The organism is Thalassovita sp., from assembly GCF_034670005.1.
GTDB lineage: Bacteria > Pseudomonadota > Alphaproteobacteria > Rhodobacterales > Rhodobacteraceae > Thalassobius.
Map to the genome: position 1 here is coordinate 57152 of NZ_JAXMOH010000004.1, position 115343 is coordinate 172494.

The window sequence follows — 115343 nt, forward strand, 5'->3', positions numbered from 1 at the left end:
TCAGCGCCAGCATGTTACAGCCGAAATAGGTCTGCATCGGGGTGAAGCGGAACAACTGGTTCAACACCACTTCGGGCGTTGCATCCCGTTTCAGTTCGACCACCACCCGGACGCCGTTGCGGTCGGATTCGTCCTGCACATGTGCAATGCCTTCGATCTTCTTGTCGCGCACCTGTTCGGCGATTTTTTCAATCATTGAGGCCTTGTTCACCTGATAGGGAATCTCGTCGAGGACGATCGCATAGCGATCTCGACGGATTTCCTCGATCCGGGTCTTGGCACGGATGATAACGCTGCCGCGGCCTTCCAGATACGCTTTGCGGGCGCCAGAGCGGCCGAGCATGATACCGCCGGTCGGGAAGTCGGGGCCCGGCACATATTCGATCAGCTCTTCGCTGCTGAGATCGGGCTGCACGATCAGTGCCTGACAAGCGTCGATCACTTCGCCCAGATTATGCGGTGGGATATTGGTCGCCATACCGACAGCAATACCGCCGGCACCATTGACCAGCATGTTGGGAAAACGTGCGGGCAGTACGGTGGGTTCGCGGTCCTTGCCATCGTAGTTGTCCTGGAAATCGACGGTTTCCTTGTCGATGTCGTTGAGCAAGAACGCCGCTGGCTTGTCCATGCGGACTTCGGTGTAACGCATGGCCGCCGCGTTATCGCCATCCATCGACCCGAAGTTGCCCTGACCGTCCAACAGCGGCAGCGACATCGAGAAATCCTGCGCCATCCGAACCAACGCGTCATAGATCGCGCTGTCGCCATGCGGGTGGTATTTACCCATCACATCACCGACCGGGCGGGCCGATTTGCGGTAGGGTTTGTCGTGGCTGTTATTGGTTTCATGCATGGCGTAAAGGATCCGCCGGTGCACCGGTTTCAGCCCGTCACGCAGATCGGGAATTGCGCGGGAGACGATCACACTCATCGCATAGTCGAGATAGGACGACTTCATCTCATCCGTGATCGACACGCTTGGCCCATCGTAAACCGGACGCTCTGGTGTGTTTTTGTCTTCGTTTTCAGGGGCTTCTGGCGTATCGCTCACTTGGGTAAACCGCTCTGTCTGTTTGTCTATATTTTGTTACACAAGGTATATCAGAGCCATCATATTGGGTGCAATGGTGCGATGCATCTGTATCTGGCAGCCGAGGGTATCACCTGCTAACATATTGTTTTTGTTGACCATTAAATTGAGGGTGGCATCCTATTTGCAGCGAGCAAAAAAAAGGAGACCCAAAATGGAGACATCCGAAACCGAACTGATGCTCAAAGGCTATGGCCTGACCACGGCCGAATTCTTCTATCATATGCCCGATTACGTTCATGTGCTGAACAGTTTCATCTGGCAGGAATACGACCTAGCGCCGGATCATCCGAAACTGTTCAACTTCATCGAATTCTGGCAGCGTGAAATCGACGGACCGCTGCATTCGGTGCGGTTCACTCATCGCAAGATGATCTCGCCCGGTGAATGGCGCAATGTGGTGGGCGAGTTTCACCTGCACTAAACGAAATCCGTGACAGATTTCGCTACGTTTTTCTGTCTGGAAAGCGTCTGGCTCAACCGGCGAAGCTAAACGCCTTGAGCCCATCGAGTACGAATTGCACCGACAGGGCGGCCAGCAGCATGCCCAACAAACGGGTCACCACGTTGATCCCGGTCTTGCCAAGTGCGCGCTCCAACAGGCTGCTGGACATGAACAGCACCAGCGCAATCAGCAGCACCGCCAGCATGATACCCAGCACCATCGCAAAGCCAAAGATACCGGTCTGTTGACCGGCCAGTAGGATGATCGTGGCGATTGATCCTGGTCCTGCGATCAGTGGCATCGCCAGCGGAAAAACCGATGGGTCGTCGCTATGGTCTTCTTCTTCCGCCTGATCTTCGCGCCGTTTTGTGCGGCGCTGAAACAACATGTCGAGCGCGGTCAGGAATAGAAGAATTCCCCCCGCGATGCGGAAGGCGGGCATGGATATGCCCACAAATCCCAGAACCGCCTCGCCGAACAGTGCGAACAGGCTGAGCAGCAAGCCGGCCAGCAGGCAGGCGCGCAGCGCGATCTTGCGCCGTTTGGCGGGAGCCATGCCCTGCGTCAGGGCGACAAAGATCGGGGTCAACCCGATCGGGTCCATGATCACGAACAGCGTGACGAAACCGGTGATGAGAAATGCAGTGTCCATGTCGTGATCGGTATCGCGGAACCAGTGATGGACGCAAGGCCCGGGTTCAGACGATCCGCGGCCCCAATGTGGCGGAATCGGTCGAAGGCGTGTCCCAGAAATCGCGGGCAAATGGCGGCAGCCGGTCCAGAACCCGTTCCAGATCACCACGCTGTATTGATTTTCGTAGCGCGATGGCTGTCGCTTCGACACAGTTGTCGGGCGTCAGGTTGTGGTTGGGGCGCAGCGCTATGGCCTCGGCGGTCCAGTCGGCGCGGGTTCCGGCATCGACCGGTTTTGCGGTCAGGTGCCAGTCGGCGACAAAGATTGCGCGGGGAACGGTAGGCAGGATTTGGGCGAAATCAATCGCTTGTTGCGGCGTCAATCTGCGGCGGAACGCCTGTAACACGCCCTGTATCGCGGTATAGGCCAGATTGTCGGTTTCCAATCCCATTTCATCGCGCGCATCATCCAGAAAACCCCGCCATTCACGGCTGGCATGACGATAGGTCCACGGCATCGGCATCGTTGGTTCCTAGGATTTTTCGGCTGTTTCCAGTTTCTCCAGCGCCTGCATCCACAATGCTTCGGCGCGCTCCAGACCGTTCATGACTTCGGCATATTTTTTCTGCAGAACGACGGCTTCGCCTTTACGCTCTTCATACAAAGACCGGTCGGCCAGTTTGGTGGCCAACCTGTCGCGCATGTCGTTCAGCTTCTCGATCCGTACCTCACATTTCCGCGCCTCGGCACGCAGCGCCAGAATGGCGTCGCGGCTGGCGCGTTTGGGGGCAGGGGCAGGTTTGTCCTTGGACTGTTTGCTGGGTTTGTCCGATTGCAAAAGCATCTTGCGATAGGCGTCCAGATCGTCCTCGTAGGGCGACACGGTGCCGTCTTTCACCAACCACAGCCGATCGGCAACCATCGACAGCAAATGCATGTCGTGGCTGACCAGAATGACCGCGCCGGAATAGGCGGTCAGCGCTTCGACCAGCGCTTCGCGGCTTTCGATATCAAGGTGGTTGGTCGGTTCGTCGAGGATCAAAAGATGCGGCGCGGGCAGGGTGGCCAGAAGCAGTGATAAACGTGCTTTTTGACCGCCGGACAAGCGCCCTACCTGAGTTTCCACCTGCGCGGCCATCAGGCCGAACCCCGCCAGTTTGGCGCGCAGCTTGGCCTGCATCTGCCCGGGCAGTTCGCGTTGCAGGTGCTGCAGCGGGGTTTCATCGACACGCAATTCATCGACCTGATGCTGGGCAAAAAAACCGATACGCAGTTTCGAGGACCGGTTGATTTTGCCCCCCATCGGGGTCAGCCTGTCCGACAGCATCTTGGCCAGCGTAGACTTGCCCTGACCGTTCTTGCCCAAGAGCGCGATCCGGTCGTCCTGATCGATACGCAGATCTAGCCGTTTCAGCACCGCTGTGCCGTCATATCCGACCGACACATCTTCGGTGGAAATGATCGGAGGCGACAAGGTTTCTGGTTCGGGAAAGGTGAAAACGGTCCGTGCGGCGTCTTCGGGCGCGCGGATGGTTTCCATCTTTTCCAGCATCTTGACGCGCGATTGCGCCTGTTTGGCCTTGCTGGCCTTGGCCTTGAACCGGTCGACAAAGCTTTGTAAATGAGCGCGTTGCAGGTCTTGCTTTTTGGCAGCGGCGGCCTGAACGGCGCGCTGCGCGGTGCGCTGACGCACGAATTGGTCATATGGGCCGGTGTAATAAGTCAGTTGCCGGTTATCCAAATGCAAAATCGCCCCGACCGCGCGGTTCAGCAAATCCCGGTCATGGCTGATGATCAGCACGGTATGGGGATATTTGGCGATATAGGCTTCGAGCCAGAGCGCGCCTTCCAGATCGAGATAGTTGGTCGGTTCGTCAAGCAGCAGATAATCGGGCTGGGCAAACAGCACCGCGGCCAACGCCACCCGCATCCGCCAGCCCCCCGAAAAGGCCGAACAAGGCATTTGCTGTTCGTCACTGTCAAAGCCCAGACCCTTGAGGATGGACGAGGCGCGCGCTTCGGCGCTCCAGGCGTCGATATCGGCCAGACGGGTCTGGATGTCGGCAATCCTTGCGGGATCTTGGGCTTGTTCGGCCTCGCTCAGCAGTGCCGCGCGTTCGGTGTCGGCAGCCAGAACCGTGTCGATCAGCGACACTTCGTTGCCGGGTACTTCCTGCGCGACGCCACCGATCTTGGCGCGCGATGGCAACGATATGGACCCGCCGTCGAGATGCAATTCACCCCTGATCAGCTTGAACAAAGTGGTTTTCCCGGCACCGTTCCGGCCGATCAACCCGACCTTGTGGCCCGTGGGAATGGTCGCCGAGGCCCCTTCGAACAGGGGGCGGCCTTCTATCGAATAGGTGAGGTCATCAATGCGCAACATGGGCGCGGAGTGCCAGAGGGTGTGGGGGCTGTCAATCGCTTGCAGATATTTCCTGCGCCTTGCATGTCTGCGATCAGGGGCGTAATCTGAACCGATTAACCTGTTAATAAAAAATCAACGGAAACTCCATGCAATCCGCTCGCGGTAAACCGCGTCTGCTGACGCTGATCCTGCTGACATCGCTTGCCGTGATGTCACTTAATATGTTTCTGCCGTCACTCAGCCGGATTGCAGCGGAATTCGGGGCTGATTATTCAATCGCGTCGCTTTCGATCGGCGGGTACCTGGCGGTATCGGCGCTGTTGCAACTGGTAATGGGGCCGGTCTCCGACATGGTTGGGCGCAGACCGGTTATCCTGACCGGTCTGGCGGTATTTTCGCTTGCGTCTATCGGATGCGCCCTGGCGGACACGATCTGGGTTTTTCTAGGCTTCCGGCTGCTGCAAGGGGCGGTCGTATCGGGCATGGTTCTGTCCCGTGCAGTCATCCGGGACGTCGCCGCACCCTCCGAGGCCGCGCGATTGCTGGCCGTCGTTGGATCGGCCATGGCGCTGGCACCTCTTCTGGCCCCGGTGCTGGGGGGCGTGCTGGATGAATTCTTTGGCTGGCGGTCGGATTTCTGGGTCTTTGCTGTCTGCGGCGCGGCGCTTTTCATCTTGTGCTGGATCGATCTGGGCGAAACCAATTTGACGCGGCAGAACAGTTTCCGCGCTCAGTTTCGCAGCTACCCTGAATTGCTGCGCTCGGTATCCTTCTGGGCCTATTGCGCCTGTCTGATTTTTTCCGTTGGCGGTTTTTACGCCTATTTGGCCGGTGCACCGCAAGTCGGTGAACGGGCCTTTGATCTGAGCCCGAGCGCCTTGGGATTGATGATGGGAGCGACGGCGGCGGGGTTCATGGCTGGCAATGTGATTTCGACGCGGATCGGGGCGCGGGTCGGTATGATGGCCCTGATCATCGCCGGGCGATGGGTATCGTTGATTGGCACAGTGGCAGCGATGGCGCTGCTGGCATTCGGACTGTTTCATCCCGCAGTCCTGTTTGGCGGAGCGGTGATGCTGGGTCTGGGCAACGGGCTGACCCTGCCGGGGGCCAATGTCGGTGTGATGTCGGTGCAGCCGCGTTTGGCTGGCGGCGCGTCGGGACTTTCGGGGGCGTTGACGGTGGCCATTGGCGCGGTGTTGACGCCTTTGGTTAGTGCCTTGGTCACCGGGCCTATGGGGGTCTATGTCTTGCTGGGCGCAATGGCATTGGCAAGCCTGGCCGGTGTGATCGCCGCTTATGTCATTCAAGCCTTGGAAAGAAGGCTGCAACCGGCGTGATTGCGGCTTTTCAAACCGTAGTGCGCATGATAGCAGGGCGGCGATTTCCATACGGTCGGGCAGGGGCCCGGCCCCGGTAACCGAGGACAATATCATGGCCATTCAACGCACCTTTAGCATCATCAAGCCCGACGCCACCAAGCGCAACCTGACTGGCGCCATCAACGCCAAGCTGGAAGCGGCTGGCCTGCGTATTGTTGCGCAGAAACGTATTCACCTGAGCAAGGCACAGGCTGGCGTGTTCTATGCCGTGCATGCTGAACGTCCCTTCTATGACGAACTGTGCGAATTCATGGCGTCCGAGCCGATCGTTGTGCAGGTTCTGGAAGGCGAAGACGCCATTGCCAAGAACCGCGAAGTGATGGGCGCCACCAACCCGGCCGAAGCCGAAGAAGGCACCATCCGCAAGGAATTCGCCCTGTCGATCGGCGAAAACTCGGTCCACGGGTCGGACGCGGAAGAAACCGCTGCGGTTGAGATCGCCTATTTCTTCTCGGGTCTGGAACTGGTCGGCTAAGCCACCCGTCCCGAACGGATGAACATGGGGCCGCTTTCTTCGGAAAGCGGCCCTTTTCGTTTTGCCAGCGCCGGTGCGGTTGGATAGCCTGCGCCGCAAAGGGAGAACGAACATGGAAAAAACCGCCATCGTGACGGGCGCGGCCCGGGGAATCGGACTGGCCACGGCGAAACAGTTTCTGGACATGGGTTGGTCGGTGGCCCTGGTGGACCGCGACCGGGAAGAACTGGACCGGGCGATGGCACCGCTGGGGGAAAGGGCGCTGGCCTTGCCCTATGACATTTCCGATCCCGAACAGGTTGCGGGAATCATGGCAGATACGTTGACCGCGTTTGGGCGGATCGACGCGCTGGTCAATAATGCGGGAGTGGCCGAGTTCGGCCCGATCGAGGATTGCGATTTCGCCATGTGGCGGCGGGTGATGGCGACCAATCTCGACGGCACCTTCCTGTGTACCCAAGCGGCCACCCCGGCGTTGAAGGAAAGCAAGGGCGCGATCGTCAATATCGGGTCGATCTCCGGCTTGCGCGCCTCGACCCTGCGGGTGGCCTATGGCACCTCGAAGGCAGCGGTAATCCAGCTGACCAAGCAGCAGGCGGCGGAACTGGGCGAATACGGCATCCGCGCCAATTGCGTTTGTCCCGGCCCGGTGCGGACCAAGCTGGCGATGGCGGTACATACACAGGAGATCATCGATGCCTACCACGACGCGATCCCGCTCAACCGCTATGGCAGCGAGGATGAGATCGCCAATGTGATTGTGTTCTTATGCTCTGACAAGGCCAGCTATGTTACCGGTCAGGTGATTGCCTCGGATGGCGGGTTCGACAGCACCGGGGTGGGGCTGCCCGCTTTGCGGCCATGACGGGACGTGCGCGGTCTTTGCTTTGATGGGCAAAGGCCGGGTGTCACCCGAGCCGGGTTTTTTTTAATGACGCCGATTGCATCCAGTGCTTTTTCAAGTTCGGTTGCGTGCGAGGCAACAAGCTTTGTTTCGGCTTTGATCGCGTCGAAACGGACGCGCAGGGCGTCTTTTTCCGATCCCTGGCAATCGTTCCAAGGACGTCCCTGCAATCCCATGACCAGCGCATAATAGCCGATGAAATGGGGGCGGGTGCCACTGACAAGCAGGCGGGCATAGGCGGCGTCGGCGCCAAGGGCGCGAAGGGCCTCGGCCGAATGGATGCCGGCGCGGGCGCAGGCTTGTTCGACGGCGGGGCCGAGATTGCGGATCGAGCTAACGGGCGTCATGCACTCTTTTAACGCAAGACCTCAATACGGTCACTCAGATGATCGCGTAGTCGGGATAGACCGGATGATATTTGTCGGGCTTACCTGTGTGCGGTTTGGGGACCTGCTGCGATGTCGGAGCCACCGGTTTGTCCGGGGGGCGCAGTGAATTGGTCATAACTCATACTCCTAACAAGTTCGGACCTGGTTTGGATAAAGCCAGGCCATGTTTCAGGGTAGTCTGAGTCTGTCAGATGTTTCTGGCGCGCAAATGGGGGCAAAAGGGTCAAATTCAGGCAATATCATGCCGAAAAGTTTAACGATATGCGTCCAAAAGAGGGTCCCCGGCACGGGTGGGCCATGCCGGGGACGAAGCATTGATCAAGTTTAAACAGCCTCGATCAATACATCTCCGTATTCGTCGCGCAGCTTGTTCTTGAGCACCTTACCGGTGCCGCCGATGGGCAAAGCGTCGACGAAAATCACCCGATCGGGGATCTGCCATTTGGCAATCTTGCCTTCGTAGAAGGCCAGCAGCTCTTCTTCGCTGGGGTTGGCCCCGGTGACAGGCAGGACCACCAGAACCGGGCGTTCGTCCCATTTTTCATGCCGCGCTGCGATAGCGGCAGCATTGGCAACGCCGGGATGACCGATGGCGATATTTTCCAGCTCGACGGTGGAAATCCATTCGCCGCCCGATTTGATAATATCCTTGCTGCGGTCGCGGATGATCATGAAACCATCCGGGTCAATGGTGGCGACATCGCCGGTGTCGAACCAGCCGTCCAAGGTCAGAGCGGTCTTTTCCACCTTGAAATAGGTGTCGACGATCCAATGGCCGCGGATCTGCAGCTCACCTTGCGTTTCACCATCGTTTGGCAGGACGTGACCTTCGTCATCAACGATGCGCAGTTCGACGCCAAAGGGCGGGCGGCCTTGACCTTCGCGGATCTTGTTCTGTTCGTCTTCACTCAGCGTCTCATGCTTTTTCAGAAGCTTGTTCATGGTGCCCAGCGGGCTGGTTTCCGACATACCCCAGGCATGCATCACCTCAACCCCGTATTTTTCGCGGAATGCGGTGATCATCGAGGGCGGGCAGGCTGATCCGCCGATTACAGTCCGGGTCAGGGATTCGGCCATGCTGCCCAGTTTTTCCAGCGATTGCAGCAGACCCATCCAGATCGTCGGCACGCCAAGCGCCAGCGTCACCTTTTCCTGATCGATCAGTTTGACCAGGCTGTCGCCATCCAGGTTCGGTCCCGGCAGCACCAGCTTGCTACCGGCGGCCGGGGCCATATAGGGAATGCCCCAAGCGTTGACGTGGAACATCGGAACTACCGGCATGACGCTTTCACGCGCCGAAAGCGCCAACCCGTCGGGCTGATTGCCGGCAATCGAATGCAGCACGGTGGACCGATGGGTATAAAGCACGCCCTTGGGATTGCCCGTCGTGCCCGACGTATAGCAGAGCGAGGACGAGCTATTTTCGTCGATCTCGGGCCAGACATAATCGTCTTCGCCGGTTTCGATCAACTCGTCATAGAATTTCAGTCCCGGCACCATTGCCGCTGCTTCTTCGTTGCGCGGTCCCATCAACACTACGTGGCGCAGGGTTTTCAGGTGTTCGCCCAGCTTGGCCACGACCGGAAGGAAGGTGCTGTCGAGAAACAGAACCTTATCTTCGGCATGGTTAATGATGTAGATCAGCTGTTCTGGAAACAGACGCGGATTGATCGTGTGACAGATCATACCGGCCCCGGCGACGCCGAAGTAGATTTCCAGGTGTCGCATGTTGTTCCAAGCGATCGTTGCGCAGCGGTCGCCCTTTTCAATTCCAAGCGCTTCCAGTGCTGAGGCCAGCTTGCGCGCCCTGAGCTCAACTTCGCCCCAGTTGGAGCGATAGAGCCCACCATCGGTTTCCACCGATACGACCTCGGTTCCGGCGTGATAGCGCGCGGCATGGGCGATCAGCGAACTGATGGTCAGTTGCTGCGTGATCATTTTTCCAAGCATTGGATCCTCCTGTCTGGTCCATCCCACCCGCGCAGTGGCGCAGGCCCCGTCTTCGGGCGGGAAGTGAAACGATCAGTTCAATTTTGTCCAGATAGGGGCAGTCCGCAACGCAGCGTCAAAAGACCGGTTTACGCTGCGGAAATTGACCTTAGCTCAATCTGGAAGCTGTCGCCATCGTGCTTGACGCTTTGAGATGCTCCGCATAATCAGGGGGCAAGGTGGGCCTGTAGCTCAACGGTTAGAGCAGAGCGCTCATAACGCTTTGGTTGCGGGTTCAAATCCTGCCGGGCCTACCAATTTATTTTTGTGATTATTTTCAGCTGCTTGCGCTGTAAAGTATCCCGCGAAATTCTGAAATTGGCATACTTTGCCACTCCATCGCATCCCATTTTCAACATCGCGGCGAGTCTGCTCCGCTGTACGTCCTGCTTGTGTTTTGTAATGTGTTCGCCTGCGTATGACCGTGGATGGTTATGATCTGGTATTGGTTGCAGCCTTCTTGGGCCAGTGACCGGTTGCCATGCGGATATCGTGGCTTGCAGGGCCGGTCACTCCGCTTTTGCTCTTTTTGGCCTATTTGTGACAGGTCGCTGGGCAGACGTCCTGTCTGAATTTACCACCTCAGTAACGTTCATAAAAGCGATGTGGCGCTTGAGGCACCACATCGCTTGAACTGCCGAAGTCCGTGCTAAGCGGCTTTGGCCTGATGCTGCGTTTCTTTTGGCCTGAAATCAGCATTCGCGTCGCCTTTTGCCGATGACGGGGTCGGAACCGAAGCCGGCTTAGAGGCGATGTCTTGCACGTCTCCGTTATCGACGATGAAAGTCGCGACAGTGTCTTTCAGGGCGTCGGATTGGGCCGAAAGTTCCTCGGCTGTTGCCGACATTTCCTCGGACGAAGCGTTGGTTTCCTGCGATACGGCATCGAGGTCATGGATCGACTGGCTGATCTGGGTCATGCCGACGGAAATTTCAGAATTGGCAGCCGAAATACCGCTGATCAAATCGGCGGTGCGTTCGATATCGGGGACCAGCGTGTCGAGCATTTCCATTGCTTGGTCGGCTGCCTCTACCGTGCTGCCTGACAGTCGGTCGATTTCGGTCGCCGCTTCCTGGCTGCGCTCGGCCAACTTTCTGACTTCCGAGGCAACCACAGCGAAACCGCGGCCATGTTCCCCGGCGCGGGCCGCTTCGACAGCAGCATTCAGTGCCAGCAGATCGGTTTGCCGGGCAATTTCCTGTATCACTTGGATGCGGTCGATGATGGTGGCCATGCCGCTCAACGCTTTTTCCATTGCGGTGCCGCTTTGCCGTGCGCCAGCGGCAGATTTCATCGCAATGTCCCGCGTATCCTGTGCGTCCTGTGAGGTGCGACCGATATTGGCGGTCATTTCTTCAACGGCGCTTGATACTTCTTCGGTGGCGCTGGCCTGCTTCATCGCTGCCCCACTGAGCGCGATCGAGGTTTCAGCCAATTGTCCCGATCCTAACGACACGTTGGCCGCGCTGAAACCTACATCTGAGACGATGGACCGGAGGCTGCCGACCATTGCGTTGAGATTGTCCAGCAGGTCTCCCAGTTCGTTTCTTTCTTTATGTTCGGCGGTTTGGGTCAGGTCACCCTCAGCAACCTTCCGGCTGAGCGTAATGGCCCAGGTCAGACCGCGGTTGAGTTTGCGGGTGATCTGCGCCGCCATGATCGTGCTGATCAGAATCGTTAATCCGATCAGCCCCGCCAACATTTCCCAAGTGGTATGATATTCGGCATCTGTTTGTACCAGAGATTGGTGCATTGCGGCGTCTTCTGTGGCCAATGTGGCGTCGATCAACGCGATCATCGCGTCATGATATGTCTTGCTTTCGTCTCGTAACTTGCGCGCTGCGGCCATGACACTACCGGATTTTGCCTTTTCCATCACGGTATGATCCATTCGCTGCATGTCATCCTTGATCTGTTCGAATGCATTCAGGAAGTCTAGCTTTTCGGGCGGGGCTCCGTCCCGGGCTTTGGCGATCAGTGCCGACTCATTGGCCTCCAGTGCTTCTAATTCGGTCTGCAGAGATTTCCGGATTTCCGGATCCCTGTTCAGTAGGTAATCCCGGACAACAACCTGTATTTCCTCTTGAATTCTACCCAGTTTCTCGATTTCAACCACGGTTTTGAACTCTGTATTCACGAGCGTTTCGTTCCGTTCTTTCATCTGGCGCAGTTCGTGTAGCGCGACTGCGCCAAGACCGACCGAGAAGGAGCACAGGACGAAAAATGTTATCGTTAAACGTGTTCTTATTTTTAGACGCATATCAAGGTTTCCGTGCAATGAATCGCTGTTGTATTCAATTAGAACGGATAGTTGGATTTATTGTATAGAATGGATGTACCTTTGATAGGGCGGTGCGGACTTCACATAAAACACGAAGTTTTCTAACGTTTCCTGCAAAATGCCTGAGATTCAGATGCTTAAAGGTTGCACGCTTCGCGACTGCTGGTCGCTTTTTCAAGTGAGGCGCTACCGCCGCCATTTTCAACCATAACGGTTTATTCTCTCGAATTCACATCCGCGGGCGCCGGTGGCCGATTTTATTCAGATCCCGAGAATTTCGCGGGTTTCTTCAGGTGAGGCGATCTCGCGACCGGCTTCCCGTGCGGTGTTGGCTATGGCTTCGATCAAAGCGCCGTTCGAATTCACTTTTTGTCCGTCGGGTAAATAGAACGTGTCTTCTAAACCGGTGCGCAGATGCCCCCCAAGTTCAGCGGTCATACGGTGCAGCGGCCAGATATCGTCTCGCCCGATGGCGGTGACCTGCCAGCGGCTGTCTTCAGGGGCGAGATCTGCCAAAATCGGCAACAGGTCAGTCCGCGCGGGTTGGCCGGATGCCACGCCCATCACGAAATTCATTTGCGCGGTGCCGGTAAACATCCCCGCCGCGCGGTACATGCCGACGCTACGTACGATGCCGGTGTCGAAACATTCGAATTCGGGGATCGCGCCGGCGCCGGTGATGGCGTCGATGAAATTCTGCACCTTTTCCACCGGATTGTCGAACAGCATCGGCGGCCAGGCCCAGTCGCCATTGGCCTTTATTTTCAGGTAGTTTAACGATCCAGCATTGCAGGCGGCCATTTCCGGTCGCGTGGCCGTCACCACGTCCAAAGCGGGCTGGTAATCAGGGCCCACCGTACCGGTGGTGTGGTTGATGATCACGCCGGGGCAGGCGTCGCGGATCGCCTGCTGCACCTGCCGCGACAGGCCGATATCCCAGCTGGGCAGGTGACCCTTGCCGGGCGCTTGCTGGCGCAGGTGGATATGCATGACGCTCGCCCCGGCGTCATAGGCGCGCTTTGCCTCTTCGGCCATTTCTTCGGGTGTGACCGGGATATGGTGCTGGGCGGGGTTGGTCAGAACGCCGTTGAGGGCGCAGGTAAGGATCGCCTTGGACATGTTGGGCCTTTCAGAACGGCATCGGGGGCAGGTTTTCGGCCTTTGCCCCGGCGCGTTGCCGGGACTTGGCGCGCTGATAGGCGGGCCGCGAGGTCAGCCCGTCGAACCAGCGTAGGGTTTCGGGGGGCAGGTCGTCGCGCAGCCCCAGCAGAACCGCCAGTTCGATCGCGTAATGCACCGCGATATCGGCCATGGTGAAGCCCGTTTGCAGCAGCGTGTCGCGCCCGTCCGACAGCAGGGGCTCCAGCAGTTTCAGCCGCGCAAGGAACCAAAGCCGGTAATCCTCGGCGGCCTGCGGCAGGCGGCGGTCTTCGGGCTCCATCCGCGAATAGCGCAGGTAGATCGTCTGCGGAAAGGTCAGCGTTGCCTCGCCGTGATGCAGCCAGTTCAGGTAGGCGCCGAATTCGCCATGTTCAGTCGGCACTGCGAAACGGCCCTGACCGTGGCGCAGCGACAGATAGTGCAGCATGGCGCAGCTTTCGGTCATTCGCGTGTCGCCATCGACCAGCAGCGGGATCGTGCCCAGCGGGTTTTCGGCGAAATAGTCCTTGCGGGACGCGCGCGGCGGGAAGGGCAGCATTTTCAGCTCAAAGTCCAGCCCCAGTTCTTCCAGTGCCCAAAGCGGTCGGAAACTGCGCGCATCTTCGCAATGCCAGAGTGTCAGCATGTCAGGTTCTCCTTGCGCCCAATATGGACGGATCAAATTGGCGGACTTGCGCTGAAAGGCTGAATTCACAGCCAACCGGCGCAAGTTGATCCGGATTTCGCTAGGATAGGCTGAAACCGGCATTGTCCCAAGCAAGAGGTTGCGCCGATGGCAAAACTGAACAGCACCATTTTCCCCGCATCCGAGGGGTTCGTCAGGAACCGGGCGCATATGCTTGGACTGTTGGACGAGATGCGTGAGATCGAAACGCGCACGGTGTTGGCCTCGGAACGAGCGCGGGAAAAGTTTGAGAAACGCCAGCAACTGCTACCGCGCGACAGGGTGGCGCTGTTGTTGGACCCGGGGCGGCCCTTTGTCGAACTGTCGAAGCTGGCCGGTTACGGGCTGGACAATAGGGATAGGGATAAATCGGTGGCGGGCGGCGGGGTGATCGCCGGGATCGGATATGTCTCGGGCATCCGCTGTATGGTTGCGGCGTCCGATTCCGGTATTGCCGCCGGATCGTTGCAGCCGATGGGGCTGGAAAAACAGATGCGGGCGCAGGAAATCGCGTTGGAAAACAAACTACCCTTCGTGCAACTGGTGGAAAGCGCCGGGGCCAACCTGATGTCCTACCGGGTAGAGGATTTCGTGCGCGGCGGTGGGTTTTTCCGCAATTTCGCCCGGTTATCGGCGGCGGGCTTGCCGGTGGTGACGGTGACACATGGCAGTTCCACCGCAGGGGGAGCCTATCAGACCGGGCTGTCGGATTACATCATCATGGTGCGCGGTCGCACCCGGGCGTTCTTGGCCGGACCGCCCTTGTTGAAAGCCGCGACCGGCGAAATCGCCAGCGAAGAAGATCTGGGCGGAGCCGAAATGCACACTGGCATCTCGGGGTTGGGCGATTACCTGGCCGAGGATGATCGCCACGCCATTGGGCTGGCTCGCGACATCATGGCAGGATTCGATTGGTCACACGAGGTCGAGCCGAGGGACTTTGAGGCCCCAGCCTATGACAGCTCGGAATTGTTGGGCATCATGCCGGAAGATTATCGTCAGCCGGTCGATATGCGGGAGGTGATCGCGCGGGTCGTGGACGGGTCTGGGTTTACCGAATTTGGTGCCCGCTACGGATCCGCTACTGTCTGTGGCAATGCCCGCATTGCCGGTTGGCCAATCGGTATCATTACCAATAACGGCCCCATCGACCCTGCCGGGGCCTCCAAGGCGACTCATTTTATCCAGACCTGTTGCCAAGCCGGAACTCCGATCCTCTATCTCAACAACACAACCGGATACATGGTGGGCCGATCATATGAAGAAGCGGGGATGATCAAACATGGCTCCAAGATGATCCAGGCGGTGACCAATGCCACCGTGCCACAATTTACGATCTATTGCGGTGCGTCGTTCGGTGCTGGGAATTACGGCATGTGCGGCCGCGGGTTTCAGCCCCGGTTCTGCTTCTCATGGCCGAATGCGAAAACCGCCGTGATGGGCGGTGAACAGGCGGCGGGTACAATGGAAGTAGTGCAGCGCACCCGGGCCGAACGGACCGGTCAACCGGTGGATGACGCGCAAATGCAGACGATGAAGAACAAAATCGTCGAAACCTTTGATGGTCAGATGAGCGCCTTCTACACTTCGGCCCGCTTGCTGGATGACGGGGTCATCGATCCGCGCGATACACGCTCGCTATTGGTCGAATTGATGAAGATTGCCCGCGCAGGTGACGCGCGGCAACCTAATCCAATGCAATTTGCCGTGGCGCGGCCCTGAGCGGAGACGAAACGATGCAGGACACCCCGTTTCAAAAGTTGCTGATCGCTAATCGCGGTGAAATCGCGCTGCGGATCATGCGCACGGCGCGGCGCATGGGACTGGCCACGGTGGCAGTCTATTCCGATGCTGACCGGGATGCGCCTCATGTGCGTTATGCCGATCAGGCGGTACATATCGGCGGCGCGGCGCCATCGGACAGTTATCTGAATAGCGAAGCGATCCTGCGGGCGGCCAAGGATACTGCCGCCGATGCGGTGCATCCCGGCTACGGGTTTCTGGCCGAAAACGCGGATTTCGCCGCATCCTGCGCCGCAGCGGCGCTGGTTTTTGTTGGACCGTCGGCAGACACGATCCGCCGGATGGGCGACAAATCGTCAGCCAAGGCCGCAATGATCGAGGCAGGTGTGCCTTGCGTGCCAGGATTTCTCGGGGATGATCAATCGCCGCTCGGTCTGCGACGCGAGGCGGAAAAGCTGGGCTTTCCGGTAATGATCAAGGCCCGGGCTGGTGGCGGCGGGCGCGGGATGCGGCTGATTATCCGCTACGAAGATTTCGACGCCGGATTGCGCAGTGCCAAATCCGAAGCGCTCAGCGCGTTCGGCGATGATGGTATATTGCTGGAAAGGGCGATCGAAACACCGCGCCATGTGGAGGTGCAGATCCTCGCAGATCGGCAAGGCAATGTGATCCATTTGGGCGAACGCGATTGTTCCGTGCAGCGGCGTCATCAGAAATTGATTGAGGAAAGCCCGTCACCCGCCGTGGATGCCGATCTGCGTGACCGGATGGGGCGCGCTTCGGTCAGGGCAGCACAGGCGATTGGCTATGAGGGGGCAGGGACCTTCGAATATCTGCTGGACGGTCAGGGCAAGTTCTATTTCATGGAAATGAACACAAGGCTGCAGGTGGAACATCCGGTGACCGAAGCCTTGACCGGGCTTGATCTGGTCGACTGGCAGCTACGCATCGCAATGGGCGAAGATCTGACGCTGGCACAAGCCGATGTGAAGCTGGAGGGCCATGCCATCGAGGTTCGGCTTTGCGCTGAAGACCCAGGCCGGGATTTCCTGCCGCAAAGCGGACGGGTGCTGAATTGGCAACCGGCGCTGGATTTGCGGGTCGATCATGCATTGGCTGACGGAACCGAGATACCGGAACAGTATGATTCCATGATCGCCAAGCTGATCGCACATGGTCCGAGCAGGGAAAGCGCACGGCGGCGGCTGATCGCAGGGCTGACGCAGACCATCGTAGCCGGTGTGCGGACAAATCAGGGCTTTCTGAGCGATTGCCTGACCCTCCCGGTTTTCGTTGAAGGGGCTGTGACAACCGGGTTTGTAGCGCAGAACGAAACCAAATTGCTGCCCGATAAAACCGCAGATGAAACGGATGTGGCCATGATAGTGGCCGCAATTCTGGCCGTAGGGGACGGGACGGCATTGCCGCACCGCTATGCGGTGCCGGTCAGGCTGGGTCGGAATGACAAAACGTTCGAAGCCAGGGTCACTGTCGAACGGAACGGACAATGCGAAGTCGCGCTGGGCGACGCCTACGGCACGTTGCAACTCTCAACTTTGACCGGCGGCGCGGTGCGTCTCCGGCGCGGTGGCCAGCAACAGACCGTCCATCTGAGCCGGGATGGGAACACTGTTTGGCTTCATCAACAGGGCCGGTCCTGGGATTTCACCGATCTCAGTCATTTACCGGTTCATCTGACAAATACGGCGGGAACCGGACAGATCGCTGCGTCGATGAACGGCACGGTGTCCGCTGTTGCGGTCACATTGGGGCAGCGGGTGACAAAAGGGCATGTTCTTGTGGTGCTGGAAGCGATGAAAATGGAACATATGCAGCCCTCTGATGTCTGTGGTGCCGTGTCCGCAATCCATGTCGAACCGGGCAGTCAGGTTACGGCGCATAGCGTGTTGGTCGAAGTGTCACCGGAAGACCCAATCGGCGAATAGGGTTCAATCGGGTAAGGAATGTCGTGGTTGAATTCGGCCTGAACGCGACCGTGGCATCATGTCCGCAAAGATTTCGCCAATGGCGAATTGATCTTTTTGACCTCGTCCTCTATTGCAGGCGTGAAATCCAAAGCCTGAAAGCTGTGTCAGCCCGATATGGCCGATTGCACCACGCATTTTCCGGATTGCAGTGCCGCTGCAGTTCATCAACCACACCACCCTGAAAAAAATAGAAAGGTAGAAAAAATGGCTGAGAAATCGAACCCCGACATTTTGTATACCATTGTAGACGAAGCGCCCGAGCTGGCCTCGGCCTCGTTCCTGCCGATCATCCGTACCTTTGCCTCGGCTGCCGGGGTGAGCGTTGGGACCAAGGATATTTCTCTGGCGGGTCGTCTGCTTGCGACCTTCCCGGAAAACCTGACCGACGACCAGCGTCAAAGCGACGATCTGGCCGAACTTGGCGAGTTGGTGAAGACGCCGGATGCCAACGTGATCAAGCTGCCGAACATTTCGGCATCGGTACCGCAGCTGGTCGCGGCTGTCACTGAACTGCAATCGCAGGGCTATGACATTCCGAATTATCCCGAAGACCCCAAAACCGACGAAGAAAAAGCGATCCGCGCCCGTTTTGACGCGATCAAGGGATCGGCTGTGAACCCGGTTCTGCGCGAAGGCAATTCTGACCGCCGGGCTGCCAAAGCTGTTAAAAACTACGCGCAAAAAAATCCGCACCGGATGGGCGTATGGGCATCCGACAGCAAGACCCATGTATCTTCGATGCCGGGCAACGATTTCTATGCCAATGAGGTCTCGGCGACACTGACCGCAGATCAGGCGGGCGACGCGAAGATCGAATTCGTGGGCAAGGACGGCGCGGTCACCGTGCTCAAAGACAAATGGCCGCTGATCGAGGGCGAAGTGGTCGACGCCACTTTCATGAGCGCGAAAGCGCTGAGCGTCTTCTTGGCCGATGAAATCGAGGCCAGCAAGAAAGACGGCGTGCTGTTCTCAATCCACCTGAAGGCCACGATGATGAAGGTGTCGGACCCGATCATCTTCGGTCACGCGGTCAAGGCTTGGCTGGCCCCGATCTTCGACAAATACGGTGATGCGCTGGCCGCGGCAGGGGTGAACCCGAATTCCGGCATGGGCGACGTTCTGGATCGCATCGCGGACATGGACAACGCCGCCGAAATCCTGGCCGATATCGATGCGCTGAACGCTGATCGTCCGGCGATGTACATGGTGAATTCCGACAAAGGCATCACCAACCTGCACGTGCCTTCGGACGTGATCATCGACGCCTCGATGCCGGCGCTGATCCGCGCTGGCGGCAAGGGCTGGGGTCCGGACGGCAACGAGGCAGACACCAACTGCATCATCCCCGACAATTGCTATGCCACGGTCTATGACGAAGCGATTGAATTCTTCAAGACCAATGGTGCACTGAACCCGGCCACAGCAGGTACCGTGCAAAACGTCGGCCTGATGGCGCAGAAAGCAGAAGAATACGGATCGCACCCGACCACGTTCGAAGCCCCCGCCGATGGCAGCATTCGCGTCGTTCTGGCCAATGGCGACGTCCTGCATTCTCTGGATGTTGAGGCGGGTGATATCTGGCGCGCCTGCACCGCGAAAAAGGCACCGATCGAAAACTGGATTCAACTGGCTCTTGATCGTCAGCGGCTGACCGGATTTGAGTCGATTTTCTGGTTGGATGAAAATCGCGCCCATGACGCCGAACTGATCAAATACGTACGTCCCGCGCTGGACGCGGCGGGCGTTGCCGACAAGTTCCAAATCATGGCCCCGCGTGAAGCAACCCGCGCGTCGCTGGAAACCATCACCGCCGGCAAGGATAGCATCGCCATCACAGGCAACGTGTTGCGCGATTACCTGACCGACCTGTTCCCGATCTTGGAATTGGGCACTTCGGCCAAGATGTTGTCGATCGTCAAGCTGATGAATGGCGGCGGCATGTTTGAAACCGGCGCTGGCGGGTCGGCCCCGAAACATGTGCAGCAGCTGGTTGAAGAAAACCATCTGCGGTGGGATTCGATGGGCGAATTCTGTGCGCTGTCGGAATCGCTGAACTTCCTTGCCGACAGCAAGGGCAACGCTAAGGCTGGTGTGCTGGGCACAGCCGCCGAAGCGGCAACCCAAGGTATTCTGGACGATAACCGGTCGCCGTCGCGCAAAGTGGGGGAACCGGACAACCGCGACAGCCATTACTGGTTCGCCCGCTACTGGGCCGAAGCCTTGGCCGCGCAGACGGACGATGCTGAACTGGCTGCCCATTTCGCCCCGATTGCAAAGGAACTGGCAGAGAAGGAAACGGCAATCCTGTCCGAACTGGCCGCTGCGCAGGGCGGTGCTGCCGAAATCGGCGGGTATTACCACCCCTCAATGGATTTGAAGACCAAAGTGATGCGTCCGAGCGCCACGCTGAACGCCATCATCGGCTAAGGTTCCGGATAAGAACAAGAAAGGCGCCCGGGAAACCGGGCGCCTTTTTCATTTGCAACGCAATTGTGCGTGTCCGAACCTGTATTGAGGGAATTACCCACTGCTTTCTTGCTCATAGGCCGCTTGCAGATCGGCAAGTGACGGGCGGGGCAGGGCGTTCAATACGGCCAGCACTGCCTGGCGCGCATCGGCCCCCACCCAATCCGGCGGCAGCAGAAGGTCCGGCAGCGGACCATGACGCAGACGCAACCGGCGCCAGTGATGCAGTGCCAGCAGACGCAATACCGTCCGGTCCAATAGATCATTTGGCGGTGGCAGGCACAGTGCCCGGACACTTTTTGACAGCAAGGCATAATCGGCCTGCAGATCATCTGGGCAGAGGGCCGTGATGACCCATTCGGGTAAATCGCTGGACGCGAAATCGGTGATCAGCCAGTCTGGTACAAGATCGTCAGGCTGACCGGCAACGACTGCAGCTCTCCCCGACAGGGCTACGGCCTCTTCTGGCAGGGTATCAGCGATCTCAGGTACTGACATCTGTGGTGGTGCAATGGCCAAGTGGACAGGCTGTGACCGGTCAATTTCATCGGTATAAATGATCGGGCGCACCGCTTGGGTCATCGACCAACCCTGGTCCGTCAGGAAATAGTTCGAAGTCCGGCCTTTTCTTTCGGCCTCGATCCAGCCGTCACGGCGCAGCCGGTGCAATGCGACCCTGAGCGCCTGATTGGTGATGCCCATGCGTCCCACCAACAGGCCCAGCACCCGACCGCTGATCTGAATATCTCGTGTTTCGCTGAAATCGCCCAATATAGTGACAACCACCGACCAGACTTTCAACGGTCCACAACGTTGCAGGCGGTCGAGGTTTTGCTGAAAAAACGGCGCAGTCATGGGCACATTTTCGATAGCCTGAAGAACAAGGTCATTTATGGCAGACTATTCGGGGCGTTGCAGGCCAAGCTTGGTCAGTGCCTGTTCGCAGTCTTCGTCCCAAAGCTGGCGGAGAGCTTGATTTCCGGTGTGTTTCAGTCCGAGTTTCATCAATTTCTTCTCGCGTTCGGTCTCTCTGCCACCAAAGCACAGACCAACGCGTGGCCACCAGTAGTCGATCGATGCCTGGGCCGCCTCGGGCCCTTCTTCTGTCAGGCAGATCGCGCCTCCGGCATCTGCAATGTCAATATGCGCTTCGATGATCGGAAGGATATTGCGGAATGCCTCGGCGGCCGGTTGATAGGAAATATGAACCAAATCGCGGATTTGGCAGGCTGCAGCCCGGGCCATCAACAGGTTATGAAAAACGGCGTCGTTCCAACCACGTAACGGATAACAATAAACCGCAAGGCGTTCATCTTCCTTCATCCGTTTGCCGCCGATATCTGCCCCACGGGCAAGCCGGTTGGCCCAGGGATGGCGGGAAACATACCGTTCCGTATCGGTGCCGAAGTCTTCCAGCACCGTCAGGATCATTTCAGCGGTCTGGTTCATCTCAAGAACCACCCGGGCGGACGCTATGCGTTCGCGTATTCCAGGGGCAAAATTGATCACCTCCGCGAACCCGGCAGCACCGGCCAGCACGGAATCCACATAGCTTGTCAGGATGATCAAAAGCTCGGCGCGATATCGTGGCGGGACGTTGTCCGGGCTGGACAGGACACCGCCCTGCGCCAGATAGTCTTCGATGCTCATGTCACTTCCCATGGCGCGGGACCTCACTGATCGTAATCCACCTCGAGCGTGGCCGTAACGGGATAGGACTGACAAGACAGAACATACCCTTTTTCTACTTCGTAGTCCTCCAGGGCATGATTGGTCAACATCTCCACTTCCCCTTTCAGGACTTTGCAGCGGCAGGTCGAGCAAACACCAGCCTTGCATGCGTAAGGTGCGGGCAGGTTGTTTGCCAGCGCCGCATCCAACAGGGACTGGTCCTTTTCCACTGTGATGGTCCGAGTTGACCCATCCAGCGTGATGGATGCAGATATCACCCCGCCGGTGCCGGTTTCTGCGCTGCTTTTAACCCGGTGCTTGGCGCGGCCGGGCTGGGCGCTGGCGAAAAGTTCGAACTTGATCTGGCTGTCGTCGAGCCCGTGATCGCGCAGAGCCTTGGCAATGCCCAGCATCATCGGTTCTGGGCCGCAGATGAAAGCGGTGTCGACATTTTCGATATCGATCCAGCCGGTTTTGAACAGCTGGGCGCATTTCTCTTCGGTCACCAGCCCGGTGAACAGGTCGATTTCCTGCGCGTCGGTTTCCAGCACATGGATCACGTTGAACCGGCCCAGATAGGTGTTCTTCAGATCCTCCAGTTCCTCGCGGAACATGATCGTATTCACCGCCTTGTTGGCATAGATCAGGGTGAAGCTAGACTGCGGTTCGCGCGCCAGAGTGGTCTTGATGATCGACAGGACGGGTGTGATGCCCGATCCACCGGCGAAACCGAGGTAGTGCTTCTCGGCGGATGCATCGATTGGGGTGTGAAACCCGCCCATTGGCGGCATCGCCTGCAATCTGTCGCCAACCTTCAGGTCGGAATTGGCCCAGGTTGAAAACGCACCGCCATCGACCCGTTTGATACCAACCTGCAAAACGCCGTCATCCTTGCCAGCGCAGATCGAATAGGACCGGCGCAGTTCTTCGCCATCAAAATCGTGGCGGAAGGTCAGATATTGGCCTTGAATGAAGTCGAATTCGGTCGCTGCCCCGTTGACAGGTTTCAGCGTGACAACCACCGCGTCGCGGATGGTTTTGTGGATGTCGGTGACTTCCAGATCGTGAAAGTGCGCCATGTGCTCCTCCTCAGATGCACTTGAAATATTCGAAAGGCTCAAGACAGTCGATGCAGCGCCACTGCGCCTTGCATGGGGTCGATCCGAACTGGCTGAGCTTTTCCAGATGAGCGCCGCCGCAATGCGGGCAGCGTGTGGGGCCGCCTGCCGGTTGCGGCGGGGCGATGCCGTAGTCTTCGAGTTTCCTGCGGCCTGCATCCGACATCCAGTCGGTGGTCCAGGCCGGGCTGAGCTGTCGGCGCATCTCGATCTTGTCGATGCCTTGGCCGCGCAAGGCGGTTTCGATATCGAGGTTGATGATGCTGGTGGCAGGACAGCCGGAATAGGTAGGGGTGACGGTCACCACGCAGGTGTCGCCCTCCCAGGCGACATCACGGATAATGCCCAGATCTGTGAGCGAGATCACAGGAATCTCGGGATCGGGCACCTGATTCAACCAGTCCCAGACCTGTTCGGTGCTTGGATGTGTCATTGGTTCATACCATCACTTGGCTAGGTGGGGGCGGAGTTCCGTTTCAAAATCCGCAGTGTTTTCCGGGTCGGAAACACCCCCGATCCCCTTACCAGCTTGCCCCGGGATAAACGCGTTGCAGCCATTGCATCTGGCACAGGATATGGCCCAGATGTTCGGTATGCATCGCGCCGCTACGCCCGCCCTTATGGGCGAAGTCGATGTCGGGGATGGTCAAAGTCGCCTCGGCCATCACCCTGCTTACCAGCGCGTCGTAATCGTCGCGCAGGTTTGCCGGGTCGGGGGCCACGCCTGCGGCGGCGATGGCGCGGTCGGTGTCGTCGCTGGCGAACATTTCACCTACATAGGGCCATAGGTATTCCAGCGCTGCCTGCATTCTTGCATGGCTTTCCTCAGTACCATCGCCCAACCCAACCACCGTATCGGCAGAACGTTCGACGTGATAGGCGACTTCCTTGCTGGCTTTCTCGGCAATCTCGCGCACGGATTCGTCGGTTGAATGCATAAGCCGACCCAACAGAACCGAATGGAAGGCGTCGAACAGGAATTGCCGCATCATGGTTCGACCGAAATCCCCGTTGGGCAGTTCGACCAGCAGCAGGTTGCGGAAATCCCAGGCATCGCGCAGGAAGGCCACGTCATCGGCAGTTTTACCTTCGCCCTGAACCTCGGCGGCATAGCCCAGCCACAACTGGGTTTGGCCCAGCAGATCAAGCGCGGTATTGGCCAGCGCAATATCTTCTTCCAGAACCGGGGAATGGCCGCACCATTCCGACACCCGGTGCCCGAGGATCAGCGTGTTGTCGCCCATCCGCAACAGGAATTGGCCCAGCATATCCTTATCCAGATCCGCCATCACATGTGCCCCACTTCGTCGGGAATGTCGAAAAAGGTCGGGTGGCGGTAAACCTTGCTTTCGGACGGTTCGAACATCGGACCCTTGTCGCCCGGTGCAGTGGCGGTGATGTGACGCGCTTCGACCACCCAGATCGATACGCCTTCGTTGCGGCGGGTATAAACGTCGCGGGCGTTCTTGACTGCCATTTCGGCGTCCGGCGCGTGCAGGCTACCGACGTGGCGGTGGCTCATTCCGTGCTGGCCACGGATGAAGATTTCCCAAAGGGGCCATTCATGTTTCATCTGATTGTCTCCTACCCTTATTCCGCAGCGACTTTGCGCGCGGCCTTCTTTTCGGCATGGGCCAACAGCCCGTCGCGAACCCATTGACCGTCGTCCCAGGCCTTGATCCGGGCGTTCAACCGGTCGGTGTTGCAGGGGCCATTGCCCTTGAGCACGTCGAAAAATTCGCTCCAGTCCGGTTCGCTGAAATCGTGACCGCCTTTTTCCTCGTTCCATTTGAGGTTCTCATCGGGAACGGTCAGGCCCAGATATTTGGCCTGCGGCACGGTCTGGTCGACGAATTTCTGCCGCAGTTCGTCATTGCTGTTGATCTTGATCTTCCACGCCATCGACTGGGCAGAATGGACGCTTTCGGCATCCGAAGGCCCAAACATCATCAACGAGGGGTACCAGTAACGATTGAGCGCATCCTGCGCCATTTTCTTCTGTTCCGGCGTGCCCTGCGCCATCTTCATCATGATGTCGTAACCCTGCCGCTGGTGGAAGCTTTCTTCCTTGCAGATGCGGATCATCGCGCGGCTATAGGGGCCATATGAGGTCCGCTGCAGCGGCACCTGATTCATGATTGCGGCCCCATCGACCAGCCAGCCGACCGCGCCAATATCGGCCCAGTTCAGCGTCGGGTAATTAAAGATCGAGCTGTACTTCATCTTGCCGGTCAGCAGGGATTCGGTCAGTTCATCCCGGGTGATGCCCAGCGTTTCGGCGGCCGAATAGAGATACAGGCCGTGGCCTGCTTCATCCTGTACTTTGGCCAGCAGGATCATTTTGCGTTCCAGCGTGGGCGCACGGGTGATCCAGTTGCCCTCGGGCAGTTGGCCAACGATTTCGGAATGCGCATGCTGGCCGATCTGGCGGATCAACGTCTTGCGATAACCCTCGGGCATCCAGTCGCGCGGTTCGATCTTGATATCTGCGTCGACCTTGCTCTGAAAGGCGGCCTCTTCGGGGCTCATTTCATCCCGAGATTTCACCCCTTCACCGGTCGATTGAATCATCTGTGCATACATCTCAGGACCTCCCGTTTCTAAGTTATGGCCGTGGAATAGATCCGCGGCCCGAATACCGTGATGCGCAGTGTCTGCGCTGTTCTGTTTTCGACACCCGCAGCTGAAGCGGGAGAATTAATTTCCGTCTGCCTGCTTGCTCAGCAAAGCCGACCGTGTAGTCGGGATACCTTGCGCGTCGATTCGAGGCAAGTTAAATGTTACGTTAAAAATGTATCGCTTACTATTTTGTAACATAAGTGGATGACTTAAGCAAATTCGTTACACGCCCAGTTCCGGGTTTACCTCGGTGGTCCCGGTTATGGGGTGATGTGGATCAAAGACCCGTCAGCGACAAAGAAATAAAATTTTAGAAAATTCACAGAGGTGCCCTTATGACTACCTATCTCCCCATTCTAGCCGACACGCCGATTGCGTCCGCCACAACATATGGCGACACTCGGGAAGGTGATATTAGCGCCTTGCCCGGTGGTGGCTATGTCGTCGCTTGGGTCGATGATGGTTACTATTCGGATGGTCTGTATCGGGTTCGGTCGCAGGTTTTCAACGATGACGGGACTGAACGGTCGTCCGTGAACGAAATACGCTCAGTTTCAACCTCTATCATGTCGTCGCGCGTGGTGGCGTTGCCGGGCGGTGACTATGTTGTTGTTTGGGCCGAGGATGCGAGCGGCAGTTCTGAAATGGACATCCAAGCGCAGGTTTTCGATGCTGCCGGAACCCCCGTGACCGCGGCTTTCAGGGTGAATACCACGATCCTTGACGCCCAGGCGACACCCGATATCGGCGCGTTGACCGGGGGCGGGTTTGCGATTACCTGGATCAGCGATCTTCCCTCTGGGCGCGAGGTGCGCGCACAGGTTTATACGGCGGATGGCAACGCAGTCGGCGGTGAAATCCTGATTCAGGACGAGGTGCCGCAAACCGACCCCGAACATTCGGTAACCCATACCGAACCAACGGTGACGGGGTTGGCCGATGGCGGCTTTGTCATCGCCTGGAACGGAAGGCATTTTAGTCTAGCCGATTATGATGGCCGTTCCGATTCCGGGGCCTTTGTTCAGGTCTTCAACGCGGACGGGTCCGAACGCAGTCTCGCCAGCATGATCTATGAAGCAGGATCGGATTCTCAATGGACGCCCCATGTTGGGGCCTTGTCGAATGGTCGCTTCGTCGTGGTCTGGCAGGACGTCAATGCTTCCGACTCCGTTACGTTGGCGCGGATCTACAACGCCGACGGCACGCCGCAAACGGCGGTTTTTCAACCTTTCGATGCTGCGCTGATGTCTGGAGGGATGTCGATCGTGGCGCTGCCCGGCGGTGGATTCATACTGGCGCTCAGCGATGACGACTTGTCCTCTGACGGCTCTGCGGATGTGATGGCCCGGTCGTTTAACGACGATGGCACCCCCAGCGGAGAAGTATTCAGCCTCTCCGCTAACCCCGCAGGTCACGAATGGGAACCCGAAATAGCCCTTCTGGATAATGGCGCTCTGGCCGTGGTCTGGAGCGGTCAGGGCAATTTACAGCGTCAACTGCTGCTGCCTGTTACTGAAGGCACAGACGGCAACGACACCCTGAGCACTGGCAATGGCGCGGAATGGATCGCCAGCGGTGCGGGCGATGATGTGCTCTCAGCGGGGAGCGGCGACGATTATCTAGAGGGCGGCGCCGGCGCCGACACGATGAACGGGGGGGGCGGTACAGACACTGCTGTTTATCGGGTAAACGGAAGCGAAGCGGTGTTTTCCGGGACCGACGGTAACCTGACGATCACCACCGCCGACGGCACCGACCAGTTGAATGATGTCGAACAGGTCCGTTTTATGGTCAGCCTGACCGACGACCAAACGTTCACCTATGCACAGGCCTATGAACAACTCGACTGGCGGCACGTAGCCGGGGATGGCGGCGAAACGATCCTGTCTGGTGCGGGCGACGACACATTGATTGGCGGGGCCGGGGCGGATTCACTGAATGGCGGCGCGGGCCGTGACGAACTGCAAGGCGGCGCTGGCGATGACACGCTTGATGGTGGCGACGCGGGTAGCGTTTCGAGCGCGGACACTGTGGTGATGGGCGTTGCGACCACCGAAGCGCTGGTCTGGCAAGAGGGCGATGCGATCATGATCCGTTCGTCCGAGGGCACCGACCGTCTGATCGATATCGACAGCGTTGAGTTCTCCAATGCTGCGGTTTCGACCTATTCGATCTTCAGTTCGGTGGGCCAGTGGCTTCAGGGGGGGAGCGGCGATGACAGCCTTGTAGGCAACGCGCAGGCTGACCTGATCGAGGGCGGCGCTGGAGACGATACGCTGATCGGCAGCGGCGGTGCGGACACCTTTGTAGGTGGGGCGGGCAACGACTCGATCATCGGCTATTGGCAGGCTGATGGTGTTACCGCACAGGTTGCTGCCAGCTCGGCTGCGATCACGGTACAGCATGACGACCTTCAGGGCAGTACAACGATCATCTCGGCCGATGGGGTCGACACGTTCGAATACGTCGACCAGTTCGTCTTCACCGACCGGACGATGACAATGGACGAACTGTTGGCTCTTGCAGGAACGAACCAGACCGGCACCGAAGGCGCGGATACGCTGACGGGGTCTGCGGGCAATGATACGCTTAGTGGCGCTGGCGGTAACGATCTTCTGCGCGGTGAGGCGGGCGATGACAGTCTTCTTGGGGGCGACGCGCTGGACACTCTGATCGGGGGGGAGGGTGACGATACCTTGATCGGTGGTGACAGCGAAAACGACCTGCGCGACGTCATTTATGGCGGCGACGGCAACGACAGCATCGACGGCGGCTATGGCAATGACGAACTGCGCGGCGACGATGGCAATGACACGATTATCGGCGGTTTCGGCGTCGATACGGTGATCGGGGCGGCAGGAGATGATGCGCTGACCGGGCAGGCCTGGTCGGACCTGATCTTTGGCGGTGACGGCGATGATTTCATCAATGGTGGTTTCGGCTATGACCGGGTCAATGGCGGCGCCGGCGCGGACCGGTTTTACCATCTGGGCGTTTACGATCACGGCTCGGACTGGATTCAGGACTATAACGCGGCGGATGGCGACCTCTTGCAGTTCGGGGGCATCGCGACGCGAGATCAGTTTCAGGTGAACTTCACCGAAACTGCGGGGGCAGGCGTGGCCGGTACCCAAGAGGCTTTTGTCATCTATCGGGCGTCGGGCCAAATTCTCTGGGCTCTGGTGGACGGAGCGGCGCAGTCCGAGATCAACCTGCTGCTAGGCGGCGTGGAATACGACCTGTTGGCCTGACCATTGCTCAAGGCCACCTCGAAGGGCAGCCTTTGAGCTGCCCTTTTATCCTGCACCACGTAGACCCCCGCCGCGACAATAACTGTCTGATGAAGAACGGATATCGGCAGAACGGCCTCTGACAGATGTGCTGCGATATGATCGATGCGACCGGTGCCGCGCGTGGCAGGCGATGTAGTGTGGCTGCGTCGTTCCCGCGCTCCGGAAAGTCCGAAAATGGCCATGATCCAGATCCACCTGCTTACCAAGCTACTGTTAGATATGTATTTATGCCGAAGGATATTTCGCCTTTCCGTGCTAAGATTGGCGACAGTGAGAGGAGGGTAGTCATGAGAAGAGATGTTTTTGCCATCGTATCTGCGTTGATCTTCGCAGCAAGTCCGGTCTTGGCAGATGGCGATTGCGCGGAACTCTGCGACGCGGGTTTCTACACGACAGCGACCTCAGCCGACGTTCAGCAACTGCTCGACCAAGGCGCTGATGTGAACGCGCGAGACGGCATCGGGAAAACTGCTTTGCACTGGGTTGCCGGAGCGCAGCCGAAAGTGATCAAAGCCTTACTTGAGGCAGGGGCGGACGTGAACGCCAAAGACCAACTGGATCGGACACCACTGCATTTCGTGGCGGCTACAGGATCGGTGGAGAATATCAGATTACTGCTGGATGCTGGGGCTGATGTGAATGCTCAAACAGCCAATGATTGGACGCCGATCCATGGTGCCGCCAAGTTTGGAACCGAGGACAAGATCATGGTCTTGCTTGAGGCAGGAGCGGATGCTGGGGCTCGGACTGAGATGGGAGAGTCTGCTTACGACTTCGGGGCTGGGAACGAGAAGTTGGCAGGGACGGATGCGCTGAAGATGCTGGAAAACAGCCAATAACCGGGGATGGGCCTAAGGTTGAAACTAGCTGTCTCACCCCGGAAGTTGGTATGACTGTTTCTTGAGCCGGTTTGGCTTGATTTTATTCCAGTCCAGTCCTTCATCGTCTGCAAGGGCGTCTTACTGCCAATGGCTGATTGAGGAAGCTTCTGGATGTAGCGCATAGGGATCGCTTCCGGCATCCATCACGGGTAGTTTCCCGGGGTACAGGCCGGTCGTGGTCTTCAGAACGGACTTGATGGCCCCGGCGAATAGATGCGCGGCGATGTCGAGAACAGTAACCCTTTATAGGAGCCTCGTCCCTTAGGAAGGATCCTCCAGGTAGGGGAGTGAGCCTAGGGGGGGCACAATGCACCGGGATAGGCTGGCCCTACATGCTGGCAGTGAGGCGGGGGCATAAACGGGGGCATTTCCAGCCCTTAGGAGGGCGGCAAGTTCATCACTGCAATGTTCAGAAAGCCTTGGCTGGGGTGGTAGGAGCAAAATCCAACTTTTTCTAAGCCCCTGATTTCTCGTAAGCTATTGCTATCACGATACTTCTAGTCATACAAGTGTTCCGGAATAGTGTTCCGGAATGGTGGTGCGGAGATGTGCGGACATACATACCTTTCGCTTCGAAAATCGACCTATTACGCCCGTCTTGACGTGCCGACTGATCTTGTTGAGGTCGTCGGCACGACGACCCTCAAGAAGTCGCTCAAGACCAAGGATAAGGCCACCGCGAAGCGGCTGCTTTGGCCGGTGATCGAACAATGGCGGCGCGAGTTCGATGAGCTGCGCGCCCGGCGCGTTCTGACCGACGACGACAAAGCCGCCGCTGTCTGGCAGCACTACACCGAGAGCCTTGAACGTGATGAGGATCGCCGCGGGAACCTGCCGACCGACGCCGACATTGCCGCCGCCACCACGCATGCGGTGGATAGGGTGCAGTGCGAGAACATCGACACTGCCGACCCGCTGGCGATGCTTGACGCCGCCTTGGACATTCAAGTTCTGCAAGATCAGCTCAAGGGGGCCGAGAGTATCGACGCGAAAGCGCGGCGCGCGAAGCTGTCAGAGCTGCGCAAGCACTTGAGCACCGGGAACACTGCCTTGATCGACCACGAGGTTGACGAGTTCCTTGTCCGGAACAAGCTGATCATAGAGCCGGGATCGCCTGACCGGGACGCTCTGGCCCGACAGATGATGCGCGCAGAGGTGGAGGCGCTGAGGCGCACCCTAGAGCGCGATGAAGGCAACTACGCAGGGCAACCCCTAGACCCTATCGTGAAGCCCGCCAGTGGCGTGCGCAGGGCCGTTGCGGAGCCGGGGCAGTCGGTCTTGGAGGTGTTCGACCTATACGCCGCAGAGAACCCGAACCAAGTGAAGCCTGACACGCTGGCACAGGCCCGGCGCGACATTGGCTTGTTCGTTCAGAATGTCGGCAGCACGTTCCCGGTTGCGGAGATCGACAAGAAGGCCGTGCGCGAGTGGAAGGCGTTGCTGTTGAAGTTCCCGGTGAAGGCAGCCGAAACCAAAGCCTTCCGGGGTATGTCGATTGAACAGGCCGTCAAGCACAATGAGCAGATCGGCAAGCCCACGATCACCGCGCGCACCGTCAATCGCCACCTGTCCAGCTTGGGCGCGTTCTGCCGGTGGTTGGTCAGTCATGGGTATCTTGATCAGAACCCGGTGGACGGTATGGCGCTCAACAAGGAGAAGCACTCGAAGACGCTCACGTTCACGGCTGAGCAGATGAACACCTTGTTCAAGTCGCCGCTGTTCACCGGGTGCCAGAGCGACGAGCAACCGCGTTTCATCAAGAAGCCGGGCAACGTGCTGATCCGAGATCACCGATATTGGGTGCCGTTGATCATGTTGTTCTCGGGTGCCCGGCCCGGAGAGATCGGACAGCTTACGGTTTCGGACGTGCGGCAAGAACACGGCCACTGGATCATGCACATCACCGACGATGGCGGCGACGGCAAGAGCGTCAAGAATGAGAATTCAAAGCGCATCCTGCCGGTGCATGATCAACTGATAGCGCTTGGGTTTATCGACTACCATGCGCGCATGGTGAAGGCTGGTCACGACCGGCTGTTCCCGAAGGCGGAGCGCAACGCCCGTGGGCAGATGATGGCGGATTTCTCGCGCATGTTCTCGCGTTACTTGACTAGTCTCGGGATCAAGGATGGGCGCGGCTACAGCCAATACTCATTCCGGCATGGTGCCGCCGATGCTCTGCGCCGCGCCGGGTATCTTGACCACGAATTCAAGTTCCTCATGGGGCACGGCGACACCTCCATGACCGGGCGCTACGGGATGATGCCGCAGGGGATGCTTGAGAAGCGCGCGGAGCTGATCAACGCCATTTCTTACCCCGGCCTGAGCTTGGATCACCTCAAGCCCAGATAGACACATAGTTGCAAATGTAACTTTTCCCTTCCGTCGCGAATCGTAGTGTGGTAAATTTGCCACACTGACAATTTCGCGGCGGAACACATGGCCTTACAGAAGATCAAGAACGCGCTTGGGTTCGGCACCGAACAGAAGGCGCTCACCCTGACCGACCCCGACGCCCTGAGCCTGTTCGGGGTGCTGCCGACCACTTCCGGCGTATCCATCGGCCCCAGCACCGCCATGCGCGTTCCTGCTGTGGCCTGTGCGGTCGGGCTTATCTCCGAAACCATCGGCGCGCTGCCGTTCAAGCTCTATGGCCGCGCGGACAAATCCGCCTGGATTGACCACCCTGCCTATCGACTGGTGCATGAAGAGGCGAACCCTTGGACCACAGCGGCAGAATTGCGCGAACAACTGACCCTTGATGCCCTTTTGCATGGGGAAGGTTATGCTCAGGTGGTTCGCCTTGCCGACGACACTCCCTATGAACTGCATCGGCTGAAACCGGGCAAGGTGCAGCGCTTCGAGGAAAACGACGGCGAACCCTATTACATGGTCTCGACCGACACCGGGCAGGTTCGGCTTTCCTATCGTGACGTGTTGCGCGTCGAGGCAATCGGTGGCGTCTCCCCGATCACACTGGGGCGAGAGGCTATCGCGCTGGCCCTTACGTTCGAGCAGCATATCAGTAGCTCGCTCAAGAACGGCACCCGGCTTTCAGGGGTGATTGAGCACCCGAACAAGCTGGACGCCACGGCCAAACTCAATCTCCTGAAAGACTGGAAAGCAACCCATTCCGGGCAGAACACCGGCAACCCCGCAATTGCCGATGAAGGCGCGAAATTCGTCCCCATGGCGATGACCCTCGCCGATGCCGAGTTCGCAGAGAACCGCCTTGAGCAAATCCGTGAAATTGCGCGCGTGTTCCGGGTGCCGCCCACCATGCTCTTTGAGCTGTCGCGCGGCACATGGTCGAACACCGAGGAAATGGCCCGGCAATTCCTACAGATCACGCTCAAGCCGTGGCTGACCGATTGGGCAGGGGCCTATGCCCGGTGCCTTCTGACCCCCGAGGAACGCGCTAACGCCTACTTTGAGGCCGTCACCGACGATCTGCTGACTACCGACACGGTAGCCCGTGCGACCGCATACGGCCAGTATCGCAGCATGGGCGCGGTGACCGCGAATGAGGTCCGGGCCGGTCTGAACCTTCCGCCCCTGCCGGGCGGTGACACGCTGGACAATCCGCACATCACAACCCCCGACAACCGCACCAAGGACAAGGCCGCATGAACCTGACCCACACCGCCTTTTTCGGTGACGGCGAATATACCTTCGCCCTGACCGATGACATGATCGCCGAGCTTGAGCGCCTTGCCGATCTGGGGTTTGGGGCGCTCTACCTGCGCGCCGTCAACATGCAGTTCAAGCTCGCCGATCTGATCGAGGTTATCCGCCTTGGCCTGATCGGTGGCGGCACTACCCCGGAGAGGGCCGCGCAGCTCACCGACACCTACGCCCGGAACCGCCCGATTGATGAGCTGTATCCGTTGGCGCTGGACGTGCTGGACGCGCGTTGGGGTGGTGCTGCCGAAGACGAGGCCGCCTGATGCTGCGCAAGGTGCATCTCCACGGCAGCCTTGCCAAACATGGCGAGGTGTTTGAGCTGGACGTGCTGACGGCTGCCGAGGCGCTGACTGCGCTTGCCGCCAACGTCCCGGCGATCATGGGTGATCTGCGCCAAGGTTCTTGGGTGGTCCTGCGCGGCGATCCTGAAACCGGCATGGCGCTGGATGAGGACGCGGTTGCGTCCATGCGGCTTGGTGCTGCCGATCTGCACATTATGCCTGAGCTGGTGGGTGCGAAGAGCGGCAACGGCACTATCAAGGCCATTCTTGGCGTTACCCTGATCGCTATCACCGCAGGTGGTGCCGCACCCTTCCTCGCTAACCCGATCATCGCCGGGGCTGGCACCACGTGGGGCAACGCTATCGGCCAGATGGGCGTTGCGATGGCCCTGACCGGCGTTTCTTCGATGCTCGCCCCCGAAACTGAGAGCGCCGACGAAGAAAAGAGCTTCACCATGACCGGCCCTGTCTCAGCTTACGGGCAGGGTCATGCAATCCCGATTGTCTACGGCGAGGTGATCACCGGCGGGCTGCTGATTTCTGGCGGCATTGATGCCGATGGGCTGGAAACAGTCACCGACGAACCCGTTGCCACCCCTGACCCCGCAACTGTTGCGAACGAACCTTTGAACCAAGAGCACGGACCCTGACCATGACCGACCGTATTGAGATTAAGGCGGCGCTTGCCGTCACCGACGCCGGAGAGATCACCGGCATTGCGTGGCCGTTCGGCAGCCCCGACCGGGTGGGCGACGTGATCGAAAAGGGCGCACTGACCGCGCCCGGCACCCTGCCGATGCTTTTTGCCCACGATCAGGGGCAGGTGATCGGCGTTTGGGATGAGATCGCGGAGACCCCCGAGGGCCTGACCGTCAAAGGCCGCTTGCTGGTGGATGACGTGGAGCGGGCGCGCGAGGTGCGCGCCATGATCCGCACCAAGGCCGTGTCCGGCCTGTCCATCGGCTTCGTCACCAAGAAGGCGCAGCGCCACGCCAAGGGCCGCACCATCACCGCCGCAGAGCTGCACGAAATTTCTGTTGTCGCCGTTCCCGCGCATCCGGGCGCGCAGATCACTTCCATCAAGTCGGATGCACCCCAGACCCCCAAGCCCCTCAAGGAGAACCCCAAAGTGGAAAACGAGGAAATCGAAACCGAACAGAAGGCCGCGACCCCGGCCAACGACACGCCGCAGGTGCCGCAGATCGACACCAAGGCGTTCAACGAGATCAAGGACCGGCTGGACCGGCTGGAAGCCAAGGGCAACCGTCCCCAGATCACCGGCCCGGCGAACCCCGTCATGGGCGCGGACGAGGTGAAGGCGTTCACCGGCTATCTGCGCACCGGCGACCCGACCGAGGTCAAGTCGCTGTCCTACGGGACCGGCACCGGCGGCATTCTGGCCCCCGAGACCGTGAGTAAGACCATTCTGGAAAAGGTGGCCGAGTTCTCGCCTGTGCGCGGCGTGGCGCAGACCATCCAGATGAACGGGCCGCTGTTGCAGCTTCCCCGGCTGGTGAGCGAGGTTAATCCCGCTGCCGTGGCCGAAGGCGCAGCCAAGTCCGAGGATGAACCGACCTTCGAACAGATCGACGTGAAGCCCTTCGAGATGGGCGTGATTGTGCCTGTTACCAAGGTGCTGCTGGAAGATGCCCATATCGACCTGTCGGCATACCTGGGCGGCCACATCGCGCGCCGGTTCGGCCAGAAGGAAGCCGCGTGGTTCGTCAACGGCGACGGCGTGACCCAGCCGGAGGGCGTTCTGTCTTCGACCGAGGTTGCCAATAACGAAATCGCCGCAATCGACGCCGATGCACTGATCGACCACTTCTATTCGCTCAAGACCGCCTACGCGGCCACTGGCGTGTGGATGATGAACCGCAAGACGATGGCCGTTGTCCGCAAGCTCAAGGATGCTGACGGGCAGTATCTGTGGCAGTCGGGCCTTGCCGCCGGCCAGCCGGCCATGTTGCTGGGCCGCCCGGTCTATGAAGCCGTGGATATGCCCGACCCGACCGCCGGGGCAACGCCGATCATCTTCGGCGACTTCGCCACCGGCTACGCCGTGGCGGATCGTGTCGGCTTCGAGATCATCCGCGATGAGCTGACTGGCGCAGCCAACGGCATGGTCAAGTTCGTGGCCCGTCGCCGCGTGGGTGGCCGTGTGGTGATGGGTGAAGCCCTCGCCAAGCTGTCGCTGGCCGCCGCGTAACCATGAAGCCGCAGCTCGCATATGACGCAATCTCACTGGAATACGGCGGCAACGCCGTGTTCCTGCGCCCGTCTTTGCGGGCTGCCCTTCGCCTTGAGCAGCTGCACGGCGGTTTCCCCGAGCTGCTGCGCAAGATCGAAGAATTTGACACGCTCACCATCTGGCACGTTGTCAAGGAAAGCACCGGTATGGAGGCCAGTGAACCGCTGTTCGCTTACGTCGCTGCGCACCCCCTCAAGGACTTCCAGAAGGCCGCGCAGGGGCCGTGTGTCGAGCTGGTGGCAGCGTTCTTCCCCGAGGCACCGGAGACCACCACCAAGCAGCCCAGCACCGCCGCACCGACGCCGTGGGGCGAGCTGTTCAAGGAGCTTTACGGCTTCGCAACCGGGTGGCTGGGCTGGACCCCGGAAAGCGCTTGGAACGCCACGCCGCAGGAGATCACCGACGCCTTCACCGCCCATGTCGCCAAGCTCAAGGCCATTCACGGCGATGCAGAGGACGCCGACACCGGCCCGACCAAGGAACAGCGCAGGCATAACGCCGACCTGGGCCTTGATCCTGACTTCGACCGGGCAGGGCTGCGCGCCCTGAAAGACCTGTCTGAGATGCGCGAGGGGATGGCGATATGAGTAAGCCCCCGCACTATTGCCAGTGTGGCCAGATCGTGCCCCACGGTGAGCGTTGCGCTTGTCAGATCAAGCGCACCCGTGCGCGTAACAAGCGCCACGATGCGAACCGCCCGAGCGCTGCCCGGCGCGGCTACAACCGTGCTTGGCGCGCTGCCCGTGACGCCTTCCTCAAGCTCTATCCCACCTGCCGGATGTGCGGCGCATCTGCGACCGTTGTGGACCACATCAAAGCCCACCGTGGCGATGAGCGCCTGTTCTGGGATCGCACCAACTGGCAACCGCTGTGCGCGCCTTGTCACAATCGCCACAAGCAGAGGCAGGAGCGCGCCCCTTCTGAAACTCCTTTTACTACTACAACTACTATGATAGATTTATTGGAGTAGAAGGAGAATCGCCATGCAAACCAAAACAATCGAAATCGACTTTGATATTCACAAGCTCATCGAGGCTGAGCGGCGCAGTTTTGACGAACCTGAATACGCCGCCTTGCGTCGACTGCTTGATCTGCCGGAAGCCGTCGCTCCTGTTGAAGCTGACGCTGTGAGTGAAGGAAGGCCCTTCATTCAAGACGGTGTCTCTATCCCGCATGGTTCGCTGGCACGAATGGAATACCTGCGTGGCAGTCAAGTCTACGAAGGTCAGTTTCTTGATGGCTACCTGGTCGTGGAGGGGAAGAAATTCTCTTCACTGTCTTCGGCTGCTGCTGCGGTTGCTGTGACCAAGGATGGCACGACACCCAGTCTGAATGGGTGGTTGTATTGGCAGGCTAAGTTTCCGGGGCAGAACCAGTGGCGCGCGCTCAGTGACTTGCGAAGTGCAGCTCGAAAACGGGGGAAGTAGTGACACGCATTCTTGAACACATGGGCGGCTGGAAACGCGCTGGCTTCGATGACCACTCCCTCTCGGGGGTGGTCTTCGATTTTGAGCGCGATGAGGGGACCGGCGGGGGGAGGTCCGCACAAGACAGACCGAAAATAAGTTTTTCACCGAATGAGAAGGTTGAAGCATGACCGCAACAACGTCCCTTAGCCTGCTGAAATCGCAGCTCAATCTTGACCATGATCTTGATGACGACCTGCTTGCGCACAAGCTGGACGCCGCAGAAATCTGGATCGGCCACCACACCGGCACCGCCTTCGCCGCCGGTGATGCGGTGCTGACCGAGGCCGCGTTGCAGCTCGCCGCCTACTGGTATGAGCAACGCGAGAGCGCCAGCGACGTGACCCTGCGCCCGGTGCCGTTCGGTGTCTATGAGCTGCTGGCACCCTACAGGGAGGCAGTGACCGGCCATGCCGCGCAGTAAATCCCTTGCAGAGCAATCGCGCATCCTGGGCGAGCGCCTGAAAGCTATCCCGGAGGCCGTGGTGCGCGATGTGCAGCCCGCCTTGATCAAGGGTGCCGAGGAAGTGGCAGCGACCATGCGCGCGCTGGTGCCGGTGGACGAAGGCGACCTGAAATCCTCTATCACCGTGACCGCGCCCGGCCAGACCACCCCGGCCTATGCCGAGGGCGGCGGCAAGCGCACCGCTGGCAGTAATCAGGCGCTGGTAACTGCCGGGAACGAGAAGGTGCGCCACGGCCACCTTCAGGAGTTCGGCACCGTGAAGCAGGAGGCCCAGCCGTTCATGCGCCCCGGTGCCCGGCTGGCGATGCCGAAGGCAAAGCGCCGGATCAGCCGCGCAATCGGTCAAGCGATCAAGAAGGCGGCGGAGGGTGACGCATGATCGACCCCAGCATTGAATTTCAGACCGCTATCCGGGCCGCGCTGATCGGCCACCCCGAGGTGAGCGCCCTTGTCCATGCCGAACACGTCCGGGCCGGTTCGACACGCCCCGACAAGCTGCCCACGATCATCATGGCGAACCCTCAGATGATCAATCTGGGCCGGGCAAGTGGCGGCCAGTATCTGACGCGCGTTTTCATCGACCTGCACATCTGGGCACTGGAAGACGGCGCGGATATGGCCCGGCAGATCGGCGCGGCGGCGTCTGTCGCGCTGTGGGATGCACCGGCCAGCCCCACAGTGGGGATTGATGCCTATGAGCGCCCGAGCTTCGCCTACATGCGCGACCCTGACCCGGAACGGGCCTACTGCCACGGTGTCGGCACCGTCGAAGGCGTGATCCGGTGGAGGGTGTGACCATGATCCGGGCAGGCAAACTTGATCGGCAGATCACCATCACGCGCGAGGCCGAAACCGTGGCCGCGTCCGGTGCGGTTTCGAAAGCATGGGCACCCGTGGCGACCGTCCGGGCCGAGCTGGTGCAGCGTAGCGCTGATGAATTCCTGACCGGGTTCGGCGAGGCCGATGCAGGTGGCGCGGTGTTCCGCATCCGGTATCTGGCCGGGATCACCACCGCCGACCGCGTTACGTTCGACGGCGTGGCCCACGATATTGACGAAATCGCGGAGCAGGGCCGCAAGCGCGGCCTTGAACTGCGGTGTTCGAGGGTGGCGGCATGAGTGTGCATTCGCGCGGCGTGAAGCCTGCCCTTACCCCCGACAACGACGCCCTGACTAAAGCGCCGCCGGTGCCCAAGCACCTGTCACCCCACGCCAAGGTGGAGTGGAAGCGGATTATGCCGCAGCTTGTTGCCCGGCGCATCATCACCAAAGCCGACTTGGCCGGGGTGGAAAACTATTGCGCGGCGGTTGGCGCTGCGCGCACCATTGCCGACACCATGAGCGCCGGAGGGCTGCCCGATCTGAAACTTGGCGGGCTTCAAATCCGCTACATGCAGACCGCGCGCCAGCTCGCCGCCGAATACGGCCTGACCCCGACAAGCCGCGCCCGGATCGGGGCAGGGGTGCCGGACGATGACGACGAAGTGAACCCGCTGAATATCTGAGCATGAGCGCCGCCAGCACATATCCGCATTGGCTGTTCGATGGCAGCCCGATCCTCGACCCGATGGGGCACGGTGAACGGGCTGTGCAGTTCCTGCGCGCGCTCAAGCACCCGGCCAGCACTGCGTCCAAGCGCGCGTTGCAGCTTGCCGAGTGGCAAGAGCGGATTGTTCGGCGCATCTATGGGCCTGTCGATGAAGACGGCGAACGGATGGTGCGCGAGGTGTTCCTGATGATCCCGCGCGGCAATCGGAAGACCAGCCTCGCCGCCGCCCTTTCCATCCTGCACCTGTTGGGGCCGCAGAAGCTGCCCGGCGGCCAGATCATCTTTGCCGCTGCCGATCGCAAGCAATCCTCTATCGGGTTTCGTGAGGCCGCCAATATCGTGCGCGAAGATCGGCACCTTATCCGGGCGACGAAGATCTATGATCCGACGAACGCACCCAAAACCATCAAGTCTTTGCGCGATGGCTCAACCTTGGAGGCCGCGTCTAGCGACGGCAAAGCGATGCACGGCACCACGCCGACATTCGTATTGGTCGATGAAATCCACGCTTGGCGCAGCGCTGGCCGTGAGCTTTGGGAAGCCCTGCAATCCGGCATGGCGAAGCGCCCCGGCGGCCTGACTGTCATTGCCACTACGGCGGGGCGGGGCCGGGAAGGTCTGGCCGCAGAGCGCTACAACTATGCGCGCAAGATTGCTCTGGGCGAGATCGACAATCCTTCATTCCTGCCGATCATCTTTGAACCTGAGAAAGGCGACGACTGGCAGGACGAAGCGCTTTGGCACAAGGTCAATCCGGGCCTGTCGCTGGGCTTTCATGATCTGAAGAAGCTGCGCACAGATGCGAAAGAGGCGGTGGACAACCACGCCAAGCGCTACGAGTTCCAGCAATACAATCTGAACATTTGGCATGGGAACAGCCGCGATCCGCTGTTCAACTTCGATACATACGACTCCCGGCAGTTCGAGGATGACGAAACCGACCTTGAGGCGCTGCCGTGTTACCTGGGTGTTGACTATGCGCAGTCGGGCGACCTCGCCGCCGTGGTGGCCGCGTGGCGTCTTGATGATGGGCAGATCGCAATCAAGCCGTGGTTTATAGTCGCCGGAGAGGGCTTGCAGGAGCGCGAGAAGAACGAAGGGCGGCCCTATCGGCGGTGGATTGATGAGGGCCATTTGACGGCCAGCGCCGGGCCGGTGATCCCGCAACAGGACGTGCAAGACCTGATCCGCGAAATCTGTGCGCGGCACAATGTCGAACAGATCGCCTATGACCCGTGGAAATTTCAGGTGGCGGCAACTGAGCTGCACGGCGAGGGCCTGCCCATGATCGAGATGCGGCAAGGCCCGGCGACGATGGGGCCTGCCGCCGGTGAGCTGGTGCGCGCCGTGAATGGGCGGCGGATCAGGCACAACGGTAATCCGGTGCTGCGCGACCACTTCGCAGGGGTGGCGGCTGTCGCTGGGGATACCGGCAATATCCGCATGACCAAGGCTGACCTGAAACACGACCACATAGACGGGGCTGTGACTTCTGCGATGGCCGTTTCGCGCGCCGTCGCCGGTGAGAGCAACAAATCCCACTACAGCGACCCGAATTTCAAATCCCTCGCCGATCTTTTGGAGGAAGAAGCAGCATGAACGATGTAACGATGCCCGGCCTGATCATCCCGCTTGAGGCACGGGTTGATAAGCTGGAAAAGGGCCTTGAGCGCGCCAACCGGGCGCAGCGTCGGGCCGCACAGAGCATGGAGCGCCGGGCCAAGCAGTCGGCTGACAAGATCGGCAAGACCTACGCCAAGATGGGCGACGCGATGGCCGGGGCGTTCAAGCGCATGAGCTTGCCGTTGCTGGCCGGGATCGGATCAGCAGCGACCGTGCAGGCGTTGCGTGACACCACGCGCGGGATTGCCGAGATTGGCGACGAAGCCAAACGGGCAGGGGTATCGGCGCAGGCGTTTCAGGAATGGCGCTTTGTTGCGGAACAGAACCGCATCGCCGTTGACGCGCTGGTGGATGGCCTGAAAGAGCTGAACCTGCGCGCCGATGAATTCATCATCACGGGAAAAGGTTCGGCTGCTGAGGCGTTCGCCCGGCTGGGCTATGGTGCGGATGAATTGAAAGACAAGCTGAAAGACCCGTCCGAGCTGCTGCTTGAGATTATGGGCCGGATGAAGCGCCTGAACGTGGCCGCGCGCATCCGCGTGGCCGACGAGCTGTTTGGCGGCACCGCTGGCGAGCGCTTCGTTGAACTGGTGGAACAGGGCGAGGACGGTCTGCGCCGCACGGTGGACCGTGCGCACGAGCTGGGCCTTGTCCTGGGTGATGATGTGATCGCCAAGGCCGATGAGGTCAGCCGCAAGTTCGACGAGCTGACCGCGCGTATCGCTATGTTCGGTAAGCGCGTGGCCGTGGCGGTGGCCGATGGCGTTGTTGAAGTGGCCGACCTGCGCGCGAAGCTGGACGACATTTTCCCGGACGAGGCGCAGGGCCGGGCGGCGCTGGGCAACGAGCTGTATGACAGCCTTGCCGCCAACCGCGACGTGGTGGATGCGCAGGAGCGCGACATCGGCACGCTGCGCAAGTCCTACGATCAGCTTGGCGACACGGTGCGCGTGACCGCCGGGCAGCTCCTGCAGGCGTCCAACTTGGCAAGGGCGTGGGGCTACAACGAGGTCTCGACGGATCTTTCAGGGGCCGCCGCCGAGATGCTCCGGCTGGCCGACGAGTTCGCCAACGGCACCCTGACCGGCGAGGACTTCGCACAGAAGCTGGGCGAGGTGCAGGCCGCTGCCGCGGGAGCCTTCACCACGATGGAGGAGGCCGACAAGGTCGAGTTCGGCGGCGCAATCTCGCAGGTTGAGCGGCTGGGTGGTGTCTTGCAGACCGTCATCGGGCTGGCGACCGCGCTCAAGGGCGCTCTGGCCGAGGCCGCCGGGGTGGAAGCGCCCAAGACGCCTATGCAGATTTTCCGCGAAGCAGACGCCGAGCCCCGCCGCGTCTGGGAAGCAGACAGGGCCAAGTTGAACGAGTTCCTTGCCGGGGAGGCGGAGCGCAACGCCATGTCGCGCGAGCGCCTGACCATCGAGCGCGAAATCGCATCTGTGATGAAGCGCGCCGCTGCCGATGGTGTGACACTGACGCGCGAACAGGCCGAAGAAGCAGCAAAGGCCAAGGTCGCAGCCGATGCAGCGCGCAGCAACGCCGGGAAGGGTGGAGCCGCCCGTGATCCTTACGGCAAGGACGTGGCGGCCATGCAGGAAGAAACTGCCGCGCTGATCGCCGAGGCCGAAGCGCTCAACGATCTGGTGCTTGGCTTCGACCAGCTTGCGATTGCGCAGGACGTGGCGCGTAACAAGACGGAGCTGTTGCAGAGCGCGCAGGAGGCGGGCAGGGCGATCACCCCCGAGCTGCGCGCTGAGATCGACCGGACGGCCCAGAGCTACGCCAACGCCGCCCAGCGGGCCGACGAAGCCCGGCAGCGGCATGAGGATTTCCAGAACGCCGTGGCCGACATGAAGGGATCGCTCAAGGACGCCTTCACCGGCCTTGTGACCGGCGCACACAGCTTCAAGGAAGCGCTGGCCGGGGTGCTGGGAAAGCTGGCGGAGATCGCGGCCAGCCGGGCTTTTGAGAACATCTATGCCGGGGTGGGCGGTGATGGCCTGATCGGCGGCCTGTTGAAAGGGCTGGGGCTGTTCGCAACCGGCGGCTACACCGGCGACGGTGGCAAGTTCGAACCTGCCGGGGTGGTGCACCGTGGCGAATTCGTGATGAGCAAGGAGGCCACCCGCCGGATCGGTGTCGGTAATCTGGAAGCGCTGCACAGCGCCGCCAAGAGGGGCTATGCCTCTGGTGGGCTGGTGGGCGGCGCGGCACCCTTGAGAAGCGCACAGACGGCGCGCTCCGGCGCTCTGAACGATGCCGGGCAGGTGATCACCATCAACGCACCCGTCACGGTGAATGGGTCGGCAGGAACGCCGGAACAGAACAACGACCTTGCGAAGCGTGTTTCGCGCGAAATCGAAGGGACTATGCGCGGCGTTGTGGTGGATGAGATGCGGCGGCAGATGAGGCCGGGGAATATGCTCAATTCGGGGAGGCGGTAAACAAATTGATCTGGAATTCTTACTCAGGTTGAATGTAGTTTGTGTTCGAGGCAAATATCCAGAGTTTGATATGACAACTTCCGCGCAGTCTTTGAATCAGTTGTTGGCGATAGCCAATAAGGCCCAAAACCCAAAGGATAAATTTCTGTTTGTGCTAGTGGAGCACCTTGGATTGGAAGGGGAAGATGCAAGGGCTCAGGTGATTTCAATCCTGCTACGTCTAATTGGGGATGTCGAAACGGACATCGATGCTTTGCCTGTCGATGATACGATGAAGGCCCATTTGAGACGCTACGTTTCGCCACTTAATGGACTGAAAGACCTCACGCAGATTCATATGGACATCCATAATGCGAAGAATCATTTTCTAAAGGCTGATCATCTGGTCGGTCTGACAAATGTGCATCTCGCGTTGACAGGACATATTGAGAGACCGGCTTTGTCGAAGGATGCAAAGGAGCTCGCTGAGAGCTTCAATGGTTTGCGCGGCGAAATCGTTGAGGCGGATTTACCGGAAAGCCTAAAACGAGTTCTGTTGAAACGGGTTTCTCAAATTGCATCCATCTTGGAGCACTACTACGCCTTCGGTGCTAAAGTCCTGGAAGACGAGCTTGAAGGTCTAGTGGGCGCACTTGTAGTTAGTGCTCCCCAAAATGCTTCAAAATCCGGTCCGCTCTACAAAAAACTAGCTAAGTATGTGGCCACCGGCTTTCGTGTCTTAACTGCTGTGGACGCGGGCTTTGCCGGGGCTGTTTCAATAGCAGAAAACGCAAGCAAACTGATTGAGTTTGTTGAAGAAAACACCGGCGGGGAATCCTAGTAGATTGCCGACATTGCTGAAGCTCCTTGAAGCTCTTGCCAGAAACAAGTATAGTCAAAGGGCCAGAACGGCAGCACAAAGCACCAAGCCCAAAGCAGTCAGGTTTGAGCCGATACTTTCGATGACGCTCACCGACACCTTGATACCAGCCACACAATGAACGCCAGCACCGGGAACATGACCGGGCAGCGAGACGCCTAGCTGGAAGGTGCAGGAAAGATCGGCGAAAGCCCTTGGTCTGGTTCCGCTCCCCGATGGAGAACATCGGACGCCCCAGATGGTCGCCGCCGGACTTCGGTCGAAATGGCACAGAAAGACGGTTGCAATGTGCGGTGGGCTTCGGCCCTGGGCCACAACAACCGGTCACGTCTAGGTTGGAGGAAAGCCGGGCGTGATGCTCAGCCGAAAGGCTGTAACCGCTTGGCCGCAAGGCCGGAAGGCAGAGCGCTGCTAGGTCAATGGAAGCCACCTAGTGTTAGTAGCTCTTCACCACCTGTTATATGCAGAACTTCCCCCTAGGACATCACAGATTAGGTTTTGTGCTGTCCTAGGGGGAAAGTCCTATTTCTGCAGGGATTATTAATCATCATTCATTCTGTGCCATATCAAACGAGCCTGCGGATAGAAGAACAGAAGATGGAGGGCGCGAAGCGCCCGCAAGCGAGCGTTAGCGAGCGCGCAGGAGTGACGATGAAGAATATGAATGCACGATCTTTGCTTGAAGCCCTTACAGGCTCCTGGGCGGTCCCTTCCCGGAGAGAGCCGAGGCGGGTGGGTTTGAGGAAGTTGCCGCCGGAGCTGATCGCTTTGGCGAAGCGGGCGAACACTTTCGACCCGGGAAAAGCTGTCCTCAATGTGAAGTAAAGGCTTGATCATTCCTAATTGAGAATGTTATATTATAACAAATTTGGGCTGGCTTCCAACTTCGCCCATATTAACCCCGCGCCGGATCACCGTTGTGTGTAAGTCACCCGGCGCGGGGTTTATTTTTTGGCGTAAGTAACCGATTACTTTCAATAAAATCAAATACTTATGTGACTTTTTCTCTTGATCGCTGGATTCCTCGTGTGCGAGTCTGGCCGTGCAAATCACCTTAAGAGGACCACGACCATGCAGGCACCTGCCGACACCTATCTTGACGATAAGACCTATGCCGCGCTCCGGGCGGAGCTGGCGCACCAGATCGCGCTTCCGCTGGTGCACGACCCGGAAACCGAGATTGTGCGCATCCTGGGCGAGATCGGCGGCATATGGCCCCGGAGTGTGATGGATGATGCCGAGCGCGAGGATATCGAATAAGCGGCGGATTTTTCGGCAAGCGTTTCGGATGTGATATTCCTACGCCCAGTGGCAGTGGCGACGTAAAATATCTTCCAGAATATCCAGCTCGAAGCGCTGTTCGTCGAAAAGTTTTTCTACCAAGGGGCCGAGGTCCAGATCGGGGGCCTCAAACCTGACACCGTTCATCAATAGGAAGTTGTTTGCGCTGGCGAAACCTGTGCGCTTGTTGCCATCTATATAGCCATGACTCGTGGAAATACCATGCCAATAATAGGTTGCGACCCTGACAAGGTCGCAACCATTATCGTAGTAGAAGGCGCTTTGAGGGCGGCCAATCGCTCCTAAAAGGTCGTCAAGACGCTTGTAGCCACGTTGCTGTCCGGGCTTGAGGACTTCTTCATGGAAGAAATCAACATCCTCTCGTGAAAGAAACTCTGTTTCCTCCGGGTTCGGCAGAGGCTCGAACCGAAGCATCAACTCAGGTATTCAAGTGTCTCTTTGTAGCGCTCTTTGGTGACCGCCATGGCTTCGCGTGCCGAAATGCGCTTGCGCACGGCAGGCTCGACCTCTTGCTCGAAGTTGGTGTTCGCTGCGATCAGGGACGAGAAATGCATGTGCTCGAACTTCCCATGCGCAACCCGGCCGTGGAAACGACCGCAGTTAGAGCAAAAGAGTTTCGGCGTCATGAACGACATAGCTTCCTCGTGAATCATCTCTTCAGAGCTGTAGGGAAAATAGTTCGCGAAATGGGAAATAGCAACAATATTGACATTCACGACTATTGTGCAGGTGTTGGGTTCTGAAAAACGCCTCGATACTTATGCTCTTTTCGTTAAATAATTCCAATATCCAGCATCTCGAACAAAGGTGCGAAGAGTGTTGACTATCAGGGCGCTAGGGGAGGTTCCAAGTAGGAGCTGCCGCTGATCGAGGGTAGACGCGAGGCGGTTCGTGAGAGCCGCACTGCGGTTTTCAAGATGTCGCGAGAGGGAATTTTCGCTTAACCTCGTCCATCATCACCAACATGACGAAGAACCCACTTCTACAAGCTGACGGGCTCACTCATTATTGTTCTGATCCAGTTCAGCGAGCCAGCGAACCCAGCCGTAACCCTGGGAAACCATTAGAACGGTCAGTTCACGAGGAGGTTGTGCGGGCTCTGGCAGATCATCGGCGTGACGGTAAAAGTGGGCTCCCTCTACCCAGCTCTTGAAGCTCTCGCATTGCTTTAATGTCGCTTTCTTGACCAAAGGGTGAGCAGCGTAAAGCGCCTCGATTTGAGGCGGGAGCCGGTTGTTGATTTCCCGGTTGTTGATATGGGTGACACCTTTGAACATCATCTTGAAAATGTTCTCAGCCGCATCAAAAACTGACCGGATCGCTTGGCGATTGTCTGGCTCCTCTCTCATCATGGCCTGTTCCACGCTCTCCAGATGCGCTCTTGCTGCATTGAAGCGCTCCTTGCCCAGGCCAGAAATTGCACTTGTCCGGACTTGTTCGAATGCAGTGTCGACATGAGGGTGCACGCCACAATGATCGTCTACTCGGTAGCGCATATTGCGCTCATTGAAGATGCGCTGCACACGACTTCGGTAGCCGCTAAGTTTGTTGCTAAGCCTGTTGGCAGCACAAAAGCTGAATATCAGGGTAATAGCATCAAGGACGTCGGCTAGTTCCTCTTCTTCAAAGAAATCGACCCACCTCACATAAGCTCCCATTCCGCTCGAGCGAATGATGCTTATCCCGAGTTCTGCTTCGAGGAACTTTCCAGCCAAGTAGTCGTTTTCATCTAGAAGTTCATCTGCAAGCGCTCCTAGGCGGCGGCGCATCCGAGGGCAGTCGCTCAAGGTCTCCTCACCGCTTAAGTATAGCAGTGAGAACCGTTGGCCTTTGGGAACTTCATTCTCGGACAATGCTCAGCCTCCATGGTTTATGGCGGCCACTTTATGACGAGTCGGTATCGATTGCGAGATTGGCGCGTGTTCCGCGAGGCCGTTCCGAAAAGGTGTTCCGGAGACGGTTGCTGGGTGGCATCTAAGCCTTTGATTTTTATTTATAAAAGGAAGATGGCTGGGGTGGTAGGATTCGAACCTACGATCTTCAGTACCAAAAACTGTTGCCTTACCACTTGGCCACACCCCAACTGTGAGGCGCTATTTACGAAACGCTGTCGTCGGGCGCAAGAGCAGAAATGACAATTTTTTGCTATTCCGTCGGAGCATTTTTCTGCAACAGATCGTTGTCGCTCGTGGTCGCACGTTCTTCTTTGACAATCTGTTCCAGCGCCTGTTCATCGCGTGCTTCGACGTCCAGCGCGGGCGGGGTTTGCACCGGTTTGGCGACTGGTTTTTCCGCGGACATATCTTGCGTTATCAGCCGGTATGTTGGTTCGGGCATGTTGATACCTGCACCGGTGAAGGTGGCCATGAGAATACGGATCGCTTCGGATCGGGCAGCAAGAAGCCCTGTCTTGCTCTGGTCGATCCAACCTGCCAGCCGCAAAGTGATCGTGCTGTCACCAACCTCGTGAATCCAGACTGACGGGGCGGGGCTGGATACTGAAAACGGCAATCTGGCGAGGGTTTGTTCCGCCAGCCTGAGCGCAAGAGCCAGATCGCTGTCGGGCGCGACGGACAAGTCGAAAGTATAGCGACGTTCGGCGTTGCGGGTGTAATTGACGATCCGCGATTTGAATACGGTCGAATTAGGGATACGAATATGGTTGCCGTCCCAGCTCAGCAGGATGGTGGCGCGGCTGGTCAGGCGAATAACCTTGCCTTCGTCACCATTGATCTCGATGGCGTCATTGGGCCGAAAGGGTTGCCGGATGGACAGCATGACCGAGGCGATGAAGTTTTCCACCGTATCCTTGACCGCGAAACCGATCGCCAGCCCGACGATCCCCGCTGCGCCCAGGATCGTCGACAGCAATGCCGTGGCCCCAAGGATATCGAGCGCCACGACAAGCCCGGCGATCAGAAATCCCAACCGGATGATCACCCGATAGATGTCGGCGATAAAACTGTTGGGGGCCAGCCCGTCCCAGGGTCGTTTCATCCGTCCCAGCAGCAGGCCAAGTGAAAAAACCACTCCGAACGCGACCAGAGCCACCGCCAGAAGAGGCAGATAGGCCACGAATTGCGCGGTCCGTTTGGTGAAACGGTCCATGGCGGGATTCAGCCGTTCGACGACATCGGTGGTTTCGGTCACCTCGTTCCGGATTGCGACAACGCCGTCGACCCGAACGATCAGATTGTTCAGCGCCTCGGCATGAGCCATATCCAGCGTAGTGCCTTTTAAAGTCACGATGCCTGAGGTGACGGTGACGGTGATATCGTCATAGCCTTCCAGTTCCGACAGTATATCGCGGATACGAACGGCAATCGCGGCATCGCGGGTGGCGCTGTCTTCGACCGAGATCGGGCCAGAGGGTTGTTCGCCAGCATTCGGAGCGGCTGACTGGGACCAGGCCGGGGATGTCAGGCAGAGCGCAAAGACGAAGATCAGGAATCGCATGGGGAAATCTTGGCTGACAAAAACTGAGGTCAGCCTAGACTGCGATTTGGTCATCGCAAGGGAAAACGCCGGTTCAGTCCCGGATTTCGTCCGGGTTCACACCCCAAATCGTATCCTTGGGCGCCCAGCCCCGATAGCCGCCTGCGCGCAGCTTGCACCAGTCTTGGGTGCAGTTTTCCAACTTGGCGATAACGCCGAGTTCGAGCCGGGCGGTAATCGCGGTATTCGCATCGGGACGAACGTGCAGCGCCAGCATGTCCTTGTCGATGATTACATGACGGACACCGGAGAGCAGCGAATAATGCACCCAGCCGCCTGCACCATCACGATCCCGGACCCGCCGCCAGTGGCCGTATTCGGCGGTGATTTCCACCGGCATGTTGCGGCGTTTAAATACCCAGTCGATCCGATGGGTCAAGCTGGGACCGCGCCGGACATTCGCCTCGGAGGCTTTTACAGACACGAAACGCGGCAGTGGAAGATTGGTTACCGGCCCGCGCTCTTCGGCGCGGAGCGGAGAAAACAGACACAGACCACAAAAGATGGCCGCGACGATGCGATTGGTAATTTTCATCAACCTGCTCACTGCTCGTGAAATTTTATTGCGGGGGTTCTTGTGCCCCGGTTGGTCTTGCTTCACTCTGACACCAAGCCATGCGGTTTGGAAGCAGGAGGAGGCCCAAGATGCCATCTGGACGTCTGAGTGTTGTTGTAACGCGACGCTTACCCGATGTGGTCGAAACGAGGCTGAAGGAATTGTTCGACGTTCAGCTGCGCGACGACGATACGCCGATGACGCGGGAAGAACTGGTCGCCGCGCTGCAAGAGGCCGACATACTGGTGCCGACGCTGAACGATCGTCTCGATGCGAGCGTGATCGCTCAGGCCGGGGATAAACTGCGGCTGATCGCCAATTACGGGGCAGGGGTGGACCATATTGATGTGGCCACGGCCCGTCAGCGCGGCATTCAGGTGACCAACACACCCGGTGTTCTGACCGAAGATACCGCCGACATGACAATGGCGCTGATTCTGGCTGTGACCCGCCGCATCCCCGAAGGGCTGGCCCTGATAGAATCCGGGCAATGGAAGGGCTGGTCGCCCACCGCTTTGCTGGGCGGTCGGGTCAGTGGCCGCCGATTGGGCATTCTGGGCATGGGACGGATCGGACAAGCCGTGGCGCGGCGCGCCAATGCCTTTGGTATGCAGGTTCATTACCATAATCGCCGCCGCCTGCGCGAGGAAACAGAAGACGCGCTGCAAACCACGTACTGGGAAAGCCTGGATCAGATGGTGGCACGGATGGACGTCTTGTCGATCAACTGTCCGCATACGCCCTCGACCTTCCACCTTATGAATGCGCGCCGGCTGAAGCTGATGAAGCCGTCGGCAGTGATTGTGAATACGTCGCGCGGCGAAGTGATTGATGAAAACGCTTTGACCCGGATGCTGAAGGCTGGCGAACTGGCTGGCGCGGGACTGGATGTTTATGAACATGGGTCCGAAACCAATGCCGATCTGCGTTCATTGACCAATGTTGTGATGCTGCCTCACATGGGATCGGCCACCGTAGAGGGGCGGGTCGAAATGGGTGAAAAGGTCATTATCAATATCAAGACATTCGCCGATGGGCACCGACCGCCCGATCTGGTGTTGCAGACCTTGGATTGATCAATGCGGCGGGGCATGCAAAAGGGGCTTCGATATCTGACCTTCGCGGCGCTGACATGCCTGTCTGCGACGGCACATGCCCAACAAGCCGCCGATGCGGTTGCTCCCGAAGCCGGATCGGAAATATCGGCGTTTTGGCCGAACGCGTCCAAGGACGTGATGGCTGCGCTGCGAACCAAAGCCGCAGGCCAGCCGGTCATCGCACAAGAGTGGATGATCGCTGCGGCTAATCCTCTTGCCGTGGCAGCCGGAGCGAAGGTTCTGCAAATCGGCGGCACTGCGGCGGATGCGATTGTCGCCGTTCAGGCTGTGCTGGGACTGGTCGAACCGCAATCCTCGGGTTTGGGCGGTGGGGCATTCCTGCTCTGGTACGATGCCTCAACCGGAAAGCTGACCACGCTGGATGGCCGTGAAACCGCGCCACTTGCAGTGACGCCGCGCCTGTTTCAAACAGACACGGGCGAGCCGCTGAAATTCTTCGATGCAGTCGTCGGTGGACGATCGGTGGGCACACCCGGTACACCTGCCTTATTGGCAGAAGCGCAGCACAGATGGGGCAATCGACCATGGGACGGCCTGTTTGACGATGCCATCCGGTTGGCAGAAGAAGGGGTCATTGTTTCCCCGCGTCTGGCATCTCTGGTAGCACGGGATCGCGACAGACTGGCACGATTTGACGATACCGCAGCCTATTTCCTGCCCGGTGGCGCGCCCATTACGGCGGGGCAGATTTTGCACAACCCGGCCTATGCTGAAACTCTGAAAATAATTTCAGATCAGGGTATTGAGTCGTTTTATTCAGGTGATATTGCGATGGATATCACAACGACGGTCCAAACGGCGCCGGGCAATGAAGGCAAACTTGCGCCGCTCGATCTGGCGATCTACCACGTGGTCGAACGCGATCCGGTCTGTGTTGCCTATCGCGGTTACGAAGTTTGCGGCATGGGGCCGCCATCTTCGGGCGGTTTGGCCGTGGGGCAAATCCTTGGCCTGTTGCGTGATTACGATTTGCCGGGGCTGGGAGCAGATAATCCGGAAAGCTGGCGGTTGATAGGGGATGCCAGTCGTCTGGCCTTTGCCGATCGGGGCCGCTACGTGGCCGATAGTGATTTTTTGCCGGTACCGGTCGAAGGCATGCTGGATGAAGCTTATCTAAGCAAACGCAGTATGTTACTATCTGGAGATGATGCATTGCCCGAGGTGGCGCCGGGTGATCCGACCTTCGATCACGCGCTGAATTGGGCCGATGACGAGGCGATCGAATTCCCCTCGACCTCGCATATCTCGATCGTCGACAGCTATGGCAACGCATTGTCGATGACCACTACGATCGAAAACGCCTTTGGGTCTCGTCTGATGGTGCGCGGGTTTCTTCTCAACAACGAATTGACAGATTTTTCGTTCCGCACTCACCGTGATGGCCGCCCCATTGCCAACGCGGTCGCGCCGGGTAAACGGCCCAGATCTTCGATGGCACCCACGATCGTGCTGAGAGATGGCAAGCCGGTTTTGGTGATTGGATCACCCGGTGGAAGCCGGATCATCGGCTATGTCGCACAGGCGATCATTGCGCATCTCGATTGGGGTATGAATGTGCAGCAAACGGTTGCAATGGGGCATCTGGTCAATCGCTTCGGTACATACGATGTGGAAGCGGGGACTGCCGAGTCGTTAGCTGCTTCGCTTGAGCAGAGGGGGTATGATGTCAAATACGGGACGCTGAATTCCGGCCTTCATGCCATAGCGATCGGCCACATGCTGCAGGGCGGGGCCGATCCCCGGCGCGAAGGGATTGCACTTGGCCGCTAGAACGCGGCCTTGTGCTTGATAAAGGTGCCGTTGTTCAGGTCTGCGAAAGCCTGCCTTAGCTCCGCGCGTGTATTCATCACGATTGGGCCGTGCCATGCGACGGGTTCCTGAATCGGACGCCCGGTCATCAGCAGGAAACGGATGCCGTCTTCGCCCGCCTGAACGGTGATTTCGTCTCCCGAACCGAACCGGACCAACGTGCGGTTGCCTGTCATGTCGCGGATGTTCAGTTCCTGACCGCCGAACTCTTTTTCCACCCTGATCCCGACCGGATCGCTGGCATCGCGGAACCTGCCCGATCCGGCAAAGACATAGGCCAGAGCATTCGACCTTGTATCAACCTTCAGCACCTTGCGCTTCCCAGGGGGGACGGACACGTCCAGCAGCATCGGCTCGGCAGCGATGCCGTCGACCGGGCCGCTGAGACCCCAGAAATTTCCTATGATCACTTTGATCGCGGTGCCATCGTCATCCACCTCGACCGGAATGTCGCCCCGACTAATGTCCTGATACCGTGGCGCCGTCATTTTCAGACTTGAGGGCAAGTTCGCCCAAAGTTGAAACCCGTGCATCTGCCCTTTGGCGTCGCCGCTGGGCATTTCCTGATGCACAATGCCGGACCCGGCGGTCATCCATTGCACCCCTCCGGGACGCAAAACGCCCTTGTTGCCCAAGCTGTCGGAATGTTCCACCGACCCTTCTAGCACATAGGTGATGGTTTCGATGCCGCGATGCGGATGCCACGGGAACCCCTTGGAATACAGCCGAGGATCATCGTTCCGAAAATCATCCATCATCAGGAAGGGATCGGTCAGCGTCGGATCGTCAAAGCCGAAAACACGGTGCAGATGAACACCGGCCCCTTCCATTGTCGGTTGGGCCTGGCTGGTTGCAGCAACGGGTCTGAAAGTCATTGGAACCTCCTGTTCATTGCGCTTAATTTGGGGCAGTTTCCGCAGAATGCAAATTCCAGATGTGCGAACGGGATCTGTGCGGAATTGTTCAGACCTGATAAATTGAGCGCGCATATGCGCGCACATGATGTCTCAAGAAAATGCCTTCGCCATTTTCTTTCGGGACTGCCTCTGGCAGGAGTATTTACACCAAGAAGAAACTCAAGGTGCTCTGGTTCTTCTTCTTGGCGGCAATACTCCGGGGGTTTGGGGGCAGCGCCCCCAACTGCTTCGCCCTAAATCGAAGCAAGACCGGTGCGCCCTGGAAGGCTGCACATTTCAGTCTGACTTACTTGTAAACCTGATCGGGGCCGGGGAATCTGCGGTTTTTGACGTCTTCGGCGTATTCAGACACCGCCTGTTCGATGGCCGGGCCCAGATTGCAATAGGTCTTGACGAATTTCGGAGTCCATTCGTTCAGTCCCAGCATGTCCTCAAGCACGAGGATCTGACCATCGCAATTGGCAGACGCGCCGATACCGATGGTCGGGATCTCGATCTGTTTGGTGATCTTCGCGGCCAGGGGTTCAACCATGCCTTCCAGCACGACGGCGAACGCACCGGCTTCGGCCACGGCCTTGGCGTCGGCTTCGTGAAGTGGCCATGTGTCTTCATTCCGGCCTTGGGTTTTGAACCCGCCCATAACATGGCTTGATTGCGGGGTGAGGCCGATATGGGCCATTACCGGGATACCGCGCTCGGTCAGGAACCGGATTGTTTCTCCCATCCGTGCGCCGCCTTCCAGCTTCACCGCGCCGCAGCCGGTTTCCTTCATGATCCGGGCGGCATTGCGGAACGCCATGGCGGGGCTTTCTTCGTAAGTGCCAAACGGCATGTCCACCACGATCAGGGCCTTCTTTGTGCCGCGTACGACCGCCTTGCCATGCATGATCATCAGGTCCAGGGACACCCCGACAGTGCTTTCCATTCCGTGCATGACCATACCAAGACTATCGCCCACCAAGATGAAATCGGCGTATTTGTCGACGATCGCTGCCGTATGGGCGTGATAGGAGGTCAGTGACACGATCGGGGTGTTGCCCTTGTGCGCGGCGATCTGGGGAACGGTGTTGCGGCGGATCTTGCTTTGTGCGCTCATGGCTGGATAACCCTCTGGTCAATCAAAAGAATGTCGGAAAACTGGACCGAGATCATGATGGCCAGCGGTTCGTTTATCGGGCCGTGAAGATAGTCCAGCGTGTCGGCGGCTACTGTATCGAGACCGCGTAGACGGGCTCTTGGTTCGGTTGCGATGGTATTGGCGATTACATCGCGGATATCGTCGACGCTCACGCCGGGATCGCCTGCGCGGGCTGCAGCTGCGTCAAGAGACCGGCTCAGCACAACCGCCGCGAGGCGGTCCGCAGGGGACAGGCGCTGATTGCGCGATGACATGGCGAGCCCATCCGCTTCGCGCATGGTCGGGCCACCGACGATACGGACCGGCATATGCAGGTCGCGCACCATCTGCCTGATAACCATAAGTTGCTGGTAGTCCTTTTCTCCGAACACAGCGACATCGGGTTGCACGATGTTGAAGAGCCGGTTCACCACCGACGTCACGCCGCGGAAATGCCCTGGCCGCACCTTGCCATGCAGCATATTGGCCAGCCGGGTCGTTTCGACGATAGTTTCGTCTCCGGGAGGATAAATAACATCGGCCTCGGGCAGAAACACGATTTCGACGCCCGCCTCGTCCAGCAGCGAAAGATCGCGGTCCTCGTCACGCGGATAAAGGTCGAGATCCGAAGCGTTGCCGAATTGCGTTGGATTGACGAAGATCGAGGCAACGCAGCTCGTCGCATTGGTCTGCGCCAGCCGAACCAGCGACAGGTGACCGTCATGTAATGCGCCCATGGTTGGCACGAAACCGATGCTCTTGCCCCGATTGCGCAAATCCGCAACGGCAGCACGGCAGTCTTCGATGCTGCGACAGATATGCATGTCTGCAGGCCCTCCCCCTCAATATACCGTATTTTTACGGTATTCGCTGCGCGGCAGCAAGGGGGAATGTCGGGGTCGTATTGCTGCCATGTGTCGGTTTCACGCGATCATGGGTCGGCTGGTTCTCGCGTGCAGCGGCGCAATCGGTAAAACTCTCGGAAACACAAGATCCAACGGAGTCGCCCGCAAATGAAAACCCATGTCAAAGCTTTGGTCGTCGGCGGTGGCGCCGTTGGCGCCTCGATCGCCTATCATCTGGCCCGCGCCGGATGGTCCGATGTGATGCTTCTGGAACGTGATGAGCTTACCGCAGGGTCGACCTGGCATGCTGCGGGGCTGCTGCCGCTGTTCAACATGAGCTATGCGACGACCCATATCCACAAATATTCGGTCGATTTCTACAAGACGCTTGAGGAAGAAACCGGGTTGAACGCGGGGTTTTCCGTCGTGGGCAACCTGCGGATGGCGCAGACGCAGGACCGGATGGACGAATACATGCTCTATGCGTCCACCGCCGAAACCTGCGATGTGCCCTATGAATGGCTGAGCCCGGCGCAGATTAAGGAGCGCTGGCCGCTGGTGCGGACTGAGGACCTGAAGGGCGCGATTTATCACCCGACCGACGGCTATATAAATCCAGCCGACGTGACCATGGCGATGGCAAAGGGCGCGCGCCAGCGCGGCGTGACCATTGAACGCAAATGGCAGGTCGACGGCTATGAGTGGACCGGGGCCGAATGGAAGGTCACCTGTACCAAGATGGGGGAAAAGGGCGGCAACCTGGTGCCGACGGACCAACGGGTCGTGATCACCGCCGAACATGTGGTGACCGCCACCGGCAACCACGCACAGCGCACCGCACAGATGTTGGGCATCAAGATCCCCGCAATTCCGGTCGAACACCAGTTCATCGTCACCGAACCCGATCCGGCGCTGGTCGAGTATCGCAAGCAGGGTGGGGCCGAACATCCGGTACTGCGCGATGCCGATGCCAAATGGTATGTGCGTGAAGAACGCGGTGGCTGGATTCTTGGCCCTTATGAACGGGGCGCCCCGGCGCGGTTCGCCTATGGCGTGCCCGACAGTTTCCGCGCCGATCTGTTTCCGCTCGATCTGGAACGGATCGAAGAAGAGTACATGTCGATGATCCACCGGCTTCCGTCGAGTGAAGAGGTGGGTTTGAAGGACGATTTCAACGGCCCGATCTGCTACACACCTGACGGTAATCCGCTGGTCGGCCCGGCTCCGGGTCTGCGCAACATGTGGCTGGCCGAAGGGTTCAGCTTTGGCATCACCGCCGCTGGTGGTACCGGCTATTATCTGGCGCAGATGATGGTGGAGGGCGAGGCCGAGATCGACATGGCCAGCCTCGATCCCAAGCGCTACGGCTCTTGGATGACCACCGAATATGCCTGTTGCAAGAATGAGGAGGCCTATGAACACGTTTATATCCTGCACCACCCGGATGAGGAGCGTGAGGCCTGTCGCCCGCTTCGCACTTCACCCGCCTATGACCGGCAGGCCGCGCGCGGTGCTCAGTTCGGCAGTGTGAACGGTTGGGAGCGCCCCAATTATTATGCCCCCGAAGGATTTGACGATCATGCTGCGCGCAGCTTCCGCCGCGGCGGGTGGTGGCAATATGCGGTCGAGGAAGCCCGCGCGATCCGCGACGGTGTCGGCCTGATCGACGCCACCGCGTTCACCAAGCACGTGGTCAAGGGGCCCGGCGCGACCCGATTTCTTGACTGGTTCACCTGTAACAAGCTGCCGAAAGTGGGCCGGATCAACCTGACCTATGCGCTGACCGATGCTGGCACGACGCGCACCGAATACACGATCGTGCGGTTGGGCGAGGATGAATACTACCTCGTATCCGCCGGGGCGTGGACCGCCTATGACGCCGATTACCTGAGCAAGGCCGCCGCCGATAAAGCCCCCGAGTTCGGCTATATCGAGATCCAGGATGTCACGACTCAATGGGGCGTCTTCGCCATCGCCGGGCCGAAAGCGCGCGATGTGCTAAAAGAGGTGATCAAAGACGCCGATCCGGACACGGCGCTGTCGAACAAGCGGTTCCCGTGGCTGTCTGCTCGGCAGATCGAACTGGGCATGTGCCCGGTCAACGCGATCCGCGTCGCCTATACCGGCGAATTGGGTTGGGAACTGCATCACCCGATCGAGATGCAGAATTATCTGTTCGACCTGCTGGGACAGGCGGGCGAAAAGCACGGTATGAAACTGGTCGGCGCGCGGGCCCAGAACTGGCTGCGGCAGGAAAAATCCTACCGCGCTTTCGGTACCGAACTGGGCCGTGACGCGACGCCGCTGGAAGCCGACCTGCCGCGTTTCGTCGATCTCGACAAGGATTTCCATGGCAAGGCGGCGCTGGAAGCCAAGGGTATCCGGTCGAAATGCTGCACCTTGCTTATCGACGGACCCGAAGACGCTGATCCCTGGGGGCGCGAGGCGCTGTATCTCGAGGATGGCATACGGGTAGGGCGCTTGACCTCGGGCGGCTATTCGGTGGCCTTCGAAAAATCCATCGGCATGGGGTATGTACGCCCCGAGCTGGCGGTTGAGGGTCAGAAACTCAAAGTCCGGATGTTCGATCAGCTATGGGATGCAACCGTGGTTTGCGACAGCCCTTACGACCCCAAAAACGCGACCATACGCAAGGATGGCTGACGTCAAGACATGTGATTTCATTCTTGAAAGGTCATTCTCTGCCTGCGGCTCCGTCCTCTGGTTACCGCTGGCGACGGTATCTTGGTCCAAATACTCCGGGGTGAATTGGCCAAAGGCCAAGAGGGGCAGCGCCCCAATCACCCGCCGGCAGGCGTCGGGGACGCCTGCCGGAGATATCCTGTGCGCGTGAAACGCGCACTTTGTCCGGCTACGCTGCGCTCAGTTCGTCAAAACATTCCAGTGCTTTTCCTGCATACATCGTTGCTGGCCCGCCACCCATTTGTATCGTCATTGCCAGCACATCGGCGACTTCATCGCGCGTCGCGCCCGCCTTGATCAGCATTTCGACATGCAGCGCGATGCAGGCTTCACAACGGATCGCCACCGCGATTCCAAGTGCGATAAATTCCTTGGTCTTGAGGTCGAGTACACCTTCTTCTTTCACCGCCTTGGACATGGCACCGAAGCCCTTGGTCACATTGGGGATGGTCTTGTACAGCGTGCGCAGGCGGTTACGGGTGTCGGTCAGGGTTTCGGTCCAGGCCATATCTTCAGCTCCTTGAATGCAATATCGGCACAGCAAAACCATGCCGCAATGCGGCGCGCCTTGATCAAGATCAGATTGACGTCAGCTAGGGGTCAGGGACGGCGGGCGACAAAGGCCAGATTGTTTGCCGGCATTTCCACCACCTGCACCAGCTCCAGCCCGGATTGCAGTACCCATTCCGTGACATCCCAGTCATCCTTATACCCGATATCGGGATCCTGGGCGCGCAGGCTGGCATCGAAGCGCGCATCGCCTTCGGATGTGGTTTCACCGTCACGCAGGAACGGACCGTAAAGAATAAGCGTGCCGCCCGGGGACAGCGCCAGCGCCGCCTCAGCGATCACCGTTTGCGCCGCCGGTTCGGGGATCAGGTGCAGCAGGTTGACAAGCAGGATCAGGTCGGTGTCCCGATAAATCTTGGACCAACCCGGCGTGGCGGCATTCAGATCGATCGCAGGGCGGAGATTGTTTAGTCCCGAGGCCCTGGCATGCAGGTCGATAGATCGTCGGCGGTCGGCTGCGGGATCGCTGGGCTGCCACTGCAGGCCGGGCAACCGTCCGGCTAGAGCGCAGATATGCTCTCCGGTCCCCGAAGCAATTTCAAGCGCCTTTCCGGTTTGCGGTGCATGTGAGGCGACCAGATCGCAAATGAAATCTTTGTTACGTGCGGCGGAAGGGGCATACATCCTGTCATCCTCTGATGACGCGGCCTGCGAATGGGTGTCAGGCAGAATGAGTTTGCGTGGCATGGCGGGTCTCCTGTTCAGGAGCAACGACGCCCCCAGAACTAGGTGCCATCCAAGGGCGCGGAAATAAAGGGGTCAGTTGGAGATCGGGACCAGACGGTTGATTTCCAGATCGACCAGGTTGACATGCAACAGCGGCGTCAGCATCGACATCGGGTAATACAGTGTCAGGTTCTGAAAATCGTGGCCTGCGATGGTCACCTGTTGCATAACGACTTCCAGCAGAGCGGGATCGAACCCGTCCAGGGATGGCGGCATGTCAACGCTGTTCGCGTTGGCATTCGGGTCCATAAGGACCTGACGGGCGATTTTATCCGCGGCAAAATCCAGCTTGTTGTGCAGGTAAAATCCCCGCGCCACGTCCAACAGCGCCACCAGCATCAACAGATAGGTGCTGCCCACGATGGCGAATTCCAGCGCCGCGGTGCCGTCTTCCTTGCTCAGGAACCGGGATATGAAGCGTCGCAGTTTCATCTTTGTTGCAGAAATAGGGTTGGGTTGAGCTGGACATCGGGCATGAACCAACTGTTGTGATGGAATTGGCCGTCGAGCTGGAGGAAGACGTTGACCATCGGTTCCGACCCGGTGCAGATATTGGTGCAGGATACTTGGGTGTCAGTCACGGTGCCGCAGGTGCAGAATTGAGTCACCTGAAACGAAGCCTGATCGGCACCGAGTTCGGCCTCGGCAGTGGTTTCCATCATTTGCAGAGTATCGTCGAGCGACCCGGTTACCATCGCGACCTGCAACCCGTTGCGCATCGCCGCATCTATAGCCATCCGATCTGAAATGGAGTTGCCAACATCGAATGTCGCCAAGGTCATTAGCAGCATGACCGGAGCGAGAAGCGCGAACTCCACCACCGAACTGCCATCGGATTCACGCACGAATCGGCGCAGAAACGCCCGCATTCGTGTGGATGAATCCCAATTTTCCCTAGCGGTGCGCATGGCTTAGCCTGCCCGCGTCCGTTTCAGCCATTTACCAGGCTGAAACCTGGAACCGATTTGCTTTGACGGCGGCACTCCGGTCAAGGTGTAGGCTAGCTTCTCAAAGGAATTGCGTTGTTGGCGGTTGCGCCGATGCTGGGCGACGAGTGTGCCGTTGTTATCGGCTGCGCCATATTTTGCAGCGTCGAAATACAACATGGTCGGATCATTCACGTTCAGCGCCTTGACGAAATCTGCTGGTTTGATTTCAGGCCGCTTGGGTTGATTGATCTGGTTCAGTACCAGATGCGGCTTCTTATCGCCGACGCGGATGGATGACAGAATGTCGATCACGCTGCGGGTGTTGCGCAGACAGGCCAGATCGGGTGTGGCGGTCAAGATGACCTCATCGGCAAGATGCATCGCCTTGCGCGTCAACGGACAAATCGTTGGCGGCAGGTCCAGCACCACATAAGGCGACAACAACCGCAACAGGTCGATGGCGTGACCCAAGGCTTCGGGCTCCAAGGATTGTTCATGCTTGGGAAAATTCGGCCCTGCCAACAGCTTCAGATGATCGTCATAGGGGATCAGCAATCGTTCGAGTTTCTGATCGTCAAGCTTATCCGTGTTGGAAATCGTGCCGATAAGATCCTGTTCTGGTGTCCGGTTCAGGCACAATCCCGCAGTGCCATATTCGAAATCGAGATCGGCCAGGATGGCATGGCTTCGGGTTTGTCCACCCATCATCCAGGCGATATTATGCGCGACACTGGACGATCCTGCACCTCCGCGGGCACCAATAAAGGCAAACACCCGCCCAAGGTTTACCTTGTCGGGATCGCGAAACATTTCGAACAGCGCGGTGATCAGTAAAGGCGCGGTGATCGGGGTTTGCAGGTAATCGGCAACCCCTTGCCGGGTCAGCGCCCGGTAAAGGGTGATGTCGTTTGATGGCCCCACCAGAACCAGTTCGGTTTCAACGCGGCAGATTTCGGCAAGTGCAGCCAGGCTGGCAAACAGGGTCGAGGCGTCTTCGCCGACCTCGACGATCAGCAGATCGGGACTGTCGGTTTCCTCATAGAAATCGAGCGCGGCGTCGATCCCGCCGTTGAACACCTGACAGCGCACACGCGACATGTGTCGCGAAGCCTGCATTTGTTCAACGGCAGCCCGAGTAGGACGGGTTGCGACGAAGACGTCGCAAGACATCGAAGGCAGTCGTCCCATTGCCGGCCGCATTCCATGCGCACCAACCCCTTGTTCAGCATCCAGGTCTGCTGTGAATTTCGAGAAAAATTTCATGGTTCAAGCTCCGTCCGTTCAGTTCAACACGACGACTTCGCTGACCCCGCCCCGGTTCACCTTGACGGTGCGGATCGGGTCGACCTCGGCTGTTGCCTCGGGCAGTGCGAAAATCGGTTCGGATTGAGCAAGTTCTTTGATTTCATTGTCATCGACCGAGCGCAGCAGCAGCGAAATCGATCCACTGGCTTCGGCGGCGATGATGGTTTCGGCATCTTCCGGGACCATTTCCAGCGTCGCGGTCTTGCCGATGATCACGGCGCTATCCGCATTGGGCGACGATCCCGACTGATCGATGGCAAGTACCCGCACATTTTGCAGGATGGTTTCGGTTTTCATCGCGTGTTTGCAGGAGAGGCCCGAGTTACAGTTAGTGGTCAGCAACACATCGACCCGATTATTGGGGAGGATGAACCCGCCCGCAGTTTGCGCGGCGGAAACTTCGATTGCAACGGCGCGCATGCCGGTGGTCAGAAGCGCCGACAGGTAACCTTCGCGGCTGTTGGACAGGCTGCTGGTCAAGATCGGTTGCCCAGGAGCGAAATTGTGCCGCAGGATCATACCGCTCAACTGCTCCAGTTCATCATCGGCGCCGGTTCTGATGTGATAGGCTTCGCTCGTCGCGTCCTTGGGCCATGTCGCCCAGGCCAGAAGTTCGGGTTTGGTTTCCGTTCCTTCGGTCAGTTCGGTCGCTGCCACCAGGACCTCGACGACCGGAACCGGGGCGTGGTTAGGGTCGATAGTCGCGCTTGAAATACCGGCTGGCGCAACCGTTTTAACAAGCACTGCTGCGGAGCCTCCGCAGACGAGAGCAATAGCGATGATAAGTGATCTGAGCATGGGGACCCCCAAACTGGGAGGATGAAAACAACATTACGGGAGGGCCTCAGAACAAGGCCGACACCCAAGGTGTCCGAGGCAGGACGAAAAGGGCGGCGGCCGAAATCGCGAAACCGTATGGAACAGCGATTTGCCGTGTACCCGTTGCCGCACCCGCGTCACGGATCTCCGGTGACAGGGGGGACCATCCAAGACGGTTGGCCCCCAGCATTGTCATAGTTAAAAGCGCACCGAACACTGTCGTCATGAACAGAAAGTCGAGCGCATTTTGTGCACCGATCCAGAGCGTGCAGACGGCAGCGAATTTACCATCGCCAGCTCCCGCCCAGCCCAGTGCAAACGCCGTGAGACCTACAAACACGACAATCGAACCAACCAAGAGGCTTCCCGAGATATCGGCCTGGCTCCATCCTGACCCGGGTGCCAGAAGCAGGAATCCGGCGAGCAGGGTCAGGATCAAACCATTCGGGATCGCCTTGCGCTTGATATCCCAGAATGCGGCGAAAAGGACGGCAGTGGTGAAGCCGGACAGCGACAGCAGCGATAGGTCGATCATCGGCATGTCGTCTGGTCCTTTTAACCGGGGATTGCGCAGGCTGGCTACGTTAAGGCAGGCTTAGCTCAACGTGTTGGAGATTGTCGTGAAGGTTGTTTCCAACGAGCCACCGAGCGTGGTCAGAGCGGTGATGACAACGACGGAAATCAGGCCGGCGATCAGAGCGTATTCAATCGCGGTGGCACCGGATTCTTCTTTTGTGAATTTGGTCAGGAACTTTTTCATGGGACTTTTCCTTTCAGGTTTGTCGGCATTGCAGCCGGGGGTAGGAGTGCCCTTCGGGGGGGCGGGCCGGTCTAGCAGCAACGGATGATCGGCCCATGAACTGAGAATGACTCGAAATGTCGGCGCTACAAATTCGGACGGATGCCCTAGGACAAAATGGTGGGTTTGGCGGTGTGGCCTACATACCAAAGCATCTGGGGCTACCGGCTTTGGGGGAGAACGGGCATTCGATGGGAGTGGATCAGAGGGAAAAAAGGAAAAGCCCGGAAGAAACCGGGCTTTGCGTGATTCGAACTTTCGTCTAATTACCTGAAATCAGGAATTAAAAACTGCACTCATCATTCCACAACGTTAACTGATTCGCTGGCCAAAATGTTTTCAGTTCCTGCGTTTTCACAGCTTACTGACAGGTTGGAATTGCCACTTAACCTGATTGTATCGGCAACGACCTGAGTGCAGCCGTTCTGTGCATTCGCCCCCCCATTGAACGTGACGTCAGACACCGGCATATAGATCGCGCCCTCCAGGTTCATGTCTGAGCCGCCGTTGAATATATGTGAGGTGGTGCCGCTACTGCTGCCACCGCCGCATCCGCTGTGACCTCCGCTATAGCTGCTGGAATATTTCGATTCCCAGAACAGCATTCCAGATGTTGGCCCGCTCGTTGGTGCCGCCAGATCGATGGTGGAACCGCCGTTGAAATGAATTTCCGCGCCATTGGTCAGGAAGAAGGTCACGCCGCCGAGCTGGTTTGAAATGACGGCTTGGGAATTGATCGAAAACGTGCCGCCATCGACGATGTAAAGACCCGGCTCAAAAGTGACGTTGCCCTTGAGTGTCAGGCCACCACAGAACCTTTTGCTTTGCATACCGCTAGGATGGCTGTCGGTGGCGCTGACGGTGGTGCTTGCGTTCGGACGTCCGATCCGGCCATTGCTGCAGGATCCCCAGACTACCGGCTCGGATCGGTCCGCATAAGGGTCCCTGGTTCTGGGTTGCATTGTTCTTGGCGCGCTGCAATCGGTCAGGGTCAGGTTGGACGTATAGACGGCACCGCCGACTGTATGAACGCAATCTGTGGTCATATAGGACGCGCCACTATTCATCGAAAACGCGTCTGTCGCGGCCGAATTCGAAGTGACTACGCAATTGGTCAGGCCGATATCGGTCGACCCGGTCACGGTGACCGCTCCGGAAGCCGTGTTGGAAAGTGCCAGTATGCACGCTGGGCTGCCGCCGTTGATCAGGCTGACCGATCGAGCTTTCAGTTCGACATCGCCGTTCATGAACATTCCGGTAAACCAGCGAGGTCGGTTTTCGGTCAGAATGACTTCGACCGCTTCTGAATTGCCGGCATAGGTCCCCGAAGTCGGTGGCGAATGGAATTCCATGCTGCCGAGGTCAAATTCAAACCCGGATCCCTTGGCGATGGTTAGTGCGGAAACATAGATGGCACTATTGCTATCCCCGTTGCGCAAACGGGATGCAGCGGCATGAGAGGCGAGATCGGATATATGCTGAAGCTGTCTTTGCTTTTGATACCAGTGCCCGGTTTCTACACCCAGACCCAGCCCCGCCATTACCAGAGGCGACAGAAGCGCGGTCATGATAAGCACAGAGCCCGTGTCGTCACGGGCGAACTTGGACAAACACGATGGCAGCGGCAGTTGTTTAAGCATAGCGCACCTCTTCGGTTTCAGTCGTACATGATCTGGATGATCGCCGGGGCGATGATGATGACAAAGAGAATAGGCAGGAAGAACAGGATCATCGGCACGGTCAGCTTGGGCGGCAGCGCGGCGGCTTTCTGTTTTGCCCGTTCCAGCCGCAGATCGCGGCTTTCCTTGGCGTGTACCCGCAGCGCCCGGCCCAGATCAGTACCATATTTTTCTGTTTGCTTCAGCGATCCGACAACATGGCGGATCGGTTCTAACCCGGTCCGGTCGACCAAATTGTCCAAAGCCTGTGACCGGTCCTGCAGATAGGACAGTTCCAGTGCGGTCAACGAAATTTCTTCGGCTAACTCGGTTGACTGCATCCCTATTTCTTCTGCCAGCCGCATCAGGGCGGCATCAATGCCATAGCCCGATTCAATACAGATCAGCAGCAGATCCAGCGCGTCTGGCCATGCGGCCTGAATCGAGGCCTGACGTTTTTGGATACGGTTGGTGATTATTAGCGGGGGCAGCATGAAACCAACCACGCCACCCCCGCCCCCCAGAAAGAGAATATTCAGGAAATTTGGTTCTTTGCCCAAAATAACCGTGCCGTAAAACAGGACCAGTAAGCCCAGCACGATGGGGCCGAGAACCCGGATCGCCACATAGGTCTGCACCGCCGAATTCGACCGGATTCCCGCCATTTTTAAGCGTTTGCTCAGCTGTGCCGTATCACCTGAGGATTTTGCCGTCAAAAATCCGGGCAGTAGTTTTTGTGCCAGTTTGGGCTGGTTGCCTTGCGCCGCCAACAGGGATGCCAGGCGCGATTTCTTTTGGGACATGGCGCGCATGCCGCCATGTTCGATCGCAACCTTGGCAAGGCGCCGTTGCAGATGTTCTTTTTGCAGTTTGGGTAGAGCCAGCCCAAGCACCAGCGCAAAGCCCGCAACCGAAGTCAACGCAATGGCAAGATAAACAGGAGATATAAGCTGAAACAACGACACGATGACACCTTACACTTTGAAATTGATCATTTTTTTCATCACCATAACGCCGCTCGACATCCAAAACACACAACCGGCGAGGATCAGGTTGCCAACGGATGTCGAGGTTAGAATGGTGATGTAGTCAGGGCTGAGATAGAACAGGGAGGCCGCCACCAGAAGCGGCATCGCGCCGATCAGGCGACCGGACATTTTGGCTTCGGCGCTCATTGTTTGGATCTGCGCGTCCAGCATTTTGCGTCCGCGAACAACCGATGACAGGTTCGTCAAAATCTCCGACAATGACCCGCCACTCCGCGATTGCACCGCAAGCACGATGGCAAAGAAAGAGGTTTCCGGCAGCGGTACTCGCACCGCGAGACGATGTACCGCTTTTTCCAGCGGGATGCCGACCGACTGGTCATTGAGCAATTGATTGAATTCGGAGCGAACCGGTTCGCGCGCTTCGTTTGCAATGGTTTTCAGACATTCGCTAAGCGGCAGCCCGGCGCTGACACCACGCACGATAATGTCGAGCGCCGATGGGAATTCATTGGCGAATTTTTTCAGCCGTTTCTTCAGGGTCCGCAAGACATAGAAATACGGCAGGATAGCACCCAACGGTATCGCGACCAGAAACAGGAGCAGCGGATTTTTTCCTACGACAAGCATCAGCCCGCCCCAAACCGCCACGATTGCCAGCAAGGTAATCACGACATATTTTGGCATGCTCCATTTCAGCCCAGCCTGGTGTAGTTTGGCGCGAATGGTGGGGCCGCTATTCTTGTCCTTGTGCTTCATTGCCGAACGGATCTGTCTGCGGCGCAATTCGGCGTCAATCGGATCACTGGCCGACATCATACGGGCATTTTCCTCTTTGCCCGTCACCCGATTGTAGCGACGCCGCAATAGGGCACCGCGTCCCTTTTCGGAATTACTCTGAAACAGCATGCCTGCGATCAGGACCGACACGGTTACGAAAATCGCGACGTCGATGTTGCTGACATGGAGGGTATGCAGAATATCAATCATTGGTTGGCCATTCATCGCATTCTAAGGCGCGCAGAGATTCGGTTAGTTGGTCTTCGACGTTGTAGTAGCGCGCACGTTCCCACATCTTGGGTCTACTGATGCCAGTCGATTTGTGCCGACCGATCAGATTACCATCCTCATCTTCGCCGTTGATTTCATACACCAGCAAATCCTGAGTGGTCAGAACGTCGCCTTCCATGCCCAGAACCTCGGTAATGTGGGTGATCCGGCGCGACCCGTCGCGCAGACGTTGTGCCTGAACGATCACATCGACCGAACTGGCGATGATTTCACGGATCGTACGTGCTGGCAGGGCAGAGCCGCCCATGGTGATCATAGCTTCCAGTCGGGACAAGGCATCACGGGGCGAATTGGCGTGTACCGTACCCATTGATCCGTCGTGACCGGTGTTCATGGCCTGCAATAGATCAAAGGATTCAGGGCCTCGGACCTCGCCCACGATGATGCGTTCAGGGCGCATTCGCAGGCAGTTCTTGACCAGGTCGCGCATGGTGATTTCACCGGTGCCTTCCAGGCTGGGCGGGCGGGTTTCAAGCCTGACGACATGTGGCTGCTGGAGTTGAAGTTCGGCGGCGTCTTCGCAGGTCACGATCCGTTCTGACGTTTCGATATATCCCGCCAGACAGTTCAGCAACGTGGTCTTGCCTGACCCGGTGCCGCCGGAAACCAGAATGTTACAGCGCACCCGACCGATGATTTTCAGGATGTCAGCCCCTTCGGGGGTGATTGATCCGAATTCGACGAGGTTTTGCAAGGTAAGGGAATCTTTGCGAAATTTCCGGATCGTCAGGGATGTTCCATCAACAGCAAGAGGGGGCGCAATGACATTGACACGTGACCCGTCCGGAAGGCGCGCGTCACAGATCGGGCTGGATTCGTCGACCCGGCGGCCGACCTGACTGACGATGCGTTGACAGACGTTCAGCAATTGCTGGGAATCGTTGAAACGGATGCTGGTTTGCTGCATCTTGCCAGACACTTCGATAAAAATCGGATCGGTGCCGTTGACCATGATATCCGCAATATCATCGCGCGCCAGCAACGGCTCCAGCGGCCCATATCCCAGAATATCGTTGGTGATGTCGGAGATCAGCAATTGCTGTTCATCTTCCGAAATCACTTCTTTTTTCACGGCCAGAATATCCGTGATGTAATTGGCGATCTCGGTGCGTTCGGCGTCGGCCTCCATCTTGGCCAACTGGCTGATATCAAGCATCGACATCAGCGTGTCCATGATCGAGCGTTTCAACGCGAAATAGGCAGTTTCACCCTCGGATGCGAATTTCAGTTTAAGCCCTTTGGAAACCGGTTTCGGTGATACCTGAGGGGTCGGTTTTCGCGCGGCCTTACGAACGGGGGCAGGGGTCTTGTCGACGGGCTCTTCCTTTGGCGCTTCGGTGACAACCGTGGCGAGTTTTGCAACTTGTGGCGTTTCTCTGATGGAGCCGGTTCTTTTCCCGAACATGGGGGACCTCTGCGCAGCTAAACTGATACGAATGTGACTGCCGGGATGCGTCGGCACATCTCGAGCTGGTTTCAGTATTCGGGTGTTTCGGCAGACGAGCAATTCAGCCGTATGGCCTAGCGTTCAGCCGTGTGGCCTAGTTTTTCAGGGGAAAGTTCGTTTGGGTTCTACTCAGAAAGTATGTAGGCGGGCGACTTTTGGACCCGGCCTTTAGCTTTTTGCGTGAAAAATCCGGGGTCAGGAAAAGGTAGTATGAAATCAAGGAATCGTACCCGGGCAATTGCTCAACTCAGAGCAGAGCGGAGACGACAGAATAAAAAGAGATGGATTGTTGGCATGAGTGATGGCACCCGTATTTCGCATTCTACCGATACTGAAATCGGAGGCGCTCCGCAGTTTCTGGAAGAGCAGGATTTACGTGTTCTGATCTTGTCCCAAGCGGAGGAAACGACGTTATGTGTAGATCCCCACGGTAAGATTTTTACGAATTTCGTGACCGATTGGGAAACGCTGACGCGAGAGTTGCGGCAACATGACTACGGGCTTCTGGCGCTTGAAGTCGATGCCGACGGATCGTGTTTCGATAGCGAAAAATTCTCCCTGTTACGCAAGTCCAACCCGGATCTGCATGTTGCTCTGTTCGGTGCTTCTATCCCTGTTTCGGTGGCCCGCAATGCACTTAGGACTGGGATTACCGGCATTTTTCATACCGATCAGGACGATGCACCAATGGATACGCCGTTGCGGCTTGTGGCCGAAGGCAAGGTATATCTGGAAAGCGCGATGGCAAGCCAGCTGATCGGTGAAACCGAACAATCCGATGAAAACGATCAGCCGGTGATTTCGTTGACTAATACCGTCGCTCTTGTTGCTGACGACGACGAATATTTCCGCATGGCGGTGGTGGCAATTCTGGAAGATGAATTCGGTTTCACCGATATTTTGGAGGCAAGCAATCTGGAACAGGCGAAACAGCAGATGGATGGATGCAAACGCATCGATCTGGCGTTGTTTGATCTAGGCATGCCCGGAATGTTCGGGGCCTCTTCGCTGCAGGGTTTGCGGCTGGAACACCCGCAAGTTCGGAAAATGGCGGTGGTTTCGGCCTCGCGAAATCGCAACGACGTATTGGAGGCGCTGGCCTCGGGTACCTATGGATATGTCGCCAAATCCGAAGGCATCAGCGAAATGAAGCATGCGTTGACGCAGATCCTAAAGGGCCGTGTCTATGCACCAGCTTTGTTGCAGGAACCACCCGAAACGGTAAACAAACACGTCCGGTTTTCCGTTAATGGAACTGAGAGGGTAGTTCCCGATCGTGATCCGGAACAGGTGGCAGAAGCATCCCGCTATGTGCCTGACCCTCAGAACGAAGAAATTGACCTGGAAACGATCCCCGAACTTTCGCCACGACAGCGCAAAGTGCTCGAGTTGTTGGTTCAGGGCATGTCGAACAAAGAAATCGCCCGTGAACTGGATTTGGGTATCGGTACCGTCAAGGTTCACATGACGGCGCTGTTTTCGAAACTTGGCGTTTCGAACCGGACCTCCGCCGTCGCCGTCGGCGCCCGGTTGTTGTAACGCAGAGGTATCCCTTTTTATGTCGAAAGACACGGATATCATGAAAACGCAGTTCGAGCCGGTAGATACCTACCGGCACGACAAGCGATTGCGCGGTGCGCTGATCACGCTCAGCTTTGCCGGGCTGCTGGCTGTCTTTTCCGTGTTCCAGATATTCAACATCGTTCAATTCGTCACCAACGGGGCTCAGGATATTGCTGTATCCACGCAGCGATTGAAAGCTTTGCGCGATGTCGAAGCGATTGTCGCATCCATTGGTGTTGACGTTCCCGAATACCTTGCGGTGAACAGCACCGCGTTGCTTGCTGACGTCGAGGCGGAACTTACCGCCCGCTTCGATGATCTTGATGCCCGCGGATCCGACGAAGCCGGCATGGGGATTGACGCCTTGCACAACGCCACACTGGGGTTGATGACCAGCTTGCGAACCGCGATCAAAGCCCCCGACGAAATCGCGCTGTGGGATGTGGTGGACATGCAGCGTACGGCGTTCGAGACATCTCTCCAGATTGCGATCTCTGAACAGGAACACATCGCGCATGGTGGTTTGTCTGGCTTGGTGGAAAAGTCGCAGTTTACCGTTTTCGCGCTGATTATCGTTCTGGCCGCTACCGTATTCTTGCTGACCACGGTTCTGATTACCGGATTTCGTGAAATGAAACACCGTGAAGAGGTGGAGCGGGATTTGCGCGCCGCAGTGCAACGCGCTAACGTTTCCAGTCAGGCCAAGTCGCAGTTTTTGGCCACGGTTACGCATGAACTTCGTACGCCATTGAATGCGATCATCGGTTATTCCGAATTACTTGGCGGCGAAAAACTTAGCCGGGACCAACGGCAACAGGTGTCCCGCCTGACCAATGCGGGTCAAACGCTTAGCAGGATTGTCGATGATGTCCTTGATCTGTCGCGGATCGAAGCCGGGGCCATGGAATTTCGCGATGAATCCTTCTGCCCGCGCGAATTGGTGCAAGAAGCGATCGATCTTGTTTCGGTGCATTCCTGTGCCAAAGGATTGGTGCTTACATCGGAAACCGGTCGGGAAGTTCCAAAATCTCTTCGTGGCGATCCGCTACGCCTGTCTCAGGTTCTCTTGAACCTGCTCAATAATGCGATCAAATTCACTCCTGAGGGTTTCGTCACGTTGCGGATGACTTCGCGGAGAAACGATGACGGGACGGCGCAGTTGCGGTTCGAAATTCAGGACAGTGGTATCGGTATTTCGATCGCCGATCAGGATCGGTTGTTCCAGCGGTTTGCCCAGATGGATAACGGCACGCGTGCCTATCATGGCGGCAGTGGTCTTGGATTGTCTATCTCGCAAGGCCTGATCGAACAGATGGGCGGAAAAATTAATGTATTCAGCCGTTTGGGCGAAGGGACAATTTTCTGGTTCCATGTGAACCTTCCGATTGTCGAACTCGAAACCGCGCTCGATGACGAAATTGAAGAAATGCCTGCGTCACTGAACGAGCACGTTAACAGGGTGATGCTGATCGACGATAGTGAAGACACTGCTGATGTGTTGTGTCGGATCCTGCAGCGTGAAGGCGTGCGATGCGATGCGATCACCGACGTGTCGTTGGCTGTGGATCGGATCGTCGAATGTGCGCCGGACGTGATCCTGTGCGACATGCAAATGCCCAAGATCAGCGGACACGAATTGACACGCTGTATCCGCGCCTTGCCGAAGCCTTTTGGCGACATTCCGATTGTGGCCTTTTCCGCCAGCACTATGAAATCTGATATCGAAGATATGTTGCTTGCCGGGGCGGATGGTTATTTGTCCAAACCCTTCCAGGCGCGTGATGTAACCGAAGCGATCCTCGCTGTCGTGACCAATCGTCCTGCGATCATTGAAAAGGCCGCAGCACCGATCGTAACGGTTGCCGAAACACCCGGCGAACTGGAAGATCTTATTGATCTGATGGGTGCGGATTGGGCGTTGAAATTCATTGAACGTCTGTCGCAGCGGCTTGAGCTTTTTTTCAAGGACAACAAGGATGTTGCGGAACAGATTTCATTGGTTCACAGCGTGGTCGCCGAGGCTGGTCAATTGGGTCTGCGGGATTTGGCGTGGACGGCATCCGCACTGGAAGAAGCCTTGCGCGGGGGGACTCGATCCCTGAACGAAGAAGCCCGTTTCCGCAGTGAGGCGCGCAATTTCCTCTCGCGTCTGCCGGTTTATACGTCGCGCATCCGCCAGTCTTAATAACGTCCCCAACCACAGTTTCAGATGGCGGTTTGGTTACCCTGCCTCAGGATATCTTCCAACAATGATCGCATTTTCGCTTTATCTAGCGGTTTGGACAGAACTGCATCGGCCCCCATCCTGGTCATTTCATGCGAGTCTGGCGCGCCGCTAAGGCCGAAGATCACCCCATTATAGCCTTGTTCGCGCAAAGTTCTGGTCAATTCCATCCCGTTCATGCCGGGCAGATGGATGTCGGTGATCACAACATCTGATTGCAGCGAATTGAACCGGTCCAGCAGGGCCTCTGCCGAAGATGCCCGATGCACCGAGGCAAAAATCTTCTTCAACTGGCGCTGCGTGATTTCAGCGACCAAATCGTTGTCTTCGACCAAGGCAACGTGGAGGGCGGAAAGGTCGGTTTTTTCAGGCGTCGTAGGCGAGGCCGCAATCGGTGTTCGCGTGTCTTCCGCTTGCAACGGTACCGTGACGGTGAACCTTGCCCCTCCCAGCGGACTGCGATCGTAAAGCACCGAGCCGTTGAGGGTTTCCACGAATTTTTTGACGATATACATGCCCAAACCTGTCCCTTCGGAGTCGGAAAAGACGCCGCTGTTTTGGCGGTTAAAGGGTTCAAACAGACCGGGAAGAAGGGCATCGGGAATACCGTTGCCATTGTCTTCTATGGTCCAGATGCCTTCGAGGGTCTCATCGTGCAGTTTTTCGTGATACCCAATAACCAGTTGCTGGCCTCGGGAATGGAGCACAGCATTGCGGATCAGATTTCCCAGTACCTGATGCAGTCGTCCGAAATCGGTGATCCGTACCTGACTGTACTGCGGTGCAATGCGCAAATCGACCGAAATTCCCGCCTCTTCGGCTATCATTCGGTATACGCCAGTCAGATGATTGAGGAATTCATTGGGCCGGAACGTGGACATGGTGGCCTGCGACAGGTCTTCGTCTCGTACTGCGCTGCCCAGATCTTTCATCAATGTCAGGCACTGGTCCAGAACAATGCCGAAGCGGGGCCCCAGTTTGTCCCAATCCTCCTGTTCATTCATTTGATCCGCCAGCATTTTGAGGATCGCCACGGGGGTGTGCAATTCATGCGAGATTAGCGCAAACAGGCGATGTTGCCGGTCCTTACTGATTTCCAACTGATGCAATGCATCCTCAAGCGCGCTGGATATGTTATGCAGTTCCGTGATGTCGGTGATCGTACCCAGTGAGACCAGCCCAAATTGCCAAGAGGTTTCAGAAATGAAATTCATCCGAAAAACGCGGATGTCTTTGGCTTCGGAATAGGGCGCGGTATCGGACATGCGCACGATGATCTGTCGTGGCTCAGGGTCGTACCGTGCCCAAAGCTGCGATACCAAACGCGCATCATCCGGGTGCATCCGCTGGAATGTTTCGGGTCCGGATGCACTGAGTGGACGGTTTGGATTTCGGCGGATGTTTTCGTCAATCCAGAAGCGCTGCAATCCGGCGCTATAGACGAAATACCCAAATTTTGCGAATTCGAACGACGTTAAAAGCATTTCCTGAACGCGGGTGGCCTGACGTTCGAGCACATATCGGTTCAACAAGATCAGATCGCAGATCGAAAGTACGAGAAGCAGCGCTGCTGAAACCAAATGTTCCTGTGTTGTGCTTTGGGGGGCGTTCGGCAGGATTACGGCTTGCAGCAGCAATCCGGTCAAGCTGATTGAAATTGCAGTGGGCAGAGGAAAAATGAACCTCAGCACAAGAGCCAGAATGATGGTCGTCACATGTTCGGTCTTCCAGCCAAGATAGCTGTCGATCAGACCGGAACCGAGGAACAGCAGCAACAGCGGCAAATAGCGTGGGATTTTGCTGAATTTAGGCGGATACAACGTAATTATCAGCAACGAGGCCGCGATGGTGCCCCCTGTCACCATATGAGCAACGATCATCGGTGCCATCGACCCAAAAGTGCCGATCTTCAGGACTTCGGCCACATAAGCGGTTGCTGCCAGCGCCATGGCCAATCCAATAAGAATGGACATCACAAGAAGGGCCGATACCAATGCGACGCCCAATGTAATTTTGTTCGTTAAATTGGCGATCCTTTTCGATACGAACCGGGTGCTCAACCCAAGGGTGCCCCCCAGCACGAAATTGAATCCGGCCGCCAGTAGCAGAAATTTACCGATGCCGATGGATTGGGGTAAATTCAGGATTCCCGTATGGATAGCCCATGTGCTGGGAAACACGAAAAGAGGCAGGAATGCCGCAATGAAAAAAAACAGCTTTTGGGGCGGGAAAACTGCAAATCCCAGTAATAGCAATACGGTGGCCGGGTGCGGCACATGTTGAACAATGGTCATTTCAGGCAGGCTGATCGGCGTCTGCGGATTGCAGACGGCATAGATCAATGCCGTCGAGAAACCTATCAACAGGAAGAATACGAACTCAAATCTACGATCCAGAAGGTCCTGAATCGCGAGAGTTCGCGGTTTTTGCAGCAGCGCTTGGATGAGCGGCCGGTCTTCTTCGCTTCCTACGCTGGGATAAATGTCGCGAGTGCGCAATTTATGCGTTTCTCCGATGCTCTAAATGGACCCCCTAAAACAACAACGCAAACTCAACTTTTTAATTTGTTTGGGTGAGAAATAATACCTTAACGAATGAGCAGACCAACAAAAACACCTTTGGCCAAACTGTGCAATCAGTAATTGGCTTTGTGTTTGGCGAAGCAGGGGAAAGGTGAAAATGTTTTCCCCTGCTGCAACATGAACCTAAGTGCGATTCACTTTTTCGTGCCGTCAAACAATGTGGTCCGATGCAAGCATCGTAAAGATGAAGTATTCGGCAGCTACATCCATTAGATGGAGAGGATGGTCACGGGCCGGCCCGGATTTAATGGGCCAAAGGAAAGAGGATCAGACCGGTTTTTCCTGCCGGCGGCGGTTCACAAGGCTTTGCCGCGCAAAGGCCAGAAGGAAAAAGCCTGTCAGGATCAGGATGATCGTCGGGGCAGGGGCGCTGTCGATGAAGAAACTCAGATAGGTGCCCGCCAGCATCGAAACCATGCAGACGCCGACCGCAACCGCCATCATCGCGCCAAATCGGCGCACGGTCAGAAAGGCAATGGCCCCCGGAGCGATCAGCAATCCGATTGCCAGGATCAGGCCGGAGGCAGACAGCGTCGCTACGATCGTCAGCGACAGTAGCGTCAGCAGCCCGTAATGCAGCAAGCCGACGCGCAGACCTGACACACGGGCCTGAGCGGGGTCGAATGCATGCAGCATCAGATCCTTCCAGTTCACAAGCAGCAGCACCGAAACGATCAGCGAAATGACCCCTGCAGTCCACAGATCCTCGGCTCCGACGCCCAGCATATTGCCGAACAGGATATGATCCAGATGCGCGTTGGTTTCGATCGAGGTATATAGAATGATGCCGATGCCAAACATGCTGGAAAACACCACGCCCATCACTGTGTCCTGCTTTACCCGGCTGTTTTCGGACAAATAGCCAGTGGTTACCGCACAGAACATTCCGGCAGCGAAAGCGCCGATGATCAATGGAAGGCCAATGATATAAGCCAGAACGATGCCCGGCAGGACCGCATGGCTGATGGCGTCGCCCATCAGTGCCCAGCCTTTCAGAACCAGGAAACACGATAGCAACGCCGTCGGTACAGCCACCATGGCGGCAATCCAGAAGGCGTTCTGCATGAAGGGGAATTGTAGCGGGAAAAGCAGGGTATCGATCATGTTGCGTCCTCTTCCAGCGCGGCACGGGCCTTGGCGCGGGCGGCCAATAGCCCGTGTTTCGGGGCAAAGAAAAAGGCGGTCAGGAAAACCGATGCCTGCAGAGTGACGATAACGCCGCCGGTGGCCCCGTCCAGAAAATAGCTCAGATAAGCGCCGAAGAAGCTGCTCAGCACGCCGATTGTGACCGAGGTCATAATCAGGCGCGGGAAACGGTCGCAAAGCAGATAGGCAGTTGCCCCCGGCGTCACCACCATCGCAACGACCAGGAACGCCCCCACCGTTTGCATCGCCGCCACGACCGAGGCCGATAGCAGGGCAAAGAAGACCAGCTTGAGTACTTTGGGGTTGAGCCCGACAGACCGCGCGTGATTTTCATCGAAAAACGTGACCATCAGGTCTTTCCATTTGACGATCAGAACCGCCAGTGACACGAAACCGATCAGGGCCAGCTGCAACGTGTCCTCAGGCGTGATCGCCAGGATATTGCCCATGGTGATCGTCTGCACGCTGATTGAGGTCGGGTTGATCGATACCATAAACAGCCCTAGTCCGAAAAAGCTGGTGAAGATCAACCCGATGATCACGTCGATTTTCAGCCCGGAACGGTCCGACAGAAACAACATTGCACCGGCGGCCAGCCCACCGGCGATGAAGGCCCCCAACGCAAAGGGCAGGCCTAGCGCATAGGCCCCTACCACGCCCGGCACCACCGAATGGCTGAGCGCGTCACCGATCAGCGACCAGCCTTTCAGCATCAGATAGGCCGACAGAAATGCACAGACCCCGCCGACGAGCGCCGAGACCCACATCGCATTGGCCATATAGCCATAGCTGAAAGGTTCCAGCAGCAGGGTCATGCGCCATTCCCCGGCGTCTTGTCCTTGGCCCCATATTGGACAAAGGGCCGTTCATCGTCGGTCAGGATACTGACCTGACGCGGGTCGTCATCATCATGTAATTCATTGCCGCCCAGAGTGAATTGCCGCAAAACGCCACCGAAGGCGGTCTTGAGGTTGGCCGGGGTAAAGGTGGTCTCGGTCGGGCCAAAGGCCAGCACGGTCTGTTTGACCAGTACAGTGCGGTCGCAGAATTCGGGTACCGATCCCAGGTTATGGGTCGAAACCAGCATCACCCGGCCTTCGTCCCGCAAATCGCGCAACAGAGCGATGATCTGATCTTCGGTTTTCACATCGACGCCGGTGAAAGGTTCGTCAAGCAAGATGACCTGACCGTCCTGTGCCAGAGCGCGGGCCAGAAAGACACGTTTGCGCTGACCGCCGGACAGTTCGCCGATCTGACGATGCCGGTAATCGGTCATGTTCACCCGCGCCAGGGCGTTTTCCACCGCATCGCGGTCCTGTTTTGACGGTCGGCGCAGAAACCCCATATGGCCATAGCGGCCCATCATTACCACGTCTTCGACCAGAACCGGGAAAGCCCAGTCCACTTCTTCGGATTGCGGCACATAGGCGACCAGGTTTTCTTTCAAGGCTTGTTTCACCGTCCGACCCAGTAGGCGAATATCGCCCTTGGAAACCGGAACGAAACCCATGATCGCCTTGAACAGGGTGGATTTCCCGGCCCCGTTCACACCAACCAAAGCGGTTACCGTGCCGCGCGGGATCTCGAAACTGGCATTGCGCAGCGCGGTATGACCGTTGCGATAGGTGACCGTCACATCCGACGCGTATATTCCACCGCCCGGACCTGTTTCGGCGATTTGGGTTGCAAGCATTTTTGAATCGAAAGCCATGGTTCTATATCTTTTCTGTCTTGTAGCCTTAATCTGAAGCGCTGGTGAGCCCGGTTACGATGGTCTGTGATGTTACGCGCAGAAGATCGAGATAGGTCGGCACGGGCCCGTCCGCTCCGGACAGGCTATCGACATAGAGCACACCGCCAAATGTCGATCCTGTTTCCCGCGCCACCTGTTTGGCCGGGGCCGAACTGACCGTGCTTTCGCAGAACACCGCCGGAACATCATGTGCGCGCACACCGTCGATGACCGACCGAACCTGTTGTGGCGTGCCGGTCTGATCAGCATTTATCGGCCAGAGATAGAGTTCATTCAGCCCGAAATCGCGTGCCAGATAGCTGAAGGCGCCTTCGCAGGTGACCAGCCAGCGTTTGTTTTCTGGGATCTGTTGAATTTTGGCCTTTAGAGGACCCAGCGTCGTGCGCAGCCTGTCTTTGTAGTCTTCGGCATTGGCGAGGTAGATTTCTGCATTGCCGGGATCGTGTTCGGCAAAGGCGGCGGCGATATTGTCGATATAGACAATCGCGTTTTCCAGACCCATCCAGGCGTGGGGGTTGGGTTTGCCTTCGTATTCACCTTCGGCGATGGAGATCGGTTCGATCCCGTCGCTGAGTGTGACCGAAGGAACGTTGCGCAGATTGTGTAGGAATTGTTCGAACCAAAGTTCCAGATTTAACCCATTCCACAGGATCAGGTCGGCATCATGAGCGCGCACGATATCGCGTGGGGTGGGTTCGTATCCGTGAATTTCGGCTCCGGGCTTGGTGACTGATACCACTTCGGCCGCGTCGCCGGCCACATTTTGCGCCATGTCGGCCAGAACCGTGAAAGTGGTGACCACTTTCATTTTATCCGCCAAGGCAGGGGCCGTGGTCAGCACAAAGAGCGCAAGCGACGCCGCGAATTTTTGACCTGAATTGTGCATCGACGCTTGTTCCTTTTCCGCTCTGTTGTGATGTTGGTAATGAAAATGATAATTATTCGCAAGAAGAAAGTAGGCCCGAATGGAACCCCAATAGAACAGGTGCCTGTTTATTGACCGGTATTAAACCTGTCCGGGAAACGCGCCATGAATTCGTCTGGTCGCAGCCCGCGCGGCGGATGTTGAGGCGTACTCATATAAATCATGATAATTATGAATTTGGTTCGAAGTGCCGTTTCCCATAGAGAGGGGCGGATTGCCCCGGCGACATTTCCCAGTAGGAGACCCCCCATGCTGCCCCGCTCCCCCGTTTTCGATCGCCTGCAAACTGCCGCCAAGGACCGGATTCTGATCCTGGACGGGGCGATGGGAACCCAGATTCAGAAGTTGGGATTGGGCGAAGACGATTTCAACGGCCACGGTTCTGGGTGTAGTTGCCATATCCATTCGGATCAGCCGCAGAAGGGTAACAATGACCTGCTGAACCTGACCCGTCCCGAAATGATCGAAGAGATTCATTTTCAATACGCGATGGCGGGTGCGGATATCGCCGAGACCAACACCTTTTCCTCTACGGTCATCGCCCAAGCCGATTATAAACTGGAAGACAAGGTCGATGTACTTAATTTCGAAGGGGCCCGGCTGGCCCGCGCCGCGATGGACCGGGCCGAATCCGAAGATGGCCGCGCCCGTTTTGTGGCTGGGGCGCTTGGGCCCACCAACAGAACCGCTTCGATCAGCCCGGACGTGAACAACCCGGGTTATCGCGCTGTTACTTTTGACGATTTACGCCGCGCCTACCTGCAACAGGCGCGCGCATTGATTAAGGGCGGGGCAGATATCCTGCTGATCGAAACCATTTTCGACACGCTGAATGCCAAGGCGGCGATTTTCGCCTGCGAAGAGGTATTCATCGAAAACGGCCAACGGCTACCGGTGATGATTTCGGGCACGATCACCGACTTGTCGGGACGCACGCTGTCGGGTCAGACACCGACCGCCTTCTGGCATTCTGTGCGCCATGCCCAGCCGTTGACCGTCGGGCTGAACTGCGCTTTGGGGGCCAATGCGATGCGGCCGCATCTGGCGGAACTGGCAGGCGTGGCCGATACAATGATCTGTGCCTACCCCAATGCCGGGCTGCCCAATGAAATGGGCGAATATGACGAAACACCCGAAACGATGGCTGAACAGATCGCCGGATTTGCCCGTGATGGGTTGGTCAATATCGTTGGCGGCTGTTGCGGGTCGACATATGATCACATCCGCGCGATTGCGACGGCAGTTCAAGGACTTGCACCGCGTAAGTTACCCGAAATATCCCCTCAAATGCGCCTGTCAGGGCTGGAGCCGTTCACGCTGACCAAGGAAATTCCTTTCGTCAATGTCGGCGAGCGCACCAATGTGACCGGGTCGGCCCGGTTCCGTAAATTGATCACCAATGGCGATTATGCCGCTGCCTTGGATGTTGCCCGCAGCCAAGTTGAAAACGGTGCCCAGATCATCGACGTGAACATGGATGAGGGGTTGATCGACAGCAAGCAGGCGATGGTGGAATTCCTCAACTTGATCGCTTCGGAACCTGACATCGCCCGCGTTCCTGTCATGATCGACAGTTCCAAGTGGGAAGTGATCGAGGCCGGACTGCAATGCGTGCAGGGCAAATCGGTGGTCAATTCGATCTCGATGAAGGAAGGCGAAGAAAGTTTCCTGAAACAGGCGCGGCTGTGCCGGGCCTATGGCGCGGCGGTGGTCGTCATGGCTTTCGATGAGGACGGGCAGGCCGATACCGAGGACCGCAAGGTCGAAATCTGTACCCGCGCCTATAAGCTTTTGACCGAAGAGGTGGGTTTTCCTCCCGAAGACATCATCTTCGACCCCAATGTCTTTGCCGTCGCCACCGGCATTGAGGAGCATAATAATTACGGAGTCGATTTCATCGAGGCTACCCGCCGTATCACCAGCAACCTGCCGCATGTGCATGTCTCGGGCGGGGTGTCGAACCTGTCGTTTTCGTTCCGCGGCAACGAACCGGTGCGCGAAGCGATGCATGCGGTGTTTTTGTATCACGGCATCCAGGCCGGAATGGATATGGGTATCGTCAATGCCGGTCAGTTGGCGGTCTATGATCAGATCGACCCGGATCTGCGCGACGCCTGCGAAGACGTGGTGCTAAACCGTCGCCCCGACGCCACCGAACGGATGCTGGAGGTCGCCGAGAAATATCGTGGTCAGGGTGGATCCAAAGGCGTTGAAAAGGATCTCAGCTGGCGCGAATGGCCGGTGGATAAACGGCTGGAACATGCGCTGGTCAATGGGATCACCGAATATATCGATGCCGATACCGAAGAGGCCCGGCTTGCCGCCGAGCGCCCGCTGCACGTGATTGAAGGCCCGTTGATGGCTGGCATGAACGTGGTGGGGGATCTGTTCGGTGCGGGCAAGATGTTCCTGCCGCAAGTGGTGAAATCGGCGCGGGTGATGAAACAGGCAGTGGCGATTTTGCTGCCGTTCATGGAACAGGAAAAGGACGGGACCGCGCAAAGTGCGGGTAAGGTCCTGATGGCGACGGTCAAGGGCGATGTGCACGATATAGGCAAGAATATCGTCGGCGTCGTATTGGCCTGTAACAATTATGAAATCATCGATCTGGGCGTGATGGTTCCGGCGGAAAAAATTCTGGATACAGCACGCGAACAGAAGGTCGATATCATCGGTCTGTCGGGGCTGATCACGCCCTCCTTGGATGAAATGGTCCATGTCGCAAGCGAAATGGAACGGCTGGGTATGGACCTGCCGCTGCTGATCGGCGGGGCGACCACCTCCAAGATGCATACGGCGGTGAAAATCCATCCCAATTACGCCAAGAACCAGGCGGTCTATGTCACCGATGCGTCGCGTGCGGTGGGGGTCGTTTCGGCGCTGCTGTCGCCACAGCAAAAAACCGGTTTCGTCACCGATATTCGCGAAGAATATGCCAAGATCGCGGAAAAATATGCCCGCGCCGAGCTGGCGAAAAAACGTATATCTGTAGCCCAGGCGCGGGAAAACGCCCTGAAACTGGACTGGGCCGGTTATGACGCGGTCACACCGTCCTTCCTTGGGACACGTAGCTTCGATGGTTGGGATCTGGCCGAATTGGCCCGCTATATCGACTGGACGCCGTTTTTCCAGAGCTGGGAATTGAAAGGCGTTTATCCGAAGATTCTTCAGGACGAAAAGCAAGGCGAAGCCGCGCGAAATCTGTTTGCGGACGCTCAGGACATGCTGCGCCGGATCATAGACGAAAACTGGTTCCACCCGCGCGCTGTCGTGGGATTCTGGCCCGCCAATGCCACAGGCGACGATATCCGTCTGTTCACCGATGATGGCCGGACCGAAGAGCTGGCGGTGCTGCACACATTACGTCAGCAATCGGCCAAGCGCGCCGGGCGGCCTAATGTGGCGCTGTCTGATTTCGTGGCTCCCATTGGCCAGCCCGACTATGTTGGCGGGTTCGTGGTCACCACTGGGGCAGAAGAGGACGCGATTGCAAAGGCGTTCGAAGGTAAGAACGACGATTACAGCTCTATCATGGTCAAGGCGCTGGCCGACCGTTTCGCCGAAGCCTTTGCTGAACGGATGCACGAATACGTCCGCAAGGAATTGTGGGCCTATGCCCCGGATGAGGCACTTTCGAATGCCGATCTGATCCACGAAGCCTATGCAGGCATTCGCCCCGCACCAGGCTATCCGGCGCAGCCGGACCACACGGAAAAATCTACCTTGTTCAAGCTATTGGATGCCGAAGCTTCCACCGGTGTCGCTCTGACCGACAGCTACGCGATGTGGCCCGGTGCGTCGGTATCAGGGTTTTATATCGCGCATCCGGATGCCTACTATTTCGGTGTCGCCAAGGTCGAACGCGATCAGGTAGAAGACTATGCCGCACGCAAGGGCATGAGCATGGCAGCGGCCGAGCGTTGGCTTGGCCCGATCCTGAATTATCGCCCCGGTAATATCAAAGGGGTCGCAGCCGAATAGGCATGCAGCGGCTCTCGGGCCGCTCGACGTGCCGGGTTGGCGAGAGGCGGATCGTGACCACGATAGTCAGGTTACCAAATCCCGCCTGCCTCAGACGACCACGACGTTGCCGCGTTTGTGGCCGGTTTCCATGTGGCGATGGGCCTCAATCAGATCCGCCAGAGGGTAGACCCGGTCGAGCACAGGGCAGAGCGTTCCAACGTCCACCATCGTCAGGAGGTGGTCAAGATGACTGCGCAGCTTCTCCGGTGCTTGCAGCCCGGTCGCGGCAAAAAATGCCCGCCGACCGCTGGTCAGGCGGCTGAGCAACATTGCCCCAACAAGCCGAAGTGTCAGGACAGGGCAGATGTAGTGTCCCGTATCCGTCAAACGCGCCTTTGCGGCACCAAAGGAACTGACGCCGATTGTGTCGAAGATGACGTCATACCGGTCGGGAAGGGCGCGAAAATCCTCGCGGGTATAGTCGATGATCCGCTCGGCACCCAATCCGGCGACGAAGAACGTGTTACGTGTGCTGCAGGTGGCGGTGACATGGGCCCCGGCAGCCGCAGCAATCTGCACCGCCGCGCTACCAAGGCTGCCCGCGCCGCCCAGGATCACGATGCGCTGCCCAGCTTTCACCTGTGTAAGTTTGTGCAGGAAATGATACGAGGTCAGCGGGCCGTCGCACATGACCGCAGCTTCTTCATGTGAAAGCGTATGAGGCTTTTTCATAAGGATGCTGCTTTCGTCGAGACAGATATGGCTGGCATTTGCCCCGAATTTCAGGCCCGCCTCGCCAAAGACGGCGTCACCGACGGCAAACCGGCTGACCCGGTCCCCAACCGCGATCACTTCGCCCGAAAGTCCGGTTCCCGACAGGTTCTGTCGGGGGCGTCGCAGGCCAAGAAAGAGACGGGCAAAGCGCGGCGTGCCCGCGCGCATCATGCCGTCGGCACGGGTAACGGCCGAGGCATGTATACGGATCAGGACTTCGGTGGGGCCGGGGGTCGGAATCGGCAGCGTCACAGGGGTGAGACGGTCCGGGGCACCATAGCGTTCGATGCTCCATGCGGAGAATGTGGCAGTCATGGCTTTGGTCCTTACATGTTGACTGAGGTCGGATCTAATGGATAGATTTGAAACCGGATATTGACCAATTCGATCCGGTGTGGTTCAAAATCGTTCCACATGGTGGATTGGAAGTCTCTTCCGGCCTTTCTGGCCGTTGCGCGGGTGGGATCGCTGCGCGGAGCTGCGGAGCAGCTCGTCAGCACCCATGCGACGGTGCGCCGACAGATCGAGGGGCTTGAGGCGCAATTGGGCGTTCAGCTGTTTCGGCGCGGTGCAGGCGGGTTGCAGCTGACGGCTGCGGGCCGCAGGCTTTTGCCGCAGGCGCTAGAGGCCGAAGCCGCGCTGCGCAAGGGATTCAACGCGGTGCAGGGGCTCGACCGCGAAGCCGCGGGGCGCATTCACCTTTCCGCTGATCCGATGACCGCGCATTTTCTGCTGGCACCCATTCTTGCCGAGTTCCTGTCGCTTTATCCGGATATTCATATCGACCTGAACCTCTCCTTCGGTATCGATTCCATCGAAAAGCTCGAAACCGATGTCTCGATCCGCCATGTTCGCGAGGTCACCGGGGATGCCGTGGGTCGCAAGCTTTTCCCTTTGTCGCTCGGTGTCTTTGCCGCACGGTCCTATATCGACAGACACCTGCACGATGCCGGACCACGCGGCGAAGGTCTGACATGGTTGGGATATGGAGAGGTGCCTGAATTGCAGGCCCTGATCGCCGCCTCGCCGTTCCCACGCGCACAAGTCCGTCATGCCATCCCGGACCCCGAAATGCATCTGCACCTCGCACGGGCCGGGGCGGGGATGACATATTTGGCCGCCTGGGTGCAAAGCGTCTTTCCAGAATTGCAGCGCGTACCGGGAACCGAGCTTGACCAGAGCCGTTCGACTTGGGTGCTTCTGCACGGTGATCTGCGCCGGGTGCACCGCGTCAGGCTCTTCGTGGATTTCCTTTGCGAGAGCCTCCTTGAGCGGCGGGCTGATTTCATCGGCTGATGCTGCGGCATTGAACCTGCGCGCACTTCCGGTGGTTGGAAAAGATCGTAACACGGCTGAAAATCAGACAATCGCACCCAATCCGAATACGGCACCTGCGGCATCTTCAAGTGCCGGAATGGTCGAGGAAAGCCTGCACGTTGGCCAATCGCAGCGCTTGGGTAGGTCGGTCAGGCGGCGCGTCCGATCCGTCCGAGATGGGTGACAGAGAAGGATGTTCCGGATTTGGGCCCATACCCCAGCGCCCTGTCTAGGCCGATATGTGCCACCCAGATGCAGGCGAGGGGCAGGAGCGAGTGAAGCGTCCAGACGCCGACTGCGCCGAGAAGTGCCGGGGCGGCATAGGTATGGGCAAGATTGTAGAGGCGTGTACCGGTCCGAAGTCCGGACAAGTAGCCGATTATGGCAAGGTCAGGTACCAGAGCAAACAGGACCAGCATAAGCCAGCCATCGGCAAGCATCGAATAACCTGCGAGGCCAGCGGCAAAGGCGGCTGCGCCTTCGATACGCAGAAGGGCGAGGATGGAGCGGCTATTGGTCGGTGTCATGGCAGAGGTCCTTTAGCGTTTGGTATGAAGTGCTGTCTGCCAGTCGGCTGGTGGGAATGTAATTGTGGAATTTTCTATACCGGCTATTCATCTTTATAAGGACATAAGGCTCGGCTGGGTGCTTTGGTCGTTCTGGGCCGTGGCTGATACTGATCGTTTGTCTGTGGTCGTCTCGAATGACTTAACGACCTTGCAGGGCCGTATGCTGATCGTTTCTGACGACACCGAGACGGCAGAACAGCCCTAGCGCGGACTTGCGTATTTCGCTCAAGCTGATCTGCGGTTTCGAAACCAAAGCTTGACAGATGCCGGCCAGTCCCCCATATCGGCAGTGTCGCTGCGCTGCCGCGTGAGCATGCCGTGCCCTCAATCGGGCAAACAGCGTACAAAATTTCCAGTTCCCCATCACGCAGGGTTCCTGACGCGAAGACCGGATGGCGCGGGAGAAGCCCGCCTGTCCCGAGGTCCCGCGAACCCTCGCAAGCCGTGCAATCACGGCCCAAGCAACACAGCCGTGTTTGGCGTTAGCCATGCGCGGTGACAAAGGATACGACTTGCTCGATTTTGATATGCTCGGTCTTGCACCGACACTGAACGACGCTCTGAAACGCGCCGGATTTACTGAACCTACCCCGATCCAGAACCAAGCCATTCCGCTGGCCATGCAGGGCCATGACATTCTGGGTCTGGCCCAGACCGGTACCGGCAAGACGCTGGCCTTCGGCCTGCCGTTGATCGATGCTTTGTTGGCCCAGTCTGGCAAACCTGCCCCGAAAACCGCCAAGGCGCTGATCCTGGCCCCGACGCGCGAACTGGTGAATCAGATCGCCGACAGCCTGCGGGTATTGACCGATGGGTCGAAAATTCGCGTGGCCACCGTGGTTGGGGGCCAATCCATTGGGCGGCAGATCAACCTGCTGGCGCGCGGCACCGATATTCTGGTGGCGACGCCCGGACGTCTGATTGACTTGATGGACCGTCGCGCGGTTGATCTGCGGTCGGTCTGCCATCTGGTGCTGGACGAAGCTGATCAGATGCTGGACATGGGGTTCATCCATGCGCTGCGCAAAATCGCGCCGCAATTGGGCACACCGCGCCAGACCATGCTGTTTTCGGCGACGATGCCGAAACAGATGGAAGAACTGAGCCGCGCTTATCTGGACAATCCGCGCCGGGTGCAGGTGTCGCCGCCGGGCAAGGCGGCCGATAAGGTCACCCAGTCGGTTCATTTTCTGGAAAAACCGGCGAAGCAGTCCAAGCTGCGCGAAATCCTGTCGCGCGATACGGATGCTTTGACATTGGTTTTTGCCCGCACCAAACATGGCGCGGAAAAGCTGATGAAGGGTCTGGTCGCCGATGGTTATAACGCCGCCTCGATCCACGGCAACAAAAGCCAGGGTCAGCGCGACCGTGCGATCAAGGCGTTTCGTGACGGTACCATTACGGTTCTGGTTGCCACGGATGTGGCCGCACGCGGTATCGACATTCCCGGCGTGGCCTATGTTGTAAATTACGAATTGCCGGAAGTGCCGGATAACTATGTTCACCGGATTGGCCGGACCGCGCGTGCCGGGCGCGAAGGCGAGGCGATTTCGTTCTGCGCCGCAGAAGAGGTTGATCGGTTGCATCAGATTCAGAAGCTGATGAAAATCGAAGTGCCGGTCGCCAGCGGCACCATGCCGAAATTCGTCGCCGAGGAAAAAAGCAAAGGCCGTTCGGGCGGTCAACGCAGCCGTGGACGCGGATATGGCGGGGGCGGTGCGAATAACAGTTCCAAACCCGGCGCGGGTTCAAAGCGGCGCCGGCCACGGCGCAGCCACGCGGCTTGAAACGCGATAGATTGATACGATCAGCCGGAACAGAGTTCCGGCTGATTTCGTTTTGGCCCAAATCCATTGGGGGCTGGCCGGGGATGGCTGAACACCTGGCAATATCGGTAGGGCGCGGTTCCCCGCTTATGCCCCTTATTTTTATCGTAATATTTTGAATCTGATATAGTCTTGATCCTAGATGCGGGGATCACATGAAAAAACGACCGACATCCCGAACGGCCTTAGGGGCCGCGACCCTGTTCGTCGTTTGGGTCGTGCAGTGGGGAAGCGTCAGCTTGGTGAAATGGTCTATGCATTTCATCCGCCGATGACCGCAATCTGCGGTTTGATTTGGGCTGACCATTTGATGCGCGCAAAAAACCGCTGAAGCGGCAATACCGGCTATGCCCCTGTCATGGGTGACTGACGGACGCCTAGCCTATCCGGTGACCTTGATGCAGCTTTTGGTTTCGCTGTCCCAGACGGCGCCATCGGCGCAGGACATCGCCTGTTGATGATCGCCGAAACATTCGGCGAAAGCCGTCAGCGGGGCGAGTGTCAGTATGATTGTAGTCAAAGCGATCTTGAGCATAAAAAAGCTCCCTGTCATGCGTTGAACAATGACAGGGAGCATAGCATAGGTCTCGATTTTCGCGAAATCAGGATTCGCCGAACACCCGTTTGAAGATCGTGTCGACATGTTTGGTGTGGTAATCCATGTCGAATTTTTCGTTGATGCCATCCACACCAAGGGCGCCGACCACGTCCTTGTCTGCCAGAAGCTGTTCGCGGAAATCAACACGGTCTTCCCAGACTTTCAGCGCGTTGCGCTGCACCATGGCATAGGCATCTTCGCGCGATACACCGGCCTGTGTCAGCGCCAGCAACACCCGCTGAGACATCACCAGCCCTGGGAATTTGTTCATGTTGTCCAGCATGTTTTGCGGGAAAATCAGCATTTTCTCGATCACGCCGGCCAGACGGTTCAGGGCGAAATCCAAGGTTACGGTGGCGTCCGGGGCGATCCCGCGTTCGACCGAACTATGAGAGATATCCCGTTCGTGCCACAGCGCCACGTTTTCCATAGCGGGGATTACGGTCATACGCACCAGACGGGCCAGACCGGTCAGGTTTTCGGTCAGAACCGGGTTCTTTTTATGCGGCATCGCGGATGACCCTTTTTGCCCCATCGAGAAGAATTCCGCACCTTCCAGCACCTCGGTCCGCTGCATGTGGCGAATCTCGATAGCGACGTTTTCGATCGAGCTGGCGATCACGCCCAGCGTGGCGAAAAACATCGCGTGGCGGTCGCGCGGGATCACCTGGGTGGAGATCGGTTCAGGGGTCAGGCCCAGCATCTTGCAGACGTGTTCTTCGACGCGCGGGTCGATATTGGCGAATGTGCCGACAGCACCGGAAATCGCACCGGTGGCGATTTCCTCACGCGCCAGTTTCAGGCGCGCCAGGTTGCGATCCATTTCGGCATAGAACCGGGCAAAGGTCAGGCCCATGGTGGTGGGCTCGGCGTGGATGCCGTGGCTGCGACCGACGCGGACGGTCATTTTATGCTCCATCGCACGTACTTTCAGGGCGGCCAGAAGTTTTTCCAACCCCTTGATCAGAATGTCCGCAGCGCGCACCAGCTGCACGTTCAGGCAGGTATCCAGCACATCCGATGACGTCATGCCCTGATGCACGAAACGGGCTTCTTCGGACCCGACATGTTCGGCCAGATGGGTCAGGAATGCGATGACGTCGTGTTTGGTGACGGCTTCGATTTCATCGATGCGGGCGACGTCGAATTCAACGTCCTTGGCCTTCCACACGGCGTCGGCGTTTTCGCGCGGGATCACGCCCAGATCGGCCATGGCGTCACAGGCATGCGCTTCGATTTCGTACCAGATCTTGAACTTGGTTTCGGGCGACCAGATGGCGACCATTTCGGGGCGGGAATAGCGGGGGATCATCGTCAAATTCCTTGGAAAGCTGGCGTTGTGGCTGTCTTTAGCGGTGGGAGCGGTTCACAGCAAGGGCAGGGGCAGGGATATGTCGCCGCATAGGGCGATTATGATCTGCGCTGGAAGGGCTGCGCGCGAATACCGACCGGCGGTGTGAACCGATTGAGACGGATAGGTATCTGCAAGAAGGGTGCGTTCATAGCTGAAGAAAGGATTTGTACCGAACGGAGCGGGTAAAGCTTCGAACGGAGGGGCTAATTTGAACGCTAAATGCGGTAAAAACCTATCATAGGTATAGGTCCAATTTGGACAGACTTGTGCGTTTAGAAAATTGGAAAGTTTTTCGAGGTCCTGCCGGGTAAATCAGTGCAAACAAATCGTTGATGCACCCCGGATCGGTACCGCGTATCGCTGGATTTTTCTGCCTGACCGTGGTGGCCCGGAAAATCCTATGTCATGTGTTTGGCATATACCCGCCAGGATCATGTGGTCCTTTGAGGTTCGGGATCAGAAGCCTCCCAGAAGGGCCAGAAGCGGCAGGATGGCAAATGCCAGCCCCATACCGCCCGCACCGCCGCCATCGCTGTCGCCGGCATGTGCCATTCCGTCGTCTTCGCTGTTATCGGCGGTGTCGTCTGCTTCTTCTTCTGCCGCGGCGGGGACTTCGGGAATGTCGATGGTGTCGACAACGTCGTCGACGACGTCGTCTTCGGCTTTGGGGGCGCCGCTAAGCGCATCCATGAAAGCCGCAGTATAGTCGGGATTGTCAATTTCGACCCGAACGATTTCGTAGCCGTCCATCTGAGTAGTCAGGATGCCGTTATCGAATGCCTGATCGGGGTCAAGGGAGGTCACTTCGGCCAGAGATTCCGGCGAAGTGGGGTTGTATCCATCCTTGACCCCAAGAACATCGATATGCATGTCCCCGGCGCCAGTCATGATCTGTGACAAGTCGATCACGCTTTGCTGGGTGTCTTCGGTATTGGAGGCGATGAACAGGACCATGCGGTCTTCAGCGTAGAAGCCGTGAACGCTGGTGTCTTCCTCAACCACTTCATGTTCCCGGTTGTTGTTCCCTTCAAAGGAAATCGGACGGGTGTCGACCAGCGATTCATTCATCATCCGGAACATTTCACCCGGAACGGTCAGTCGACCGTCATCACCTTCGTTGCCGGCCAGGTTGGTCAGATTGTTCTGCTGAACGGCCCAGATATGGGCGGCTTCGACGTCGTGTTCGACGAACACCTCGGTCATGTTGAGGATTTCATGTGCCTGACGCAGACCGTATTGTTCCTCTGGGTCCCAATTGGTGCGGTTGGCGCGCAGGTTCCATTCGGTGACATAGGTGTCGAGATTTTCGATCTGTTCGCCCCAGGTCGAATCGATCACGTTGAGATCGTATTCGCGGCTGTTGGGCCGTTCATCACCGCGCGAATAGATATGCGCGACGACGCCGTCGACCGCGTCACGTTCTTCTTCGGTGTCAAATTCGCTGAGAATGATTTCATTGGCGACCCGCGCCCAGGAAATATTGCCTGAATTGAAGACGAAGCTTTCATCCAGTTCGACATTATAGTCTTCCATGATCGCTTCGAGTTGTTCTTCGGCAGTGTCGAGGTGATCATAATCGCCGACCAGGCGGGCCGAACCGTAATTCTGACCGTTCTGCACCAGAACGTCGACTTCGGAATAGGCGGTGTCGCCTTCGGAGTGGCTGTCGAGTTCGTCATTCAGGATCTGAGCCATCTGACTGGCAACCCGACCATATTCCAGCGAATCCATTTCGCCGCTGCCCCAGTATTCGTTTCCGATCTCGAAAGCCCGGATAGTGGGGGAGCCGTGTTCGCCGTTCAGCGTGTCCTGAATGAAGCCGCGCAACGCGTTTTCATCGACATCGGCGAAGCGGTGGCCGTTGGCATCGGTTTCTTCGGTCAGGAAATTGCGCGTCGGAAGAACGATGGTCACATCGATATCGTTTTCTTCGGCATAAGTCATGAATTCTGTATAGGGCAGCAATTCGACTTCGCGCCCGGTATCGGGGTCGATCGCGGTGGTGTTGTCGGGGTTGGACAAGTCAAAATAGTCTTCGGTCAACGATCCGCCGGGGTAGCGGATATGCTGAACCCCAAGGGCCTCGGCGGCATTGTCATAAGTGCCGTCTTCGCCAAGTTGGTCACGACTGGCCAGAATATTCGCACCGAATATTTCTTGGGTATACTGCTGACCGCTTACTGTCTGTGCGTTTAGGTAAATCATCTCTGTTCCCTCTTTTCCGTGGAAAAGGTGGTTGCTGGTTACGTGTTGCGTACTGGGTGGCACCGACCGGGGGCTGCCGCGTTGGCAGAGGGATCGGGGGCCTTGTAGAGATGAGGGTGAGTTTGGCGGAAAGCGAAGTCTATGAAATCGCCGGAACGTCGACTTTATCGACCTCCTCCCCCTTCCAAAGGGGGTAGGGGTTGTCCGAAATTTCCAAATATCAGCATATAAAACAGACCGGAAAACCGACACGGATTCCCAGCCAACATCGGCGGTTTCCAGGCGGGCCGGATGTCGCGCGATGTCGCGTACAGATGATTCTATTGCCCTTAAAAATAAGGACTAATCCCTGTCTTTCGGGGTCTACCCCGTATGGCTTAGGCAAGCTCCAGCGAGAACTATACCAAGTGGACGACCCTGGTTTGGGTGTCATATAGGCCATACGTCATAAGCCCGTATCAGTTTAGGAAAGAATTGCGATTGTTTGCGGATTAGGTCAAATGTCTAGGTAATGGCTATGATTGTTCAAAAATCGCTACCTTATGACATCAAATCCCGGCGTCCATTGCCGGGAATTGCGCCTTTGGACCCTGCGGAGTGGCTGTTGTTCGACGAAGCGTATGGTGACCAGATGGCGTTGCGCGACGAATTGCTGGCCACCCGGCGCGGCGATGTCGTGGCGCTGGATCGAGAGGCGCGCCAGGCAGTGTGTGAATTACTGGATCAGGTGCTGGATTTTCTGCGCGGGCAACCAGAGTTTTCGGTGCAGTCCGATCATGTGACCCGACCCGATGGTGCAGAAGTGATGATCGACCGCGACGATCCTCTGGGCACTTTGGGTCGGCTGGTGCAGGAAGACCTCTGTGTGATGCAGAAACGGGGCGACGAACACGTGCTGACGGCTGCGGTACTGTGCTTTCCCTCGAACTGGACTCTGAGGCAGAAATTTCTCAGACCGATGACGGGCATTCATGTCCCGGTTAAGCCTTATGACGACAATATTGCCAAGCGGGTCCAGCGGTTGCTTGACGGGATTCAGGCCGGGCGGCCGCTCTGGCGTTTTAATGAGCTGTGGTACAATGAACCGAAGCTTTTCAATCCGCGTTTGGAAGGCGCGCACGATCCCATCCCAAGCGCCGGGCAGGCCGCCTTTTTACGCAGCGAACGACAGGTCCTGTTGCGCCTGCCCGAAAGCGGCGCAGTTGTATTTTCGATCCATACCTACTTGATTCCGGGCGATGTCGCCCGGTCGTGGTGAAATCGCCTAGCGGTCGATCCGTTCGCCCATGATCGCGATTGCTTTCTGATAGACGCTGGCGGCATTCCATTGTTTGATCACTTTGAAATTGGGCTGTCCCTGCTGGTAGCCCTTGCCGCGTTTCCAGCCCTTTTTGTCCAGATAATGCGCGGTTGAGGCCAGCGCGTCGGTTTCATTGGTCAGATCGACCCGGCCATCGCCATTTCCGTCCACCCCGTAGGCCATGATGTTACCGGGCAAAAATTGAGTGTGGCCCAGTTCGCCGTGTTTGGCACCAATGGAGTTGGTCGAAATCGCGCCGGTGTCGACCAGTTTCAGCGCGGCCAGCGCATGAGGGGTGAAAAAATCCGAACGGCGGCAATCATAAGCCAGCGTGGTGATTGCCGAAATCACATTGCTGTCGCCCATGAAATTGCCAAAGGCGGTTTCCATCCCGTGGATTGCCAGCAGAACGCCCGCGGGCACGCCGTAGCGTTTTTCCAGGCTGGCATAGAAGGCCGGGTTGCGTGCCTTGCGCTTGCGACCGAGCGCGACGATGGTATCGGCGCCGCGGACCTGCATGAATTTTTCCAAAGAATATTTGAATGATTTCTGATTGCGGTCCGCCCAAATCGTTTTGGTGGCGTATTGTGCGCCCTGCAGCGCGGCAAGCCCTTGTTGCCGAACCCCGGCGGCGCGGGCCTCTGCGGCAAAGGCGGTTTTCCAGGCGGTAAAGCCCGCTGCGGTATTGCCACAGGGGGCAGACAGGGCCGGTGCAGCATAAAGGCCGGTCAAGAGAGCGAAAACCAAGGGTTTGAAAACACATGAGCGCATGAGCGTGATCCAATTGATTGTAATGACATCAGCCTATCGCACGGGAAAAACGCCGCCAAATGCTTTCTGGCGGCGTTTTTCGGCAAGTGTGAAAGGTGCGGGGGATCAGAGGCCCAGTAAAGTTATTGTTTCGGCAAAGGCGCCGGTTGCGTTCAGGGTGATCGCGAATCCGGTCAGCGCCAGTGTATGCGCGGCCAATCGGAAATCTTCGCCGCGCAGGATATTGATGACACACAATACGATTGCGAATGGCAGAGAGAACAGTCCCACCGTGGTCACCATAATCCAACTTGCCATGCGCAAAGCCAGAGTGCCTTCTGCATCTGTGCCGTTGTTAAGCGATTTGACTGCGGCTGAGTTGTCTGGGGGCGATGCGGCGGTTTCGGATTGATATTCGGACCCTGCCATCTGGAAACAAAGGTCGGGCGATTGGCGTCGGGGCCGCGTTTCAGCGTGAGGTACACCCGCATAGACCTTTGGAAATTGCCACGCTGCACCATGCTCACTGACAGCGATTGTCGATCGCTCACGCTCCGGCGCTTTGTCCTGTGGTGAAGATTCAGGTTTCGGGCGCATCATCAGCGGCGCGGTTTCGATGAATTCCAAGGTTTCCAGAATTGCAGAGGCGCGCAACCACATCACGAAGCAGGGCCTGCTGGCAAGCGCGAGCTGACAGGTGATTTCTGCTAGATATGGCTTCAGTTGACGCTGGATTGCATCTGTTTCCGCACTGTCTGTCTGTTTCGAAACGGATACGGACAGACCAATGATCATCTTCGCCCGTGCCAATATGCCGTCGGGATTCTCCGTGACCGTTGCAGCATCTCCTTCGTTGGCAATCAGAGGCGCAGACAGGTCCACCGTCAGTGTATCGGTAGAGATGAGCGTATGATCATCTCCAACCGCCCTGACCGACATTATGCGTTGGCCGCGCGTTTCCAGAATTTCCTGAATTTCGTTACATAACTCTACTGTGTCGACTTGTTTCTGTTCGAGAAACACCAAACCCGCCGAATACCGGTACTCGTCCTTTTCCATGACAGATCTCCAGCTAACGTTTCATGAACCTGTGTGACGGATAAAAGAGGACATTCTGTGACGCAAATTCGTGCAAAGGTGGCATTCTTGTGAAACTGCAGAAAACCCTGTGGGTGTCGGATCAATTCGGGTTTCGGGGGCGTGCGCTATTCACCCGCTGGTTCGGTGGCTGTAAAAAACAAAAAGGGCGCCCAAAGGCGCCCTTTCGCAGTCACGATTTCCGAACCGCAGATCAGCAGCTGTAGTACATTGCGAATTCCACCGGGTGCGGCGTGTGTTCGTATTGCTCGATCTCTTCCATCTTCAGCGCGATATAGCCGTCGATCTGATCTTTGGTGAACACGTCACCAGCGGTCAGGAAGTCCATATCTGCCTTCAGCTCTTCGAGAGCTTCGCGCAGCGAACCGCAGACGGTCGGGATGTCGGCCAGTTCTTCGGCCGGCAGATCGTAGAGGTTCTTGTCCATGGCTTCGCCCGGATCGATCTTGTTCTTGATGCCGTCGATGCCGGCCATCAGCAGGGCTGCGAAGCACAGGTAGGGGTTCGCCGAAGGATCGGGGAAACGGGCTTCGACGCGCTTGGCCTTGGGCGATTCTGCCCACGGAATACGCACGCAACCCGACCGGTTACGGGCTGAATAGGCACGCAGAACCGGGGCCTCAAAGCCGGGGATCAGGCGCTTGTAGCTGTTGGTCGACGGGTTGGTAAAGGCGTTCAGCGCTTTGGCGTGGGACAGGATGCCGCCGATGAAATACAGTGCTTCCTGGCTCAGGTCGGCGTATTTGTCGCCAGCAAACAGCGGTTTGCCGTCTTTCCAGATCGACATGTTCACATGCATGCCGGTGCCGTTGTCGCCCGCGATCGGCTTGGGCATGAAGGTTGCCGACTTACCGTAGGCCTGCGCCACGTTGTGAATGATGTACTTGTACTTCTGCAGCTCGTCCGCCTGTTTGGTGACGGTGCCGAAGATCAGGCCCAGTTCGTGCTGGCACGAGGCCACTTCGTGGTGATGCTTGTCGACTTTCATGCCGATGCGCTTCATCGTCGACAGCATTTCGGACCGCAGGTCCTGCGCGTCGTCAACGGGATTGACCGGGAAATAGCCGCCTTTGACGCCCGGACGGTGACCCGAGTTGCCCATTTCGTAATCGGTATCGGTGTTCCACGAGGCGTCGATGGCGTCGACTTCGTAGGACACTTTGTTCATCGCGGTCGAATATTTGACGTTATCGAACAGGAAGAATTCAGCTTCCGGGCCCATAAATGCGGTGTCGCCGATGCCGGTCGACTTCAGATAGGCCTCAGCCTTTTCCGCAGTGCCGCGCGGATCGCGCTCATAGGCTTCGCCGGTATCGGGTTCGACGACCGAGCAATGGATGCAGAGGGTCTTTTCAGCATAAAACGGATCGATATAGGCCGAGTCGGTGTCGGGCATCAGTTTCATGTCGGAGGCTTCGATGGATTTCCAGCCAGCGATGGAAGACCCGTCGAACATGAAGCCTTCTTCGAGGAAGTCTTCGTCGACTTCGTCGGCAATCACGGTGACGTGCTGCAGAGCGCCGCGCGGATCGGTGAAGCGGATATCGACATATTCGACGTCTTCATCCGCAATGGTCTTGAGAACTGCGTCCTTGCTCATTCCCTTAATCCCTTTCGTTTATGGGGGTGTTACAGCGCGTCCGAACCGGTTTCACCGGTACGGATGCGAATGGCTTGTTCGACGGGGCTGACGAAAATCTTGCCATCGCCGATCTTGTCGGTCTTGGCGGCGTCGATGATCGCCTCGATGGCGCCATCGACGAGATCGTCGTCCAGCACGACCTCGATTTTCACTTTCGGCAGGAAGTCGACGACATATTCGGCGCCACGATAAAGCTCGGTATGGCCTTTCTGGCGGCCGAAACCTTTAACCTCGATTACGCTGAGGCCTTGAATTCCGGCTTCCTGCAAGGCTTCCTTCACTTCATCAAGCTTGAAAGGCTTGATGATGGCTTCGATCTTTTTCATCGCTGGGTCTCCTCGCCAGATGCTTCGTTCATGGCACAGATCACTTTCATCCGGGGGGCTCAATTGGCTAAGGTCAATCGCGGGGATCGGTCAGGGCGGATTCTTGGGGCGAGATTAAAATAACAGCAAGAAGATTAAAAGATGTGCAATTTGAAAACTTCCGGGCTGATACCATGACCGAATTGCTGAGTGCTGCACAAATGCGCGCCATCGAACGGGCAGCCATCGAGTCGGGCGCGGTAACCGGGCTGGACCTGATGGAACGCGCCGGGCAGGGTGTTATCGAGGCGATTTTCGAGGAGTGGCCGGAGCTTGCCGTTTCACCTGCGGCGGGCGGGGAGGGGGGCGTTGCCCCCCGTCCGGCGGGGCCGGACTCCCCCCAGGATATTTGTGAACAGAAGAAGTTCAGGGCGGTGGTGCTGTGCGGGCCGGGCAACAATGGCGGCGACGGGTTCGTGGTGGCGCGGCTGTTGAAGGCGCGCGGCTGGGAGGTGGAGGTTTTCCTTTACGGTGATCCCGACAAGCTGCCGCCGGATGCGCGGGTGAATTATCAGCGGTGGTGCGAGATGGGGGAGGTTGGGCCGATGACCCTCGACGCAATAATGGGCGCCCGTCCCTTCGATCTTTGGATAGATGCCGTTTTCGGAACAGGCTTAACTAGGGGTTTCAAGGGAGAGTTGCTCACGATATTCGATTATATTGAGGAAGACTTGGCCACCTTTGCCAACAGAAGCGTCGCAGTTGATATCGCAAGCGGACTTTGCGCGGATAGCGGGCGTTTTCTAGGGCCAATTTGGGAACCGGCACTTACAGTTACTTTCCACCGTGCCAAGCTGGGCCATTATTTGAATGATGGCGCTGAGACCTGTGAACAGAACAGTTTGCGGGTAAAGGGCATCGGTCTGGCGACGCAGTCCGTTGGCGCGGTAAGAAAGCTCGAAGGTCTGAACCTGTTTACGGGAAAAAGATCATACCACCACAAATATTCCCACGGCCACGCCCTGATCCTCTCGGGTGGTCCCGGCCGGACCGGCGCGGCGCGGCTGGCGGCGCGGGGGGCTCTCAGGATCGGGGCGGGGCTGGTGACGCTGGCGGTGCCACCGGCGGCGCAGCAGGAGGTGGCGGCGCAGGTCACCGCCATCATGCTGCGGCGGGTGGGCGATGCTACCGCCCTGGCCAAGGTGCTGGAGGATGCGCGGTTCAACGCGATCGGGCTGGGGCCGGCGCTTGGGCTGGACGAAGATGCGGCGGCGTTGGTGGCGGCGGCGCTGGAGGCGGGGCGGGCGACCGTGCTGGATGCCGATGCGCTGACCCTGCTGGCGCAGGACGCGGCGCTGTTTGCCAAGCTGCACGGCAAATGCGTGCTGACGCCGCATGCGGGCGAGTTCAAGCGGCTGTTTCCGGATCTTGCCGAGAAGCTCGAGGCGGTTCCGGTGAAGGGGCCTGCCTATTCCAAAGTGGATGCAACGCGAGAAGCAGCGAAACGGGCGGGTTGTGTGGTTTTATTCAAGGGACCCGACACGGTGATCGCGGCGCCGGGCGGACAATGCAGCATCAATTCGGCGGAGTATGAAAGGTCGGCGCCCTGGCTGGCCACGGCGGGATCGGGGGATGTGTTGACCGGCTTCATCGCCGGGCTGCTGGCGCGGGGATTTGCACCGCATCAGGCGGCGGAAACCGCCGCGTGGCTGCATGTCGAATGCGCATTGGAATTCGGTCCGGGGCTGATCGCGGAGGACCTGCCCGAACAGCTGCCCAAGGTGTTTAGGCGTCTGCTCAGTCCGCCATAACCGGGGCGGTGGCGCAGGCCAGCTCCAACCCGTCGGCATAGATCACCTGCGGGCTTTCGAAGCCCAGGCGGAACACCATGTGTTGGGCGCGCGGTTGCAACCGGACATATTCACCGTCCACCAGGCGGCGGGCGTCGACCATGGCCTGATCGGCATAATAAAGCGCCTTGGCCCGCCAGTCGCGGATCAGGACTTTTTGCCGCGAGGGCAGGATGGTATCGCTGTCGGGGCGGTCATGGCCCAGCGATCCGGCGCGGATGCGCACGGTTTCGCAAATCTCGAGCTCGTGACTGATCGCTTTCAGCTCGACCAGTCCGGTGTTGCGAGTGATGATCTTGTCGCCTGGGACCAGCGTTTCCACCGGTAATGCGCCGTCCAATGTCAGGATGAGTGTCCCGGGCATTATTCCATTGCTGGACTCAACATGACGCCTTGCGGTCATCCGACCGTCATTGCGCCCGACCGTTTTCGGTTTCATGGGCGATATCCTACTGCTCTGCCTGCTTTTTTGCTGGCAGATTACTAAGGGGAACGTCGTTTGTCTTGCATTTTTTAGTGAATATTCTCTTTTTAAGAGTGGAAAATTTTCTCTCGCATCCGGTTTCACGGTTTGCTAGGTAACGCCGGAACCGCGGGCCGTTTCGTTTACAGACGGGCTGCCTTGGCGGGTCTTGCGGGTGTGGCGGAATTGGTAGACGCACCAGATTTAGGTTCTGGCGCCTTTGGCGTGGGGGTTCGAGTCCCTTCACCCGCACCAATAATTCTGAGAAATTGTATACATTTCAATCGTATATATTTTTTTTGGCTTTGTTTGGGCCACCTCTTGTTCCATCTATTGAATATCGTCTGATGTTCCGGGCAATACCGGGCAGATTCGTTCAATGGTTTCAACGGCACACTACAGTTTACGATGATGTGACCGTCGTGCGTTGTGGATCATTGCAGACCTGCCTTGGCACATCGATGCCGTTGGAGGGGGCGATCACATCAAAAAAGCCACGTATCAGGACTCGGCTGGTCGATAGATGCAATCGGCCAAAGTGCTTTGATTGAGATCGGCGACAAAGGCGGCCTCGGCATGCGCGAGCCGCGCTTTCAGTCGACAGCGCGGTGTCAGGGTGCAGGCATTGCCGTCCGGCAGGAAACACTCCACCAGCGCCTGATCTTCCTTGAGCAGGGCCACCACATCGCCCAGCCGGATCTGCGCGGGCGGGCGGGCCAGTTGAGCACCACCACCGCCGCCACGGCGGGTTTCGAGATATCCGCCTGCCGCAAGGGCCGAGATGACCTTGGCCAAGTGATTGCGTGAGATTCGGAATTCAGAGGCCAGTTCGGCTGTGGTGAAGGGCCTGTCAGGCTCGCCTGCCATACGCATGAGAACGCGCAGGCCGTAGTCGGTAAAGGTGGTGAGACGCAAGGTTGCGGTCCTGATTTGGTATTTGATCCGCTTATTATTGCAGTGGCATCTACAAAGCAAAGCAAATATCCACGGTCGATATCACGCGATGGGTGGCCAGGCAGCGAAAGGGCATAAGTAGAAAGCGCTCGACGGGAACCCTGCTCCACACGAAATAAATCCGCTGATCGTTCTTACCGTCGTCCGCGATGCCGACCGTGTTGAGCCGGCCGCGTTGCAGCCGTTTGCGCTGATTCTGGAATCGGTCCGCGCGGCCGGTCTGGAAATGTGAAGACGCGAGCGCGGAGGGGCGTCTTCCAGACTGATGAGAGTGAAGTTCATATGGCGAGGGAGGGAGAACATCCTGGTTGCAGCCATGTGCGCAGGCGGCGCCCCGGGCATCGATCGTCCCAAAACGATCAGTAGAGCAAAAGAGGTATTCATAAATTAGTATACGTATTCCAGTCACTTAATCCGCCTCGGAACGACTCTCGCTTGATCCATGTCAAAGACGCGAAAAGCGGACTGGCATCATTAATGCGCTTATGAAATGCGTATTCAATCTTGTTCTGATGGTCCTGCTGACGACGACACTCGTGATCGCCGCATCCTACGGGGGGTATGCGCGCACCGCTCATGTGCTTTCAAACGCAGAAAATCAGACCATCGTGATCTGTGGCGCGGGCGGGCAGGCTGAAACGATCACTCTGGATCGAAACGGCAACCCGGTCGAAAGCCCGATCAAGGATTGTGCACATTGTAATGATTGCGGACTGGTTCCCATCGTGGACCTGACAGGCCCTGTTATCAGCGCACGGCCCGAAGGCTTCGTCAGTATGGCCTGGATTCTGCCGACAGCTGCGCCACGCGCGCTGCGCGAGATCGAGTCCCCGTCCCGCGGTCCCCCAAACCAGAAAGTTATGTGATCATGCAGGTTTTCAGCCTTGCCGCCTTGTGGCGGTTTCTACCAAGCCGAAACTGGATATGGGCCTTTCTGGCCCTTGTCATTGGTTTCGCCAGCCCGGCGTCGGCCCAGACCGGCCAGAGCGTACTGGCACAGTATCTTCCTGAAATCGAACCCGGCGCGCTGGTCGAAGGCGCTGATGCGTTCGGTCCGATCCGCAAGGACGTACCGGTCTCACCGCTTCTGTCCGGCGGAGAGAAGATCGGTTACGTTTTCATTACCTCGGATTTTGTCGGCACGACCGGTTATTCCGGCAAACCGATCCACACGATGGTCGCGGTGGACGATGATGCGGTTATCCTTGGGGTCGATCTGGTTAAGCATTCCGAACCCATCGTCCTGATCGGGATTCCAGACAGCAAGATCAAGAAAATGGCGACCGATTTCCGTGGACTGTCACTGGTGGAAGAGGCCGCAGCGGGCGGGTCGGGCCATGAGCTGGAAATCATTTCCGGCGCGACCGTGACGATCATGGTGATCGACGATTCGATCATCCGCTCGGGGCTGAAGGTCGCCCGTGCCTTGGGTCTTGGCGGGCTCCAGGCCAAGGTGGAGACCGGGCCGAAATACCAGATTAACGAGAAAGCCGAGACGCCGGATAGCTGGATGGCGATGGAAGGCGACGGCACGGTGCGCAGCCTGTCGCTGGATGTTGGTCAAATCAACGCCGCGTTCGAAGCGATGGACGATCCGCGCGCTGCTGCGCGTGCACTGACCGACCCGCCCGAGACGAATTTCATCGACATGCAGATGGCGCTCGTATCGGTGCCGTCTATTGGCCGCGCCGTTCTGGGCGAGGCGGATTACGGCAATCTTGAGGACTGGCTGGAACCAGGCGAACACGCGATAGCGGTCGCGGGTCGCGGGCTTTATTCCTTCAAGGGGTCCGGGTATGTGCGTGGCGGGATTTTTGACCGGATCGTGTTAATTCAGGGGGACGTGTCGGTACGTTTTCGGGACCGGGGCCACCGCCGCATGGGGGTGATACCCCTGGGCGACGCACCGGAGTTCACCGAACGCGATCTGTTCAAGATCCCTGCGGATAGCGGCTTCGATCCGACCAAACCGTTCCGGCTTCAGCTTCTGGTGCAGCGCGAAGTCGCCGCGATCGAAAAGGTCTTCACGACGTTCGATCTGGGCTATCAGCTGCCGCAAAGCTTCCTGCGTCCGGTGGTAGCACCGGTCGAAACGGCGCTGGCAACCGATGCAGATCAGAGCGAACAGGCCGCGCAGCAGGCGCTATGGAAAAAGATCTGGCAAGACAAGACGCTGGAGATCGTCGTGTTGTCGACAATGCTGGCGGTGCTGACGCTCGCCTTCTTCTTCCAGATGCAGCTGACCCGCTCGGATCGCGCGGTGAAACTGTTCCGCTACAGCTTCCTGACGGTCACTCTGGTCTTCCTCGGCTGGTATGCCAATGCGCAGCTTTCGGTGGTGAACCTGATGGCGCTGTTCGGCGCGTTGACCACCGATTTCAGCTGGCAGGCATTCCTGCTCGACCCGTTGACCTTCATCCTGTGGTTCTCGGTGGCGACGGCGCTGCTGTTCTGGGGCAGGGGGGCCTATTGCGGTTGGCTGTGCCCATTCGGCGCGTTGCAGGAACTGACCAATCACATCGCCCGTGCATTGCGCGTGCCGCAGATCACCCTGCCCTGGGGGCTGCATGAACGCCTGTGGCCAATCAAGTACATGATCTTCCTCGGCCTTTTCGGCGTTTCGCTCGCCTCGATCGAACAGGCCGAACATCTTGCCGAAGTCGAGCCGTTCAAGACCGCCATCGTGCTCAATTTCGTGCGGGCGTGGCCGTTCGTGGCCTATGTCGCAGCGCTTCTGATCGCCGGGCTGTTCGTAGAGCGGTTCTATTGCCGTTACCTCTGCCCGCTGGGCGCGGCGCTTGCCATTCCGGCCCGTCTGCGCATGTTCGATTGGCTCAAGCGGTACCGCGAATGCGGTTCGCCCTGCCAGGTATGTGCCAACGAATGCATGGTGCAGGCGATCCATCCGACCGGTGAAATCAACCCCAATGAATGCCTCAACTGCATGCATTGTCAGGTGCTCTACCAGTCCAAAACCAAATGCCCTGTCGTCATCAAGAAAATGAAACGCAAGGGCGCGAGTTCCGACCCGACCGCTTTCCTCAAGCCGAGGGAAGGGATCGAAAATCATCCCAATATTCAGAAAAACTAAGAGGAGACAGAGATGTCAAAAACTGAGAAAAAAGGCATTAATCGCCGCGGTTTCATGGGCGCGACAGCGACCGGCGCGGCCCTGATGGGGGCGGGTGGAGCGCGGCTCGGCCTGCTTGGCGGCGCGGCTGCCGTGACCGCAGCGACCACGCCAGGCGCGGCACTGGCTCAGACCTGGCATGCCAGCCCCGCACCGGGTGAATTGGACGAATATTACGGTTTCTGGTCTTCGGGCCAGTCCGGCGAGATGCGTATTCTCGGTGTGCCGTCCATGCGCGAACTGATGCGCGTACCTGTGTTCAACCGCTGTTCTGCCACGGGTTGGGGCCAGACCAACGAAAGCCTGAAGATCCTGACCCAGGATATGCTGCCGGAAACCAAGAAATATCTGGCGGCACAAGGCAAGAAGGTCCACGACAACGGTGACCTTCATCACGTCCACATGTCATTTACCGAAGGCAAATACGACGGTCGCTACCTGTTCATGAACGACAAGGCCAACACCCGTGTCGCGCGGGTGCGCTGTGACGTAATGAAGGCCGACAAGATCATCGACATCCCGAACGCCAAGGCGATCCACGGTCTGCGTCCGCAAAAATGGCCACGCACCAACTATGTCTTCGCCAATGGCGAGGACGAAGTGCCGATGGTCAACGACGGCTCGGTGCTGGACGAACCCGATAAATACGTGAACTTCTACACCGCGATCAATGCCGACGAAATGACGGTGGCGTGGCAGGTGATGGTCTCCGGCAATCTCGACAACACGGACGCCGACTATGATGGCAAATACGCCTTCTCGACTTCCTACAACTCGGAAATGGGGATGAACCTTGCCGAAATGATGGAAGCCGAAATGGATCACGTCGTGATCTTCAACATCAAGGAGATCGAAAAGGCGATCGAGAGCGGCGACTTTACCGAACTGAACGGCGTGCCGGTGATCGACGGGCGCAAGGGGTCGAACAAGAACTATACCCGTTACGTGCCGATCCCGAACAGCCCGCACGGCATCAACATGGCACCCGACAAAATCCACCTTTGTGTGGCCGGGAAACTGTCGCCCACCGTTTCGGTGCTCGATGTGCGCAAGTTCGATGCGCTTTTCGAAGACGATAGTCTCGATCCTCGCTCGGTCGTTGTGGCCGAACCGGAACTGGGCCTCGGGCCTCTTCACACCTGCTACGACGGCAAGGGCAACGCCTTTACCACGCTGTTCCTCGACAGCCAGGTGGTGATGTGGAACATCGAAAAAGCCGTGCGTGCCTATAACGGTGAAAGCGTGGACCCGATCCTGAACAAACAAGACGTCCATTATCAGCCGGGCCACAATTCGACCACCATGGGCGAAACGCTGGAAGCGGACGGCAAGTGGTATCTTTCGATGAACAAGTTCTCGAAAGACCGCTTCCTGAATGTTGGTCCGCTGAAGCCGGAGAACGAACAGTTGTTCGCGATCGACGGGAGCGACATGACACTGATCCACGACGGGCCAACCTTTGCCGAACCGCACGATTCGATCCTCGTGCATCGCTCAGTGGTGAACCCGAAATCGATTTGGGACCGCAATGACCCGATGTGGGCCGACGCGCGGGAACAGGCCGAAGCCGACGGCATTGACCTTGATGACTGGCAGGACAGCGTGATCCGTGACGGCAACAAGGTGCGGGTCTACATGTCCAGTCAGGCCCCGCAGTTTTCACTGGAAAAGTTCACGGTGAAGCAAGGCGATGAGGTCACGGTCTACGTCACCAACCTCGATGAAATCGACGACCTGACCCACGGCTTCACGCTGAATAACCACGGGGTCGCAATGGAGGTCGGGCCGCAGGCGACCGCGTCGGTCACTTTCACCGCGTCGAAACCAGGTGTCTACTGGTATTACTGCCAGTGGTTCTGCCACGCGCTGCACATGGAAATGCGCGGCCGTATGCTAGTGGAGCCGACCGGCGCATGATCCGTATCGTTCCCTTTTTCGCGGCGCTTGTGCTGATCGCTGTCCCGGCGGTTGCCGAACGTGTGACCATAGCTCCGGGCGAAGGCGCACTTGCCGCGGCGCTTGCCGCGGTAGGGAAGGGGGACGAAATCATCCTGTCACCGGGCCGTTACGACGGCCCGGTGATGATCGGTAAGACGCTGACGCTGACCGGGCAGACCGGCGCTGTCATCGACGCTAAAGGTGCGGGGTCCGTTGTTCTGGTGGATGCGCCAAACGTTACGGTACGCGGGCTGCACCTGACCGGATCAGGCCGGGTGCACGAACCCATCGACGCGGGCGTCAAGCTGACCCGGAAGGCGCGCGGCGCGCGTGTTCTGGACAACGTTTTGACAAATAACCTTGTCGGTATCGACATTCACGGCGCACGCGATGCTGTTGTCAAAAATAACCGGATCGAGGGCCTGCGCCTGGCCCGGATGAACGACCGGGGGAACGGGATTTACGTTTGGAATGCACCGGGTGCCGAAGTGATCGGAAACGAGGTGCAGTACGGGCGCGACGGAATCTTTTCGAACGTGTCCAAACGCAATGTGTTTCGCGGCAACCTGTTTCGCGACCTGCGTTTCGCGGTCCACTACATGTACACGAACGACAGCGTGATCGAAGACAATATCTCGATCGGAAATCACCTCGGGTTCGCGCTGATGTATTCTGATCGGATCGTGGCCAGGAACAATATTTCGATCAACGATCGAGATCATGGCGTGATGCTGAACTATACCAACCAATCCGACATCTTCGCCAACTTCGTGACTGGTGGGACCGAAAAATGCGCCTTCGTCTATAATTCGCACCGGAATATCATCGCAGAGAACAGCTTCGTGGGCTGTGAAATAGGGGTGCATTTCACAGCCGGGTCCGAACGCAACACGATCACCGGCAACGCGTTCGTCGGCAACCGGACGCAGGTCAAATACGTCGGTACCAGCGATGTGGAATGGAGCCATGAGGGACGTGGCAACTATTGGTCGGATCATCCCGCCTTTGACCTCGATGGCGATGCTCGCGCCGATAGCGCCTATCGCCCCAACGATTTGATGGACCATATCCTGTGGTCCCAACCCGCCGCCAAGCTGTTGCTCGGCAGTCCCGCCGTGCAGCTTGTCCGTTGGAGCCAATCGCAATTCCCCGCGGCGCGCACCGGCGGGGTGGTGGACAGCCATCCGCTGACCACCGCACCGGTGCGGGCGATCCCCGACACAATTGAACGCATGGCCCAGGCGATCCCGCTTTGGGCCCAAGGAGAGAGCTATGACGATACTGACCCTCTCGAAGCTCACTAAGACATATGGTGAGAGCCGGGTGCTGGACGAAGTGACGCTTTCGGTAGCCGCAGGCGAGCGTGTTGCGCTTCTGGGGCATAACGGGGCCGGGAAGTCGACGCTGATGAAGCTGGTGCTTGGGCTGATCTATCCGGACGCCGGTACGGCGGCGATCGCAGGTCATGCGCCGGGGTCGACTGTGGCGCGGGCGTTGACGGCTTACCTGCCGGAGAATGCGGCGTTTCATCCGGCGATCACCGGGCGCGAGCAGATGCGCTATTATCTGCGCCTGCGGGGGCAGCCAGTACGGCTGGCTGATGAACTACTTGAAAAGGTGGGGCTGGGGGACGCCGCGGGGAGACGTATCGGCACATATTCCAAGGGAATGCGGCAGCGGGTTGGGCTGGCTCAGGCGCTGATCGGTGGGCCGCGCTTGATGATCCTTGACGAACCGACCTCGGGGCTGGACCCGGTGTCGCGGCGCGAATTCTATGCGTTGCTCGATGATCTGGCGGCGAACGGTACGGCCATTTTGCTGTCGTCCCACGCGCTGTCAGAACTGGAGGCCCGCACCGATCGCATGGTGATCCTGTCGCAGGGGCGGCAGGTGGCTGCGGGCACGCTCGCGGATTTGCGCGCCGAGGCGGCGCTTCCCCTGACGGTCCAGATCACCCCGCAGCCGGGGCAGGAGGCGGCGTTGATAACCGCTTTCCCGGACGGCCGGCAGGTCGACCGGCGCGTGATGCTGACCTGCGCGCCGTTTGAAAAGCTGACCGTACTGGAACGCATTGCAGCGCATCGTTTTCTGATCGAGGATTTTGATATTCACGCCGCCACGCTCGACGATCTGTATTCTCATATCAGCGGGAGGGCCGCGTGATGTTCGTCCGTATCCTTGCCACTGCCAGCCTTGAATTCACCGTCGCCCGGCGCAACCGTTGGGTAATCGTGTCGGTGGCGATGATGATGCTCTTTTCGCTGGTGCTTTCCGCCGCCGGATCGGCCCCGGCCGGGCAAATGGCCGTCGATCCATTGTCGGTCACGGTCGCCAGCCTGATTTCTCTCGCGGTTTATCTTGTCCCGCTGATTGCGCTGCTTATTTCCTTCGACGCCATCGCGGGGGAGAACGAGCGCGGCACCCTGGCATTGAGCCTGACATATCCGTTGGCGCGGACCGAACTGCTGCTTGGAAAGCTTGTCGCGCAACTTGGCGTCGTCGCTATCGCGGTGTTTGCTGGCTATACCGTCGCTGCTGTTGTTGCCTTTGCAAGCGGCGGTGTCGAGGCGGCGCAAGGGCTGCCTGCGCTTTGGCGGCTGGTCTGGACCTCGGTCCTTCTCGGGGCGGTTTTCTTGTCGCTGGGCCACGCCATGTCCTGTCTTGCACGTCGGCCATCGGGGGCGGCGGCCATGGCGATCGGCCTCTGGCTGGTGGCGATCGTGTTGTATGATCTTGGGTTGCTCGCGGCCATCGTGGCGGATGACGGCGGATCGTTCACCACCGATATTTTCCCTTGGGCGCTGGTGCTGAATCCGGCCGATGCCTTCCGCATTTTCAACCTCGCGGCCTCCGGCGCGGTGGATGCCGCATCGGGGCTGTCGGGCGCTGCATCCTCCATCGCGGTTTGGAAACCGCTCGCCGCGATCGTGATCTGGCCGTTGGCGGCTGCGCTGCTGGCCAGACTGTCTTTCCAAAAGGTGGTCCCATGAGACGACTGTTTTTCTTCTCTCTTCTCGCTTTGGCCGCCTGCAAGGATGATCTCGCGACCCTGCCTGCCCCGATCGACATATCCAAAGAGGCTCTGGGCTATTATTGCCAGATGGAGCTTGTCGAACATGACGGGCCGAAAGGGCAGGCGCATCTGGATGGGATGCCAGCGCCGATCTTTTTCAGCCAGGTGCGCGACGTCATTGCCTATCTTCACATGCCCGAACAAAGCCACGCCGTGAAAGTGGCCTATGTGCAGGACATGACGAATGCAGATTGGGCAGCGCCGGGTGACTGGATCCGGGCAGAGGACGCGCTTTATGTTGCTGGGTCCAACGCGGTGGGAGGCATGGGAGCGGCCGAATTCGTGCCGTTCTCCGATCTAATGGCTGCCGAAGCGTTTGCCCACGATCATGGCGGTTGGGTGCTGGCCTACGCGGATATCCGCGCCGAGGACGTGCTTGGCGGGAAAACGCCAGAGGCTAAATCCGCAACTGATTCAGAAGATATCAACGCCCGCCTGAAGGCACTTGGGCAATAAGGAGTGAAGTCCATGCAGATGAAGCGACGCCGTTTTCTGAGCTTTGTATCCGCCGCTTGCCTGACCGCTACCACCGCGCCGGCCTTTGCGTATCGCTGGCAGGGTGTGGCACTGGGCGCGAAAGCGCAGATCGTGCTGGATCACCCGGAAGCCGAGGCCATAATCGCCGCCGCGCGGGCCGAGATCGCGCGGCTGGAGCAGATATTCAGCTTGTATCGCTCCGACAGCGAAGTCATCCGACTGAACCGGACCGGACGACTTGAGGCACCATCTTTCGAGATGCTCGAATGCCTGACACTCGTGCGCCGGATACACGAAGTAACCGGCGGGCTGTTCGATCCGACCGTTCAGCCGCTTTGGCGGTTGCTGGCCGAAGCATCGGCTGCGGGACGAAGCCCGCAAGCAGCACAGGTCAAGGCCACCCGCGCGCTTGTCGGCTTCGACCGTGTCGGAATCGATACCGCTCAGATCACGCTTGCCCCTGGTCAGGCGCTCACGCTGAACGGCATCGCGCAGGGCTTCATCGCGGACAAGGTTGCGGTGCTTCTGGCGACGCGGGGTGTCAAAGACGTGCTGATCGACACCGGCGAAATCGTCGCTATGGGGGCTGGACAGGGCCGTGAGGGCTGGCCTGTCACCCTGCGCGGCGAGGATCGGGCGCGCCTTTGGCGCGACAGGGCGTTGGCCAGTTCCGCTACCTTTGGAACAGTGATGGACGAGGACGGGCAACAGGGCCATATCCTTTCCCCCGAAGGTGCGGTGCCGCCCCCAACAGAGATCACAATCAGTGCGTCCAGCGCCGCCGTGGCCGACGGACTATCTACCGCCCTTTGTCTTGTTTCCAGCGAAGCAGAGGTGCGAAATGTGTTGGACTCGATCAAGGAGGCGCGGTTGGAAAGATATCTTCAAAGGGCGTCGTCACATTAACTCAATAAGGCTCTTCCCGCCGAACTTTGCGATAGCCTCAGGCAATGTTTGCAACCATTTTCAAGCCCCGATCGCTTCCGGTCGATTTTGGGGTGGTATCCCAAAATCGCGAGCGCCCGATTGCGTTGAAAAACTTGGCATCTGATGGAGAATGAGCAAATAGGTGGAACATCATCCCGTGAAAAAATCTTTCTGCGAACAGCGTTTGTGAGAAGGTGATCAGAGCTGAGATGTGACGCGGTACCGTACTCGTATCCCCCAATTTCCCCTCATTTGCAGATCGGCAATTCCAGCGGCGGCTGTTTCGGCAGGGACTGCCGCCATTCATTGATGATCGGCTGTAGGTTTTTCTTGGGCCAGAATTTGGGAGTACGGATCGCCTTCAGACAGGCCGCGTTCCAGTAGAGACCGGTACGCGCCAGCGACTTGCCTCTCTTTACCGCCGTTGCAACCGCGTCGATGTCGCGGCCTTCGGGATAGATGTAGAGAGTCGTCGGATTGCCCTCCACCAGCGCAAGGATCTCCTCGGAGGCGGATTCCGACCATGTTGTGCAGCCGTTGCTGCGCCCGGCGGTGTAGTTCACCAACCGTCCGTAAGGAACATAGCCGTCCTTGTCTGCATGGGGATTTTCCTGATCCTTGAAGCGGCACTGCCATTTCACGAAAGCGGCCTGATGCCCGCCGATGGCCCGCTCTCTGGCGTTCGCCGTTTCGCCCTCCCCGTCAAAAAGCAGAAAGGTGCGATGGAGGGGTTCCCTCTTGCCCGACTGGCGGAAATAACCTTTGAAAGACGTCCGCGTCTCGGCGGTCACATAGGGTCCGCCCATGGTCAGCTTAGACCCCTCTGCGTTGCTGAAGTTCTTCGCGCATTGTCGCCCGTTCGAGAAGTCCGCACGCCGCAATTTTCGTCCGTTGCCGTAGCCCGAGGACACCGCGCGGAACGATTTCGCTGTCTCGCAGATGATGTAGAACCGGCGTCCCGGTTTCCCGTCGCGTCCGGAGCTTGGGCGGGTCGCATCCATGGCCAGATAACAGGGATTAGTGACCGATCCTTCGCTCAGCTTTCGCTGGTACAGCGCGCGTGCCCTCTGCAGGACTACCGGGGCGATCTTGCCTTCACTTGTGCCGACATGGCTTTGCAGCCAAGCTGGAAACTTTGGCGTTTCTGTGGCCGCCTGAATTGGTCGCGCCACGGACACTGCGACGATGAGACTGACGACAAGGGCCAGACGGGGTGAATTCAACGGCAAAGTGGCATTCTCCTGCTGGACCATCCTCAAAAAAAACATAGCACAAATCGTCTCTGCGTAGGAGACAATAACGGGAAGGACAGTCAAGATCCGATGCCGCGCATGCTAGACTCCGGTTGTATTGGGCTATCCTCAGCCAACGCCTCGCTGCGGCTTTGCTAACGGCATGAATGCCCGCTCCAGACGGCATCGCAATGTGCCATACGGATGTTTGTTGAAGGCATCTCAGAAAGAGCGAGCATCCATGCCTTCAACAAAGCCTTTGAAATCAAACAGACGTTTGTAAATATGAGCTGTTGACCTTTTGCAGGTTACTGCTGGTTTCAGCACAACAAATTGTTGCACTTGGGGTGAAAACAGGGGCAAACGGGCCTAAAATAGAAGGAAACGGAAACGATGGCTGCCCAGGACAACCCGATAAAACAAGGGAAAGCCGACGTGGTCCGCGCAGCGCGCCTCTCCGTCGCCCCGATGATGGATTGGACCGACCGTCATTGTCGATATTTGCATCGGCTATTAAGCCGCGAAACCCTGCTTTATACCGAAATGGTGACCTCGCCGGCATTGGTGCGGGGCGGGGCGCTGCATTTGCTGAAGTTCAATCCCGCAGAACACCCGGTTGCCTTGCAGTTGGGCGGGTCCGATCCGGCGGAACTGGCGCAGGCGGCGAAACTCGGCGCCGAGGCGGGCTACGACGAGATTAACCTTAATGTCGGTTGCCCTTCGGATCGCGTGCAATCGGGAACGTTTGGTGCGGTGTTGATGAAGTCGCCCGATCTGGTGGCCGAATGCGTCGGAGCGATGCAGGATGCGGTTTCGGTCGAAGTGACTGTGAAATGCCGTATTGGCGTTGATGACCAGATCCCCAGAGACATACTGCCGGATTTCCTGACCAAGGTCAGTGCGGCAGGCTGCAAACGGTTTGCCATCCATGCCCGCAAGGCGTGGCTGCAGGGCCTGAGCCCGAAGGAGAACCGCGATATCCCACCGCTCGATTACGATCTGGTGCGGCGCATGAAGCGGGATTTTCCCGATCTGCACCTGTCGGTGAATGGTGGCATCACGTCGCTGTCCCAAGCCAAAGCGTTTCTGGCGGACGGGCTTGATGGGGTGATGATCGGGCGCGCGGCCTATCACCAGCCCGCTGATATCCTGTGCGCTGCCGATGCCGAGGTTTTCGGGACCGGCAGTGTCAGTGATCCAGTGCAGGCAGTGCTGCAAATGCTGCCTTATATCGAGGCGCATCTGAGTGCCGGCGGCAAACTGGCTCAGGTGACGCGGCATATGCTGGGGCTGTTTGCAGGCCGTCCGGGTGCGCGGCAATGGCGGCGTATTCTGTCAGAAGGAGCGCATAAACCTGGCGCGGGGCGGGGTCTGGTCGAGGAGGCGCTGGCCCAAGTGCAGTGCGCAGCCTGAGACAGGTTTTGCATTGAAGTGGTCGCGGAACCAGTGTCTAACGGCGCGCGATACCCGAAATGGAGGTCCGGTATGCCTGATACGTCTTTGCTTTTGATGATGCTCGTCATGCTGATGGCGATTGGCGGTTTTGCCGGTGTTCTTGCAGGGCTTCTCGGGGTTGGCGGTGGCATTATTCTGGTGCCGGCCTTCTTTTACGCATTTCAGACCCTTGGATATGACGGCCCGCAACTGATGCAGATGTGTCTGGCGACGTCGCTGGCAACGATCATCGTGACTTCGGTCCGGTCGGTGCTGAGCCACAATCGCAAGGGGGCAGTAGATTGGGAAATTCTGAAAGGGTGGGCTCCGGGGATCGCCATCGGTGCGGTGGTCGGTATGCTAACGGCAGCGTCTTTGCGCTCGGGTACTTTGCAGGGAATATTTGGTGTCCTGGCTTTGGTGATTGGGGGCTACATGGGCTTGGGCCGTTCCGACTGGCGGCTGGGGCAGTCGATGCCCAAGGGGATTGGCCGGGCCGTTACCTCGCCGCTTGTGGGATTTCTCTCGGTGCTGATGGGAATCGGTGGCGGCAGTTTCGGTGTACCGTTGATGAGCCTTTTTAACACACCCATTCACCGTGCCGTCGCAACCGCAGCTGGGTTTGGCGTAATTATCGCTGTGCCTTCGGTCATCGGGTTTCTGATGCTGCCGATCGATCCTGCACAGCGTCCGCCGCTGACTGTTGGGGCGGTGAATTTTCCTGCTTTTGTGGTGGTGATTGCAATGACATTGATCACGGCGCCAATCGGTGTGCGTTTGGCGCATTCAATGGACCCCAAGCCGTTGAAACGGGTTTTTGCCATCTTCCTGACGCTGGTTGCTCTCAACATGCTGCGCAAGGCTCTCGGGCTATAACGCCACGCGTGCCTCGACCCGGATTTATCTGACTATCTGGCGAATTGACGGTAATAGGACGGTCAGGCGCGTATTGTTGCCCAATCGCATACGAACTTGGCCAGATTGCCCCCAAAATTTGATGAGCTATACCCGCTCCTGCTATCCTTGATTAATCAAAGCGGGGATCGGGATGCTGGAACTTCTGATAATATTCGGGCTGGCCGCAATCGGTTCGTCACTCGACTTGACCGGGATGGACGTGCAGCCCGAACCCGATGCCGCTGCAACCGAAGGCGATGACACCATAACCGGCACGGAGTCCGATGATCTGTTGCACAGCCTGTCCGGTGACGATGTGGTCGAGGCGCAAAGTGGTGACGATACCGTATTGGCGGGGGCGGGTGACGATGTGGTGCTGGGCCGAGGCGGTGATGATCGGCTGGACGGCGGGTCCGGCGACGATCTGATCAAAGGTGGGGCTGGATCGGACCGGTTGTCGGGGGGCGACGGGATGGATGATCTGCGTGGCGCGGCCGGTGATGATTGGCTTGACGGTGGCGATGGTGCGGACTGGCTGTCCGGTGGTGACGGGGACGATATTCTGGATGGGTATTGGTCGCCTGGCGCAGCGACTGGTGGGTATGATCTGAACGACAGCTACGACCCCGACCTGTTGCGGGGCGAAGACGGCAACGATTTGGTGTTCGGAGGGAGTGGCGACACCCTGATCGGCGGAGCGGGAACCGATACCTTTGTTACCGGTACTTGGGTTGATTCCGATCATGCGGTGGAGATCGGTGACTTCGAGGAAGGCCAGGATCAGATCGTGGTAACGCATTTCGACAGCTACGGCGGGCCTGGTGTCGTCGATCTGGAAACCGAAGGCGACGATGTGCATGTCTTATTTGACGGTGCAACGGTTGCGCGGGTGACGAACGGAGCAGGGACTGTGACGCTTGGCGATGTTTCGGTGATTGCTGTAGACGACCCAGTCTGAGGGTCAGCTTTCGCTGCGCCCGATCCGCGCGGCACGACCTCCCCGGCGTTTTTGCAGGCGGGGCGCACGTTCAGGCAGGTCGCCGATGATTACGCGCCGTTCCTGCGCCGTCATTTTCGACCAGTTGGTGATTTCTTCGATGCTGCGGAGACAGCCGGTACAGATACGTTCCTGCGGATGAATTACACAGATATTCACGCAGGGGCTTTCAATCTCATCCCTTTGCCAGACATCGTTCATGCGGTGGCTTTCAGATGGCGCAGACGGTCGAGAAACCCCTGCAGGATGAAAGACGCCGCAACATTGTCGATCTTTCCCGCCCGTTTAGCGCGTGACGTATCGGCTTCGATCAGCGCCCGCTCGGCTGCCACGGTGGACAGCCGTTCATCCCAGTACCCGATGGGCAAGTCGGTTAACCGGCTGAGATTGCGGGCAAAGGCGCGGGTCGATTGGCAACGCGGGCCTTCGGACCCGTCCATATTACGCGGCAGGCCCAGCACAATGCCGCCGACCTGACGATCGGTCGCGATCTGAAGCAGCCGCTCCGCATCGACGCCGAATTTTTTGCGCCGGATCGTTTCGACCGGGCTCGCGATGGTGCGCAGAGTGTCGGAAAGCGCCACGCCGATGGTCTTATCCCCCAAATCCAGCCCGATCACCGGGGCATGGTCGGGCAGGGCGGCAGCCAGCTCTTCGACATCTTCTATGATCATTGCAGCACCCCAGCGCGTTCCGCCCCGGACCGGACCAGGGCCAGAGCATCGGGTTTGTCGGCAAAGACCTGTTGCGCCTCGGTCCAGATCTCCCGGGCGCGCTCGGTCTCGCCCAGCACACCATAGGCTCCGATCAGGCGGGCCCATTCCTCGGGCGCGCCCCCCTCGGTGGCCAAACGTTCGGACAGATTCGCAACCATGCCACGGATCATATCCTGACGCTCTTCTGCACTCATCTCTCCGGCTGCTTGCATATCCGCCGCAGTCGGACCTTTCAGCCCCCCCGCTTGAGGCAAACTGAAATCGACCCCGGCCAACTGAGCAACATCGGGTATCTGAGCCCGGATCGGTGCGATCCACGGGGCATCCGCTGGGCCTTCGCGCAGTAATCGGTTCCAGGTTTGGAAACTGGCGTCGGGCCGTCCCACCTGTACGAACATCAGACCCATGTAATAGCGCGCCACACCATTGCGCGGATCAAGTTTCAGCGCCTGCAACAGCGCGGCCTCGGCTTCGGGGGACACATATCCACCGGCGGTCAGAATCATCGCATCAGCCAGATCGGTGTAGTCGCTGGCCACCGCCTGATCCCCTTTTGCTTCGATTAATCGCTGTTGCGCTTCGTAGGAGGCTTTGAAATTCCCAAGTGTCGCTTCGTTCCGCGCCAGTAGCCGAAGCCCTTGAATGTCATTCGGGCGTTGCGCCACAGCCTCTCGCAATTGTTTCATCAGGGTCAGAAAACGGTCGTCCGGTTGGTTCTGCGGCATTGCAGGCGGCATCGCTGCCTCTGCTGCAGCCTGATCGGGACGGTTTTGGCGGGTCTCATCGGCGAGGGCGATCCGTGCCTTCAGCCCGAAATCGCCATAACCTGGTGTCCCTAAGTCCAGATAGAGAAACAAGGACCCGCCGATCATTCCCAGAACGGTTACCGCTGCCAAGATACGGCCCAGGGATTTCGGTTGTCCACCGGTTTCGCCGCCCTTTTTCAGCTGTGCATCGGCATTTAGAATACGTCGGGAAATCTCGGCTCGGGTGCGATCGGCGT

The 115343-nt window shown here is 58.1% G+C and carries 103 protein-coding genes, 3 tRNA genes and 1 pseudogene (2 of these 107 running past the window's edge); 49 read left to right on the forward strand and 58 right to left on the reverse strand.

All coding sequences use genetic code 11. From position 1 onward, the window contains the following. On the reverse strand, positions 1–1054 hold the beginning of the coding sequence (gene gyrA, locus VOI23_RS09805) for a DNA gyrase subunit A (protein WP_323784581.1). It extends 1703 nt beyond the left edge of the window; only the first 1054 of its 2757 coding nucleotides appear in the window; the start codon lies at positions 1052–1054; its stop codon lies off the left edge, out of view. A gap of 193 nt (positions 1055–1247) precedes the next feature. Here gyrA and VOI23_RS09810 point away from each other — a divergent pair, with 193 nt between their 5' ends. Beyond that, positions 1248–1517: an usg protein gene (locus VOI23_RS09810; RefSeq protein ID WP_323784583.1), complete on the forward strand. Its 270-nt coding sequence runs from the start codon at positions 1248–1250 to the stop codon at positions 1515–1517. A 52-nt stretch (positions 1518–1569) separates the two neighbouring features. Here VOI23_RS09810 and VOI23_RS09815 read toward each other — a convergent pair whose 3' ends face one another. The 3 genes from VOI23_RS09815 to VOI23_RS09825 are packed head-to-tail and all read right to left on the reverse strand — an operon-like array spanning position 1570 to position 4558. After that, a complete protein-coding gene (locus VOI23_RS09815; protein WP_323784584.1) occupies positions 1570–2190 on the reverse strand; it encodes a MarC family protein in 621 nt (206 codons plus the stop codon). Positions 2191–2236: 46 nt separating this feature from the next. Further along, a complete protein-coding gene (locus VOI23_RS09820; RefSeq protein ID WP_323784586.1) occupies positions 2237–2695 on the reverse strand; it encodes a DUF2267 domain-containing protein in 459 nt (152 codons plus the stop codon). Positions 2696–2704: 9 nt separating this feature from the next. After that, positions 2705–4558, reverse strand: coding sequence for an ABC-F family ATP-binding cassette domain-containing protein (locus VOI23_RS09825; RefSeq protein ID WP_323784587.1), 1854 nt, complete (start codon positions 4556–4558; stop codon positions 2705–2707). 128 nt (positions 4559–4686) lie between these two features. Here VOI23_RS09825 and VOI23_RS09830 point away from each other — a divergent pair, with 128 nt between their 5' ends. The 3 genes from VOI23_RS09830 (at position 4687) to VOI23_RS09840 (ending at position 7262) form a co-directional block, all read left to right on the forward strand. Then, positions 4687–5880: a multidrug effflux MFS transporter gene (locus VOI23_RS09830; protein ID WP_323784588.1), complete on the forward strand. Its 1194-nt coding sequence runs from the start codon at positions 4687–4689 to the stop codon at positions 5878–5880. A 94-nt stretch (positions 5881–5974) separates the two neighbouring features. After that, complete coding sequence (gene ndk / locus VOI23_RS09835; RefSeq protein WP_323784590.1) at positions 5975–6397, forward strand: nucleoside-diphosphate kinase; 423 nt, start codon at positions 5975–5977, stop codon at positions 6395–6397. Between the two features lie 112 nt (positions 6398–6509). Then, positions 6510–7262 (forward strand): SDR family oxidoreductase, encoded by a 753-nt coding sequence (locus VOI23_RS09840; RefSeq protein ID WP_323784591.1) that lies wholly within the window; start codon positions 6510–6512, stop codon positions 7260–7262. 59 nt (positions 7263–7321) lie between these two features. On the opposite strand, the pseudogene VOI23_RS09845 reads toward VOI23_RS09840, so the two are convergent. From VOI23_RS09845 to VOI23_RS09855, 3 genes and pseudogenes are all read right to left on the reverse strand, one after another. Further along, positions 7322–7648 (reverse strand): annotated as a pseudogene (locus VOI23_RS09845) (TfoX/Sxy family protein); the annotation flags it as partial. A 34-nt stretch (positions 7649–7682) separates the two neighbouring features. Beyond that, a complete protein-coding gene (locus tag VOI23_RS09850; protein ID WP_323784592.1) occupies positions 7683–7805 on the reverse strand; it encodes a hypothetical protein in 123 nt (40 codons plus the stop codon). 209 nt (positions 7806–8014) lie between these two features. After that, positions 8015–9640: a long-chain-fatty-acid--CoA ligase gene (locus VOI23_RS09855; RefSeq protein ID WP_323784593.1), complete on the reverse strand. Its 1626-nt coding sequence runs from the start codon at positions 9638–9640 to the stop codon at positions 8015–8017. Between the two features lie 220 nt (positions 9641–9860). On the opposite strand from VOI23_RS09855, the gene VOI23_RS09860 reads away from it, so the two are divergent. Further along, a tRNA-Ile gene (locus tag VOI23_RS09860) sits at positions 9861–9936 on the forward strand. 392 nt (positions 9937–10328) lie between these two features. On the opposite strand, the gene VOI23_RS09865 is transcribed toward VOI23_RS09860, so the two are convergent. From VOI23_RS09865 to VOI23_RS09875, 3 genes are all read right to left on the reverse strand, one after another. Then, on the reverse strand, positions 10329–11939 hold the full coding sequence (locus VOI23_RS09865) for a methyl-accepting chemotaxis protein (RefSeq protein ID WP_323784595.1): 1611 nt from the start codon (positions 11937–11939) through the stop codon (positions 10329–10331). A gap of 282 nt (positions 11940–12221) precedes the next feature. Next, positions 12222–13079 (reverse strand): 3-keto-5-aminohexanoate cleavage protein, encoded by an 858-nt coding sequence (locus VOI23_RS09870; RefSeq protein WP_323784596.1) that lies wholly within the window; start codon positions 13077–13079, stop codon positions 12222–12224. A 10-nt stretch (positions 13080–13089) separates the two neighbouring features. Next, positions 13090–13746 carry a glutathione S-transferase gene (locus tag VOI23_RS09875; protein ID WP_323784597.1) on the reverse strand — a complete coding sequence of 219 codons (657 nt, stop codon included), beginning with the start codon at positions 13744–13746 and terminating at the stop codon, positions 13090–13092. A 147-nt stretch (positions 13747–13893) separates the two neighbouring features. On the opposite strand from VOI23_RS09875, the gene VOI23_RS09880 reads away from it, so the two are divergent. From VOI23_RS09880 to VOI23_RS09890, 3 genes are all read left to right on the forward strand, one after another. Continuing rightward, on the forward strand, positions 13894–15507 hold the full coding sequence (locus VOI23_RS09880) for an acyl-CoA carboxylase subunit beta (protein ID WP_323784599.1): 1614 nt from the start codon (positions 13894–13896) through the stop codon (positions 15505–15507). A gap of 14 nt (positions 15508–15521) precedes the next feature. After that, on the forward strand, positions 15522–17474 hold the full coding sequence (locus VOI23_RS09885) for an acetyl-CoA carboxylase biotin carboxylase subunit (RefSeq protein ID WP_323784600.1): 1953 nt from the start codon (positions 15522–15524) through the stop codon (positions 17472–17474). 246 nt (positions 17475–17720) lie between these two features. Then, positions 17721–19943 carry an NADP-dependent isocitrate dehydrogenase gene (locus VOI23_RS09890; protein ID WP_323784602.1) on the forward strand — a complete coding sequence of 741 codons (2223 nt, stop codon included), beginning with the start codon at positions 17721–17723 and terminating at the stop codon, positions 19941–19943. A 93-nt stretch (positions 19944–20036) separates the two neighbouring features. On the opposite strand, the gene VOI23_RS09895 is transcribed toward VOI23_RS09890, so the two are convergent. The 7 genes from VOI23_RS09895 to paaA form a co-directional block, all read right to left on the reverse strand. After that, positions 20037–20837 (reverse strand): PaaX family transcriptional regulator C-terminal domain-containing protein, encoded by an 801-nt coding sequence (locus VOI23_RS09895; RefSeq protein ID WP_323784604.1) that lies wholly within the window; start codon positions 20835–20837, stop codon positions 20037–20039. Between the two features lie 45 nt (positions 20838–20882). Then, complete coding sequence (locus VOI23_RS09900; protein WP_323784606.1) at positions 20883–21632, reverse strand: Phenylacetic acid catabolic protein; 750 nt, start codon at positions 21630–21632, stop codon at positions 20883–20885. 23 nt (positions 21633–21655) lie between these two features. Further along, positions 21656–22732 (reverse strand): 2Fe-2S iron-sulfur cluster-binding protein, encoded by a 1077-nt coding sequence (locus VOI23_RS09905; RefSeq protein WP_323784607.1) that lies wholly within the window; start codon positions 22730–22732, stop codon positions 21656–21658. A gap of 10 nt (positions 22733–22742) precedes the next feature. Then, positions 22743–23204, reverse strand: coding sequence for a 1,2-phenylacetyl-CoA epoxidase subunit PaaD (gene paaD / locus VOI23_RS09910; protein ID WP_323784608.1), 462 nt, complete (start codon positions 23202–23204; stop codon positions 22743–22745). 88 nt (positions 23205–23292) lie between these two features. Beyond that, on the reverse strand, positions 23293–24060 hold the full coding sequence (gene paaC / locus VOI23_RS09915; RefSeq protein ID WP_323784609.1) for a 1,2-phenylacetyl-CoA epoxidase subunit PaaC: 768 nt from the start codon (positions 24058–24060) through the stop codon (positions 23293–23295). Continuing rightward, positions 24060–24344, reverse strand: a complete 285-nt coding sequence (gene paaB, locus VOI23_RS09920) for a 1,2-phenylacetyl-CoA epoxidase subunit PaaB (protein ID WP_323784610.1) — start codon at positions 24342–24344, stop codon at positions 24060–24062. The genes paaC and paaB overlap by 1 nt, the downstream gene beginning before the upstream one ends. A gap of 17 nt (positions 24345–24361) precedes the next feature. Continuing rightward, positions 24362–25354 carry a 1,2-phenylacetyl-CoA epoxidase subunit PaaA gene (paaA, locus tag VOI23_RS09925; RefSeq protein WP_323784611.1) on the reverse strand — a complete coding sequence of 331 codons (993 nt, stop codon included), beginning with the start codon at positions 25352–25354 and terminating at the stop codon, positions 24362–24364. A 371-nt stretch (positions 25355–25725) separates the two neighbouring features. On the opposite strand from paaA, the gene VOI23_RS09930 reads away from it, so the two are divergent. The 19 genes from VOI23_RS09930 to VOI23_RS10020 all read left to right on the forward strand — a co-directional run bounded on the left by VOI23_RS09930 (position 25726) and on the right by VOI23_RS10020 (position 45446). Beyond that, positions 25726–28641 (forward strand): hypothetical protein, encoded by a 2916-nt coding sequence (locus tag VOI23_RS09930; protein ID WP_323784612.1) that lies wholly within the window; start codon positions 25726–25728, stop codon positions 28639–28641. A 329-nt stretch (positions 28642–28970) separates the two neighbouring features. Continuing rightward, the gene (locus tag VOI23_RS09935) at positions 28971–29522 is read left to right on the forward strand and encodes an ankyrin repeat domain-containing protein (RefSeq protein ID WP_323784613.1); all 552 of its coding nucleotides are present in this window, start codon (positions 28971–28973) and stop codon (positions 29520–29522) included. A gap of 588 nt (positions 29523–30110) precedes the next feature. Further along, a complete protein-coding gene (locus VOI23_RS09940) occupies positions 30111–31916 on the forward strand; it encodes a DUF6538 domain-containing protein (protein WP_323784614.1) in 1806 nt (601 codons plus the stop codon). An 87-nt stretch (positions 31917–32003) separates the two neighbouring features. Beyond that, on the forward strand, positions 32004–33194 hold the full coding sequence (locus VOI23_RS09945) for a phage portal protein (RefSeq protein ID WP_323784615.1): 1191 nt from the start codon (positions 32004–32006) through the stop codon (positions 33192–33194). After that, complete coding sequence (locus tag VOI23_RS09950) at positions 33191–33511, forward strand: gene transfer agent family protein (protein WP_323784616.1); 321 nt, start codon at positions 33191–33193, stop codon at positions 33509–33511. Before VOI23_RS09945 ends, VOI23_RS09950 begins: the two co-directional genes overlap by 4 nt. Beyond that, positions 33511–34179 (forward strand): hypothetical protein, encoded by a 669-nt coding sequence (locus VOI23_RS09955; protein ID WP_323784617.1) that lies wholly within the window; start codon positions 33511–33513, stop codon positions 34177–34179. The genes VOI23_RS09950 and VOI23_RS09955 overlap by 1 nt, the downstream gene beginning before the upstream one ends. 2 nt (positions 34180–34181) lie before the next feature. Next, positions 34182–35738, forward strand: a complete 1557-nt coding sequence (locus VOI23_RS09960) for a phage major capsid protein (protein WP_323784618.1) — start codon at positions 34182–34184, stop codon at positions 35736–35738. A gap of 2 nt (positions 35739–35740) precedes the next feature. Beyond that, positions 35741–36367: a hypothetical protein gene (locus VOI23_RS09965; RefSeq protein ID WP_323784619.1), complete on the forward strand. Its 627-nt coding sequence runs from the start codon at positions 35741–35743 to the stop codon at positions 36365–36367. A 191-nt stretch (positions 36368–36558) separates the two neighbouring features. Then, on the forward strand, positions 36559–36750 hold the full coding sequence (locus tag VOI23_RS09970) for an HNH endonuclease signature motif containing protein (RefSeq protein ID WP_323784771.1): 192 nt from the start codon (positions 36559–36561) through the stop codon (positions 36748–36750). Positions 36751–36763: 13 nt separating this feature from the next. Then, positions 36764–37207, forward strand: coding sequence for a hypothetical protein (locus tag VOI23_RS09975; RefSeq protein ID WP_323784620.1), 444 nt, complete (start codon positions 36764–36766; stop codon positions 37205–37207). A gap of 166 nt (positions 37208–37373) precedes the next feature. Beyond that, positions 37374–37670, forward strand: a complete 297-nt coding sequence (locus VOI23_RS09980) for a head-tail connector protein (protein WP_323784621.1) — start codon at positions 37374–37376, stop codon at positions 37668–37670. After that, a complete protein-coding gene (locus tag VOI23_RS09985; RefSeq protein ID WP_323784622.1) occupies positions 37657–38091 on the forward strand; it encodes an HK97-gp10 family putative phage morphogenesis protein in 435 nt (144 codons plus the stop codon). The genes VOI23_RS09980 and VOI23_RS09985 overlap by 14 nt, the downstream gene beginning before the upstream one ends. Beyond that, positions 38088–38507 carry a DUF3168 domain-containing protein gene (locus VOI23_RS09990; RefSeq protein WP_323784623.1) on the forward strand — a complete coding sequence of 140 codons (420 nt, stop codon included), beginning with the start codon at positions 38088–38090 and terminating at the stop codon, positions 38505–38507. The genes VOI23_RS09985 and VOI23_RS09990 overlap by 4 nt, the downstream gene beginning before the upstream one ends. 2 nt (positions 38508–38509) lie before the next feature. Continuing rightward, the gene (locus tag VOI23_RS09995; RefSeq protein WP_323784624.1) at positions 38510–38830 is read left to right on the forward strand and encodes a phage head closure protein; all 321 of its coding nucleotides are present in this window, start codon (positions 38510–38512) and stop codon (positions 38828–38830) included. Further along, on the forward strand, positions 38827–39216 hold the full coding sequence (locus VOI23_RS10000) for a P27 family phage terminase small subunit (RefSeq protein WP_323784625.1): 390 nt from the start codon (positions 38827–38829) through the stop codon (positions 39214–39216). Before VOI23_RS09995 ends, VOI23_RS10000 begins: the two co-directional genes overlap by 4 nt. A gap of 2 nt (positions 39217–39218) precedes the next feature. Continuing rightward, the gene (locus tag VOI23_RS10005; protein ID WP_323784626.1) at positions 39219–40859 is read left to right on the forward strand and encodes a terminase large subunit; all 1641 of its coding nucleotides are present in this window, start codon (positions 39219–39221) and stop codon (positions 40857–40859) included. Continuing rightward, a complete protein-coding gene (locus tag VOI23_RS10010; RefSeq protein ID WP_323784627.1) occupies positions 40856–43327 on the forward strand; it encodes a hypothetical protein in 2472 nt (823 codons plus the stop codon). The genes VOI23_RS10005 and VOI23_RS10010 overlap by 4 nt, the downstream gene beginning before the upstream one ends. Before the next feature lie 70 nt (positions 43328–43397). Next, positions 43398–44147 (forward strand): hypothetical protein, encoded by a 750-nt coding sequence (locus VOI23_RS10015; protein ID WP_323784628.1) that lies wholly within the window; start codon positions 43398–43400, stop codon positions 44145–44147. A 1110-nt stretch (positions 44148–45257) separates the two neighbouring features. Further along, on the forward strand, positions 45258–45446 hold the full coding sequence (locus tag VOI23_RS10020) for a hypothetical protein (protein ID WP_323784629.1): 189 nt from the start codon (positions 45258–45260) through the stop codon (positions 45444–45446). Between the two features lie 39 nt (positions 45447–45485). Here the strand turns inward: VOI23_RS10020 and VOI23_RS10025 are convergent, their stop codons facing one another. From VOI23_RS10025 to VOI23_RS10050, 6 genes are all read right to left on the reverse strand, one after another. After that, positions 45486–45902: a type II toxin-antitoxin system death-on-curing family toxin gene (locus VOI23_RS10025; RefSeq protein WP_323784630.1), complete on the reverse strand. Its 417-nt coding sequence runs from the start codon at positions 45900–45902 to the stop codon at positions 45486–45488. Continuing rightward, on the reverse strand, positions 45902–46204 hold the full coding sequence (locus tag VOI23_RS10030) for a hypothetical protein (protein WP_323784631.1): 303 nt from the start codon (positions 46202–46204) through the stop codon (positions 45902–45904). Before VOI23_RS10030 ends, VOI23_RS10025 begins: the two co-directional genes overlap by 1 nt. A 282-nt stretch (positions 46205–46486) precedes the next feature. Then, on the reverse strand, positions 46487–47341 hold the full coding sequence (locus VOI23_RS10035; RefSeq protein WP_323784632.1) for a hypothetical protein: 855 nt from the start codon (positions 47339–47341) through the stop codon (positions 46487–46489). 154 nt (positions 47342–47495) lie between these two features. Next, positions 47496–47570: transfer RNA gene (locus tag VOI23_RS10040), tRNA-Gln, on the reverse strand. A gap of 63 nt (positions 47571–47633) precedes the next feature. Further along, positions 47634–48944, reverse strand: coding sequence for a mechanosensitive ion channel family protein (locus tag VOI23_RS10045; RefSeq protein ID WP_323784633.1), 1311 nt, complete (start codon positions 48942–48944; stop codon positions 47634–47636). Positions 48945–49017: 73 nt separating this feature from the next. Beyond that, the gene (locus VOI23_RS10050; RefSeq protein WP_323784634.1) at positions 49018–49518 is read right to left on the reverse strand and encodes an SH3 domain-containing protein; all 501 of its coding nucleotides are present in this window, start codon (positions 49516–49518) and stop codon (positions 49018–49020) included. Between the two features lie 110 nt (positions 49519–49628). Between VOI23_RS10050 and VOI23_RS10055 the strand changes: the two genes are divergently transcribed. Then, positions 49629–50615 carry a D-glycerate dehydrogenase gene (locus VOI23_RS10055; protein WP_323784635.1) on the forward strand — a complete coding sequence of 329 codons (987 nt, stop codon included), beginning with the start codon at positions 49629–49631 and terminating at the stop codon, positions 50613–50615. A gap of 3 nt (positions 50616–50618) precedes the next feature. Further along, a complete protein-coding gene (gene ggt / locus VOI23_RS10060; RefSeq protein WP_323784636.1) occupies positions 50619–52427 on the forward strand; it encodes a gamma-glutamyltransferase in 1809 nt (602 codons plus the stop codon). Here ggt and VOI23_RS10065 read toward each other — a convergent pair. From VOI23_RS10065 to panC, 3 genes are all read right to left on the reverse strand, one after another. Next, positions 52424–53341: a pirin family protein gene (locus tag VOI23_RS10065; RefSeq protein ID WP_323784637.1), complete on the reverse strand. Its 918-nt coding sequence runs from the start codon at positions 53339–53341 to the stop codon at positions 52424–52426. The two genes, ggt and VOI23_RS10065, sit on opposite strands and share 4 nt — an antisense overlap. A 328-nt stretch (positions 53342–53669) precedes the next feature. Next, the gene (gene panB, locus VOI23_RS10070; protein ID WP_323784638.1) at positions 53670–54479 is read right to left on the reverse strand and encodes a 3-methyl-2-oxobutanoate hydroxymethyltransferase; all 810 of its coding nucleotides are present in this window, start codon (positions 54477–54479) and stop codon (positions 53670–53672) included. Next, entirely contained in the window at positions 54476–55324 is an 849-nt protein-coding gene (gene panC, locus VOI23_RS10075; protein ID WP_323784639.1) for a pantoate--beta-alanine ligase, read from the reverse strand. The genes panB and panC overlap by 4 nt, the downstream gene beginning before the upstream one ends. A gap of 189 nt (positions 55325–55513) precedes the next feature. On the opposite strand from panC, the gene VOI23_RS10080 reads away from it, so the two are divergent. Further along, a complete protein-coding gene (locus VOI23_RS10080) occupies positions 55514–58009 on the forward strand; it encodes an FAD-dependent oxidoreductase (RefSeq protein WP_323784640.1) in 2496 nt (831 codons plus the stop codon). A 208-nt stretch (positions 58010–58217) separates the two neighbouring features. Here VOI23_RS10080 and VOI23_RS10085 read toward each other — a convergent pair whose 3' ends face one another. From VOI23_RS10085 to VOI23_RS10140, 12 genes are all read right to left on the reverse strand, one after another. Then, entirely contained in the window at positions 58218–58556 is a 339-nt protein-coding gene (locus VOI23_RS10085) for a carboxymuconolactone decarboxylase family protein (RefSeq protein WP_323784641.1), read from the reverse strand. Positions 58557–58648: 92 nt separating this feature from the next. Next, positions 58649–59305, reverse strand: a complete 657-nt coding sequence (locus tag VOI23_RS10090) for a DUF938 domain-containing protein (protein WP_323784642.1) — start codon at positions 59303–59305, stop codon at positions 58649–58651. A gap of 72 nt (positions 59306–59377) precedes the next feature. Continuing rightward, entirely contained in the window at positions 59378–59776 is a 399-nt protein-coding gene (locus VOI23_RS10095) for a TadE family protein (RefSeq protein ID WP_323784643.1), read from the reverse strand. Beyond that, the gene (locus VOI23_RS10100) at positions 59773–60213 is read right to left on the reverse strand and encodes a TadE family protein (RefSeq protein ID WP_323784644.1); all 441 of its coding nucleotides are present in this window, start codon (positions 60211–60213) and stop codon (positions 59773–59775) included. The genes VOI23_RS10095 and VOI23_RS10100 overlap by 4 nt, the downstream gene beginning before the upstream one ends. A 42-nt stretch (positions 60214–60255) precedes the next feature. Then, positions 60256–61536: a hypothetical protein gene (locus VOI23_RS10105; protein ID WP_323784645.1), complete on the reverse strand. Its 1281-nt coding sequence runs from the start codon at positions 61534–61536 to the stop codon at positions 60256–60258. An 18-nt stretch (positions 61537–61554) separates the two neighbouring features. After that, positions 61555–62376, reverse strand: coding sequence for a Flp pilus assembly protein CpaB (gene cpaB / locus VOI23_RS10110; protein ID WP_323784646.1), 822 nt, complete (start codon positions 62374–62376; stop codon positions 61555–61557). A gap of 46 nt (positions 62377–62422) precedes the next feature. Next, positions 62423–62938, reverse strand: a complete 516-nt coding sequence (locus tag VOI23_RS10115; protein WP_323784647.1) for an A24 family peptidase — start codon at positions 62936–62938, stop codon at positions 62423–62425. A 54-nt stretch (positions 62939–62992) separates the two neighbouring features. Beyond that, on the reverse strand, positions 62993–63157 hold the full coding sequence (locus VOI23_RS10120; RefSeq protein WP_160971962.1) for a Flp family type IVb pilin: 165 nt from the start codon (positions 63155–63157) through the stop codon (positions 62993–62995). A 338-nt stretch (positions 63158–63495) separates the two neighbouring features. Continuing rightward, positions 63496–64836 carry a TadE/TadG family type IV pilus assembly protein gene (locus VOI23_RS10125; protein ID WP_323784648.1) on the reverse strand — a complete coding sequence of 447 codons (1341 nt, stop codon included), beginning with the start codon at positions 64834–64836 and terminating at the stop codon, positions 63496–63498. A gap of 17 nt (positions 64837–64853) precedes the next feature. Next, complete coding sequence (locus tag VOI23_RS10130) at positions 64854–65819, reverse strand: type II secretion system F family protein (RefSeq protein WP_323784649.1); 966 nt, start codon at positions 65817–65819, stop codon at positions 64854–64856. Between the two features lie 9 nt (positions 65820–65828). After that, a complete protein-coding gene (locus tag VOI23_RS10135) occupies positions 65829–66830 on the reverse strand; it encodes a type II secretion system F family protein (RefSeq protein ID WP_323784650.1) in 1002 nt (333 codons plus the stop codon). Continuing rightward, positions 66823–68316: a CpaF family protein gene (locus tag VOI23_RS10140; RefSeq protein ID WP_323784652.1), complete on the reverse strand. Its 1494-nt coding sequence runs from the start codon at positions 68314–68316 to the stop codon at positions 66823–66825. The genes VOI23_RS10135 and VOI23_RS10140 overlap by 8 nt, the downstream gene beginning before the upstream one ends. Positions 68317–68652: 336 nt before the next feature. Between VOI23_RS10140 and VOI23_RS10145 the strand changes: the two genes are divergently transcribed. Further along, complete coding sequence (locus VOI23_RS10145; RefSeq protein ID WP_323784653.1) at positions 68653–69897, forward strand: response regulator transcription factor; 1245 nt, start codon at positions 68653–68655, stop codon at positions 69895–69897. Positions 69898–69937: 40 nt separating this feature from the next. After that, positions 69938–72106 (forward strand): hybrid sensor histidine kinase/response regulator, encoded by a 2169-nt coding sequence (locus VOI23_RS10150; protein WP_323784654.1) that lies wholly within the window; start codon positions 69938–69940, stop codon positions 72104–72106. Between the two features lie 20 nt (positions 72107–72126). On the opposite strand, the gene VOI23_RS10155 is transcribed toward VOI23_RS10150, so the two are convergent. The 5 genes from VOI23_RS10155 to VOI23_RS10175 form a co-directional block, all read right to left on the reverse strand. Further along, positions 72127–74643, reverse strand: a complete 2517-nt coding sequence (locus tag VOI23_RS10155; protein ID WP_323784655.1) for a hybrid sensor histidine kinase/response regulator — start codon at positions 74641–74643, stop codon at positions 72127–72129. Between the two features lie 351 nt (positions 74644–74994). Beyond that, complete coding sequence (locus tag VOI23_RS10160) at positions 74995–75831, reverse strand: metal ABC transporter permease (protein ID WP_323784656.1); 837 nt, start codon at positions 75829–75831, stop codon at positions 74995–74997. Continuing rightward, the gene (locus VOI23_RS10165) at positions 75828–76688 is read right to left on the reverse strand and encodes a metal ABC transporter permease (RefSeq protein ID WP_323784657.1); all 861 of its coding nucleotides are present in this window, start codon (positions 76686–76688) and stop codon (positions 75828–75830) included. Before VOI23_RS10165 ends, VOI23_RS10160 begins: the two co-directional genes overlap by 4 nt. Continuing rightward, positions 76685–77584 carry a manganese/iron ABC transporter ATP-binding protein gene (locus VOI23_RS10170; protein WP_416376521.1) on the reverse strand — a complete coding sequence of 300 codons (900 nt, stop codon included), beginning with the start codon at positions 77582–77584 and terminating at the stop codon, positions 76685–76687. The genes VOI23_RS10165 and VOI23_RS10170 overlap by 4 nt, the downstream gene beginning before the upstream one ends. A gap of 28 nt (positions 77585–77612) precedes the next feature. Then, complete coding sequence (locus VOI23_RS10175) at positions 77613–78512, reverse strand: metal ABC transporter substrate-binding protein (protein ID WP_323784658.1); 900 nt, start codon at positions 78510–78512, stop codon at positions 77613–77615. 288 nt (positions 78513–78800) lie between these two features. Here VOI23_RS10175 and metH point away from each other — a divergent pair, with 288 nt between their 5' ends. Next, positions 78801–82532 carry a methionine synthase gene (gene metH, locus VOI23_RS10180; RefSeq protein ID WP_323784659.1) on the forward strand — a complete coding sequence of 1244 codons (3732 nt, stop codon included), beginning with the start codon at positions 78801–78803 and terminating at the stop codon, positions 82530–82532. Between the two features lie 90 nt (positions 82533–82622). Here metH and VOI23_RS10185 read toward each other — a convergent pair whose 3' ends face one another. Beyond that, entirely contained in the window at positions 82623–83603 is a 981-nt protein-coding gene (locus VOI23_RS10185; RefSeq protein WP_323784660.1) for an NAD(P)-dependent alcohol dehydrogenase, read from the reverse strand. A 99-nt stretch (positions 83604–83702) separates the two neighbouring features. Here VOI23_RS10185 and VOI23_RS10190 point away from each other — a divergent pair, with 99 nt between their 5' ends. Then, entirely contained in the window at positions 83703–84584 is an 882-nt protein-coding gene (locus VOI23_RS10190; protein WP_323784661.1) for a LysR family transcriptional regulator, read from the forward strand. 170 nt (positions 84585–84754) lie between these two features. Here the strand turns inward: VOI23_RS10190 and VOI23_RS10195 are convergent, their stop codons facing one another. After that, entirely contained in the window at positions 84755–85132 is a 378-nt protein-coding gene (locus tag VOI23_RS10195) for a DUF4260 family protein (RefSeq protein ID WP_323784662.1), read from the reverse strand. A gap of 554 nt (positions 85133–85686) precedes the next feature. Here VOI23_RS10195 and VOI23_RS10200 point away from each other — a divergent pair. Continuing rightward, positions 85687–86961: a DEAD/DEAH box helicase gene (locus VOI23_RS10200; RefSeq protein ID WP_323784664.1), complete on the forward strand. Its 1275-nt coding sequence runs from the start codon at positions 85687–85689 to the stop codon at positions 86959–86961. A gap of 421 nt (positions 86962–87382) precedes the next feature. On the opposite strand, the gene VOI23_RS10205 is transcribed toward VOI23_RS10200, so the two are convergent. From VOI23_RS10205 to VOI23_RS10215, 3 genes are all read right to left on the reverse strand, one after another. Beyond that, positions 87383–87535: a carbohydrate-binding module family 14 protein gene (locus VOI23_RS10205; RefSeq protein ID WP_323784665.1), complete on the reverse strand. Its 153-nt coding sequence runs from the start codon at positions 87533–87535 to the stop codon at positions 87383–87385. A 67-nt stretch (positions 87536–87602) separates the two neighbouring features. Then, the gene (purB, locus tag VOI23_RS10210; RefSeq protein ID WP_323784666.1) at positions 87603–88910 is read right to left on the reverse strand and encodes an adenylosuccinate lyase; all 1308 of its coding nucleotides are present in this window, start codon (positions 88908–88910) and stop codon (positions 87603–87605) included. A gap of 498 nt (positions 88911–89408) precedes the next feature. Then, positions 89409–91157: a type I secretion protein gene (locus tag VOI23_RS10215; RefSeq protein WP_323784667.1), complete on the reverse strand. Its 1749-nt coding sequence runs from the start codon at positions 91155–91157 to the stop codon at positions 89409–89411. Positions 91158–91674: 517 nt separating this feature from the next. Between VOI23_RS10215 and VOI23_RS10220 the strand changes: the two genes are divergently transcribed. Continuing rightward, on the forward strand, positions 91675–92415 hold the full coding sequence (locus VOI23_RS10220; RefSeq protein ID WP_323784668.1) for a DUF3445 domain-containing protein: 741 nt from the start codon (positions 91675–91677) through the stop codon (positions 92413–92415). Positions 92416–92421: 6 nt separating this feature from the next. On the opposite strand, the gene VOI23_RS10225 is transcribed toward VOI23_RS10220, so the two are convergent. From VOI23_RS10225 to VOI23_RS10240, 4 genes are all read right to left on the reverse strand, one after another. Further along, positions 92422–93228 carry a lytic murein transglycosylase gene (locus tag VOI23_RS10225; protein ID WP_323784669.1) on the reverse strand — a complete coding sequence of 269 codons (807 nt, stop codon included), beginning with the start codon at positions 93226–93228 and terminating at the stop codon, positions 92422–92424. A 105-nt stretch (positions 93229–93333) separates the two neighbouring features. Beyond that, on the reverse strand, positions 93334–94266 hold the full coding sequence (locus tag VOI23_RS10230; RefSeq protein ID WP_323784670.1) for a hypothetical protein: 933 nt from the start codon (positions 94264–94266) through the stop codon (positions 93334–93336). Between the two features lie 232 nt (positions 94267–94498). Further along, positions 94499–95905, reverse strand: coding sequence for a type I glutamate--ammonia ligase (glnA, locus tag VOI23_RS10235; protein WP_323784671.1), 1407 nt, complete (start codon positions 95903–95905; stop codon positions 94499–94501). Between the two features lie 29 nt (positions 95906–95934). After that, the gene (locus tag VOI23_RS10240) at positions 95935–96273 is read right to left on the reverse strand and encodes a P-II family nitrogen regulator (RefSeq protein WP_058261561.1); all 339 of its coding nucleotides are present in this window, start codon (positions 96271–96273) and stop codon (positions 95935–95937) included. 173 nt (positions 96274–96446) lie between these two features. Here VOI23_RS10240 and VOI23_RS10245 point away from each other — a divergent pair, with 173 nt between their 5' ends. Then, positions 96447–98063, forward strand: a complete 1617-nt coding sequence (locus tag VOI23_RS10245) for an NAD(P)H-hydrate dehydratase (RefSeq protein ID WP_323784672.1) — start codon at positions 96447–96449, stop codon at positions 98061–98063. On the opposite strand, the gene VOI23_RS10250 is transcribed toward VOI23_RS10245, so the two are convergent. Continuing rightward, positions 98050–98541 carry a Hint domain-containing protein gene (locus tag VOI23_RS10250; RefSeq protein ID WP_323784674.1) on the reverse strand — a complete coding sequence of 164 codons (492 nt, stop codon included), beginning with the start codon at positions 98539–98541 and terminating at the stop codon, positions 98050–98052. The two genes, VOI23_RS10245 and VOI23_RS10250, sit on opposite strands and share 14 nt — an antisense overlap. A gap of 195 nt (positions 98542–98736) precedes the next feature. On the opposite strand from VOI23_RS10250, the gene VOI23_RS10255 reads away from it, so the two are divergent. Beyond that, positions 98737–98820 (forward strand) — tRNA-Leu (locus VOI23_RS10255). 246 nt (positions 98821–99066) lie between these two features. Here VOI23_RS10255 and VOI23_RS10260 read toward each other — a convergent pair. Further along, positions 99067–99480, reverse strand: a complete 414-nt coding sequence (locus VOI23_RS10260) for an Rrf2 family transcriptional regulator (RefSeq protein ID WP_323784675.1) — start codon at positions 99478–99480, stop codon at positions 99067–99069. A gap of 524 nt (positions 99481–100004) precedes the next feature. Between VOI23_RS10260 and VOI23_RS10265 the strand changes: the two genes are divergently transcribed. From VOI23_RS10265 to VOI23_RS10300, 8 genes are read left to right on the forward strand one after another with little or no spacing between them, the layout of a single operon-like run. Beyond that, positions 100005–100385: a hypothetical protein gene (locus VOI23_RS10265; protein ID WP_323784677.1), complete on the forward strand. Its 381-nt coding sequence runs from the start codon at positions 100005–100007 to the stop codon at positions 100383–100385. A 2-nt stretch (positions 100386–100387) separates the two neighbouring features. Then, entirely contained in the window at positions 100388–102610 is a 2223-nt protein-coding gene (locus VOI23_RS10270; RefSeq protein WP_323784678.1) for a 4Fe-4S binding protein, read from the forward strand. 12 nt (positions 102611–102622) lie between these two features. Continuing rightward, positions 102623–104566 carry a TAT-dependent nitrous-oxide reductase gene (nosZ, locus tag VOI23_RS10275; protein WP_323784680.1) on the forward strand — a complete coding sequence of 648 codons (1944 nt, stop codon included), beginning with the start codon at positions 102623–102625 and terminating at the stop codon, positions 104564–104566. After that, positions 104563–105891 carry a nitrous oxide reductase family maturation protein NosD gene (locus VOI23_RS10280; RefSeq protein ID WP_323784681.1) on the forward strand — a complete coding sequence of 443 codons (1329 nt, stop codon included), beginning with the start codon at positions 104563–104565 and terminating at the stop codon, positions 105889–105891. Before nosZ ends, VOI23_RS10280 begins: the two co-directional genes overlap by 4 nt. Further along, positions 105860–106750, forward strand: coding sequence for an ABC transporter ATP-binding protein (locus VOI23_RS10285; RefSeq protein WP_323784683.1), 891 nt, complete (start codon positions 105860–105862; stop codon positions 106748–106750). Before VOI23_RS10280 ends, VOI23_RS10285 begins: the two co-directional genes overlap by 32 nt. Next, positions 106750–107577, forward strand: a complete 828-nt coding sequence (locus tag VOI23_RS10290) for an ABC transporter permease (RefSeq protein WP_323784685.1) — start codon at positions 106750–106752, stop codon at positions 107575–107577. The genes VOI23_RS10285 and VOI23_RS10290 overlap by 1 nt, the downstream gene beginning before the upstream one ends. Continuing rightward, positions 107574–108116 (forward strand): nitrous oxide reductase accessory protein NosL, encoded by a 543-nt coding sequence (locus VOI23_RS10295; protein WP_323784687.1) that lies wholly within the window; start codon positions 107574–107576, stop codon positions 108114–108116. The genes VOI23_RS10290 and VOI23_RS10295 overlap by 4 nt, the downstream gene beginning before the upstream one ends. A gap of 12 nt (positions 108117–108128) precedes the next feature. Further along, on the forward strand, positions 108129–109043 hold the full coding sequence (locus VOI23_RS10300) for an FAD:protein FMN transferase (RefSeq protein WP_323784689.1): 915 nt from the start codon (positions 108129–108131) through the stop codon (positions 109041–109043). A 269-nt stretch (positions 109044–109312) separates the two neighbouring features. Here the strand turns inward: VOI23_RS10300 and VOI23_RS10305 are convergent, their stop codons facing one another. After that, on the reverse strand, positions 109313–110332 hold the full coding sequence (locus tag VOI23_RS10305) for a hypothetical protein (protein ID WP_323784690.1): 1020 nt from the start codon (positions 110330–110332) through the stop codon (positions 109313–109315). Between the two features lie 357 nt (positions 110333–110689). Here VOI23_RS10305 and dusA point away from each other — a divergent pair, with 357 nt between their 5' ends. The 3 genes from dusA to VOI23_RS10320 all read left to right on the forward strand — a co-directional run bounded on the left by dusA (position 110690) and on the right by VOI23_RS10320 (position 113585). Further along, positions 110690–111709, forward strand: coding sequence for a tRNA dihydrouridine(20/20a) synthase DusA (dusA, locus tag VOI23_RS10310; RefSeq protein ID WP_323784691.1), 1020 nt, complete (start codon positions 110690–110692; stop codon positions 111707–111709). A gap of 72 nt (positions 111710–111781) precedes the next feature. Next, positions 111782–112606 (forward strand): sulfite exporter TauE/SafE family protein, encoded by an 825-nt coding sequence (locus VOI23_RS10315; protein WP_323784693.1) that lies wholly within the window; start codon positions 111782–111784, stop codon positions 112604–112606. Between the two features lie 172 nt (positions 112607–112778). Continuing rightward, positions 112779–113585 carry a calcium-binding protein gene (locus VOI23_RS10320; protein ID WP_323784695.1) on the forward strand — a complete coding sequence of 269 codons (807 nt, stop codon included), beginning with the start codon at positions 112779–112781 and terminating at the stop codon, positions 113583–113585. 3 nt (positions 113586–113588) lie between these two features. On the opposite strand, the gene VOI23_RS10325 is transcribed toward VOI23_RS10320, so the two are convergent. The 3 genes in view from VOI23_RS10325 to ccmI are tightly spaced (each overlapping or abutting the next) and all read right to left on the reverse strand, a layout consistent with a single transcriptional unit that may run on beyond the window. After that, positions 113589–113825 carry a DUF1289 domain-containing protein gene (locus VOI23_RS10325; RefSeq protein ID WP_323784696.1) on the reverse strand — a complete coding sequence of 79 codons (237 nt, stop codon included), beginning with the start codon at positions 113823–113825 and terminating at the stop codon, positions 113589–113591. Next, positions 113822–114298: a Holliday junction resolvase RuvX gene (gene ruvX / locus VOI23_RS10330; protein ID WP_323784698.1), complete on the reverse strand. Its 477-nt coding sequence runs from the start codon at positions 114296–114298 to the stop codon at positions 113822–113824. Before ruvX ends, VOI23_RS10325 begins: the two co-directional genes overlap by 4 nt. Further along, positions 114295–115343, reverse strand: the 3' portion of a protein-coding gene (gene ccmI / locus VOI23_RS10335) for a c-type cytochrome biogenesis protein CcmI (protein ID WP_323784699.1). 178 nt of this gene lie beyond the right edge of the window; 1049 of the gene's 1227 nt are visible here — the last part of the coding sequence; its start codon lies off the right edge, out of view — the gene reads right to left on this strand; the stop codon is at positions 114295–114297. The genes ruvX and ccmI overlap by 4 nt, the downstream gene beginning before the upstream one ends.

Excerpts from the sequence above, each read along its gene's own strand:
- VOI23_RS09810 (WP_323784583.1), top strand. The coding sequence starts at position 1,248 with ATGGAGACATCCGAAACCGAACTGATGCTCAAAGGCTATGGCCTGACC.
- VOI23_RS09815 (WP_323784584.1), bottom strand. The coding sequence starts at position 2,190 with ATGGACACTGCATTTCTCATCACCGGTTTCGTCACGCTGTTCGTGATC.
- VOI23_RS09820 (WP_323784586.1), bottom strand. The coding sequence starts at position 2,695 with ATGCCGATGCCGTGGACCTATCGTCATGCCAGCCGTGAATGGCGGGGT.
- VOI23_RS09825 (WP_323784587.1), bottom strand. The coding sequence starts at position 4,558 with ATGTTGCGCATTGATGACCTCACCTATTCGATAGAAGGCCGCCCCCTG.
- VOI23_RS09830 (WP_323784588.1), top strand. The coding sequence starts at position 4,687 with ATGCAATCCGCTCGCGGTAAACCGCGTCTGCTGACGCTGATCCTGCTG.
- ndk (WP_323784590.1), top strand. The coding sequence starts at position 5,975 with ATGGCCATTCAACGCACCTTTAGCATCATCAAGCCCGACGCCACCAAG.
- VOI23_RS09840 (WP_323784591.1), top strand. The coding sequence starts at position 6,510 with ATGGAAAAAACCGCCATCGTGACGGGCGCGGCCCGGGGAATCGGACTG.
- VOI23_RS09850 (WP_323784592.1), bottom strand. The coding sequence starts at position 7,805 with ATGACCAATTCACTGCGCCCCCCGGACAAACCGGTGGCTCCGACATCG.
- VOI23_RS09855 (WP_323784593.1), bottom strand. The coding sequence starts at position 9,640 with ATGCTTGGAAAAATGATCACGCAGCAACTGACCATCAGTTCGCTGATC.
- VOI23_RS09865 (WP_323784595.1), bottom strand. The coding sequence starts at position 11,939 with ATGCGTCTAAAAATAAGAACACGTTTAACGATAACATTTTTCGTCCTG.
- VOI23_RS09870 (WP_323784596.1), bottom strand. The coding sequence starts at position 13,079 with ATGTCCAAGGCGATCCTTACCTGCGCCCTCAACGGCGTTCTGACCAAC.
- VOI23_RS09875 (WP_323784597.1), bottom strand. The coding sequence starts at position 13,746 with ATGCTGACACTCTGGCATTGCGAAGATGCGCGCAGTTTCCGACCGCTT.
- VOI23_RS09880 (WP_323784599.1), top strand. The coding sequence starts at position 13,894 with ATGGCAAAACTGAACAGCACCATTTTCCCCGCATCCGAGGGGTTCGTC.
- VOI23_RS09885 (WP_323784600.1), top strand. The coding sequence starts at position 15,522 with ATGCAGGACACCCCGTTTCAAAAGTTGCTGATCGCTAATCGCGGTGAA.
- VOI23_RS09890 (WP_323784602.1), top strand. The coding sequence starts at position 17,721 with ATGGCTGAGAAATCGAACCCCGACATTTTGTATACCATTGTAGACGAA.
- VOI23_RS09895 (WP_323784604.1), bottom strand. The coding sequence starts at position 20,837 with ATGACTGCGCCGTTTTTTCAGCAAAACCTCGACCGCCTGCAACGTTGT.
- VOI23_RS09900 (WP_323784606.1), bottom strand. The coding sequence starts at position 21,632 with ATGAGCATCGAAGACTATCTGGCGCAGGGCGGTGTCCTGTCCAGCCCG.
- VOI23_RS09905 (WP_323784607.1), bottom strand. The coding sequence starts at position 22,732 with ATGGCGCACTTTCACGATCTGGAAGTCACCGACATCCACAAAACCATC.
- paaD (WP_323784608.1), bottom strand. The coding sequence starts at position 23,204 with ATGACACATCCAAGCACCGAACAGGTCTGGGACTGGTTGAATCAGGTG.
- paaC (WP_323784609.1), bottom strand. The coding sequence starts at position 24,060 with ATGGCGGATCTGGATAAGGATATGCTGGGCCAATTCCTGTTGCGGATG.
- paaB (WP_323784610.1), bottom strand. The coding sequence starts at position 24,344 with ATGAAACATGAATGGCCCCTTTGGGAAATCTTCATCCGTGGCCAGCAC.
- paaA (WP_323784611.1), bottom strand. The coding sequence starts at position 25,354 with ATGTATGCACAGATGATTCAATCGACCGGTGAAGGGGTGAAATCTCGG.
- VOI23_RS09930 (WP_323784612.1), top strand. The coding sequence starts at position 25,726 with ATGACTACCTATCTCCCCATTCTAGCCGACACGCCGATTGCGTCCGCC.
- VOI23_RS09935 (WP_323784613.1), top strand. The coding sequence starts at position 28,971 with ATGAGAAGAGATGTTTTTGCCATCGTATCTGCGTTGATCTTCGCAGCA.
- VOI23_RS09940 (WP_323784614.1), top strand. The coding sequence starts at position 30,111 with ATGTGCGGACATACATACCTTTCGCTTCGAAAATCGACCTATTACGCC.
- VOI23_RS09945 (WP_323784615.1), top strand. The coding sequence starts at position 32,004 with ATGGCCTTACAGAAGATCAAGAACGCGCTTGGGTTCGGCACCGAACAG.
- VOI23_RS09950 (WP_323784616.1), top strand. The coding sequence starts at position 33,191 with ATGAACCTGACCCACACCGCCTTTTTCGGTGACGGCGAATATACCTTC.
- VOI23_RS09955 (WP_323784617.1), top strand. The coding sequence starts at position 33,511 with ATGCTGCGCAAGGTGCATCTCCACGGCAGCCTTGCCAAACATGGCGAG.
- VOI23_RS09960 (WP_323784618.1), top strand. The coding sequence starts at position 34,182 with ATGACCGACCGTATTGAGATTAAGGCGGCGCTTGCCGTCACCGACGCC.
- VOI23_RS09965 (WP_323784619.1), top strand. The coding sequence starts at position 35,741 with ATGAAGCCGCAGCTCGCATATGACGCAATCTCACTGGAATACGGCGGC.
- VOI23_RS09970 (WP_323784771.1), top strand. The coding sequence starts at position 36,559 with ATGTGCGGCGCATCTGCGACCGTTGTGGACCACATCAAAGCCCACCGT.
- VOI23_RS09975 (WP_323784620.1), top strand. The coding sequence starts at position 36,764 with ATGCAAACCAAAACAATCGAAATCGACTTTGATATTCACAAGCTCATC.
- VOI23_RS09980 (WP_323784621.1), top strand. The coding sequence starts at position 37,374 with ATGACCGCAACAACGTCCCTTAGCCTGCTGAAATCGCAGCTCAATCTT.
- VOI23_RS09985 (WP_323784622.1), top strand. The coding sequence starts at position 37,657 with ATGCCGCGCAGTAAATCCCTTGCAGAGCAATCGCGCATCCTGGGCGAG.
- VOI23_RS09990 (WP_323784623.1), top strand. The coding sequence starts at position 38,088 with ATGATCGACCCCAGCATTGAATTTCAGACCGCTATCCGGGCCGCGCTG.
- VOI23_RS09995 (WP_323784624.1), top strand. The coding sequence starts at position 38,510 with ATGATCCGGGCAGGCAAACTTGATCGGCAGATCACCATCACGCGCGAG.
- VOI23_RS10000 (WP_323784625.1), top strand. The coding sequence starts at position 38,827 with ATGAGTGTGCATTCGCGCGGCGTGAAGCCTGCCCTTACCCCCGACAAC.
- VOI23_RS10005 (WP_323784626.1), top strand. The coding sequence starts at position 39,219 with ATGAGCGCCGCCAGCACATATCCGCATTGGCTGTTCGATGGCAGCCCG.
- VOI23_RS10010 (WP_323784627.1), top strand. The coding sequence starts at position 40,856 with ATGAACGATGTAACGATGCCCGGCCTGATCATCCCGCTTGAGGCACGG.
- VOI23_RS10015 (WP_323784628.1), top strand. The coding sequence starts at position 43,398 with ATGACAACTTCCGCGCAGTCTTTGAATCAGTTGTTGGCGATAGCCAAT.
- VOI23_RS10020 (WP_323784629.1), top strand. The coding sequence starts at position 45,258 with ATGCAGGCACCTGCCGACACCTATCTTGACGATAAGACCTATGCCGCG.
- VOI23_RS10025 (WP_323784630.1), bottom strand. The coding sequence starts at position 45,902 with ATGCTTCGGTTCGAGCCTCTGCCGAACCCGGAGGAAACAGAGTTTCTT.
- VOI23_RS10045 (WP_323784633.1), bottom strand. The coding sequence starts at position 48,944 with ATGCGATTCCTGATCTTCGTCTTTGCGCTCTGCCTGACATCCCCGGCC.
- VOI23_RS10050 (WP_323784634.1), bottom strand. The coding sequence starts at position 49,518 with ATGAAAATTACCAATCGCATCGTCGCGGCCATCTTTTGTGGTCTGTGT.
- VOI23_RS10055 (WP_323784635.1), top strand. The coding sequence starts at position 49,629 with ATGCCATCTGGACGTCTGAGTGTTGTTGTAACGCGACGCTTACCCGAT.
- ggt (WP_323784636.1), top strand. The coding sequence starts at position 50,619 with ATGCGGCGGGGCATGCAAAAGGGGCTTCGATATCTGACCTTCGCGGCG.
- VOI23_RS10065 (WP_323784637.1), bottom strand. The coding sequence starts at position 53,341 with ATGACTTTCAGACCCGTTGCTGCAACCAGCCAGGCCCAACCGACAATG.
- panB (WP_323784638.1), bottom strand. The coding sequence starts at position 54,479 with ATGAGCGCACAAAGCAAGATCCGCCGCAACACCGTTCCCCAGATCGCC.
- panC (WP_323784639.1), bottom strand. The coding sequence starts at position 55,324 with ATGCATATCTGTCGCAGCATCGAAGACTGCCGTGCTGCCGTTGCGGAT.
- VOI23_RS10080 (WP_323784640.1), top strand. The coding sequence starts at position 55,514 with ATGAAAACCCATGTCAAAGCTTTGGTCGTCGGCGGTGGCGCCGTTGGC.
- VOI23_RS10085 (WP_323784641.1), bottom strand. The coding sequence starts at position 58,556 with ATGGCCTGGACCGAAACCCTGACCGACACCCGTAACCGCCTGCGCACG.
- VOI23_RS10090 (WP_323784642.1), bottom strand. The coding sequence starts at position 59,305 with ATGCCACGCAAACTCATTCTGCCTGACACCCATTCGCAGGCCGCGTCA.
- VOI23_RS10095 (WP_323784643.1), bottom strand. The coding sequence starts at position 59,776 with ATGAAACTGCGACGCTTCATATCCCGGTTCCTGAGCAAGGAAGACGGC.
- VOI23_RS10100 (WP_323784644.1), bottom strand. The coding sequence starts at position 60,213 with ATGCGGGCGTTTCTGCGCCGATTCGTGCGTGAATCCGATGGCAGTTCG.
- VOI23_RS10105 (WP_323784645.1), bottom strand. The coding sequence starts at position 61,536 with ATGAAATTTTTCTCGAAATTCACAGCAGACCTGGATGCTGAACAAGGG.
- cpaB (WP_323784646.1), bottom strand. The coding sequence starts at position 62,376 with ATGCTCAGATCACTTATCATCGCTATTGCTCTCGTCTGCGGAGGCTCC.
- VOI23_RS10115 (WP_323784647.1), bottom strand. The coding sequence starts at position 62,938 with ATGCCGATGATCGACCTATCGCTGCTGTCGCTGTCCGGCTTCACCACT.
- VOI23_RS10120 (WP_160971962.1), bottom strand. The coding sequence starts at position 63,157 with ATGAAAAAGTTCCTGACCAAATTCACAAAAGAAGAATCCGGTGCCACC.
- VOI23_RS10125 (WP_323784648.1), bottom strand. The coding sequence starts at position 64,836 with ATGCTTAAACAACTGCCGCTGCCATCGTGTTTGTCCAAGTTCGCCCGT.
- VOI23_RS10135 (WP_323784650.1), bottom strand. The coding sequence starts at position 66,830 with ATGATTGATATTCTGCATACCCTCCATGTCAGCAACATCGACGTCGCG.
- VOI23_RS10140 (WP_323784652.1), bottom strand. The coding sequence starts at position 68,316 with ATGTTCGGGAAAAGAACCGGCTCCATCAGAGAAACGCCACAAGTTGCA.
- VOI23_RS10145 (WP_323784653.1), top strand. The coding sequence starts at position 68,653 with ATGAGTGATGGCACCCGTATTTCGCATTCTACCGATACTGAAATCGGA.
- VOI23_RS10150 (WP_323784654.1), top strand. The coding sequence starts at position 69,938 with ATGAAAACGCAGTTCGAGCCGGTAGATACCTACCGGCACGACAAGCGA.
- VOI23_RS10160 (WP_323784656.1), bottom strand. The coding sequence starts at position 75,831 with ATGATCGATACCCTGCTTTTCCCGCTACAATTCCCCTTCATGCAGAAC.
- VOI23_RS10165 (WP_323784657.1), bottom strand. The coding sequence starts at position 76,688 with ATGACCCTGCTGCTGGAACCTTTCAGCTATGGCTATATGGCCAATGCG.
- VOI23_RS10170 (WP_416376521.1), bottom strand. The coding sequence starts at position 77,584 with ATGGCTTTCGATTCAAAAATGCTTGCAACCCAAATCGCCGAAACAGGT.
- VOI23_RS10175 (WP_323784658.1), bottom strand. The coding sequence starts at position 78,512 with ATGCACAATTCAGGTCAAAAATTCGCGGCGTCGCTTGCGCTCTTTGTG.
- metH (WP_323784659.1), top strand. The coding sequence starts at position 78,801 with ATGCTGCCCCGCTCCCCCGTTTTCGATCGCCTGCAAACTGCCGCCAAG.
- VOI23_RS10185 (WP_323784660.1), bottom strand. The coding sequence starts at position 83,603 with ATGACTGCCACATTCTCCGCATGGAGCATCGAACGCTATGGTGCCCCG.
- VOI23_RS10190 (WP_323784661.1), top strand. The coding sequence starts at position 83,703 with ATGGTGGATTGGAAGTCTCTTCCGGCCTTTCTGGCCGTTGCGCGGGTG.
- VOI23_RS10195 (WP_323784662.1), bottom strand. The coding sequence starts at position 85,132 with ATGACACCGACCAATAGCCGCTCCATCCTCGCCCTTCTGCGTATCGAA.
- VOI23_RS10205 (WP_323784665.1), bottom strand. The coding sequence starts at position 87,535 with ATGCTCAAGATCGCTTTGACTACAATCATACTGACACTCGCCCCGCTG.
- purB (WP_323784666.1), bottom strand. The coding sequence starts at position 88,910 with ATGATCCCCCGCTATTCCCGCCCCGAAATGGTCGCCATCTGGTCGCCC.
- VOI23_RS10215 (WP_323784667.1), bottom strand. The coding sequence starts at position 91,157 with ATGATTTACCTAAACGCACAGACAGTAAGCGGTCAGCAGTATACCCAA.
- VOI23_RS10220 (WP_323784668.1), top strand. The coding sequence starts at position 91,675 with ATGATTGTTCAAAAATCGCTACCTTATGACATCAAATCCCGGCGTCCA.
- VOI23_RS10225 (WP_323784669.1), bottom strand. The coding sequence starts at position 93,228 with ATGCGCTCATGTGTTTTCAAACCCTTGGTTTTCGCTCTCTTGACCGGC.
- VOI23_RS10230 (WP_323784670.1), bottom strand. The coding sequence starts at position 94,266 with ATGGAAAAGGACGAGTACCGGTATTCGGCGGGTTTGGTGTTTCTCGAA.
- glnA (WP_323784671.1), bottom strand. The coding sequence starts at position 95,905 with ATGAGCAAGGACGCAGTTCTCAAGACCATTGCGGATGAAGACGTCGAA.
- VOI23_RS10240 (WP_058261561.1), bottom strand. The coding sequence starts at position 96,273 with ATGAAAAAGATCGAAGCCATCATCAAGCCTTTCAAGCTTGATGAAGTG.
- VOI23_RS10245 (WP_323784672.1), top strand. The coding sequence starts at position 96,447 with ATGACCGAATTGCTGAGTGCTGCACAAATGCGCGCCATCGAACGGGCA.
- VOI23_RS10250 (WP_323784674.1), bottom strand. The coding sequence starts at position 98,541 with ATGAAACCGAAAACGGTCGGGCGCAATGACGGTCGGATGACCGCAAGG.
- VOI23_RS10265 (WP_323784677.1), top strand. The coding sequence starts at position 100,005 with ATGAAATGCGTATTCAATCTTGTTCTGATGGTCCTGCTGACGACGACA.
- VOI23_RS10270 (WP_323784678.1), top strand. The coding sequence starts at position 100,388 with ATGCAGGTTTTCAGCCTTGCCGCCTTGTGGCGGTTTCTACCAAGCCGA.
- nosZ (WP_323784680.1), top strand. The coding sequence starts at position 102,623 with ATGTCAAAAACTGAGAAAAAAGGCATTAATCGCCGCGGTTTCATGGGC.
- VOI23_RS10280 (WP_323784681.1), top strand. The coding sequence starts at position 104,563 with ATGATCCGTATCGTTCCCTTTTTCGCGGCGCTTGTGCTGATCGCTGTC.
- VOI23_RS10285 (WP_323784683.1), top strand. The coding sequence starts at position 105,860 with ATGACGATACTGACCCTCTCGAAGCTCACTAAGACATATGGTGAGAGC.
- VOI23_RS10290 (WP_323784685.1), top strand. The coding sequence starts at position 106,750 with ATGTTCGTCCGTATCCTTGCCACTGCCAGCCTTGAATTCACCGTCGCC.
- VOI23_RS10295 (WP_323784687.1), top strand. The coding sequence starts at position 107,574 with ATGAGACGACTGTTTTTCTTCTCTCTTCTCGCTTTGGCCGCCTGCAAG.
- VOI23_RS10300 (WP_323784689.1), top strand. The coding sequence starts at position 108,129 with ATGCAGATGAAGCGACGCCGTTTTCTGAGCTTTGTATCCGCCGCTTGC.
- VOI23_RS10305 (WP_323784690.1), bottom strand. The coding sequence starts at position 110,332 with ATGTTTTTTTTGAGGATGGTCCAGCAGGAGAATGCCACTTTGCCGTTG.
- dusA (WP_323784691.1), top strand. The coding sequence starts at position 110,690 with ATGGCTGCCCAGGACAACCCGATAAAACAAGGGAAAGCCGACGTGGTC.
- VOI23_RS10315 (WP_323784693.1), top strand. The coding sequence starts at position 111,782 with ATGCCTGATACGTCTTTGCTTTTGATGATGCTCGTCATGCTGATGGCG.
- VOI23_RS10320 (WP_323784695.1), top strand. The coding sequence starts at position 112,779 with ATGCTGGAACTTCTGATAATATTCGGGCTGGCCGCAATCGGTTCGTCA.
- VOI23_RS10325 (WP_323784696.1), bottom strand. The coding sequence starts at position 113,825 with ATGAACGATGTCTGGCAAAGGGATGAGATTGAAAGCCCCTGCGTGAAT.
- ruvX (WP_323784698.1), bottom strand. The coding sequence starts at position 114,298 with ATGATCATAGAAGATGTCGAAGAGCTGGCTGCCGCCCTGCCCGACCAT.